Source organism: Rathayibacter sp. KR2-224 (genome assembly GCF_049446075.1).
Taxonomy (GTDB): Bacteria; Actinomycetota; Actinomycetes; order Actinomycetales; family Microbacteriaceae; genus Humibacter.
In genome coordinates this window covers 1-115,343 of record NZ_JBMSEB010000002.1, presented here as the reverse complement: position 1 = coordinate 115,343, position 115,343 = coordinate 1, and the positions used below count along the sequence as shown (strand labels likewise).

Here is a 115,343-nt window from a genome sequence, read left to right as displayed (position 1 = left end):
CGCTCTTCCCCCGCCAGGGAGAGGTCGCACGAGGGAGTTTTCCGAACGAACGGTCAAGCGCTTGACCTCGCTGTCTCCAGATGGCGGAAACCTTCTCAAGAGAAGCAAAGGAGCTCATTCGTGAAGAAGTCACGCGTCATCGCGGCGATCGCAGGTGCGGCCGCCGTGTCACTATCGCTGGCGGCCTGTTCATCAGGCTCGACCGGCTCGAGCACGGGCAGCGGGCAGACGTTGACCGTCGAGGACTACTACTCTGCCAACCCAAGCATGAGCGGGTACAACTCCATCTACAAGGAGTGCGGAACCTCGATCGGCGTCAAGGTGAACCCGGTGCACATCGCAGGGGCATCCCTGATTCAGAAGGTGCTGCAGCAGGCATCCTCGAAGACGCTGCCAGACGTGCTCATGCTCGACAACCCGGACGTGCAGCAGATTGCGGCCACCGGAGCGCTGACGCCGCTGAAGAACTACGGCGTGAGCGCGCCGAGCGGTGACGTTCCCTCGGTGGTGAAGGCCGGCACGTACAACGGTCAGGTCTACGGCCTGGCTCCCGTGATCAACTCGATCGCGCTGTACTACAACGTGGACATGCTCAAGGCCGCAGGCGTCACGCCTCCGAAGACCTGGGACGAGCTGAAGGCCGCCGCGCTCAAGCTCACCGATGCCAGCAAGGGTCAGTACGGCTTCGCCATGAGCAACATCAACACCTACGAGGGAACCTGGCAGTTCCTGCCGTTCTTCTGGACCAACGGAGGCGATGAGAAGAACATCAACACCGCTTCTGCCGCGCAGGCGCTGCAGTTCGACGTCGACCTCCAGAACGACGGATCCATGTCGAAGAGCTCCGTGAACTGGAGCCAGCAGGACGTCAACAACCAGTTCGTCGCAGGCAAGGCGGCCATGATGATCAACGGCCCGTGGCAGCTGCCGGTGCTCAACGCCACGAAGGGGCTGAACTTCGCGAGCGTGCCGATCCCCACCCGCACCACCTCCCAGAAGGTCGCGTCGCCGCTCGGTGGTGAGACGTACAACGTTCCGAACACCGGTGACAAGACCAAGATGGGTCTCGCCGGCAAGTTCGTGGCGTGCATCAACAAGCCCGCAACCCAGCTGAAGATCGCGAAGATCTCCGGCAACGTGCCGGCCGACGAGGCGTCCGCCGCGCAGTGGGCGAAGTCGCACCCGCAGGTCGAGGCGTTCGTTCAGACGGTGAAGACCGCCAGGGCGCGCACGGCGGAGCTCGGCCCGAAGTGGCCCAAGGCGGCGACGGCCATCTACACCGCCGTGCAGCTGGCGCTGACCGGCAAGGCGAGCCCGCAGGACGCGCTCCAGCAGGCGCAGGCGCAGAACAAGTAGGCCCGATCCGGGCGGGTGGCGTGTGCCGCCCGCCCGGCATCCGATCCCGCAAAGGAGCGTGATATGACCTCAGTGGATGCCCGCATCGATCGCAGGTCGGCAGCCGCGGCACAGCGAGCGAAGACTCCAGGGCGAAGGCCTCGCGTGATGCGCTACCTCACCAGGTGGCTGTTCGTGGCACCTGCGATCCTGTTCGTGCTGGTCTTCTTCGGCTATCCCATCGTGCAGAACGTGGTGATGTCGTTCCAGAACTACACGACGACCACCTTCTACACCGGCGTCGCGCCGTGGGTGGGGATCGCGAACTACGCGAACGTCTTCAGCAACCCGATCTTCGCGACGACCGTCATCAACACCGCGCTGTTCACGATCGGTTCGATCGTTCTGCAGTTCGGGATCGGCCTCGGTCTCGCGCTGTTCTTCAAGCGGCATTTCCCGCTCAGCGGATTCCTGCGGTCGCTTCTGCTGCTGCCGTGGCTGCTCCCGCTCATCGCGTCGGCCGCCGTGTGGAAGTGGATCCTCGATCAGGGCAGCGGTGCACTCAACCAGTTCCTCGGCATCTTCGGGGTGCACGCAGTGCCGTGGCTCGTGAGCCCGAACCTCGCGCTGGTCGCGGTGATCGGGGTCAATGTGTGGCTGGGCATCCCGTTCAACACGACCATCCTCTACACGGGTCTCCAGGGCGTGCCCGAGGAGCTGTACGAGGCCGCGGCGCTCGACGGCGCAGTCGGATGGCGCGCGTTCTGGCACATCACCTGGCCGAGCATCCGCTCCGTGGTGAGCGTGGTCATCGTGCTCGGCGTCGTCTACACGCTCAAGGTGGTCGACATCATCCTGGGGTTGACGGGAGGAGGTCCTGCGAACTCCACGCAGACCCTCGCCACCTGGGCCTACCAGAACTCGTTCGTGCAGTTCGCGTTCGGTCAGGGCGCGGCCATCAGCAATGTGCTGATCGTGATCTCGCTGCTGTTCGCGATCGTCTATCTGTACATGAACCGGAAGGGGGTCGACGAATGACCGCGACTCGCGCGCTCGTGCTTCCGACCAGCTCGCACGTCGAGCGGCGCAAGCACGTCACGAAATGGCCGATGACGGTGCTCGGCATCATCTTCCTCGCGATCATGGTGTTCCCCGTCTACTGGATGATCAACAGCAGCCTGCAGGGCAACTCCGGCGCCGCGAACACCGACTGGTTCCCGATCCACCCCACCTTCGCCGGATACCAGGCCGCGTTCCAGCAGCAGGGTGCGAACCTCGCGACGAGCCTGATCATCTCGATCAGCGCCGTGCTGCTGACGCTCGTCATCGCGACGCCAGCAGCGTACGGTCTCGCGCGCTTCAAGATGAAGGGCATGACGGCGTTCGTCTTCGTGCTGCTCATCACCCAGATGATCCCCACGATCGTCATCGCGAACGCGCTCTACACGCTGTTCAACAACTGGGGTCTGCTGAACTCGTACCTCGGGCTGATCCTCGCGGACAGCGCCGCGCAGATCCCGTTCGCGATCATCCTCATGCGTGCCTTCATGGCATCCATTCCGACGAGCCTCGTCGAGGCTGCTCTGGTCGATGGCGCGAACAACTTCAGAGCGTTCATCTCGATCGTCATTCCGATCAGCAAGAACGCGATCATCACCGCCGCGCTCTTCACGTTCCTCGGCGCGTGGGGCGACTTCCTGTTCGCGCTGACGCTGACGAGCACCCCTGCCGTTCGGCCCATCACGCTCGGCATCTACAACTACATCGGCGCCAACGTCTCGGAGTGGGGTCCGGTGATGGCCACGGCCGTCATCGCATCGGTGCCCGCGGGCGTTCTGCTCATCCTGGCCCAGAGGTACATCGCGGCCGGGGCTCTTGGCGGCGCCATCAAGTGACGCGGCCCGCCGCGTCGTCATGCACAACACGAAGGAGAAGTACGTGAACACCACCGCCGACCGGCCCTTGCGCGTCGTCGTCTGGGGAGAGAACCGGCACGAGAAGCTCGAGCCTCATGTGGCCGAGCTCTACCCAGACGGCATGCACAACGCCATCAAGGCCGGCATCGAGGAGAACCTCGGAGACCGGGTGTCGGTCACGACGGCGTTGCTCGACGACCCGGAGCACGGTCTGACGGAGGAGCGGCTCGCCCAGACCGACGTCCTGACCTGGTGGGGCCACGCGGCGCACGGCGAGGTGTCGGACGAGGTCGTAGAGCGCGTGCACCGCCACGTTCTGGAGGGCATGGGCATCGTGGTGCTGCACTCTGGGCACTGGTCGAAGATCTTCCAGAAGCTGATGGGAACGACGTGCACGCTGCGGTGGCGCAGCGAGAACGACCGCGAGCTGGTCTGGACGGTCGACCCGACGCATCCCATCGCACAGGGTGTGCCGCATCCCATCGAAATCCCTCAGCAGGAGATGTACGGCGAGCAGTTCGACGTGCCGCGCCCAGACGAGATCGTGTTCATCAGCTCGTTCACCGGGGGAGAGGTGTTCCGCAGCGGAATCACCTACCGTCGCGGCAACGGCAAGATCTTCTACTTCAGCCCAGGAGACCAGGACTTCCCGGTGTACCACCACAAGGATGTACGCCGCGTCATCGCGAACGGGGTCGCCTGGGCGGCATCCGACCGGCCGAGCCGGCAGTTGCCGACTCTGCTGAGGTACGAGACGGGAGACTTCTTCAACGGTCGGGGCTACGAGGGCGCGCTGCACAACCGGGACGACGAGGAATGAGCGGCTTCGCAACCGTCGAAGGGGATGCCCCCATCAAGGTCGTGCTCGTCGGCGCAGGTGCCATGGGACGGCACTGGCTGCAGGTCATCACCGAGACGCCTCAGGTGCAGCTCGTCGGGCTCGTCGACCTCGACGTCGAACTCGCCAGGCAGGCGCTCGCGGCACGCGGAGTGGATGCCGTCGCGACGGACTCGCTCAGCGCGGTCGTGAAGCAGACCGGCGCGCAGGCCGTGATCGATGTCACGGTGCCGCCAGCGCACCACGCCGTGAATACGGAGGCGCTGTTCCTCGGTCTGCCCGTGCTCTGCGAGAAGCCCATCGCTCCGACCGTCGCCGAGACGCTGTCGCTGATCGCCGCCGAGGAGCTGTCCGGGCAGCTGCTCATGACAAGCCAGTCCCGCAGGTACTACCCGGCGCTCACCGAGTTGAAGGCGTTGCTGCCCTCGCTGGGCGAGGTCGGCATCCTCACGACGGAGTTCTTCAAGGCGCCGCATTTCGGCGGTTTCCGCGACGAGATGGATCATCCGCTGCTCGTTGACATGGCCATCCACTCGTTCGACGTGGCCAGATACCTGCTCGACGCCGACCCGGTGTCGGTGGACTGCCGCACGTTCAACCCGAGCTGGAGCTGGTATCGAGGGGATGCCGCGGCGACGGCGACCTTCGTCTTCGAAGGCGGAACGCGGTTCTCGTACACCGGCAGCTGGTGCAGCCCTGGACTCGAGACGTCGTGGAACGGCAGGTGGCGCGTCAGCGGAGCCCTCGGTAGTGCCGCATGGGACGGTGAGGGCCGCCCCGAGCTCGAACTCGCCGATGGCGCGACTGCGGAGAGGCCCGCCGTGGAGGGTGGCAGGTCGGAGATCGCGGGCGCGCTCGACGAGTTCGTGCACGCGCTTCGCACAGGCACGGTTCCCTCTGGCGACGTGCACTCGAACGTCTACAGCCTGGCCATGGTGGAGGCCGCCGTGCAATCGGCGGCCGAAGAGCGAGCGGTGCAACTGGCCGACATCCTGGACCGTGCGTATGCCGATGCAGTCGCGAAGGAAAGGAGAGACGACGTACGTGAGGCGCTTCGGGCGTGGCGTGGCGCCGGAGCGCTTGCACCCGCTCGAGCACGATGAGAGCCGTCGACGCCGGAGCTGCGCAGCTATTGAGCCTGAGAGAGCGATGACCCGCACACACGGCGACCCTTCTCGGGTGTCCCTCGGCCGACCGGCAGCGCTGTTCCACGAGACCTTCCTGTTGGGCAACGGCTCGCTGGGAGCAGCGGTGTACGGACGGACCGACGAAGAGTGGTTCGACCTCAATCGGGATACGCTCTGGTCCGGCGGCCCCAGTCGAGATACCGGCGCGGAGGACGCTTCAGGACTCTCGTACGTAGTCGAGGAGCTGAGGGCCGCGATCGCACGAGGGGACCACGCCGCCGCGGACGCATCGGCGCGGCGGCTTCAGTCGTCGGGGTGGACGCAGTCCTACCAGCCGGTCGGGCGGCTGCACTGGCGCTGGCGCGGCGCAGACGACGCCAGCGGCTATAGGCGCACGCTCGATCTCGGCCGGGCTCGCGCCGAGACGTTCGCAGGCGGCGAGAGGATGACGGCTTTCGTCTCCCACCCCGACGACGTGCTCGTGGTCGAGACCTCGCACACCGACGTGCAGCCACCGGTGTTCGAGTCGCCCCACGAGGGTACGAGGGTTCAACGCGAGAGCGTCGGCGGAGTCGAGTGGCTCACTGCCATGGGCAGAGCGCCGGCGCATGTCGTGCCCGAGTACGAGCGAAGCGAGCATCCCGTGCTGTATTCGACGGAAGACCCGGATGCCGATGGCACCGTCTCCGCGGGCATGGGCTGGGCGCTCGCCGTCGCGATGGAGGCCACGGGATCGGGCAGTCGGCTCGTCGCGACCGTCGTAACCGGCTTCCGGAGCTGGGACCAGCGCCCGTCGGCGGACCTCGCGGAGCTCACCGAACGGGCACGACATCGCGTGGCGGCGGCGCTCGCCATCAGCACCGAGAAGCTCCTGAGTCGCCACGAAGCGGACTACCGATCGTTGTTCGATCGCGTGCAGCTCGACCTCACCCCGTCTGGGAACAAGGCAGCGGTTGATGCGCAGCGTTACTTCGATTTCGGCCGCTATCTGTTGATCTCCTGTTCACGACCGGGTACGCAGGCCGCCAACCTCCAGGGCATATGGAATGACGATGTGCGGCCCGGTTGGGGCAGCGAGTACACAACGAATATCAACGCACCGATGAACTACTGGGGCTCGGAAGTCGTCGATCTCGGCGAAACGCACGAGCCGCTTTTCGACATGCTGCGGGAGTTGGCGGTCGCCGGCCGCAGCACCGCATCCGCTCGTTACGGTGCACGCGGCGCTGTTTGCCACCACAACACCGACATCTGGCGCTTCACCGCGCCCGTGGACGGAAACCCGCAGTGGTCGAACTGGCAGTTCGGGCTCGCCTGGATGTGCGCCCATCTCGGCCTCAGACTCGACCACAGTCCGTCGGATGCGTTCGCCCACGACGTCGCGCTGCCGATCTGCCGCGAAGCGGTTGCCTTTCTGCTCGACCAGCTCGTGAGCGTAGACGGAGCGCTCGAGATCTCTCCTTCGAGTTCTCCGGAGCACAGCTTCAGGGATAGGACAGGCGTCGTCGCATCGGTCACTCACGGCAGCAGCATCGACCAGGAGATCGCGCACGAGCTCCTTTCCCAGTACGTGCGGCTGACGGCTCGCTGGCGCGAAGCAGATCCGCTGGCGCAACGAGCGGCGGAAGCCCTCGAGCTGCTCAGATTGCCCGGCATCGACTCGCACGGGCGGCTCCGCGAGTGGCAGGAGGAGGGACTCGAAGGCACGGAGCCTGGACACCGTCACTTCTCCCACCTCTACGGCGCCTTCCCGGGGAGCCGGATCACTGGCACATCGCACCCCGAAAGCTTCGAGGCGGTTCGACGATCACTTGCCTATCGTCTGGAGAACGGCAGCGGCTACACCGGGTGGAGCCAGACATGGACGCTGTGCCTCGCGGCCAGGCTCGGGGACAGGCCTCTGGCCGCTTCCTCGATCCATGCACTCGTGCACGAACTCAGCTCGCCATCCCTGCTCGACCTGCACCCGCACACGGGCCGGCCCGGCGGCGCCCTCTTTCAGATCGACGGGAATCTCGGTGCCGTTGCAGGCTTCGCGGAGCTTCTGATGCAGAGCCACGACGAGGCGATCGCGCTCCTCCCGACGCTCCCCGATGCCTGGAATAGCGGCTCGGTTCGCGGCCTGCGCGCGCGGGGAGGGCACCGAGTGGACCTGAACTGGCGGCACGGGCGTCTGACCTCTGCGGAGCTCCGCTCGCCGCAAGGCGACCTCGTCGTCGAACTCGACGCGAACGTCACGCCGACGGTGCTCGACAGTGCTGGGCGGATCGTCGCCGCGACTCCTGAGGTTACGGCAGGCACGGGAACGCGTTGGCGTTGGGACGTCCCGGCCGACGGCACATCTTTGCTGCGCGCCCAAAGCTGACACGGCAAAGGCCGGGCTGATCGATTGCCGGCAGCGTGTCCCCAGTTCGGAGTACACGCGATGCGTCTTGACGGATGCCCCCGGGACCTTCTATGGTCGTCGAAGCGGTTCGATTAAAGAACGGCTGTACGCGATTCGTTCGCCGCCTTCGTCAAGGCCGGCTGGTGAGTCGTGAGACGGCTGCGAGTCGACACAAGGGAGTGAGATGCGACGCGATCAGGCATCCGGTGACACGGGAGCGGGCAACGCGGAGGCAAAGGCCTTGATCCGATGACGTCGCAGGCTGTACTCCAGGAAGCTGCGTCATCGAACTTGCTGCATTCGGAGGGCGACGCTCCGCGCCCGTCGGCGCGCCGGCGGCCAGGCAGGAAGTCGATCACGATGTTCCTCTGCATCGTGCCGTTCCTCGTTCTCGTCTTCGTGTTCTCCTACCTGCCCCTGTACGGCTGGATCTTCTCGCTCTACGACTACCAACCGGCACTTGGCCTCAAGGGCAGCCCTTTCGTCGGTCTGCAGTGGTTCCAGATGCTGGTGAGTTCGCCGACACAGATGGCGCAAATCGGCCAGGTGCTCATGAACACGCTGGCCATGAGCTTCCTCGGCATCCTCACCTCGTTCCTTCCCATCGTTTTTGCGGTGTTCCTGAACGAGGTCAAGGCGCCGTGGTTCCGCAACATCGTTCAGACGCTGACGACCCTGCCGAACTTCATCTCCTGGGTGCTCGTCTACATGATCGCGTTCTCGCTGTTCTCCAGTTCCGGCCTGGTGAACAGCGTGCTCACAGATTCCGGCCTGATCACGACCCCGATCAAGTTCCTGGACTCCGGCGAACACGTCTGGCTCACGATGCTGCTCTGGAGCCTGTGGAAAGGGCTCGGCTGGGGAGCGATCATCTACCTGGCTGCCATCACCGGGATCGATCCCGCCCTCTATGAGTCGGCGAAGATCGACGGAGCCGGCCGATTCCAGCTCATGCGGTACATCACGATCCCGCAGCTCATGCCGACCTATGTCGTCTTGCTCATGCTGTCCGTTGCGAATCTGCTCAACAACGGCATGGACCAGTACTACGTCTTCCAGAACGCGTTCAACATGCAGCACATCCAGGTGCTGGACCTCTACGTCTACAACGTGGGCCTGACCGGAAACAATCTGTCCCTGGCGACCGCGATCGGAATGCTGAAGAGCCTCATCTCGGTGATCCTTCTCATCACCGTCAACCTCATCGCCAAGCGTGCCCGTGGCGCGTCGATCATCTAGGAGCTCCCGACCATGACTACGGCAACGGATGCCACGCCCGCTACCCGAAGCCCCGTGCGTGCCTCCCGCTCACGACGCCCCAACCGAGTGCCGAGAACCGCCGGGGAAAGAACGTTCGGCGTCATCAACTACGTGGTCTTCGCCCTCTTGGCTCTGATTTGCGCGTACCCCTTCTACTACCTCATCATCAACTCGGTCAGCGCGAACAACCTCTCAGCCCTTGGCGACGTGCGCTTCTTCCCGACCGGGTTCCATCTGTCGAACTATGCCCAGGTGTTCCAGCTGCAGGGGCTCTCTCTCGCGACGGCGGTGAGTGTCGCGCGCACTGTGCTGGGAACTGCGGGCACCGTGCTGGTGTCGGCATTCCTGGGGTTCATGTTCACCCAGGAGCGCATGTGGGGACGCACCTTCTGGTACCGGTTCACGGTCATCACGATGTACTTCAGCGCCGGACTGATCCCGGTTTTCCTGATCATCAAGGGACTGGGCCTGACCAACAACTTCTGGGTCTACGTGATCCCGTACCTCGTGCAGCCGTTCAACATCATCCTCGTGAAGACGTTCGTGGAGTCCATGCCCCGATCGATGCAGGAGGCGGCTGAGATGGACGGCGCGAACATCCTTCAGGTCTTCTTCCGCGTCTACCTGCCCAACATGACCCCCATCCTGGCGACCGTCGCGATCTTCTCGGCGGTCGCCCAGTGGAACATGTTCCAGGACACCCTCATCTACATCACGGACCAGAGTCTGTACACGCTGCAGTACCTGCTCTACATGTTCATCAATCAGGCGAACAGCCTGGCGACAGCCGCGCAGAACGCGGCAGGCGGAAGCCTGAGCGCCATCGCGAACTCCGCGACATCGCAGACACCGACGTCTATTCAGATGACGGTGGCGGTCGTGGTCGTGCTGCCCATCATCTTCATCTATCCCCTGTTCCAGCGCTTCTTCGTGAAGGGCATCATGCTCGGCGCCGTCAAGGGTTGACGGACTGCCAAGCGCACCGAGAAAGGAATACAGCAATGAAGCGTAGACAGTTCCTGGCACTGGCGGGAATCGGAGCGATCGCGACGATGACGTTGTCGTCGTGCTCTCTGATCGAAGGCAGCTCGACAGCCCAGGGCGGGTCTGGCGGGGCCTTCCCATCCAAGTGGAAGAAGCAGATCACGGTCGATGTCTTCGACGACCTTGCCAACTTTCAAGGTACGCAGACCGGCTGGTTCGCGAAGCTCGTCGAAGACAAGTTCAATATGAAGCTGAACGTCATCGCCCCCAACGTCGCGGGTGGCGGGGAGACGCTCTTCAACACCCGATCCGCGGCAGGCGATCTCGGCGACTTGGTGGTTCTCGGGTCTTACCAGCACCTCACCGAGGCGCTCAAGGGCGGGCTGCTCCTCGACGCTTCGACCTACTACAAGAACATGAAGAACATTGGCGGCTACGACGCTGCTGTCAAGAAGGCCAATGCGGGCAACAAGGGAACCTTCGCGTTCCCGACCTCGGTGTCGAAGCTCAAGCCCACCCAATCCTCCGAGAGCACTGAGCCGACGTTCGGCCCCTATCTGCGCTGGGACTTGTACGAGAAGGCCGGCTTCCCGGAGATCGGCACCCTCGAAGACATCATTCCCGTCCTCCAGGAGATGCAGAAGTCATCGCCGACGGCCCCGAACGGCAAGCCCGTCTACGGCTTGTCCTTGTTCAAGGACTGGGACGGCAACATGATGAACAACGCCAAGCAGCCGGCCTGCTATTACGGTTACGACGAGGTGGGCTTCGTTCTCGCGGCAGCCGACGGATCTTCCTACGAGAGCATCATCGACTCCGACTCGCACTATGTGCGGTCGTTGAAGTTCTTCAGCAAGGCGAGTCAGGCGGGCCTGGTCGACCCTGACTCGCCCACCCAGAACTATTCGACCATGTACGCCAAATACCAAGCCGGCCAGGTGCTGTTCGCATTCTGGCCGTGGGTGGCCCAGCCCGCGTACAACACGACGGAGAACATGCAGAAGGGCATCGGGTTCGAGATCGCTCCGCTGAAGGACATGAAGATCTTCTCCTATGGCTCCGAGGTCTACGGGAGCAGCAACTACTCGCTGGGCATTGGCACGAAGGCGAGCGATCCGGAACGCGTTGCAGCATTCATCGACTGGCTCTATTCGCCGGAAGGCGCGTACGCCAACGGCAGTCAGACGGGTTCGGCGGCCGGGCCAAAGGGACTCACCTGGGACATGGATTCGTCGAAAGAACCGGCCCTGACCGCATTCGGCCAGAACGCGTTCCTCGAAGGCTCGACCAAGCAGGTTCCCTCCAGCTGGGGGACCGGGACCTTCACGAAGGGCGTCTCGGCGCTCAACGTGACCACCGTCACGGCGGTCGACAAGGACCCTGCGACCGGTTATTCGTTCGCATACCAGATGTGGCCCAGCTACCAGAAGCTCGTCGCCAATCCCCTCACGAAGAGCTGGTCGTCGCACATGGGTGGAGCTAAGACGACCATGGACTATCTGAGGGACAACAAGAAGATCATCGTCGCACCTGGCTCGGGGTACAACGCACCGGCCGACGACTCTCAGACGCAGACGCTGCGCAACCAGATCAAGGCGATCATCGTGGCCGACTCGTGGAAGATGGCCATGTCAACGAGCACGTCTCAGTTCGAATCGTTGTTGAAGGACATGCAGGCCACGGTCAACGGTCTCGGGTACGCCAAGGTGCTGAAGACCGACATGGAGCACGCGAAGGCGCAGGACGCCGCCCGTAAGGCGGTCGCTAAGAAGTTCGGCTGAACTCAACAGCACGTCGACGAGAATGCCCGGAAGGCGACTTCCGGGCATTCTCTTGCGTCTGTCCATGATCGCGAGCCTCTTGGTCAGTGCCTGGAGAAAACGTTCCGCAGAAGAAACGCGGTGGAATATGCGCCGACCGAGAATCCGATGGTGGCGAGCACGATGACGAATGCCGGGAATGCGGCGGCCAGACTTGCGGCGGTCACGGGTATGACGATCAGAACGAAGGTCCGCCAGGGCTCGGCCACTGGCAAGAGCATCGCGTTCTTCAGGGTCTGGGGCAGCCGGTTGTCATAGCGCCCGACGAGCGCTGCGCCGTAGAGGAACGCCGCGAAGAAGTAGAGAGCGCCAATTAGTGCGACCACTGCGGCGGCTATGGCGAACGTTCCACCGCCGAAGGCCCAGAAAAGACCGCTGAAGGTCAACGCAAGCATCGGGAGCGCGAAGCAGACGAAGACCATCGTTCCGCGGAGCGCATTGCCGCCCAGGGCGCGGAAATAGTCCGAGACGAGGTGGCCGCCCTCCTCGTCCGAATATCGCATGGTCACCTCGAACAACGAGCTCGTCGCCATGCCGATCGTGACGATCGGAATGCAGGTCACGATGAACACCACGTTGAGCACGATGAACGACACGAAGGTTGAAGCGCCACTCATGACCTTGCTGGTGGGGTCGACGTTCATGCTCTGGCTTGGCGCTTTCCTTTAGCAGGTCCGACCGATGCTGTACGGATCGTGAGCTTCGGAGCGATGAGCCGCACCCCCGGCGGTGTCAGGCCATCGATCAACTCGCAGATGACGTCAGCGGCTGCCGAGCCCATCGCTTCTGCGGGGATGGCGATGCTGTCCACCGCACCGGGCACCGACCGCGCGACGTCTTCCGGGCACAGCGCAACGATCGAGGGTGCGATGGGCGAGTGACGCCCCGCCTCGACCAGTCGTGCGAAGACATGCGGCAGCGCTCCCTCGTTGTGAACGAGGAATCCGGTGATTCCGGGGTCGGCGCCGGTTATCTCGTCGATCAACTCGGCGGCGCCTGCGCTGCTGGGGCACGGGTGGATGCTCCCCGTCATTCCCGAGGCCGCGCACGCTGCGAGGAATCCCTTGGCCAGGCGGTCGGCGTACGAGGTGTGTCGTGCCATCACCTCTGGGGGCGACCCGATCAGAGCGATGCGGTTATGGCCCTGTGAGGCGAGCCTGTCTACGGCGACCCATCCCGCCTCTTCGAAGTCGAAGTCGACGCAGGGGATGGTGCGGCGTCCCTCTGGCAACCCGATCAGCACGCTCGGCTGTTCGAGGCGTGCGAGCACGCCGATGCGCGGGTCGTCGGACTCGATGTCCATGACCACGAGCGCGTCGACCATCGATCCCTTGGCGGCTCGTTCCATGCCGTGCACGTCGTCGCTCGTGAGAAGAAGGATGTCGTAACCGTGCTCCCTCGCCCTGACGGCCACACCCGTGACGACCTCCATCACGACGTGCACGTCGACACCGGAGCGCAATGGAACCTGCAGGCCGATGACGTTGGTGGACCGCGAGGCCAGCGAGCGAGCACCGGCGTGCGGACTGAACCCGAGCGTGGCGATCGCGCGCTCTACCCGTCGGCGCGTCTCAACTGAGATGGTGCGCTTGCCGCTCATGACATACGAGACCGTCGAGATGGAGACGCCCGCCTCTTCGGCGACGTCTGCGATCGTGACCATTGTGGAGTTCGCCTTCTTTCTCGGCGAGACGGGTTCGCGACACCGATCGAATCGCACAGGCGCTTCGACGCCACGTGGACAGGACTCGACTGCATCTTATAAGGTCGAAGTGGTGAAGCGCTTCGACGATGTGGCAGACCGGCTGCCCGGACAGACCTCCGAAACGAGTCGGCCGTCGAGCGGACGATTCGCCCACGGGGCAGCCGAGATGGGCATCTGCTTCGGCGCGGACTACAACCCCGAGCAGTGGACGCGCGAGACCTGGGCCGAAGACGTCGAGCTCATGGTGCGGGCCGGCGTCAACCTGGTCACGGTAGGCGTCTTCAGCTGGTCAAGAATCCAGCCTGCGCCCGACGTGTGGGACTTCGGATGGCTCGACGACGTGCTCGACCTGCTGCACGCGGCCGGCATAGCGGTGGATCTCGCGACGCCCACCGCGTCCCCGCCGCCATGGCTGGGCATCCGGTATCCGGAGACGCTGCCCGTGACCCGCGACGGTGTGCGGCTCGTAGCCGGCTCGCGCAATCAGTATGCCCCGGCATCCGCCGTCTATCGGAAGCATGCCCGCGGGGTCGCGACTCAGCTTGGCCAGCGCTACGCGAAGCATCCAGCCGTGCGCATGTGGCATGTCGGAAACGAATACGGCGAGGTCGACTTCGGTGAGGAGGCCGCACGCGAGTTCAGGCTGTGGCTCGAGCGTCGATACGGCACCGTAGATCTGCTCAACGAAGCATGGGGAACTTCGGTCTGGTCGCAGCGCTACGCGTCGTTCGGCGAGGTGCTGCCGCCGAGACGAGCGCCGTATCTGATGAACCCGGCGCAGACGCTCGATTTCAAGCGGTATGCATCCGACCAGTTGCTGGCGTGCTACATCGAGCAACGCGACGCACTCCGGGCCGCCGGCGCTACGCAACCGATCACCACGAACTTCATGGGGTTCTTCCCCCACGCGGACTACTGGTCATGGGCTGGCGAGGTCGACGTGATCGCAGACGACGAGTACCCGGACCCGGCGTCGGCCGAGGCACCCGGCGACATCGCCCTCGTGCAGGACCTCATGCGTTCGCTCGGCGGCGGCCGCCCTTGGCTGCTCATGGAGCAGGCGATCGGCGCGGTCTCGTGGCGCGAGCACAACCTGCCCAAGACTCCTCAGGCGGCCAGGCTCTCATCGCTCCAGGCGGTTGCCCGTGGCGCGGACGGGGTGTGCTTCTTCCAATGGAGACAGGCGCGCACCGGGCCAGAGCGGTTCCACTCCGCCATGCTTCCGCATGCCGGTGCCGATACCGATGTGTTCCGGGGCGCGGTGCGGCTGGGGGCGGATCTCAAGCTCCTGAGGTCCGTCGCGGGACTCGGCGTCGATGCGCGGGTGGCGATGCTCTTCGACTGGCAGTCCTGGTGGGCCGCAGAGGAGCCGGCGAGGCCGACCGAGCGGTTGCGCACCGTCGAGCAGCTCCAACGCTGGTATCGGGTGTTGTGGCGGGGCGGCGTGGCCGTGGACGTCGTGCGCCCTGGCGTGGATCTCGACGGATATGACGTCGTGCTCGTTCCGCACAGCTACCTGCTCGAATCCGTTGCCGCGAACATGCTCCGCGCAGCGGCCGCGCGTGGGGCAAAGGTAGTGATCGGCCCGTTCAGCTGCGTCGCCGATGTGAATGCCGGCATTCTGCAGGGCAGGTTCCCGGTTCTGCTGCACGACCTCGTGGGCGTCAGCGGTGAGGAATGGCAGGCACTGCCCGACGAGCCCACCCCCTTGGCGATGTCCTCGATATGGGATGCAGCGCCCCTCGGTGAGCACTCGGCGATCGTGCTCGGCGAACGCCTGCGATCCGACGGGGCGGAGGTGCTGGCGACGTTCGCCACCGGCTCGCTCGCCGGGCATCCGGCGGTGACGCGCAATCGCTATGGCGACGGGACCGCGTGGTATCTCGGGGCCGTCGTCTCCGACGAACTTCTGGCTGGAGTGCTCGAGACTGCGCTGCACGATGCGGGTGTCGACAACGCGCTCGGAGAGCGCGTCACACCAGGTCGGCCGCTTCCCGACGGGCTTGAGGCGGTACGCCGCGGCCCCGCACTCTTCCTGCTCAATCACGGTCGAGGGGCAGTCGAAATCGAGCTGCCCGCGCCCTTGTGCGACCTGTTGACGAACGAACGAATAGACCGTGCCGCGGCGCTCGCGCCAGGAACGGCCCTGGTGCTGATCGAAGGGCGCACTACGTGAAATTCACCGATGGATTCTGGCTCACGAGGCCGGGCCTGAAGCCGCTGTACGCCGTCGAGGTCGATGACATAAGGGTGGACGACGAGGCGGGAACGATGACCGTTTACGCGCCCACCAAGCCCATCAGGCAACGTGGCGACACCCTCAACCTCGCGATGCTCACCATCACCTTCTCCTCGCCCATGGCGGGGATCATCAGGGTGCGAGTCGAAAGACACGCGGGTGCCGTGCATCACGGACCGGACTTCGAGAAGTTCGTGGACTCATCCTTCAGCCCATCGATCTCGATCCACGATCACAGCGGCGAGCTCGTCTCTGGAGACCTCCGCGTTCGGGTGCCGCGCACCGGGCCGTGGCGCTTCGACTTCGAGCACGCGGGCGAGCGGATCACAAGCTCACTGCCGCGGTCTGTCGGTCACATCAGCGCTCTTGCCGGCGGCCAAGCCGCGGGCGAGGGCACGTGGGTGCATCAGCAGCTCTCGATCGAGCCGGGTGAACGCGTCTACGGCCTGGGCGAACGCTTCGGCGCCTTCATCAAGAACGGCCAGGTGGTCGAGAGCTGGAACGCGGATGGCGGCACCTCGAGCGAGCAGGCGTACAAGAACATCCCGTTCTACATGACGAGTCGTGGTTATGGCGTCTTCGTCGACGACCCGGGGAACGTCTCCTTCGAGGTGGGCAGCGAGGTCAACTCCCGAGTGCAGTTCTCGGTGCCGGGGGAGTCACTGGAGTACTACGTGATCGCCGGTCCCACGCCCAAGGATGTCTTGCGCAGGTACACGGCTCTCACGGGCCGGCCGGCCGAGGTTCCAGCCTGGTCTTTCGGCCTGTGGCTGACCACGTCGTTCACCGCCAGCTATGACGAGAAGTCCGTGAACGCCTTCGTCGACGGAATGGCAGACCGCGACATCCCGCTCAGCGTGTTCCATTACGACTGCTTCTGGATGCGTGAATTCCAGTGGACCGACTTCGCCTGGGATACTCGCTACTTCCCGGATCCGGAGGGGCAGCTGGCCAGGCTGCATGACAAAGGCCTGCACGTGTCAGCGTGGATCAATCCCTATATAGCGCAGCGGTCGGCCCTCTTCGCCGAAGCCGCGGAGGCCGGATACCTCCTCAAGCGCACGGACGGCAGCATCTGGCAATGGGATCTGTGGCAGGCGGGCATGGGACTCGTCGACTTCACCAACCCAGCCGCCAGCGAGTGGTACATCGGCAAACTCGAGCACCTGATGGACCAGGGCATCGACGCCTTCAAGACCGACTTCGGGGAGCGCATCCCCGCCGACGACGTTGCCTGGCACGACGGCTCTGATCCCCGGCGCATGCACAACTACTACGCGAAGCTTTACAACGGCGCCGTGTTCGATGCCCTCGAGCGACGCAGAGGAAAGGGCGACGCCATCGTCTTCGCCCGATCGGCGACGGCAGGATGCCAGCAGTTCCCGGTGCACTGGGGCGGCGACTCCGATTCTTCGTACGCGTCCATGGCCGAATCACTGCGCGGCGGCCTTTCGCTGGCGATGTCAGGCTTCGGCTACTGGAGCCACGACATCGGCGGTTTCGAAGGAACGCCCGACCCCGGCCTGTTCAAGAGGTGGCTGGCCTTCGGGCTCCTCAGCTCCCACTCCCGCCTGCACGGGTCGGACTCGGTGCGCGTGCCATGGGCCTTCGACGACGAATCCGTCGACATCGCCAGGGAGTTCACGAAGCTCAAGATGCGGCTGATGCCCTACCTTGCGTCCGCGGCTGCCCAGGCACACACAGAGGGCACGCCCATGATGCGCCCCATGGTGCTCGAATTCCCGGACGATCGCGGCGGATACGACGCCGATTGTCAGTACATGCTGGGCGACTCACTCCTGGTCGCCCCGGTCTTCACGGCCGGCGGATCCGTCGAGTACTACCTTCCCGAGGGAAGCTGGACGTCCTTGCTCGACGGTTCGACGCGCGCAGGGTTCAGGTGGCACACCGAGCGTCACGGCTTCGATTCGCTCCCGTTGCTCGTCAGGCCGGGCACTGTGCTTCCGTTCGGCGAAAGGGATGACCGGCCCGACTACGACTGGGCGCATGGGGTCACTCTTCGCTGCTTCGAACTACCAGACGGCTACGACTCTGTCACCCGTGTGCCCGGTCGCGCGGGTACCCCAGACGTCGAGTATCGGGTTCGCCGTGAAGGCGGTCTCATCATGGCGAGCAGCGAGAGCGCTCGCGCGCCGTGGTCGCTTCAAGTGGGTGACACGACCGTGCATGCCGAGGGCGCGGGAGAGCTGACCCTGGCACTCGCCGAACAGACTGCATCCATCGACCGCACAACGGAAGGCACGTGATGACCGCCGACGAACTCTTCAGGCGAACCGACCTGCCGCTCACGGAACGCGCGCGCGACCTCCTGTCGCGACTGACCCGTGAAGAGCGGATCGCCATGCTGCACCAGGCGGCACCGGCGATTCAGCGACTGGGCATAGGCGAGTTCCACACCGGATGCGAGGCGCTGCACGGCGTTGCGTGGCTCGGCGCGGCGACCACGTTCCCGCAGGCGGTGGGCCTGGCCGCAACGTGGGACACCAAGCTCCTGGAAAGGGCAGGAGAGGTCGCCTCGATCGAGGTGCGGGCGAAGCGTGCTGCCGACCCCACGGTCGGGCTGAACACCTGGGCGCCCGTCGTGAACACTCTTCGGCACCCCGGCTGGGGACGCAACGAAGAGGGCTATTCCGAGGATCCCCAGCTCACCGCGCACTTCGGTGCGGCGTACGCCAGGGGACTGCGCGGCCACCACGAGCGCGTGTGGCGCACTGTGCCTACGCTCAAGCATTTCCTCGCGTACAGCAACGAGACCGACCGGTCGACGACCTCGTCCGAGATGTCGCTGCGCACCCTGCACGAGGAGGAGTTGCCGGCCTTCCGCGCCCCGCTCGAGACCGGTGCGGCGGGCGCTGTCATGCTCTCCTACAACAGGGTCAACGGAATCCCTGCACACACCCAGCCCGAACTGGTCGCCGAGGCGCGTTCCTGGGCGACAGGGTCGATCGCCGTCGTGTCCGATGCCGGCGCTCCCAGCCTGCTCGTCACGGCTCAACGTGCTCAGCCGGACCACGTGGCAGCCACCGCTGCACTTCTGCGTTCCGGCATGGACTCGTTCACTGACGACGGGCCGGATGCCGCGCCGACCATCCGCTACATCAACGAGGCGCTCGCCGCGGGCAGGCTGACGCCCGACGACATCGATGAGGCCGTGCTGCGGCTCCTCGAACTACGCCTGCGCACAGGCGAGTTCGATGGCGAGAACGACCCGTACTCGGGCATCACGACGGCGGATCTGGATCTGCCGGCGTCGCGGGAGCTCGCGCGCGAGATCGTCGGCAGCTCGGTCGTCGTGCTGCGCAACGATTCGGGCATCCTCCCGCTCGCGCAGCCCGGCAGCATCGCCGTGGTCGGTCCGCTGGCCGATGCCGTGCTGATGGACTGGTACTCCGGAACGCCGCCATACGAGTTCGGTGTGGCGGCCGGGCTCGCCGAGCGCTACCCCGAGGCCCAGGTGAAGGTCGTCACGGGTGCCGATACGGTGGCCCTTCGGTCGGCCTCCACCGGCCGCTATGTTACGAGCACGCCGGATGGGCGCGACGTCGACGCGAGCGCCGAACGAGCGGACGACGCGACGGGATTCGATGTGACCGACTGGGGTGACGGCATCCTCACGCTGCGCTCGCGTGCAAGCGGCCGCTTGCTCAGCGGAGCTCAGTGGCCCATGCGCGCCGACGCGGGCCAGGTCGGCGAGTGGGTGGTGCACGAGAGCTTCCGGCGCCATGTGCATTCGGATGGCTCATGGTCGCTTCTCAACCTGGGCACTGGGCGATGGGTGAGAGTGCTGCGCGACTCGGGACTGCTCGTCGCCGAGGGCATCACGGTGGAGGAGGCGGAGCGCTTCACCATGCGCACCCTCGTGTCGGGGCAGGATGCCGTCGCTCGCGCGGCCGCGTCGGCCGACCTGGTGGTCGTGGCGCTGGGAAACGAGCCACACCTTTCGGGCCGCGAGACGCAGGACCGACCGCATCTCTTCCTGCCCGAGTCCCAGGCAGAACTGTGGCGCACCGCGCGCATGCACAACGCCAGGAGCCTGCTCGCCATCATCTCGAGCTATCCGTACGTGCTCCCCAGAGGCGTGAGCGATGCGGAAACGATCGTGTGGTCGAGCCACGGCGGACAGGAGCTGGGCCGAGGACTGGCAGACGTGCTGAGCGGCGACCGCGAGCCAAGGGGTCGCCTTGCACAGTCCTGGCCTGCCGCGCCCGAGCAGGCAGGCGACCTGTTCGACTACGACACGGCCAGGCAGCAGGCGACGTACCGGCATCAGCCTGAGCGTTACGCATTCGCCTTCGGGCATGGCTGCACGTATTCCGCCGTCGAGTACGAGGGCGTCTCTCTTGAAGTCGACACCGTCTCAGCACCCGACGCTACGCACCGCCATACTGCTTTCGAACCGGGTGACGGAGAAGAGACCGTCGCAGCCACCGTCCGGGTCGCCAACAACGGCGAACGGCCGGCCGAAGAACTCGTTCAGCTCTACGCCTTGTCTCCTGTCGACCTCGATATCCCGGCGCCGCGACGCGTGCTCGTGGCGTACCGGCGCGTTCGCCTCGAACCGGGTGAACGTCGCGACGTGGTACTCCAGTTCTCGCCCGCGAGACTGGCCGTGTGGGACGACGGCATCCGACTCGCGGGGGCGCCGGCGGACTGGCTGCACGAGGGGGCCCTGCGCGTTCAGCCGGGCGAGTACGGCATTGCCGCAGGTCCGGGGGCGGACGCCCTCGACGTGAGTGCGTTGCTCACCGTGCGGTAGGTCGCGGTGAGGAGGCGAACGCCGCAGGTCAGCCGACCGTCACCCGGCTGGTCAGCGTGCGCGTGTGGTCGACGGTGCGCGCGGGCCCGCTGAGTGTGACGGGGAGCGCGAAACGGATGTCTCCGCTCGATGCCCCCAGCCGCAGCTCGACCTCGCCTGGCTCCACGACGCGCGTGTAGTCCCGCCCGGTGAACGCCGAGAGATCGGCGCTCACCTCGAACGACACCCTGGCGCTCGCCCCGGGTTGCAGAGGCACGGTGGCGTAGCCGACCAAACGGTTCACGGGGCGCACGACGGATGCCACCGGATCGTGCAGGTACAGCTGCACGTTCTCGATGCCGGCGCGCTCGCTCGTGTTCGTCACCGTTACAGACGCCGTCACCGTGCCAGACGTGCGGATCTCCGCGGCGTCGGTACCGGCATCCGTCCATTCGAACGATGTGTACGACAGCCCGTGGCCGAACGGGAAAGCCGGCGTCGGGTCGATGTTCGACACGTCGCTGGCACCCGCGAGCGGCGGCGCGAGGTAGGTGGCGGGTTGTGCGTTCTCGTGCGCGGGGATGCTCACCGGCAGTCTCCCGCTCGGGTTCACCCTGCCGCTCAGCACCCCCGCGATCGCCGGGCCGCCCTCTTCGCCCGGGAAGAACGCGGTCACGATCGCGGATGCCTGCTCCGCGGCGGAGCCGAGCGCGTACGGCCGGCCCTCGACCAACGTCGCGACGACCGGGGTGCCGGATGCCACAAGCGCGTCGAGCAGGTCCTGCTGTCGTCCCGGGAGACGCATGCTCGCGGCGTCGCATCCCTCGCCGGAGGTGCCGCGGCCGAACAGGCCGGCGTGGTCACCCAGCACTGCGATGACCAGGTCGGCATTGCGTGCGGCGACCAGCGCACGGTCGATCCCCGCGGCATCCGACTGCGCGGTGCCATCGCCCTTGCCGTCGACGCTCACGGCCGGCTCGACATCGATGAGCGCGTCGGGGAACTCGGCGCGCAGGCTCTGCAGAACCGTGGGCAGTTCGATGCCGATCGGTACGTCGGGATGCAGGGTGCCGACATGGCTCGGGAACGAGTAGCAGCCGAGCATGGCGAACGGGTCGTCGGCGAGCGGCCCCACCACCGCGATGCGCATGCCGCTGTCCACTGCCAAGGGCAGCGTCCCGTCGTTGCGCACCAGCACCACTGCTCGCTCCGCGATCTCGCGGGCGAGTGCACGATCCTCCGCCGAGTCGAGTTGCACCCGCCCTCGCACGGCCTCGATGTCGGCAAGATCGGACTCGGCCCAGCCTTCGGGCAACGGCGACCAGCCGGGGTCGAGCATGCCGAATTCGGCCTTGTGCAGCAGCACCCGTCGAAGCGCACGTTCGACGTACGACTCGTCGAGATCACCGCTTTCGATGGCGGCGATGAGCGGCTCGGCGTAGGTCTTCACGGTGGGAAGCTCGACGTCAACTCCCGCCTTGAGTGCGGATGCCGCGGCGTCTTCCCACGACCCGGCCACGCCGTGCAGGGTCTTGAGGAACGCGATGCCGAAGTAGTCGGCGACGACGGTGCCGGTGAATCCCCACGTGTCGCGGAGCAGGCCGGTGAGCAGGGAGTCGTCCGACGCAGAGGGCACGCCGTCGACATCCGTGTACGCGTGCATCACGCTGCGCACGCCGCCGTCGCGCACGGCGAGCTCGAACGGCGGCACCATGACGTCGTTGAACTCGCGCCTGCCCATCGAGACGGGTGCCAGGTTGCGGGCGGCCTTCGAGGCGGAGTAGCCGATGAAGTGCTTGAGCGTGGCGACGATGCCTGCGGACTCCAGCCCGCGCACATAGCCGAGCGCGATCGTTCCGACCAGGTACGGGTCCTCGCCGATGGTCTCCTCCGTGCGGCCCCAGCGTGGATCCCTCGTCACATCGAGTACCGGAGCCAGGCCCTGGTGAACTCCGACCGACCGCATGCCCTCGCCGATGCGCCGGGCGGCGCGCTGGATGAGCGCCGGGTCGAAGGTGGCGCCCCAGGAGAGGGGCACGGGGTAGTTGGTGGCGCCCCACGCGGTGAAGCCGGCGAGGCACTCCTCGTGTGCGATGGCCGGAATGCCGAACCTGTTGGCCGCCATGATGCGCTTCTGGCTGCGAGCCAGCGACACGACGCCCACCGCGGCATCCACCGGAGCCGAGCCGAAGGACCGCGTCAGCTGACCCAGCCCGTGCGGGAGCAGGTCGTCGAGCTCGAGGGCATCCTCGCTCATGTCGTGCTGGAACGGTGCGACGTCGCCGCCCGTCGGCGACGAGGCGACCCAGATGCCGTACAGCTGCGCCACCTTCTCGCGCAGCGTCATCTCGCCGATGAGAGCGTCCACCCGCTCGGATGCCGGCAGGCTCGCGTTGCGCCACCTCGCGCCCGCGTCCGCCCCGCGCCGGGTTGCACGCTCGCCGGTCTCTTCCGTGTCGGTCATGCGTCTACCTTCCTGGTCTGCGCACTCGGCCGTGCGCCCAAGCCGTTGCCGTCAAATGCGAAGGGCGGCCGCGCTGTTCGCACGACCGCCCTTGGTGCCGGGTTTAGCGTCCGGCGAGTGATCCGCCGATGCCGCCGACGCTGAAGAACCGGTTCAGGACGGAGAAGATGATGATCGGTGGGAGCATCATGATCACGGCGACGGCCATGACCAGTCCCCAGTTGGTCTGGTTTTGTTGGAAGAAGGTTTGCAGGCCGATGGGGAGGGTGTAGTTCTGGTCGCTGCGGAGGAAGACCACGGCGACGAGGTAGTCGTTCCAGGCCAGCAGGAACGAGAAGATCGCGGTGGAGAGGATGCCGGGCAGTGAGTTGCGGAGCACGACTCGGGTGAAGGATCCGAATACGGATGCTCCGTCGATCCAGGCTGCTTCTTCCAGGGTGATCGGGATGGAGTCGAAGTAGGCGGCCATCATCCAGCAGGCCACGGACATGGTGGAGCCGGTGTAGATGATCATCACACCGACGAGGTTGTCGACCAGGCCGAGTTTGGCGAACAGGAAGAACAGCGGGATGACCGCGGTCACCACTGGCAGGGATTGCACGACGAACAGGATCAGGGAGTAGCTGGAGACCAGCCGGTTGCGTCCGCGGGAGAGGACGTAGCCTGCGGGGGCGGCGATCACGACCGCGGCGACCACGGTGACCAGGGCGACCAGGAGGCTGTTGCCCAGCCAGGTGCCGACCGAGGTTTGGGTGAACACGGCTCCGTAGTTCTCCACTGTCAGTCCGGTGGCGGTGGAGCCAAGGGACGGGGTCAGGGAGAGGATGATCACGGCCAGGATCGGCACCAGCACCACGGCGGTGATGACGAAGATGGCCAGCAGGCGCCACCACTTGCCGCGTTCCCCGAGCTGGCTGAGGGTGCGGCGTCTGCCGCCGGTGACGCCGAGGTCGAGGGTGCCGATGAGTTCGGCAGAGGTTTCGGTGGTCATTCGATGTTCACCTTCCTAATCTGGCGGTACAGCAGCACCGAGATGATCACGAGGACGATGGTCATGATGAACGCGATCGCGACACCGGGACCGACCTGGTAGTTCTGGAACACGGTCTGGTAGGCCAGCACCACCAGCGACTGGGTTGCGTTCACCGGCCCACCACCGGTGAGCAGGAAGATCGTTGGGAAGTCGTTGACGCAGAAGATCGTCATCAGAATCCACGACACATAGGTGGTGCGGGAGATCATCGGCAACGTGATCTGCGTGAACGTCTGCCAGGTGCCTGCCCCGTCGACCTTCGACGCCTCATACACGTTGGTATCCACCGAGGCCAACGCTGAGGACATCATCATCATCATGAACGGGAAACTGATCCACACCTTGAACACGCACACCGTGATCTGAGCCAAGAGCGGATCCGCCAGGAACAACACGTTCCCGAACCCGAGCGCCTGCGCCAACAGCGGCAACGGGGACTGCGGGGTGGCGACCAACCAGTTCCAGGAGGTGGCCGACACCACCGTGGGAACCACCCACGGCAGAAGCAGCAACACCTTGAACACGCCGCCGGCCGGGATCCGGGTGCGCAGCATCAACGCCAACCCCAGTCCGACCGCCCACGACCCGAACACGCCCACCAGGGTGAACACCACGGTGAACAGGGCGGCATGCCAGAACGTGGGCTGCTGCACCACCGATATGTAGTTGTTGAAGCCGACGAACGCACCCGAGTCCACCAGGTCGCCGTTACGCGTCGACTGCCACCCGGCGTAGATCACCGGATACAGGTTCAACAACACCAACAGCAACAGGGACGGCAGAGCGAACAACAAGAACGCCCAGGTATGCGAGATCGCCCGGCCACGCTTGCCTTGACTCGGCGGGCGTCCCGACCCGGCCACTCCCACACCGTTACGCGCCTTCTTCAGCGCGCCGGCCACGGAATCGGTCGACATGTCAGCTTCTCCTTCGACAGCTTCGGGTGGAACAGTGAAAACGGGTGGGCCCGACAAACACGCCGAAGCCCACCCGCATCCTGTCTTTACTTCATCAGGCCTTCGATGGCATTCTGCAGCGTCGTGAGAGCGCTCTTGGCATCCGTCTTACCACCAAGGATCGCCTGCGAGAAGGTAATCATCGGCTGGGTGCCATCCACCGTGTTGGCGATGTTGTAGAACAGGCCCTTTCCACCGGGTGCTGCCCACGTGCCGTAGATCGGGTTCCAGTCCTTCAGGATCTTCACCGTCACCGGGTCGCTCTTGAGCTCGGAGGTGTTCGCGATGGACTTCAGCGGAGGCAGGCCGATGCCCGTCTTCTTGGTCCACAGCTGGGCCATGTTCTTGTAGTAGTACGTGACGAACGCCTCGGTGCCCTTCTGGCTCGGGGTGTTCTTGTACATCATGATGTTGTTCGGGAAGTACAGGCCACCCTTCTTCCCAGAGGGGCTCGTCAGCGGATCGCCGACGACCATGTCGGGGGCGACATCGCCGACGCTGGCCACGAGGCCCGCGCCGTCCCAGCCGTAGCCGAACTTCTTCGCCTTCCACTGCGACTGAACGTTGGCGCTGGTGTACGTCGCCGCCGCCGGGTCGGAGTAGCCGTTCTGCACGAGCTCGAGCACGTAGTCCATGGCCTCGACGTTCGCGTCGGTCACGCAGTCCGGCTCCTTCTTCGAGTTGAAGAGGCCGCCGCCGTTGTTGATCATGAACGCGGTCAGGATGTGGCTGCCCGTGAAGTTGCCGGCGCCAGCACCGAGCCCGAAGCCGTAGACGCCGATCTTCTTGAGAGCGGCGCAGACCTGCTTGTACTCGTCCCAGGTGGTGGGCACGTCGACGCCGGCCTGAGACAGCAGCGACTTGTTGTACCAGGAACAACGAACATCCAGGTTGTACGGCACTGCCGCGTAGCCCTGATCGGTCTTCATGGTGTCGAGCAGGCCCTCGAGGAAGTCATCCTTGATGCCGTTGCTCGCCCAGCTGTTGATGAGATTGTCGGCGTAGGCGATCTTGCCCTGGTGTGCGAACTGGAAGGCCTGGGTGCCGCCGCCGGAGCTGACGGCAGGGCCGGTGTTCGACGCCACGGCAGACGAGAAGGTCTGCGTGAAGTTCGCCCACTGGATCTCCTGGTACGTCGCCGCAGGCATGCCGCTCTTCGGCTTGTAGGCGAGGGTGATCTTCTTGTCCAGAGGGTTGAACGCAGTTCCACCCCAGGGCATGTTCCAGAACTTCAGCGTTCCACCGCTTCCGCCCGTGCTGCCCCCGCCGCCGCCGCTTGAGCAGGCTGCGAGGAGCGTGGTAGCGGCGACGCCGCCCGCGAGACCAAGGAAGCCGCGTCGGGTGAAGGCTGCGCCTGTGGATTCCGATGCCATTATCAGATCCTTCCGTCCACATCGGTGCAGGGCCTCGATGTGGATATTCGTCGTTGAATGTCAGGTTGGTGCGCCGGTCGCGGCCACGTCTTCCACGGCCGTGGTGTCATCATTCAATGTTTTGTTGGACGTGTCAACATTTCGATGGAGCCTCCCACATGCCTCCCCGAAACATGAAATCGCATGTTTCGTTCGACCCGTGGGAGCGCTCTCACGAACACGCTATACGACGGATCGAGATGCGCCCAAAACGTTACCGAGCCGTTGCCGTCGAGCCGCGGACGACGAGTTCCGTCGACAGTTCCTCGCGGGCCGAGCCCGCGGCCGCGCCCTGCCTCAGCCGCAGGAGCATCCGCATCGCCGCCGCGGCCATCTCCTCGATCGGCTGTCGCACCGTCGTCAGCGCCGGCGTCAGCCATGCCGACTCCGGCAGATCGTCGAACCCCACGACGCTGAGCTGGTCGGGAATCCGGATGCCCACGGCCGCGGCAGCGCGATACACGCCTAGCGCCATCTCGTCCGAACAGGCGAATACGGCCGTAGGCGGCGCCGTACGAAGCATCCGCTCCGCGGCGACGGCGGCGCTGTCTCGGTTCCAGTCCGCCGTCGTGATCTGCCCGCCGTCGAGCTGGATGCCCGCCTGCTCGAGCCCCGCCCGGAAACCGTCGACGCGCGCTCTTCCGAATCGGTAGTCGCCCGACCCGCCGACGATCGCGATGTCGCGGTGGCCGAGCGCCGCCAGATGTGCGGCGGCCGCGTACCCGCCCGCCCAGTCGGTGGTTCCGATGCTCGGTGTGCCTGATCCCGAGTCGGACGACGGGTCGAGCAGCACGAGGGGTATGCCTGCAGCGCCGAGCACCTGCACCTGGGCACGCGTCGGGGTCAGCAGCGCGACCGTCGCCCCGCGAGATCTGCGCGCAAGCAGCCTGGCAACCCAGTCGGCGCCGGCGTCCTGCTCCTGGCGGGCGACCGTGACGACGATGTCGAGTCCTGCCGAGGCCGCCGCGCGCTCGGCTCCGCTCAGCACGAGGTTGGCCCACGAGCCGCTCACCCTGCTGATCACGAGATCGACAAGGCCGCCGGTCTCGGGGCTTTGGATGCCTGCGGCGCGGCGCCTGCGCCGGTAACCCGTCTCGTCGACCAGGCGCATGACTCGCTCCCTGGTGGCAACGGAGACGTCGGAGCGGCCGTTGAGCACCTTGGAGACCGTCGGTACCGTCGTGCCGGCCAGTCGAGCCAGTTCCGCCATCGTCACAGAGGGCGGGACGCCGGCGGCGATGTCGCGGGCCGTGCCATCGCCCGAGCCGGCCGCTGGGTGCCTGCCTGCGGCGGAAGCGGCGGGAGATTGCTCGGTCATCGCTCCATCGTAGATCCGAGTTGCGCAAGTTATGAAGATGGCTCTGCGCTTGATTCGCCGGGCATCCAGGTGGGAGGATCGTGTGGAGCATGCCGCGGTATCGACGCTCGATCGGGCATCCGCCGTGCCGAGTTGCGCAATACGCGCCCCAGAGACAAGGCAAGACGACACGAACACGACAACGGATCATCGACACGAAGGAGTCGCGATGGCAGTCAGCAAGCCGCCGCTGCGGGTCGGCATGGTGGGCTACGCCTTCATGGGTGCGGCGCACTCGCAGGCATGGCGCAACGCCCACAGGTTCTTCGACCTCCCGCTCACGCCTGAACTCAGGGCGGTCGCCGGTCGCAACCCAGAGGCCGTCGCCGAGGCTGCGGAGCGGCTCGGGTGGCAGAGCGCGGAGACCGACTGGCGGCGCCTCATCGAGCGCGACGACATCGACCTCATCGACATCTGCACCCCCGGTGACACCCACCTCGAGATCGCGATCGCCGCTCTCGCCGCAGGAAAGCACGTGCTGTGCGAGAAGCCGCTGGCCAACTCGGTGGCTGAGGCCGAGCAGATGACGGATGCCGCTCGCGCCGCCGCGGAGAAGGGCGTCTTCGCCATGTGCGGCTTCACCTATCGCCGCGTGCCGGCGCTCGCCCTGGCGAAGCGGTTCGTGGAGGAGGGCAGGCTCGGCGAAATCAGGCACGTGCGCGCCCAGTACCTGCAGGACTGGCTCAGCGACGAGAACACGCCCCTCACCTGGCGGCTCGACAAGTCCAAGGCGGGCAGCGGTGCACTGGGCGACATCGGCGCCCACGTCATCGACCTGGCGCAGTGGGTGACCGGCTCGGACATCGTCGGACTCTCCGCCATCGTCAACACGTTCGTCACCGAGCGGCCGATCGCAGGCGACAAGGTGGGTCTCGGCGGCACGGCGTCGAGCGACGCGGAGAAGGGGCCGGTCACCGTCGACGACGCGGCGGCGTTCACCGCCCGATTCGGCAACGGATCCATCGGGGTGTTCGAGGCGACCAGGTTCGCGCTCGGGCGCAAGAACGCTATCCGGCTCGAGGTGAACGGGTCGAAGGGATCCATCGCCTTCGATTTCGAAGACATGAACGTTCTGAACTACTACGACGGCACCGACGAGGCAGAGACACAGGGATTCCGGCGCATCATCGTGACCGACCCGTCGCATCCGTATGTGGGCAACTGGTGGCCGGCGGGTCACGGGCTGGGCTACGAGCACGGCTTCGTGCACCAGGTCGTCGACCTCGTGGGCGACCTCGCTGCGGGTCGTCAGCCCAGGCCGTCGTTCGATGACGCGCTGCAGGTACAGCGCGTGCTGGCAGCCGTTGAACAATCGGCGGACGACAGGTCCGCGTGGCAGACGACCGAGAAGGAGGGCGGACGATGACGCGTCCGATCACGCTGTTCACCGGCCAGTGGGCCGACCTCCCGTTCGAGGAGGTGGCCAGGCTCGCAGGCGAGTGGGGCTACGACGGTCTGGAGATCGCGAGCTGGGGCGACCATCTCGACGTGAACCGGGCGGCCACCGACCCTGAGTACGCGCAGAACCGGCTCGACATCCTCGAGCGCAACGGGCTCAAGGTCTTCACCATCTCGAACCACCTGGTGGGCCAGGCGGTTTGCGACGACCCGATCGACCAGCGGCATCAAGACATCGTGCCTCCGCACGTGTGGGGCGACGGCGATCCCGAGGGTGTTCGGCAGCGCGCGGCAGAGGAGCTCAAGCAGACCGCGCGTGCGGCGGCCGCGCTCGGCGTGAAGACCGTCACCGGGTTCACCGGCTCGAAGATCTGGAAGACCATCGCCGGGTTCCCGCCCGTGCCCGAGTCGATGATCGACGACGGCTACCAGGACTTCGCCGACCGGTGGAATCCCATCCTCGACGTCTTCGACGAGGTCGGCGTGCGCTTCGCGCTCGAACCGCATCCCAGCGAGGTGGCATTCGACTACTGGTCGAGCAAGCGCACCCTCGAGGCCATCGGCAACCGGGATGCGTTCGGGTTCAACTTCGACCCTTCGCACTTCGTCTGGCAGCAGATCGACCCGGTGACCTTCCTGCAGGACTTCGCCGACAAGATCTACCACGTGCACTGCAAGGAGTCGGTGACGCAGCTCAACGGCCGCAACGGTCGTCTGGCATCCCACCTGCCGTGGGGCGACCCCCGTCGCGGCTGGGACTTCGTCTCGACCGGTCACGGTGAAGTGCCGTGGGAGCCGATCTTCCGCACCCTGAACTGGATCGGGTACGAGGGCCCGACCAGTGTCGAGTGGGAAGACGCGGGCATGGACCGACTCGTCGGAGGCCCGGAGGCGCTTCAGTTCGTGCGCAAGCTCGCTGAGATCACGCCGCCTGCCGCCGCATTCGACGCCGCCTTCTCGCAGAGCCGCTGACGCCGACCTGGCGGCCAGAGACGCTGACGACAACGGACGATCACACAAACACAACGAAAGACCTTCATGACTGACGCAACACGCCGAGCTCTCATCGTGCGAGGCGGCTGGGACGGGCACGAGCCCGTCGAGACCACCGAATCGTTCATTCCGTTCCTGACAAGCAACGGCTTCGAGGTGCGAGTCGAGGAGTCGCCCGCCATCTACACCGACGAGGCGTACATGGACACGGTCGACCTGCTCGTGCAGATCAACACGATGAACACGATCGAGAAGGCGCAGATGGCCGGCCTCGACCGGGCGGTGCGCCGCGGCATGGGAATGGCCGGATGGCACGGCGGCATCGCTGATGCCTACCGCAACGAGGCCGACTACCTGCACATGATCGGCGGCCAGTTCGCGCACCACGCGTCGAGGGCTCCCAAGGAGGAGCTCGCGGGCGGCCAAGAGGACAACTACATCCCGTACACCGTGCACATCACGGAGCTCGGCAAGGTGCACCCCATCACGGCGGGCATCCAGGACTTCGAGCTCGTCACCGAGCAGTACTGGGTGCTGAGCGACGAACTGAACGACGTGCTCGCCACGACGACCCAGTCCGTGCGGCCATGGGATGCCTGGCACCGCCCTGTCACGGCGCCCGCCATCTGGACGCGCCTGTGGGGCGAGGGCCGCATCTTCGTCTCGGCGCCCGGTCACAAGCTCGAGGTGGTCAACGACCCGAACGTGCGGACCATCATCGAGCGCGGTCTGCTCTGGGCGGCACGGGGATCCGGGCAGCCTGCGCCGAGCGCTGCTGACGTCGCGGCCGCGACCTCGGGAATCGAGGCGGGCGAGTGAGCGACCAGCAACCGCGTGCTGAGCTAGGGCAGCAAGTCGAAGCGACAAGCGTGCTACGCGTCGGCGTCATCGGCGTAGGCAACATCAGCGCTCAGTACTTCGCGCACATCCCGAAGCTGTCGAACCTCGAGCTCGTCGCGGTCGCCGACGTGAACGAGGAGCGAGCACGCGAGGTGGCTGCGGAGCGGAGCACGCAGGGCCGCCAGGTGCGTGCCCTGACCGTCGACGAGTCGCTCGCGGATCCCGGCATCGACGCTGTGCTCAACCTCACGATCCCGCAGGCGCACGCCGCCATCGGCATCCGTGCGCTCGAGGCGGGCAAGCACGTGTACGGCGAGAAGCCGCTCGCGTTGAACCCCGCGGAGGCCGAGCCCCTGCTCGCGCTCGCCGAAGAAAAGGGACTGCGCGTCGGGAGTGCGCCGGACACCGTGCTCGGCACGGGCATCCAGACCGCGCGCAAGGCGCTGGACGATGGCGCGATCGGACAGCCCATCGCCGCAGCCATCCACTGGAGCGCTCCCGGCCACGAATTGTGGCATCCGGCTCCCGCGTTCTACTACCAGCCGGGCGGCGGACCGCTCTTCGACATGGGTCCCTATTACTTGACGAGCATCGTGACGCTGTTCGGGCCGATCGCACGGGTCTCGGGCGTGGCGACCACGTCGTCGCGCCAGCGCACCGTCGCTACCGGACCACAGGCCGGCACCCCCATTCCCGTGGATGTCGAGACGCACGTGAGCGCGCTGCTCGAGCATGAGAATGGTCTGACGACCACCATGACCGTGAGCTTCGACGTGTGGAAGTCCCGTGCTCCGCTGTTCGAGGTGTTCGGCACAGAGGGCAGCATGGCCGTGCCCGACCCGAACCGCTTCGAGGGCGACGTCGAGATCGCGACGGCGGCCGACCGCGAGTGGAAGGCAATCCCCGTCTCGGCGGGCTGGGCCGACTCCGGACGCGGTTACGGGCTGGCAGACCTGGCGAGGGCGATCGAGACGGGACGCCCGCACCGCGCGAGCGGCGAACTCGCGTTCCACGTGCTCGAGGTGATGGATGCCGTGCTGCGCGCCGCGAAGGACCACGCGGTGGTCGACATTGCGAGCACCGTGCAGCGCCCCGCGCCCGTGCCGCTGGACTCGACGCCCGCCACCTGGTAGCACTCCGGCGCTTACTAGTTCAAGAGGGGAGTGTCATGGGAATGAGTTCGCACGGCACTCCCCTCAATCGCCTATAGGGTGTCGGGAGGAAAGAGCGCTCTCAGAGCGCTCCCTCTCTACTCACCCCGCAGCGCGGCATCCGTGCGTCCGCGCCCACAGGCAGGAATGACATGACACAAGGCAGTGACGACTTCCGCGACAGCGGGCTGCAGTTCCCCGATTCGTTCGTGTTCGGCTCGGCCACCGCTTCGTATCAGGTGGAGGGCGCCGCGCACGAGGACGGCAGGTCGCCATCGATCTGGGACACCTTCAGCCACACTCCCGGCAAGGTCTGGAACGGCGACAACGGCGATGTCGCCGACGATCACTACCACCGCCTCGAGGCCGACCTCGACCTCATGAAGCGCCTCGGCCTGCACGCCTACCGGTTCTCGATCGCGTGGCCGCGCATCGTGCCGAACGGCCGGGGCCAGGTGAACCCGAAGGGCGTCGACTTCTACTCGCGCCTCGTCGACGGACTGCTCGAGCGCGACATCACTCCGGTGGCCACGCTGTACCACTGGGACCTGCCGCAGGTGCTCGAAGACGAGGGTGGCTGGCCCAACCGTGAGACCGCGTACGCCTTCGCGGACTACGCCGAGGCGATCGGTGAGCGTCTCGGCGACCGTGTCGCCGTATGGACGACATTGAACGAGCCGTGGTGCTCCGCGTACCTGGGCTACGCGTCGGGCGCTCACGCACCCGGCCGCACCAACGGGGCGGCTGCGTTGCGTGCCGTGCACCATCTCAACCTCGGCCACGGGCTCGCGTTGCAGGCGCTGCGGGCATCCGTCGCCAAGGACGACGCCCAGTACTCCGTGACGCTGAACCTGCACGTGATCCGGCCGGAGGGTGACAGCGGCCAGGAGGCTGCTCGCCAGATCGACGCGCTGGGCAACCGCGCGTTCACGCACCCGATGCTCAAGGGGGAGTACCCGGCCGACCTGTTCGAGGACACGAAGTCGCTCACGGACTGGTCGTTCGTGCAGTCCGGCGACCTGGAGTCGATCAATCAGCCCATCGACATCCTCGGCGTCAACTACTACTCCACGAACCGGGTGCGGTTGTGGGACGGCAGAGGCGAGCGTCAGCACGCGGACGGGCACAAGGATGCCGGTGCGTCGCCGTGGCCCGCCGCCGATCGCGTCGAGTTTCTCGAACAGCCAGGCCCATACACCGAGATGGGCTGGAACATCGAGCCCGCCGGACTGTACGACTTGCTGACCTCGCTGCGGGACGAGTTCCCCCAGCAGCCGTTGATGATCACCGAGAACGGCGCGGCCTTCCCTGATGTCGTGTCGCACGAAGAGAGCGGACCGGCCGTTCACGACCTCGACCGCATCGATTACCTGCGCCGCCACCTCAGCGCCGCTCATCGTGCCCTGCAGGACGGCGTCGATCTGCGCGGATACTTCGTGTGGTCGCTCATGGACAACTTCGAGTGGGGCTTCGGCTACTCCAAGCGGTTCGGCATCGTACGCGTCGACTACGACTCGCTCGAGCGCCTGCCCAAGGACAGCGCGGCCTGGTACTCGCAGCTTGCGGCGACGCGCAGCATCCCGGAGTAGCAGGCGGCAACCTCGAATAAGTTCGATAGCCGAACCTGAATACCACTAGGCTGCCTGCGTGACCGAAGCCCTCTCGGCGCCGCCCGATGCTGCGCCGCTGCGTCCCCCTCTGGGGAGCAACCTCGACGGTGTGCGTCAGCACAACCTTGGGGCGGTGCTTCGACTCGTGCACGGCATTCCTGGACGCTCCAGGTCCGAGCTCACGAAGGCGACCGGGCTGAGCCGGTCGACGATCGGAGCCCTCGTGGCGGAGCTTTCCGCGCTTGGGCTGGTGTCGGAGAAGGATCCGCGAGAGTCGACAGGTGTCGGGCGGCCGAGCCCGATCGTCGTCGCCAACCCGAGCGTCGTCGTCGTCACGGTGAACCCCGAGGTGGACGGCGTCACGGTGGGACTCGTCGGCCTGGACGGCACGGTTCACCGCCGTGAGCGGCACGTCACGCAAGAGCCGCCCGCGGCCGGTGACGCCGCCCGCATCGTTGCCGCGATGCTCGACGACTTCAACGGACCAGCGGTTTCGCGCTTGCGAGCCACAGGCATCGGCGCGGCCGTGCCTGGAAGCGTTCGCGAGGCGGACGGCGTTGTACGCCTTGCGCCGCACCTCGGCTGGGTCGACGAGCCCTTCGCCGCTCTCCTCGAGCAGGCTACGGGCCTTCCCGCGTCGGTGGCGAACGACGCGAGCCTCGGAGCGAACGCCGAGCATCTGTTCGGAGCAGGACGCGGCATCAACGATCTGATCTATCTCAACGGCGGCTCAGGCGGCATCGGCGGTGGAGTGATCACGGCCGGGCGCCCCCTCACGGGCAGCTTCGGTTACGCAGGGGAGCTCGGCCACACGCTGGTCAACTCGGCGGGTTCCCCCTGCCATTGTGGAGCTGTCGGATGCCTCGAGACCGAGGTCTCGCAGGCCGGACTCCTCGAGGTGCTCGGCCTGCACGACCCGGACGACCTCGAATCGGCCATGAGCGACCTCGATCCGCAGGGGCGCGAAGAGGTCGAGCGGCAGCTGCGCTATCTTGCGGTGGCCATCCGGAACGCCGTGAACATCCTCAATCCGCGCCGCGTCGTGCTGGGTGGATTCCTCGGCCTGCTGCTCGACGCCGCCCCCGAAGTGCTGGATGCTGAGGTGCGCGCGCAGTCGTTGGCGACATCAGTGGAACAGGTGGACATCGTGCGAGCTGAGCTCGGTTCGGAAGTGCTCACGGTCGGGGCAGCCGAGCTCGCCTTCGCCCGGTTGATCGCCGACCCGACGGCGGTGCAGCGCGCATGATCATAGCTCTCGCGCTCTCTGCGAGCCTCGACGTGACGTACGAGGTCGACGAACTCCATACCCGCGACATCACGCGGCCGACGGGCGTCACTCGGGTCGCGGGGGGCAAGGCGCTGAACGTGGCGCGTGCGGCGCGAGCACTGGGCGCTGACGTGCACGCGGTCGCGGCACTCGGCGGTCCGACCGGGGACTGGGTGGCTGCCATGCTGGCGGACGACGCCGTTGAGGCCGTCGTGGTGCCGCTGCGCAGGGTGACCAGAACCTGCATCGCCGTCGTCGAAAGTGCGGAGTCCGCAACCAGCACCGACATCTACGAGCCCGCCACCGAACTGGACCGGGGCGAGTGGGACGCCTTCGCCGCGGCCGTCAGCGAATCGGTCGCCGGTGCGCTTGCCGAAACTGGCCGCGGCGGCTCAGCGCCATGGCTGGCGCTCAGCGGATCGATCCCGCCCGGCGTACCTCTCGAGCAGCTCGGACAGCTCCTCGCGGAGCTCCGGCTCCAGGGCGCTCGCATCGTCGTGGACGGGTCGGGTGACGGGCTGCGCGCCACGGCCGCGGCGGCCGACCTCATCAAGGTGAACAGACGAGAGGCATCCGAGCTGCTCGGCGCGGAGCAGGCGACGGCGGCGGATGCCTGCCGCCAGTTGCGCGCTCGTTACGGATGCGACGCGGTCGTCACCGACGGCATTGCAGGGTCGGCAGCGCTGATGGCCGGCGTCGAGGCTGAGGTTCCCGGTGCTACCAGGCGGGGGAGATTCCCGGCAGGCAGCGGCGACTCCTTCCTCGGCGGCCTGCTCGCGGCATTCGAGCGCGGCGAATCGCCGGCCGACGCTCTTCGTTCGGCATCCGAGGCGGGGGAGCGCAACGCCCTCGTGCCCGGTCAGGGGCGCCTCGCAAGCGAGTAGCGGGCGGCGTGTAGCGGCCGCTGGTCCTGAATCTCGATTTCTTCGCGCTGAGGTCTGGCGTTCGCCCCGCAGGCGTCCGGTATGATTGTCTCGAATCGATTCGACGCGCTTCCTCGGGCGCGATCTTCGATCTCGATCCCTTCGCTCCACCACTCGGGCCGCACCCGCGTGCGCGCAGCCGCAATGCTCGCCGCGGGCATCCGCTGCCTGATCGCGCCCTGCCACCACACCACAGATCTGCGAAACGTATGTCTACAGCCACCAAGCCCATTCCCGTCGTCCCCGAATCCGAAGAGCGGTCTCGCGGGGCACACCGTCACGGGCAGGCGAAGCGTTCAGAGCTCGCCTGCAGCGGCGAATCGCACGGCTCGCGCACCGAGCAGGAGCGCGAGTCGGAGTACGTCGCCACGCAGACCTCCGGCATACCCGTCGTCGGCATTACCGCAGGCATGCCGACAGGCGGCATCCCCACCATCGACTTCGGTGCTGCAGCGAGGGGTCGCCGCTCGCCCGCCACGTCGCCGGCATCCGTCGTGCACCCGGGCGACGCCCTGCCCACGCGCAGACGGCTCTCTTACATCCTCATCCTCGGCGCGCTGACGGCGCTCGGTCCGTTCACCATGGACACCTACCTGCCGTCGATGCCGAAGCTCGAGACCGACTTCCACGTCACGACCGCCGTCATCCAGCTCACGCTGACGGCCACCACGCTCGGCTTCGGACTCGGTCAGCTCATCGTCGGACCGTGGAGCGACAAGGTCGGCAGGCGAGTTCCGCTCATCGTGGCGACGACCGTGCACATCCTCGCGTCGCTCGGCGTGGCGCTCGCGCCGAACGTGGAGCTGCTGAGCCTGTTCCGTCTGTTGCAGGGACTCGGCGCCGCAGCCAGCGGTGTGGTCGCGATGGCCATGGTGCGCGACCTGTTCAGTGGGCACCGTCTCGTCACCATGCTGTCGCGGCTCGCACTGGTGAACGGTCTCGCGCCGGTCATCGCACCCGTGCTCGGCTCGCAGCTGCTGCTCATCATGCCGTGGCGCGGAATCTTCTGGGTGATCGCCGCGTACAGCGCCTCGATGCTCGTCTGCCTCGTGCTGTGGATCGTCGAGACCCTGCCGAAGGATGCCCGCCACGCGGCTGGGCACACCGGCGTCGGTCAGCGGTTCAAGTCCGTTCTCAGCGACCGTATCTTCGTCGGCGTGGTCATCGTCAGCGCCATGAACTTCTCGGGACTGTTCTCGTATCTCTCGTCGAGCTCGTTCGTGTTCCAGATGGTCTACTCGTTCGACGCGCAGCAATACGGCGCGCTATTCGCCGCCAACTCGGTCGGAATCATCATCGGCGTGCAGACCGCTGCACGCTTGGCGAAGCGCGTGGGCCCGCAGTGGGTGCTCGCGGTCTCGACCGCGACGATGACGATCTCGGCCGCCCTCATCGTGATCCTCGGCAGCACGGGAACCGGCGGCATCTGGGGCGTCATCGTTCCGCTCTGGTGCTTCATCTGCTCGTGCGGCTTCGGCTTCCCATGCGTGCAGGTGCTGGCGCTCAACGGCCATGGCTCCGAGGCGGGCACGGCGGCGTCGCTGCAGGGGGCATCCAACTTCGCGATCGCCGGCCTGATCTCGCCGCTCGTCGGGCTGCTGGGCGTGGCCAGCGCCGCACCAATGGGTATCGTGATGCTCGCCTGCTCGATCGTCTCGGTGTGCTCGTTGTGGTTCGTCGTGCGGCCGCGCACCGTGCCCGCACTCGCCAGGTAGACGCGGCCTCGTCATTCCGGGACACGCCGGGCACCGAGCAGCACCCGCTCAGCACTCACTCAGCACACCCAGGTGAAGGGAAGACCGTGGCACACATCCGTCCTTACCGAACGAGCGATCGCGACGACATGTACGAGATCTGCCTCAAGACGGGGAGGTCGGGCACGGATGCCACGGGCTGGCTCGACGATGACGACCTGCTGCCCGACATCTACGCGCTGCCATACGTGGACCTCGCTCCGGAGACCGCGTTCGTGGTCGACGTCGAGGGCCGTGCTCGCGGTTACATCCTCGGAGTGGAAGACACCGCCGAATTCGTCGAGCGCCTGCGAGCCAAGTGGCTTCCGGCTTTCGAGCAGAAGTATCCGCTGACCGGTGAGGAGAGCACGACGCAGCGAATAGTCCGGGACGGCCGGCGGCCCGAGCGGATGCTCATTCCCGAGCTCGGCGACTACCCCGCGCACCTGCACATCGACCTTCTCCCCGATCTGCAGGGGCAGGGGTTGGGCAGGATGCTCGTGCGAACCCTGCTTGCGGAGCTGACGTCGCGCGGAGTTCCTGCCGTGTGGCTGGAGTATGCGCCAGACAACGTGAGCGCCGGTGCCTTCTACCAGCGTCTCGGATTCGCTCCCCTGCCCTCGAGCGCGACCGGCACGCGCGTGGGCATCCGCACCGACGCCGTCGTCTGACCGGCCGTACGGCGCAGAGGCCGCCGCGCCCAGGTGGGGCCGCCCCTTCTGGCGGCGCGGTCACATCCAGGTGAGCAGTGGGATGCGCTCGAACCAGTACAGCCATTCGGGGTGCGCCGAGCGCATCTCCGAGAGCGTGATCGAGTCGGACGGGCTGGCGAGCGGGCGGTCGAGCACCTCGGCCAGTTCCTCCATGTCTGCGCGAGACCAGTACTGTCCCCGCAGCCGCACCCGTGGCATCCCGTGCACGTCGAGGATGAACAGGTTGGGCTGCGTGTCGAGCGCGTTGTCGCGATAGAGCTCCAGCAGACACAGCGATGCGATGTCTCGGTTTGCGATCTCGGTGACCCGCCCGAGAAACCCCCGTTCCCGCACGCCCTCCGGCGAGACCATCACCGCCGTGCGCCTGAACTGCAGAACGGCGATCAGCGCGATGAGGGCGACGAGCGCGTGCACGAGGAGCGTCACCGGCCAGCCCCCGTTGCCGATCGTGAGCCAGTACGCGACAGCGAACACGGGAGTGGTCAGCGCCAGGGCTGCGATGACACCGCTGGAGAGCAGATGGCGATGCGGACGCAACACGTGGGTCTCCGTCGTCATCACCTGCTCGGAAAGCACAGAAGCTCCTCCACCGGCTGGGGGCTTTGCGTGTATCGGAACGCCGCGCTCGGCGACGTCGTGCGGCTCTCGGCCACTCGAGTACGGGGCCGCTCATGCCGCCCGCGTGTCTGGCAAGATTAGCGAGAATCTCTCACGGATAGAACCCCCATTCTTCCCCTCGCGCTCGGGCCCGCATTCGGTCATGCTTCTTGGCCCGTTCGCCAGGCCGCACGGGCGCCCGAACCGGTAGGTTGGTTCGCGAGGCACCGGCGCCCCCGGTGCGCAGCAGACTGGGAGTTCTCGGGATGAATGTGATCGCACTGATCGTGTCGTTCGTGCTGTTCCTCGGCGGGATGGCTCTGATGGGCTATGCGCCCGAGTTCACGGGGTGGCAGGGACCCACCTTCATCGGCGGCGTCGTCGCCATGGCGCTCGCGTTCGCCATTCCGATGCAGGTGCTCAGCAAGCTGGACTGATTCCTGCCGGGGTGGGTCGCTGTCGAAAACGGCCCAGTCCGTTCGACGTCTTGTTGACGGCGACCGACGCCGTCGGCACCACTCGAGAGACGGGAACACACCCATGGCCAAGTACTTCATCGCCATCAACGGCAACGAGCAGCGGTGGGCCGCGATGACCTCGGATGACTGGGCCGCCATCGACGAGGGTCACCGCCGCTTCCGTGAGCAAGCGGGCGAAAGCATCCTCTCGGCGGGCCAGCTGCAGGATCGGGAGAACTGGACAACGGTGCGCCTCGGCGGCTCGGGCGAACCGACCGCAGTCGATGGACCCTTCGCCGAGACGAAGGAGATGCTCGGCGGTTTCTACGTGATCGACGTGCCCGAGAAGGCGGATGCCGTCGCTCTCGCCGGCCTCCTGGCCGAAGCGCGCACGGACCACAGCGGTGTGGAGGTCATCCCGCTCATGCGGTGAGGCGGCGCGGCCGCCGGCTCGTCAGGCGGTTCAGGTCGGGATCGTGTACGCCGTGACGCCTGTCATCGTGAGCCGCACCTCTCCGTCGGCCTCGATGATCGTGAGCAGAACGCCATCGCAGCGGCGGCACCTGGCGACGAACCTGTTGCCGTCCGCGTAGACCACGGCCTGCGCGACGACCGCCACGTCACCGCAGTGCGCGCAGCGCGCACGTGCAGCCGTTGCATCACCTGCCATCACCTCGGACAGGGGGCCGGCGAGCACGTTTCCGTCGAACTTCTGCATCACGCACCTCCGAACCGCTCGGCACGCACGTCGTCGACGTCGTGCCCGAGCTCCTTCAGCCAGCCGAGCACCCGCTCGACGAAGGGCGTCGACCCGCACACATACACGCGCGGGTTCTCGTCGACCCGCAGCACGAGCTCGCCGAGCAGCTCGCGTGTGAGGCGGCCGGCCGGGCGGGGATATCCGTCTGGGGCTCGTCTGGAGAACACGTAATCGACCCGTACCGCTGCGGGATCGGAGGCGGTGGCCTCACGGTCCAACTCCTCGCGGAAGAAGACGTCGTCTGGCGTTCGTGCCGCGTAGAGCAAACGGAACGGCGTGGCATCCGCAGCAGCTCGGTGTGCGCGCACGATGGCGGCCAGCGGTACGACTCCTGAGCCGCCCCCGATGAGCTGCACAGGGCGGGAGGATGCGCCAGGCGTCCACTCGAACCATCCACCGAGCGGACCGCGCACCTCGAGCTGGTCTCCAACCATCAGGTCGTCCACGAGGAACGGCGAGACCTCGCCTGAGGCGACGCGGTCGACGGCGAGCTCGATCGACGTCGCGCTTCCCGAGGACGCGATCGAGTAGGAGCGGCTGGCCTGGTAGCCGTCTTCGGCCGTGAGCCGGATGTCGACATGCTGGCCCGCTGCGTTGCCCGGCCAGTCGGGGATGTCGAGGGTGATGCGGCGTGCGTTCGACGTCTCCGGGCGGGCGGCCGACACGGTTGCCATATGCCACGCGGCATGCGCGATCACGAATAGCGCTCTTCGGTCCAGGGATCGCCGTGCAGGTGGTACCCGCGCTCCTCCCAGAACCCCGGCTCATCCTGCGGGATCAGCTCGAGACCGTGCACCCACTTGGCGCTCTTCCAGAAATACAGGTGGGGGACCACGAGACGGGCCGGACCGCCGTGCTCGGGCTCGAGCGGCTCGCCATCCGCCTCGAAAGCGATCCACGCCTTGCCGTCGAGCAGCTCATCCAAGGGAATGTTGGTCGTGTAGCCGCCGTAGCTGTGCGCCATCACATAGTCGTACGAGGTCTCGACGTGGTCGAAGATCCGGTCGAGCGGCACGCCGCGCCACGACATCCCGAGTCTCGACCAGTGCGTGACGCAGTGGATGTCGACCGTGAAGTCCTCGAGCCCGAGCGCGCGGAACGAGTCCCAGTCCCAGCGCGTGGTGGTGCCGTCCTCGGTCGTCACCGTGAATTCCCAGATCTCGGGATCGATGTCGGGCGTTGCTCCTGCCGTGAGCACGGGCCAGTCCTCGACCTGAGTCTGTCCGGGCGGCAGCCGCGTGTCGCGGTCGTGGCTTCTGCTGCCGAACCCGCGAGTGATGAGCGCCATCTGCTAACCGCCTTTGCCGTCGACCGGGGCCGGTGTGGCCGTCTTCAGTATCGCGGTAGGCACGCGGCAAGGGAACCCGTGAGCGAGCCGCCCGAGCCTCGGCTCAGCCGCCGATGAACGACATCTCGACGCGTCCCCTGCCGTTGTCGGCAGCCGTCTCCGCACCGCGCAGCTCCGAGTAGCGGTCGTCGCGGCTGCGCCAGGTGCCGAACAGCGCTCGAGCAACCGCTTCGTCGCCTTCTTCGATCGCGGGCTTCAGGTCGACGCCCGCCGACGCGAAGAGGCAGGTGAAGAGGTGCCCGTCCGCCGATATGCGAGCGCGGGTGCACGACCCGCAGAACGGCTCGGTGACGCTCGAGATGACGCCGATCTCGCCTAAGCCGTCGACGTAGCGCCAGCGCGACGCCGTCGCGGCTCCGCGCTCGGCGACGGCTTCGAGCGGATGCCTTCGGCCGATGCGCTCGATCACCTCGGCAGAGGGAACGACGTCGTCGAGCCGCCAGCCGTTTGTGGCTCCCACGTCCATGTACTCGATGAACCGTACGGTCACCCCTGTGCCGCGGAAATGCTCGGCGATGAACTCGATGTCGTCGTCGTTGAAGCCTCTTCGAACGACCGTGTTGACCTTCACGGGCAGGCCGGCCGTCCGCGCTGCAGCGATGCCGTCGAGGACACGGGTGAGAGGGATCTTCGTGTCGCTGATCCGGGCGAATGCCTGAGGGTCGAGGCTGTCCAGCGATACCGTGACGCGGTCGAGTCCAGCCTCGCGCAACGGCCCGGCGAGCCGTGCGAGGCCGGTCCCGTTGGTGGTCAACGCGATCTCGACGTGCCCGCCATCCGGGGTCCGTAGGTGGCTCAGACGTGCGACGAGATCGGTTATGGCCGGCCGCAGCAACGGCTCGCCGCCCGTCAGCCTGAGTTTCACGACGCCGCCGGCGACCGCGACCCGCGCAACGCGCTCGATCTGATCGAACGACAGGAGCCGGTCGGCAGGAAGGAACACGTGGTCGGCGCCGAAGACCTCCCTCGGCATGCAGTAGACGCAGCGCAGGTTGCAGCGATCGGTGAGCGAGATGCGCAGGTCGCGCAGCGCGCGGCCGTATCGATCTCCGATCAGTTGTGCTCCCATGTGATCACCGTAACCGGCCGGACCGGGACGTTCGGTGTGACGACGGCGCCCCGACCGTCAGGGCTCCACTTCACCCCGGGTGTCGGCCGGATACAGGATGACGGCAGATGACGGCACGCGAAGCAGCAACTGATCCCCGCGTGCCAGGTGAAGCGAGGCAAACTCGGCAGGGGGCACGTCGGCGGCCCATCCACTCGTCAGACGTACACGAACCCCGCCGGTGCCGAGTTCCCACCGTTCGACGGTGCCGCGTACCGACGACTCCTCGGATGTGTCCTCCTGCACGCCGGCATGCTCGAGACGCGCGATGTGCACGGATGCCGGTGCGAACGCCGCGAAGGCGCGCGCTCCGCGACGCAAGGGCTGCGACTCGCGGCCGCGGAGCATCCGTCCGTCGTCGGTGGTCAGCAGACCGGAGCCCGCGCTGGTTCCCGCGAGCAGGTTCATGCCTGCCATGGCGGCGACGAAGGGCGATCGCGGCATTCCGAGTACCCGCTCGAGCGGCCCGGCGTCGACGACCCGGCCGGCGTCGAGCACGACGCAGTCTTCTGCGAGCGACAGCGCGTCGATCACGTCGTGGGTCACGATCACCGCCGTCGTTGCCGTGCTGCGCAGTGTTTCGGCAGTGAGCATCCGGATGTCTGCCGCAGTCGCCACGTCGAGCGCCGAGAACGGCTCATCGAGCAAGAGCACGTCTGGCCGGGCGGCAAGAGCTCTGGCGAGGGCGACCCGTTGCTGCTGACCGCCGGACAACCGGGCTGGCCGCCGCTCTTCGTGGCCGCGCAGGCCGACGGCCGTCAGGAGCCGCGCGGCCTCGTCCCGCGCCTCGTTGCGCGAGACGCCGGCCGCCCGCGGACCGAACGCGACGTTTTCGAGCGCGGACAGATGCGGGAAGAGCGACGGCGCCTGGTTGAGCAGCCCCACCCTGCGGTGCTCAGGCGCCACGTGGATGCCGCGGCCCGGCTCGGACACGACCCGCTCGCCGACGCGAACGCGACCGTGCTCGGGTCGCAGTCGCCCCACGATCGTCTCGAGCAACGTTGACTTGCCGGCTCCGTTCGGACCTAGCACGGCCAGCGTGCGTCCCGGGAGGACGTCGAGTTCGACGTCGAGCGCGAACGAGCCGCGTCGCGCGTGCACCTTCGCCATGAGGCTGACGCCTTCGACAGGTGCGGGTCCCGACGCCTGCGTCACAGCGCCGCCTCCTCGCGCCTGCCGCGCACGGCCAGCAGCACCAGGATGGCGACGACGACCAACAGCAGAGACAACGCGATCGCGGTCTCCTGCCCGACACCGCCCCCGTTGAACGCTGTGTAGATGGCGAGCGGCATCGTTCGGGTGACGCCCTCCTGGTTGCCTGCGAACAGCGCCGTCGCTCCGAACTCGCCGAGTGCCCTGGCGAAGCAGAGCACGATCCCCGCCACGAGGCTCGGGCCGACGAGGGGGAGCGTCACGCGGCGGAAGGCTGTCCAGCGCGAGGCGCCGAGCGTCGCTGCCACCTGCTCGTACCTGGTGCCCGCGCTGCGGAACGCCCCTTCGACGGCGATCACGAGGAACGGCATGGCGACGAACGACTGCGCGATGATGACGGCGCCTGTGGTGAAGGGGATGCGGATGCCCACCCCGTCGAGCAGGGAACCGATGAGCCCCGTGCGGCCGAGCAGGTAGAGCAGCGCGATGCCGCCGACGAGCGGCGGTAGTACGAGCGGAAGGGTCACGATCGCGCGGAGCGCGCCGGCGACCCTGGCGGGGGAGCGGGCGATCAGCAGCGCCAGAGGAACGCCGAGTGCCACGCAGATGACCGTGGCGCCCGCGGCCGTCGCGAGCGAGAGCGAGAGCGCGGAGAGCGCCTCCCGTGACACGATCGCGGCCGGAACCGAGGCCCAGTTCAACCTCAGCAGGAGCGCGACGAGGGGAAGCACGATCAGCGCCAGCGCGACCGCCGCTGGCGCGATCAGCCAGCGCGGCCCGGTCATGGAGCTCCGAAGCCGTACGAACGCAGCACTTTCTGCCCGGCGGACGAGAGAACGTACGCAACGAACGCCTTCGCTATCGCCGAGTGCGGCGCATTCGTCACGGCCGCGATCGGATACCGGTTGACCGCCTTGTCGGCGTCCGGGATGGTCACCACCGTGACGCTTCCCTTGGCGGCCTTCACGTCGGTGACGTAGACGAGTCCGGCATCCGCTGCTCCCGACGACACCTTCGTGAGAACCGCCGTCACGTTCTGCTCTTCGCTCACCGGCGTGAGCTTCACTCCGTCGGCCGTCAAAAGCTTCTGCGCCGCCGCCCCGCACGGCACTGCCGGCGCGCAGACAACGGTCTGGATGCCTGCGCTCGCCAGCTGCGCAAGACTCGCGATCTTCTTCGGATTGCCCGAGCGCACGGCGATCTGCAGCGTGTTCGTGGCGAAGACCTTCGGGTCGGATGCCGTGAGCCCGGCCTTCTGTACGGTCGCCATCGTCTGCTGGTCGGCAGAGGCGAAGACATCAGCAGGGGCGCCCTGCACGATCTGGGTTGCGAGGATCTGGGATCCGTCGTAGTCGATCGGGGCCACCGTCACACCGGGATTGGCTTCATGGAACCCTGCCGCCAGCTCGTTGAACGATGCGGTCAGGGATGCTGCCGCATACACCGTGAGCTCGCCCTTGAGCGCTGGGGCCGCACTGCCGGACTGCGGTTTCGCTGTCGATGCCGGTTCCGCTTGCGCCGAGCATCCGCTGAGGGCAAGCAGTGCGGCGACGACCATGCCCGAACCGACGCCCATCCTGCGGAGCTTTCCGGGCGAGCGGTGGCGTATGGCGGATGCGGTGCTCATGCCTTCTCCCCTTTCGAGGCTTCGACGACGACCATCGTGGCCTTCACGACGGCGACCGCGCGCGAGCCGACCTCGAGCCCGAGGTCGCGCACAGCCTCAGTCGACATCAGCGAGACGACGCGCGCCGTTCCGCACTGCAGCTCCACTTGGGACATGACGGTGTCGCTGACCACGTTGGTCACGATGCCGGCGAAGTGGTTGCGTGCGCTGCGCAGCACTCCAGTGGTGTCGGCGGGCGCCTTGGCGCTCTCCACGGCGAATCTCGCCAGTTCTGCTCCCTCGATCACCTGCCTGCCGGAGTCGTCTGTGCCGCCCTCGACGAGGCCGTCGCGCATCCAGCGCCGAACCGTGTCGTCACTCACGGCCAGCAGCTCCGCGGCCTCACTGATCCGGTAATGCGTCATAGAACACGACATTACTGCCGCATGGGCGGGTGAATGCGCACAGCGACCACGCATCTGCGTGGTCGCTGGAGCGATTCAGGATGCCGTCGGACCGTTATCTCTCGCACAGCTCGCTCCGGAGGGCCCGCACCTAGGCTGTGCCTCATGTCGTCCGTCGCCCGCGCGCCCCGTGGGGCGGCCTTGTATCTGACGGCCGCAGCCTGCGGCGTCGTCGCGGGTGTTGCGGGCTGGGCGCTCGCCGAGGTCTGCGCCGTCTTCGTGGGCGCGGCATCCTCTCCGCTGTTCGCGGTGGGATCGTGGGTCATCGATCTCACTCCGCCGGGCTTCAAGGAATTGGTCATCGGGCTGTTCGGCACTGGCGACAAGCTTGTGCTGTTCGTGTGCCTAGGCGTTCTGGTGGTGGCGCTCGCCGGAGCTGCCGGCATCCTCGAGCTCGTTCGCCGCCCGTTCGGCGCGATCCTGCTCGGCGTGATCGGGTTCGTCGCCCTCGTCGCGGTCTTGACCAGGGCGAACGCCACCTACTGGTGGCTCCTTCCCACGGTCGCCGGCACACTCGCGGGCGTGTACGTGCTCGTTCGGGCGATCGACCGGCTGCGGGAATGGAAGCGCTCGGCCGAGCCCTCCCGTGTGCCCAGCTTCGGCGGTCGACCGGCGAGACGCTCGTTCCTGGCGTTCGGGATCGGGGTGGGCGCGGTCGGACTGGTCGCCGGGGTCATCGCACGCACCATCAACGCCGGAAGCGTGGCCGTCGCCTCGGCGCGAGCGCTCGTGAAACTCCCCGTTGCAGTGAAGCCGGGGCCGGTCATCCCCGCCGCAACGGACCTGCATCTGAAGGGGCTCACGCCCTACCTCACGCCGAACAGCGACTTCTACCGCATCGACACCGCGCTGCAGATTCCGGCGATCGACCCGGACACGTGGAAGCTCACCATCGGCGGCATGGTCGCGGCGCCCGTCACGTTGACCTTCGCCGAGCTGCTTGCGCTGCCTCTGGAGGAGCACACGATCACGCTTGCGTGCGTCTCCAACGACGTGGGCGGTGACCTCGTCGGCAATGCGACCTGGCTTGGTTATCCGGTGCGCAAGCTGCTGGCGAGGGCGAAACCGCAGGCATCCGCCGACATGGTGCTGTCGCGCAGCGTCGACGGCTTCACAGCCGGCACGCCGCTCGAGGTGCTCACGGACATCGACACGGATGCCCTCATCGCCGTCGGCATGAACGGCTCGCCTCTGCCGCTCGAGCACGGCTTTCCGGTGCGGATGGTCGTGCCTGGGCTCTACGGGTACGTCTCGGCGACCAAGTGGCTCTCCGAGCTGTCGGTTACGCGGTTCGACAGAGCGCAGGGCTACTGGACCGACAAGGGCTGGTCGGTCAAAGGGCCGATCAAGACCGCGTCCCGCATCGATCGCCCGCGGGAGGGCTCATCCATCGCGGCCGGGCGGTACGCGGTCGCCGGAGTGGCGTGGGACCAGCACACGGGCATCCGTTCCGTCGAGGTACGCGTCGACAATGGGCCATGGCAGCAGGCGCGTCTGGCGCAGACGGTCTCGGCCGACACCTGGCGGCAGTGGGTGTGGGAATGGGATGCCGTAACTGGCAAACACACACTCCAGGTGCGTGCCACGAACGCGGATGGCCAGACGCAGACCTCGGCCGTCGCGCCACCTGCGCCGAACGGTGCCACCGGCTGGCACACCGTCGACGTCGTCGTGCGCTGATCCGGACGACGTCCCCGCGCGTCAAGCCCTAGGGCAATACCCGGCGCTTCCGTATGGTGGGGTGCCGATCGGAGGTGCCGCATGCCGGAAGGCGATCCAGCCGCGCCCGCCATCCTGATGGCGGGGCGATATCGGCTGGGTCTGGCGCTCGGGCGAGGCGGGATGGCCACGGTCTACCGCGCCTGGGACGAGAAGCTCGAGCGTGCTGTCGCCGTCAAGGTCTTCGCCTCCGACGGGCCGTTCGCCGCGGACGGGGAGCGCAGGCTGCGCGAGGCGCGTGTGCTGGCTTCGGCGGGGCATCCGCATCTCGTCACGCTGTACGACGCGGAATGGCCGACGGATGCCCAGGCGGGGCAGAACGCGTTCCTCGTCATGGAGCTCGTTGAGGGCGAGTCGTTGCGCGTCACGATCGATCGACGCGGGCCGGACCCGGAGCTTGCGATGCGCCTGTGTGGCGAGCTCGGTGACGCGCTCGCTTACCTGCACGGTCGCGGCATCGTTCATCGCGACCTCAAGCCGGAGAACATCCTGATCGAGGATGCCAGTGGCTCGATCAAGCTGGTCGACTTCGGCATCGCCCGGCTGAGCGGATCGGAACGGATCACGACGGCCGGTCTGGTGCTGGGAACCGCGGCGTACCTGAGCCCGGAACAGGTGTCGGGAGGGGACGTGGGCACCGCGAGCGATGTGTACTCGCTCGGCCTGGTGGTGCTCGAATGCCTGACGGGTCGCCGCGAGTACCCAGGGCCGGCGGTGGAAGCGGGCGTTGCGCGGCTTGTGCGGGATCCCGTGATCCCGGCTGGGGTCCCGACCGGTTGGAACGCGCTCCTCGGGGCGATGACGGAGCGGGATCCGGCCGTCCGTCCATCGGCGGCACAGGTCGTGGCCGCCTTCGAGTCGCTGCTGCAGCGCGGCGAGCCCCTGAGGCTCGACGTCGATGCCGGGAGCGCGTCCGACGGCGCATCCACGGTCGCGATGAACTCCTCCTTCGTGGCAGGCGAGGCATCCACGTTGCCGCTGAACTCGTCGTTCGCTTCGCGCACAGGATCAACGGTCCCGATGGGGTCCGCGGTCATGGAGCCGACCGTGGCTGCACCGGCAGAAGGCGCTGCGCTCACAGGCGCTCGGTCGCGGCGGCTGCGGGTCGTCATGGCACTTGCCGTCGTGCTCCTCGCCCTGGGCATCACCGGAGGAGTCTTCGCCTGGACCGCTCTGAGCGCCGATCCGCACACCGCAACCCACGCACCGGTGCCGACGGTCGTGATCACCAAGACCCCAACCGCAACACCGGCACCGGCGCCGGTCGCGACGCAAAGCTCGGGAACGCCGCAGAACGAAGAGGGCACCGGAAATCCGGGGAAGGGAACGGGGAACGGAAGCCACGGGAATCCGCCAGGCAAGGAGAAGTCGGGAGACAAGAATCCAGGCAACGGTGCAGGCAAGGGGAAATGAGGCTGGGCGCAGAGGACGACCACACTGGACGTATGAGCGAACCGGTGCACCCCTGGGTGCTGCACGTCGATCTCGACCAGTTCATCGCGGCTGTCGAGGTGCTTCGGCGGCCCGAGCTGGCCGGCAAACCGGTGATCGTCGGCGGCAGGGGAGACCCGACCGAACGAGCCGTGGTCTCCACCGCCTCGTACGAGGCGCGCGCGTTCGGAGTCGGTTCCGGGATGCCTCTACGCATCGCGGCGCGCAAGGCACCTGAAGCGGTCATCCTGCCCGTCGATATGCCGTTCTACAAAGAAGTTTCCGAGGAGGTCATGGCGACGCTGCGTGAGCAACCGGGCGCCGTCATTCAGGTGCTCGGGTGGGACGAGGCGTTCCTCGGCGTGACCACCGAGGATCCGGAGGTGTACGCACGACGCGTGCAAGCCGCGGTGCTCGAGCGAACGAAGCTGCACTGCACCGTCGGCATCGGCGACACTCTCGTGCGGGCGAAGAATGCGACGACCTTCGGAAAACCGCGTGGAACCTTCCGACTCACAGCCGAGAACTGGATGGATGTCATGGGGGAGCGGCCGGCCATCGCCCTGTGGGGAGTGGGATCGAAGGTCTCGAAGCGGCTCGCGGCGCACGACATCCATACCGTCGCGCAACTGGCTCATGCAGACGAACGCGTGTTGGTCGAGGAGTTCGGCCCGAAGATGGGGCCTTGGTTTCGCAGTCTGGGCCGTGGCGAAGGCTCGTCCGTCGTGGACGACACCCCATGGGTGGCGCGAGGACACGGTCGCGAGACGACCTTCCAGCAGGACCTCACCGATCGTGTCGAAATCGAGCAGGCGGCCCGTGAGCTCATCGCGCAGATGCTCGAAGATGTGATCGCAGAAGGGCGACCCGTCGTCGGGGTGGGGCTCAAGGTGCGCTATGCGCCGTTCACGACCACGACGCTCGTCCACAAGATCTCAGAGACGTTCGATCGCGACACGGTTCTCGCCGAGATCCTGGACCTCGTCGCGAAGATCGAGCCAGACCGGCCGCTTCGGCTCCTCGGCGTACGGGCCGAGATGGCGATGCCGGACGACGCGCGCCAGGGACACACTCCCACGCGCAGCGGGTGGTGAGGTGCGGCATCCGACGCGGCTCGCCTGGATTGCGGGCGGATGCTCTACACGCGTGGTGGCGTACTGCCCCGCACCACGACGTGCGCATCGAACTCCCGCACGCGCCGCCGTTCCGAGGGGGCGGACGTCGCCAGCTCGACAGCGGTGGCACCGACAGGCTCCAGCGAGAGATCGACGCTCGTCAGGCCCGGGGTGACGTCATCGGCGTCGACGACGTCATCGAAGCCGGCAACGCCGATGTCTGCTCCCGGCGAGAGGCCGGCGGAACGCACAGCCGCCATCGCGCCCAACGCCATGCTGTCCGTGGCCGCAACCAGTGCCTCGACTTCCCTGCGGATGTCACGCAGGAGGTCGCTCGCGGCTGCGTATCCGCCGTCGCGCGACATCGGCACATCGCGCAGGTGGGTGACGTGGTCGACGAGCACCCCCGCCTGTCGAGCGCCTTCCGCGATGCCCGTCTCCCAAGAGCGGATCCCTGACGAGTCGCCATCGGGTCGAATCAGCGAGACAGATCGATAGCCGAGTTCCGCGAGCCGCACTATCAGCAGCCTGGCACCCTCACGTCTGGGGACGAGGGCTGTGTCGAACGGGAGCTCGTCTTCGCCCGCCACGACCACTCGACCGCCATCGTGCTCGTATCGCTCGAGTTCGCGGAGCAGGGCTGCGTGCGAGGAGTTCGAGCCGCCGCGTGCACCGGCCACCACGAGCGCGCGCGGACGCTGGCTGCGCAGGGTGCGGAGCACGCGGACCTCGTCCTCGTCCGCGTGATCGGTTCCCGTGATGGTGACCATCAGGCCGCGCTCGCGTGCCGCACTGATGACACCATGAACCAGTTCCGTGTTGTACGGGTCGCGGATATCGGAGACGACGACCGCGACCATCGGGGTCGCTCCCGTGGTGGTCGCACGCGCCGACGAGTTCGGCCGATATCCGAGCGACGCGGCAGCGGCGAGCACCCGGGTGCGGGCCGAGGACGTCACATGCTCAGACGTCGGATCGAGGGCGCGAGATGCGGTGGCCACGCCCACCCCGGCCTCCTTGGCGACATCGCGCAGGGTGACCACGGAACTCCTTCCGCAACAATGAGATGCTGCTTGCGCTGGGCGCAATGATTGTCCCATCGCGCTCAGGCGAGATGCTAAGGCACAGAGCATCACTCCTGGGTGCACGCCCGATCAACGAACGGAGACACGTCGGTGGTGTTGGAACGACGTGCCGGTGCCGCGACGCTGCGCGACGTTGCAGAAGTCGCCGGCGTCTCCGCATCGACGGCGTCTCGGGTGCTCAACCGCGGTGCACGCGCGGTGAGCGACGAACTGTCCACCAGGGTCCTGGCGGTCGCCGACGCGCTCGGCTATGTCGGCAACCAGGCGGCGCGCGCACTGCGCGGGCTGCGTTCCGGTGTCGTGCTCCTGGCGGAGGATCCGCGCACCGCGTCGATCGCCGCGATGGCCGCTGGCATGGAACAGGCCGGGCGCGAACACGACGTCACGGTGAGCATCACCGCCGTGGGCCAGGATCCCAGCGACCACATCTCGGCGCTTCGAGTCCTCAGAGGTATGCGACCTCTCGCATTGGTCGTGACGAGCGCAAGCTTCGCCGCGTCCGACCGTGAGCTGATCCTCACGGAATTGCGGTCCGTGCGCCGCGATGGCGCCAATGTGGTGTTCATCGGCGAGCACGACTACGACTTTCCGGCCGTTCGTTTCGACGATCAGGAGGTCGGACGCATGGTGGGACGCCACATGGCTTCGCTCGGACGCAGCAGGCCGGCGATCCTGACTTCGCACGGGCATCCTGCCATGGAGAGCCGAGCACGAGGATTCCTCGACGCGTTCGCGGAGGCCGGGTACGACGTGGAACGCATCGCGATCGAGAACAGTGACGTCTCGCGGGCGGGCGGGCGCGACGCCACCCGTCGACTGCTCGAGCGGTCGCGCCGGCCGGACGTGATCCTCGCAGGAAATGACGTGCTCGCCATCGGGGCTCTGCACGCCTTGAACGAGGCCGGCCTGGCGACGCCGCGCGATGTCGCTCTGTCCGGAGTGGACGACATCCCCATAGCGTGCGATCTCACGCCGCCGCTGACAACCGTCGCACTGCCGTTCCTGGAAGCAGGCCGCGCAGCTCTCGCTCTTGCGCTCAGCAGCGCGGACGAACCGGACGTTCATCTGCGTGGTCGGTTGATCGTCCGCGCCAGCACACTCGCAGCCTGACGACCTTTCCGGGCGTGGGATGCCTCGGGTCCAGAGCCCGCGTCAGCTCGGCCGGTATTGTCTCCACGCACGTTGCGCTGCATGGAACCGTTGTCCGAACCAGGGCTGCCGATGGACGTATTGACCCTCAAGTGTGAGAAAAGCAACGATGGCAACATCCTTGACGATGCGTGGAACCGTTGGCAGACTCACAGCGACGCCACCGCTCGATCGGCGACGAGCCCTAGGAAAAGCCGGCGTGAGTGCAAAGGAGCACCGATGACTTCAGCGACTCCCTCCCGCCTCGGACCGTTCCCGCGGTCGGACGCAGACACTCGTTCGCGCAACGAATGGACCGGTCCGCGGTGCACCGCGAGACTGCCAGTGACAAATGAGGAGCACGCGAAATGAAGAGATCAAGGCGTTGGCTGATGAGCCTCATGGCGCCGGCGGTCGGGATGTCGATGATCGTGGCCGGAGCATCCGCCGCGGCCGCGGCTACTCCGCCAGGATCCGAGAGGGCGACATCCTTTTCGGGGTTCACCAGTAAGGACGCCTTGAAGGCGGATGGACGCTCCGTCGTCGCGGAAGGTGCGCTTCCGGTCGTGGACGGATCGGCTCCAAAGGGTCACAGCGGGCACACGTATTACGTGGACTCGGTCGGCGGTGACGATGGCGCGAACGGCCTGTCTCCGGCCACGGCGTGGCGATCGCTCGGCAGGGTCAGTGCCACCAGGTTCGGCCCCGGCGATCGCATCCTCCTCAAGGCAGGGAGCACCTGGTCGGCACAGGGGAACGAGGTCGCCGGCGAGGCGTATGACTACACGCAGTGGACCGGTGGGGTGCCCAGCGCCGTCGTCGGCCCGAAGCCGACCGCCTTGCTGGCTCCGCAGGGTTCGGGAACCGCGGCACGGCCGATCGTTCTGTCGAGCTATGGCAACGGCTCCGCTCCTGTGCTGGACGGCCGGGGCGTCGTCAACGACGTGGTACAGCTCACCAACCAGCAGCACTGGGATATCTCTAACCTCGATATCAGCAACGTGACCGACGGGTTCGACGCGACGACCTTCCAGCCGGCTGCCAACGTCGGGCAGGTTCCCGGTGAGCAGAACCCGAAGACCGGCGACCTGCGTGGAATCCACGTGCAGGGCGAGAACTCCGGGACGCTCTCCGGCTACACGATCCACAACGTCTTCATCCACGATGTCAGCGGTGTCACCTGGTCGGTCAGCGGAGCCGGTCTCGATCGCTCCAAGCGCACGGGGGGCATCCTCTTCGAAGGGCTGAAGGGCGACGCACACACGGTTACCCAGTTCACCGACATCGATGTGACCGGCAACGTCATCGCCAACACGTCGTTCGCAAACGTCGTCTTCAAGCAGTTCTCCGGAATGGGGACAAACCGATACAAAGATGTGGCGCCGGGCTGGGGTGATCGCGCTGCCGGCAAGGCGACCAGCAACGGCACCGTCACCGCCGACCCCGACTGGCGTCCGCTGACCAAGATCGAGATCTCGGACAACTATCTGACCAACCGGGACACCCAGTACGGCTGGGACTCGCTCTACCTGACCTCTGTTCAGGGTGCGACGGTCGAGAACAACCTCATCGACGGCGCAGGTGTCTCCGGCATCGAGATGTACTACTCGGACAACATCGTCGTGCAGAACAACGAGCTGGCCGAGCTCGAGGGACGCACCGGTGCCGCGGACTCGAACGCCATCGATCCCGATCGAGGAACGACGAACGCACTCATTCAGGGGAACTACATCCACAATTCGGGTGAGGGCATCCTGCTCTGCGGCTTCGGATTCGGAAGCGCCGTCGTTCGCTACAACATCATCGAGGACATCGACCGCAATTACGTCAATCCGCACGGCGACAGCGGTGTGAACGTGGTCTACAACAACCTCTTCTACAACACCGTCAAGCCGCTCAAGAACAACACGGTCGGATTCTTCGAGTCATCGGGTACGGCGAGCAGCATCCTGCGGGCTCAGAACGCGCATTACATCCTGAACAACGTCTACGTGAACACTCGCGCCGACGTTGCAGGGGCTCAGTTCCGTGCCGCGTACCCGGGGGTGACCTTCAGCAACAACGCGTACTTCGGTCCCCAGGTGCTGGCCGCGAGCACCGATCCAGCAGCCATCACATCCGACCCGTTGCTGGGCGGTAACCCGGCCGATGACGTTGGGGGCGCCGCTCCCACCTCCAGCACATCCCCATTGTTGTGGGCTGGGACCCCCGTGGATCTGTCCGCGATAGCAGGAGGGTTCAATGCCACGGGTGACTCCGACAGCAGTCAGCTGCCTCTGGACTCCGACTTCTTCGGCACGTCGCTCACGACGCCGCCCACCGTCGGGCCTGTCGTGTACCGACCGGCGGCAGGTTCCGGTCTGCTGACGGGACTGGTCTCCTCCGCAACCGGTGATGTCGTTGCCGGGGCCACGGTCACCTACAGGACCGTCGGACAAGGCAATGGCGGTGGCCAAGCGGTGAGTGGATCGGTGCACGCGAACGCGGATGGCCGATACGTCATCGAGGCACCCGTCGGTACGTACGAGCTCGCTGCGGCAGGTGCGGATGGGCTCGGCGCAGGCGCCCCGACCGCACGCCACATCAGCGATGGACGTACGCTGCAGGTCGATCTCGTCACCGGGGGAGATGCTCCGGCAGGTGGCACAACCTCGACGGGGACATCGGCGACGAACTAGGCGTACCGCGCCGTCACATCTTCGGCCCGCCGAGCAGACCCTGTGTCGCAGGTCTCGCTCGGCGGGCCGCAATGTCGGCGGAGGATGGGGGATTCGTCCGCCGTACCGATAATGCGAAGAGCGGACCCGCCTGACGGCGAGCCCGCTCTTCGCATGGCGGAGGATGGGGGATTCGAACCCCCGAGGGCTTTCACCCAACACGCTTTCCAAGCGTGCGCCATAGGCCACTAGGCGAATCCTCCGGGCGGCCGTTCGAAAACGACCTCAGAGAATCCTACCCGACCCGAGGGGTCCGGCTGGCCGCCAGAGCTGTGCGTGCGCGACCGGATGCGCCAGACAACATCGGCTTCGTGACGAGGCGCAGACACCTGGTGCGTCGCGACTCCCGTCATGCAACAGGTGCGGTCGCCACCATCAGGTCCATGCGGCCGCTCTGCACGACCTCGTCGCGCTGGTTGCGCAGCGTGAGGCGGCGCTCGACGACGCCGTACTGTCCTGAACTCGTCGGACGCGTCGACAGGATCTCGACGGTGCACGTCACGGTGTCGCCGATGAAGATGGGGGCTTCGAACTTCCACTCGTCGATTCCGAGCAACGCGACCGCGCTGCCCTCGAAGACGCCCGTGCGCGCGATGAGTCCGAGGCAGAGGGATGCCCCGAGCATCCCGTGCACGATTCGCCGGCCGAAGCGGGTGCTCTTGGCGAACTCGGCGTCGGTGTGCACCTGGTTGTTGTCGTTCGTCCATGCCGCGAATGACATGACGTCCGCTTCGGTGATCGTGCGACCCGGCGTGACGAACACCTGACCGGCGTGCAAGTCGTCGAGGTAGAGCGGCATGGTGTCCCTTCGTGTCATGGATGCCCGGCGACCGCGGGCGGGCATCCTTCGTCGCGCCGTCCGCGTCGTTCGAACCGCCCGGCAGTCCTCACGGAGAACGGGGTGGTTCGACGATATCCGCGGTGGCTCGATGACGTCTCGTCCATCGGTACAATGGTTGAGGCTCCTCGCGTGGCGCCATCCAGGCCAACTCCCCCAGGACGGAAACGTAGCAAGGGTAACCAGGCTCTGGCGGGTGCGCGGGGGGTCCTTTTCGTTTAATCGGCGCATCTGCGTGAGCGACGCGCCAGGCCGAGTCGGCACCGACGACTACAAGCGACGGTCGCGCGCCCGAATGCCGTCGCTCTCGGCCGCTTCCGATCGGCATATAGGCCAAAAGTGACGGCACGGTACGCGGCGGCCCGGCCAAAAGTGACGCCGCGCACGCGGTGAGAGTTGGCTGGCGACGGCTGGTAACCCCTGGCGCGTCGGACAGCCGCCTGACAAGGATGGAATGTGGCCGCGAACGCGACCGGACTGGAGGAGATCCACGTGGCATCCGTGTCGGCTCCGACGAAGGCCGAGAAGAAGAAGCGCGATCGATCCGCGAAGAAGGTGGCGGAGCAAGCCCAGGCGGTGGCATCCGAGACCGCGAAACGACCCGTTCACAACGGTCGACGGCAGGACGCCGGGTTCGACCCGGCCTTTCCGCTCCGGGCGGCGGACGAGCTCACCCCCGATATGATCGCCGCTCTGGATGCCTGGTGGCGCGCCGCCAACTACCTCAGCGTCGGCCAGATCTACCTGCTCGACAACCCGTTGCTGCGTCGCCCGCTTACCCGTGACGACATCAAGCCGCGTCTCCTAGGGCACTGGGGAACCACGCCAGGGCTCAACTTCGTGTACGCGCACCTCAACCGTGCGATCCGGGAGCGCAACCTCAACACGATCTACATCACTGGACCAGGCCACGGCGGCCCGGGAATGGTCGCGAACGCCTACCTCGACGGCACCTACTCCGAGATCTACGCACACATCACCCAGGACGAAGAGGGGATGCGCAAGCTGTTCCGGCAGTTCTCGTTCCCCGGCGGCATCCCGAGTCACGCCGCACCCGAGACGCCCGGATCGATCCACGAGGGCGGTGAGCTCGGCTACTCGCTGAGTCACGCGTACGGCGCCGCGTTCGACAACCCAGACCTGCTCGTCGCCTGCGTCGTGGGCGATGGCGAGGCCGAGACCGGACCGCTGGCCACCAGCTGGCACTCCAACAAGTTCATCGATCCGAAGCAAGACGGCGTTGTACTGCCGATCCTGCACCTCAACGGCTACAAGATCGCCAACCCCGCTGTGCTCGCACGCATCCCGGAGGACGAGCTTCTCGAGCTGTTCCGCGGGTACGGTCACAAGCCGTACCTGGTCTCGGGCGGCTTCGACGGCGAGGATCCGATCGAGGTGCACAAGCGCTTCGCGAAGGTGCTCGACGAGGTTCTCAACGACATCGCCACGATCAAAGCGGATGCCCGCGCCGGGGTTTACGACGCATCCCCAGGTGACGAGCAGGGCGGCGACACGCCAGCCTGGCCGATGATCATCCTGCGCACGCCCAAAGGCTGGACGTGCCCGCGCTTCATCGACGGCGTCCAGGTCGAAGGCACCTACCGCGCGCACCAGGTGCCGCTCGCGAACGCGCGCGACACCGAAGAGCACACGCGCATCCTCGAGGGCTGGCTGCGCGAATACCGCCCGGATGAGCTGTTCGACGACGACGGCTCGCCCGTCGCGTTGGCCACAGCGCTGGCCCCGCAAGGCGACCGGCGCATGAGCGCCAACCCGGTCACGAACGGCGGGCTGCTGCGCAAGGAGCTGTCGTTGCGCGACTTTCGCGACTTCGCGGTGGATGTCCCGTCGCCCGGCGCGACGGTCGACGAGGCGACCAAGGTGCTCGGCACGTGGCTCGCGACAGTGATCGAGGACAACCCGTCGACGTTCCGCATCTTCGGGCCGGACGAGACGGCATCCAATCGACTGGCACCCGCCGTGTACGAGCACACGCAGAAACAGTGGAACGCAGAGGTGTGGGCCACCGACGACCACCTCGCGCGAGCCGGGCGCGTGATGGAGATGCTCAGCGAGCACCAGTGCGAGGGCTGGCTGGAGGGATACCTGCTCACGGGCAGGCACGGCCTGTTCAACTGCTACGAAGCGTTCATCCACATCGTCGACTCGATGTTCAACCAGCACGCCAAGTGGCTGAAGGTGACGCGAGAGATCCCGTGGCGCAGGCCCATCTCTAGCCTCAACTACCTCCTCTCCAGCCACGTCTGGCGGCAGGATCACAACGGATTCAGCCACCAGGACCCCGGCTTCATCGACCACGTCGTCAACAAGAGCGCCGACGTCGTGCGCGTCTACCTGCCGTTCGACGCCAACACGCTGCTGTCCACCTACGACCACTGCCTCAAGTCCGTCGACTACGTGAACGTCGTCGTCGCAGGCAAGCAGCCGGCCGCGAACTGGCTCACGATGGACCAGGCCATCGCGCACTGCACGCGCGGCCTCGGCATCTTCGACTGGGCCGGCACGGAGGTGGAGGGGCAGGAGCCGGATGTGGTACTCGCTGCGGCAGGAGACATCCCGACTCTCGAGGTGCTCGCCGCGGCCAAGATCCTGCGCGAGCAGATCCCAGACCTCAAAGTGCGGGTGGTGAACGTCGTCGATCTCATGCGCCTGCAGTCGGAGACCGATCATCCACACGGTCTCTCGGATCGGGAGTTCGACGCCATCTTCACGGATGACAAGCCGATCATCTTCGCCTACCACGGGTATCCGTGGCTCATCCACCGCCTCACGTACCGCAGGCACGGACACGAGAACATCCACGCCCGCGGCTACAAAGAGAACGGAACCACCACGACGCCGTTCGACATGGTCATGCTGAACGACCTCGACAGGTACCACCTCGTTATCGATGTGATCGACCGAGTTCCGGGGCTGGCGGAGCGTTATGCGCAGCTGCGCCAGAACATGCAGGATGCCCGCCTCGCCGCCAGGCAATACACTCGCCAACACGGGGAGGACATCCCCGAGGTCGCGAACTGGGCATGGGGTCACGACACCGTCGGTCACGACCAGAGCGGAGCGGATGAGACCGTGAACCTCGCCACCGACACCGGTGGGGACAACGCGTGAGCTCGACCTTCCCCCTGATTGCGCCCGAACGTGGCCATTGCGCCAGGAAGAGTGGCGCAATCGCCACGAAGTGGCGCAATTGCGACCTACGCCGCAGCTGCGACGAACGGCAGGAGTGCGCGTGAGATCCGTCTACATCACCTCGGCCGAGGGGCACAGCGGCAAATCCACGGTGGCGCTCGGCGTCGTCGACCTCCTGCTCAAGCAGGGCCGCAAGGTCGGGGTGTTCCGGCCGATCGCGCGATCGACGACCGAGCGCGACTACGTGCTCGACCTGTTGCTCATGCTCGATGGCGTGCAGACCGGCTACGACCAAGCGCTCGGCGTCACGTACGGAGACGTGCACGCTGACGCGGACGCCGCCCTGTCGCGCATCATCGACAGATACAAGGCGGTGGAGGCCACGAGCGAGGTGGTCGTCATCGTCGGCAGCGACTACACCGATGTCGGCACGCCGACCGAGCTCGGCTACAACGCGCGCATCGCAGCCAACCTCGGCGCGCCCGTGCTCCTGGTGCTCGGCGGACGGGTGGCCCAGGGCGCAGACGAACGCCTCGGGCAAGCGGATGCCCGCACCGCCTCCGACCTACGGCAGTTGGTCGAGGTGGCGGTCTCGTCCCTGCGCGCGGAGCACGCCGACCTCGCCGGCATCGTGGTCAACCGTGCGGATCCGCTCGCGACGGCCGAGATCCAGGCCGCGGTCGGCTCTCCGATCGGGGTCATCCCCGAGGATCCACTGCTCGTCGCCCCGTCGGTGTCGTCCATCATGGCGGCGGTGGACGGCACGCTCGTCTCCGGCGACCCCGAGCTGCTCGACCGCGAAGCACTCGGTGTGGTCGTCGCCGCAATGTCGATGGAGAACGTGCTCACGCGGCTGATCGAAGGCTCGGTCGTCGTGGTTCCGGGCGATCGCACCGAGGTGCTGCTCGCCGTGCTGATGGCGAATGCCTCAGGCACATTCCCGTCGGTTGCCGCCATCGTGCTGAACGGCGGGTTCGAGCTCAGCGAGCCGATCCGCCGACTGCTTGACGGCATCCGTACGAACCTTCCCGTGATCGGCACGCGCTACGGCAGCTACGAGACGACCGTGCGCATCACGCAGACGAGGGGCAGGCTTGCTGCCGACTCCGAGCGCAAACGCGAACGCGCGCTCGCGCTGTTCGAGCAGAATGTGGACGCCGACGTGCTGCTGCGGCTGCTCGACGTCGAGCGCGCACCTGTGATCACCCCGCTCGCCTTCGCGTACCAGCTGGTGGAGCGCGCTCGCTCGCAGCGCAAACGCATCGTGCTGCCAGAGGGCGATGACGACCGCATCCTCAAGGCGGCGAGCATCGCGCTCTCGCGCGGAATAGCCGACCTGACGATCCTCGGCGATGAGGATGCCCTGCGCGGCAGGGCGCGCGAGCTCGGCCTCGAGCTGGCGGGCGCGAGCATCCTGTCGCCGTTCGATCCCGAGCTGCACGAGCGGTTCACCGACGAGTACACCAGGCTGCGCGCGCACAAGGGCATCAGCCGGGTTCAGGCCGCGGATGTCGTGACCGACGTCTCGTACTTCGGCACGCTCATGGTGCACCTCGGCCTCGCCGACGGCATGGTCTCCGGCGCCAAGCACACGACGGCGCACACCATCAGGCCCGCGTTCGAGATCATCAAGACGAAGCCCGGTGTCTCCGTCGTCTCGAGCGTGTTCCTGATGGCGCTCGCCGACCGGGTGCTGGTGTACGGCGACTGCGCCGTGATACCCGATCCGACCTCGGATCAGCTGGCCGACATCGCGATCTCGTCGTCGGTCACGGCTCGCCAGTTCGGCATCGAACCGCGCGTCGCGATGCTGTCGTACTCGACGGGGGAGTCGGGTAGCGGCGCCGACGTCGACAAGGTGCGGGAGGCGACATCCCTCGTGCGCTCGCGCGCGCCCGAGCTGTTGGTGGAGGGTCCGATCCAGTACGACGCGGCAGCGGATGCCGCGGTCGCGGCCGCGAAACTGCCAGGTTCCAGCGTGGCCGGGCGTGCGACCGTGTTCATCTTCCCCGACCTCAACACCGGCAACAACACCTACAAGGCCGTGCAGCGGTCGGCCGGCGCGGTCGCGATCGGCCCGGTTCTGCAGGGTCTGCGCAAGCCGATCAACGACCTGTCGCGTGGCGCCCTCGTCGACGACATCGTGAACACGATCGCGATCACGGCCATCCAGGCTCAGGACGGCGCCCGCTGACGTGCCCGGCCGGCGACGCGTGGCAACCAGGCTGCGTGGCAACAAGGCTGCGACGAGAGGCGGCACCATTTCAGGAGATACGAGCATTCATCCACATAGTGTGGACGGGCGCCCGTATGTCCTGCGAACGCGTTGTGCGAGGAGATGAACATGTCATCCGTCTTGGTGATCAACAGCGGGTCGTCGTCGTTCAAGTACCAGCTGATCGACGCGCAGAGCGAGGAACGGCTGGCGTCGGGACTCGTCGAGCGCATCGGTGACTCCAGTGGGCACGCGATGCACGAAACGCCGGAAGGGCACTGGGAGCGCTCACTGGAGATCGCGGACCACACGGCCGGGTTCGGCGTCATGACGGATGCCTTCGCGGAGCACGGGCCGAGCCTCGACGAGCATCCGCCCGTCGCCGTCGGCCACCGGGTGGTGCACGGCGGCGCGAGGTTCTTCGAGCCGACGCTGGTGACGCCGCTCGTGCTCATCAACATCGAGGACCTCTCCGAGCTCGCCCCGCTGCACAACCCCGCAAATGTGCAGGGCATCAGGGCAGCGCTGAAGGTCTTCCCCGACCTGCCGCAGGTGGCGGTGTTTGACACCGCCTTCCACCAGACCATGCCGCCGGATGCCTACACCTACGCTCTCGAGGCATCCATCGCCGAGCGGTACCGCATCCGCCGCTACGGCTTCCACGGCACCAGCCACAAGTACGTGTCGGAGGCGGCTGCGCGGTTCCTCGACCGGCCGCTCACCGAGCTCAAGCAGATCGTGTTGCACCTGGGGAACGGGGCATCCGTGTGTGCGATCGAACGCGGACGGTCGGTGGACACGAGCATGGGCTTCACGCCGCTCGAGGGCCTGGTGATGGGGACGCGAACGGGCGACATCGACCCTGCCGTGCTGCTCTATCTGCAGCGCAAGACGCGCATCGACGTCGATGATCTCGACGACCTGCTCAACAAGAAGTCCGGGGTTCTCGGCATCTCCGGGCACCAGGACATGCGCGACCTGACGAAAGCTGCGGATGCCGGCGACGAGCGAGCGCGCCTGGCCCTCGGCGTCTACGTGCGCCGAATCAAGCGGTACGTCGGCGCGTACATCGCCGAGCTGGGTGGCGTCGACGTCATCACGTTCACGGCGGGCGTCGGTGAGAACTCTGCTGTGGTGCGGGCCAAGGCGCTGGCCGGCTTGGAGTGGCTGGGCATCGAGGTCGACGCCGACCGCAACGAGGCCCGGAGCGCCGGGCCACGGCTCATCTCGACCGAGGAGTCGCGCACCGCCGTGCTCGTGGTGCCGACCGACGAAGAGCTCGAGATCGCGAGGCAGACCCTCCGGGTCGTCGGGTAGGCGGCGGCGCCCTCGCGACCCCTGCCCCCACCGCTCCTGCCCCCAGGACTCCTGCCGAAAATCGGAGAAACGCCGCTTCGCCCGGCGCGCCGGCTGTCTTTCACCGCGTGTCCGGTCAGAAGTCCGATTTTCGGCGGCAAGCGCACAATGTTCAGCGCAGGTTGCGGATGCCTGCCCCGACTCACGAGCATCCTCAAGCTGAAGAATGCTCACGTACACACGCCGGTGTGAGTGATTCTCGCCCCTCTTAGGGGGTGATCTCACCCGGATGCTTGGCCCCGGCTGGCTCCTTCCAGATAGCTTGGCGGCAGGTCGATCGCTCGTGGGTGCACGAGCGGGCCTGCGCGGGGGGACCGCCCATCGGGGCGGAGACGCGCAGTGGGGGGAGTCCTGAATGAACGTGCCTGCGGCATACCCGGAATCCGACTCTGCCGGACAGGCACGACGCGACAGAGGACGGCCGCGCCACCGCCGCCCTCAGTGGCGCAAACGGGTCGTGAAGTGGACGGCAGCACTCGGCACCGGGCTGCTCATGTCGACGGGCGCCCTCGCCGCGATCGCGTCGCCAGGTGACAGTTCGACGTCGAGCGGCACGTTCCTCTCGGGCTCGCTGCTGTCGGGCATCCCGCTCGGCGATGTCGCCGGTCTCGGCGGGGCCAGCGCGACCAACCCGGGCAACCCAACGCCCGTCACAGACACGAGCACGCTCGACCTCACCGCGCTGAACGCGGTAACGGTGTCATTGCCGGGCGGGCTCGATGTTCCCTTCGGCCAGTTGATCCAGCTCGGAGCCGTCAACCAGTACGCGCAGGCGTCCGACGGCGGCGTATCGCGTGCGGCATCGGGAGCGGTGGGCAACGACGGCGCAGTGGACCTCAGCGGCAGCGGCACATTCCCGGCAGACGCGACGGTCGACCTCACCCAACTCCTCGGGTCGCAGACCGCTCTGTCCGCTGCGAACCTGAATGCTGGGGCGGTGACCGGGGTGGCCGCACTCGGCGGAAACGGAGCTTCGCCCGCGACGTCGTGCACCGACATCTCGAATCCGCTGAACTGTCGCGACTACAACATCGCGAACGCGGGGCTCAACCTCACCTCCCCGCTCGTTGGTCAGCTCGTCACCTCGGTGAACGGCACGCTCGACACCGCGAGTACTACGGTCGACGGTCTGGCGAGCACGCTCAACAGTCAGATCGTCACGACGGTGACCGGCCTGATCGGGGCCCTGAGTGGTGGTGCCGACAACGTGACCGTGAGCATCAACGCCGACCTCCGTACGGCGCTTGCATCGGTGCTCTCCGGAACGCTCACCCAGGGCGGGGTATCGCTCAACCTGTCGAACGGAAACATCACGGTCGACCTCGCGCAGGTCATCGGCGGAATCAGCAACCGCAGCCCCAACACCCCGCTGCTCAGTGCGGACGTGATCAACACGATCGTCGGTGACGTGAACGGCATCCTCGGGCAGCTGCAGACCAACATCAACACGACGCTCGCCTCGGCGCTCGACGCCGTGGCCGTCACCATCGGCGGGGGTTTGTGCGTCCCGGCGGGATGCGCGACTCCCGTCACGGGCGGTGAGTTGGACCTCGCTTACAACGGCACCATCGGGGACCTCGCCTCCGGTAACGCTCACATCGCGGTCACAGGCACTGGCCTGATCACAAGTCTGCTCGCACCGATCCTGAACACACTGACCAGTGCACTCGGAACCGCGTTGGCGGGAGTCGTCACGCCAGTGCGTACCAGCGTGATCAACACCGTAGGCACCGCGGTCAGCACCGACGTGACCACGCTGACCACGGCACTCGACCCCGTGCTGACCTCCATCGGCACGGTGATCGGCGCAACCCTCAACGTGCAGGAGGCCGGAACCGCAGCCAACTCCTACCGGGAGGTCGCCCTCCGGGTTTCGCTGCTCTCCGGGGCAGGCGCCACGGTCGACCTCGGACGCGCTGAGGTCGGGCCCAACGCGGCTGTGCCGGCATCCATCACCTCGATCGTCCCCAACCACGGCCCCCAGACCGGCGGCACGTCGGTGACGATCACGGGCAGCGGGTTCACCGCGGCGACGGGTGTGACCTTCGATGGCGTCGCAGGCACGAACTTCACCATCGTCGACGACGGCCACATCACCGTGACGACACCCGTGCACGCCCCCGGCGCCGTCGATGTGGTGGTCCAGAGCCCGAACGGCGACTCGGCACCAGGTGCGTTCACCTTCGACCCGGTGCCCTCGATCAGCGGGCTCGCCCCGACGAGCGGGCCCGAGACGGGCGGCACCGTTGTGACCATCACGGGCACCGGGTTCGCGGATGCCACGGGCGTCACTTTCGACGGCGTGGCGGGCACGGTCTTCACGCCAGGGGGTGACACCTCGATCACCGTCACCACCCCACCGCATGCCCCGGGAGCGGTCGACGTGATCGTCCAGAGCCCGAACGGCGACTCGGCGCCTGGCACCTTCACCTACACGCCGGTCACAAAGGTCGACGGTGTGGACCCGGGAAGCGGGCCTGAGGCCGGCGGAAACACCGTCACGATCACCGGGCAGTGCTTCACCGGAGCCACGGCAGTGCTGTTCGGCGGCACTCCTGCCACAAGCTTCAGCGTGGACAGCGATGTCCAGATCACTGCTGTCGTGCCCGCGGGCACTGGCGCCGTCGACGTGAGCGTCGTCGGCGCAGGCACCTGCGGCACCGGCACAGACCCGGGTGCCTACGACTACGTGGCGACGCCGGCCATCGCCTCGCTGGCACCGGACCACGGTCCGCAGACCGGTGGCACGGTAGTCACCATCACGGGGACCGGGTTCACTAACGCGACCGGCGTCACCTTCGACGGAACGGCCGGCATCGCGTTCGACGTGGTCGATGCCACGACGATCCACGTCACCTCACCAGCGCACGTTCCTGGCGCCGTCGACGTCGTGGTGACCGATCCTCTGAAGAACTCCGCTCCGGCCACCTACACATTCGACCCTGTCGTTCAGATCACGGCCGTGAGCCCGAACTCGGGCCCGGAGACCGGCGGAACGCCGGTGACGATCAGCGGACAGTGCTTCACGACCGCACAGGATGTGCTGTTCGGCGGGACCCCTGCCACGGACGTCACGGTGGTTGATGACTCGACGATCACCGCAGTCACCCCCGTCGGTACTGGCGCCGTGAGCGTACAGGTGAGCACCCAGGGCTGCGGGACGGCAACACTGCCCGACGCATTCACCTACGTGGCTCCCGGCGCCCCGGTCATCCAGTCGCTCGCACCCGACCACGGGCCGGAGACCGGCGGCACGGTCGTGACGATCAACGGCACGGGCTTCGCCGGCGCGACGGGCGTGACCTTCGACGGCGTAGCGGGAACGGCGCTTCACATTGTCAACGACACACAGCTCACCGTCACCACGCCGGCCCATGTGCCGGCAGGGGCGCAGGTGGTCGTGACGTCGCCAGTGGGTCCCTCGGCACCAGGAACGTTCACATTCCAACCGGTGACCCGCATCGACAGCCTCAATCCGAGCAGTGGTCCCGAGACCGGCGGCCTAACCGTCACGATCACGGGGCAGTGCTTCACAGGCGCGAGTGAGGTGCTCTTCGGCGGCACGGCCGGCACCGGGCTGGTCGTGAACTCGGATTCGCAGCTCACGGTCGTCTCGCCCCCTGGCACTGGAACGGTTGACGTGACAGTGGTCGGAGCAGGAACCTGCGGCAGCGCCACGGACAACGCCGCGTTCACCTACGTGCCTGCGCCGACCATCCAATCGCTCGTTCCAACCGAGGGACCGACGGCCGGCGGTACGTCCGTCACAATCACGGGTACGAACTTCAACGCCGCAACGGCTGTGGAATTCGGCGGCGTCGCGGCGGCATCCTATTTCGTGGACAGCGCCACGCAGATCACCGCCGTCACACCGGCCCATAGTGCGGGATCTGTGAACGTGACGGTGACGACGCTGGGTGGCACGTCAGAGCCCGGTACCTTCACCTTCGTTCCGCCGGCGGCGATCATCTCGATCGTCCCGGACAGTGGACCGGAGACCGGCGGTACCACGGTGACGATCACTGGCACCGGGTTCGCGGGCGCGACGGGAGTCACGTTCGATGGCGTGCCGGCCGGCAGCTTCACGCCGAGCGGCGACACGTCGATCACGGTGACGACACCGCCGCACGCGCCGGGACCAGTCGACGTGATCGTACAGAGCACGTTCGGTGACAGCCCCGCGGGAACGTTCACCTACGAGCCGGCGACGACCATCACCGGGGTGAGTCCCAACTCGGGCCCTGAGCACGGCGGCACCCAGGTGACTATCACCGGGCACTGCTTCACCGGCGCAAGCGCGGTGCTCTTCGGGGAGACCGCGGTGACGAGCTTCACGGTGGTGGACGACACGACGATCACGGCAACGACCCCGGCGGGTGTCGGCGTCGTAGACGTGACCGTGGTGGGCTCCGAGTCGTGCGGCACGGGAGAGGCGCCCGGCGCGTTCACCTACACGACCGCTCCGATCATCTACGGGCTCACGCCGATCCGCGGACCGGAGGTGGGCGGAACAGTGGTGACCATCACGGGAGCGAACTTCGACGGCGCAACCGGTGCAACGTTCGACGGTCTGGCCGGCACCTCGTTCACGGTGAACAGCGACACGCAGATCACGGTGACGAGCCCCGCGCACGTGCCGTCGACGGTCGACGTCATCGTGATCGGCCCGGACGTTCAGGCGGGACCGAGCATTGAGTCGTTCCTGCGACCCCTGCTGTTCGCCCCCGCGGCGACGAATAGCCAGTCCAACGCCGGACGATTCACCTACTACGCAGTGACGGATGTTCATGGCGTGGACCCGGGATCTGGACCGACCTCGGGCGGCACCACGGTGACGATCAGCGGCCACTGCTTCACGGGAGCGACGCAGGTGCTCTTCGGGGACACGGCATCCACAAGCTTCACGGTGGTGAACGACACGACGATCACCGCCGTGACGCCCGCAGGAACCGGCAAGGTCGACGTGACGGTGGTCGGGGCGGGTGACTGCGGAACATCCTCACTGAGGGGCGCCTTCACCTACGTGACCGCGACGCAGGCCTTGGCGGCAACCGGTGCGGCAACGCTCGGCATTGGGGGAGCCCTGGCCGCTCTCGGGATGCTCGCGGCCGGGATCGTGCTGATGTTCCTGCGCCGACGCCGGGAGGTCTGATCGCCGGGCGAAGGCCTGAGCGGTCCTGAGCGCTGAAGGGGCACGGTCCGGGGAACCGGGCCGTGCCCCTTTGGCGTTTGCGATGTACCGTGCACCACCCAATTCACTCCGCCACCGGCCGGCCCCTGCCCACCCAGCCCGCCACTAACCCGGCCCACCCACCCGACTGGCCCCCAGCCCGCCCACCCGACTGGCCACCAGCCCGCCCACCCGCCAAAAATCGGACATCCGCGTTCCACGCAGCGTGCCGCGAGTCCATGGGCCGCGTGTCGTGCCGAATCTCCGATTTTTGAGCGCGAGTGGTCGGCCTTTCGCATCCGGATGCCCCACTACCCGAGGTCATACCTGAGGTCCCTTTGCGCCCGGCCCTCCCGAACCATCCGGGCAATGGTCTCGGCGACCTGGTCCCAATCGGTGTCGACCATCGTGGCCGGGATGCGCAGTACGCGCAGGCCCATCCATTGCACGGCGAGATCACGCTTTCTGTCTTCGTAGAAGGTCTCCCTGTGAAACTCGCCACCGTCGGTTTCGAGGTCGACCAGGTCCTCGATGACGTTGTCCAGGTATCCAGCGCCGGGCACGTACACCTGCGCCCTTACCGTGTAACCGGCCCGCCGCAGCCGCAATCGAGCATGAGTTTCGTAGCCCGATTGGGCACCGATCTCTGCCTCGGCGAGCACGCGCCGTAGGCGCGACGGGGCTTCATCACGCAGGGCTTGGAATTCCCCTCGGGAAATCGCCTTCTTGTAGACGGCGGACTCCAGCGAGGCCACGACGTCGTCGGGCGGGAGGCAGCACATCGCCTGGCGCAATGCCGCTGATACCGACACCCTGAGTGGGTCATCTCCGGACGATGCTCCCGACCAATGGATGCACGTATCTGGGGGAAGCAGAGCCGCATCGAGAAGCCGACCGGATGGCGGCATCCGCAGATGAATGCGCTTGTCCTGGCCCGTCCAGATTCCCCGTTCCCTGAGCACGCTCACGCAATCGAGCCGACCGCCGACGGCGAGGGCGAGACGCGCCTCACCGCTGAGATGTCCGCAGGCGTAGAGGCCGCGGCGAGGTCGCCACACGCCGGCGTCCGTGCCTAGGCGCGACAAGCCGTCTCTCGTCATCCCGGCGGCGAGGAGTTGGCGGGCCCAAGCAATGTGACCGAACGCACACAGAACCACCTTCCGAGCCTTGCTCGCGGGCAGCGCTGGATAAGAGAGGACTTCTGCCTCAGTGGACAACGTCGGTCCCGGCAGGCCTGGGGAGGACAAGGTCCGAGCGGCTGCTGGGACCTAATCCGGCGTCGCGTGACCCCGGAAAATCGGAACTTCTCTGCGGCACGCCGGCCGATGAAGGCGACACGCCGTCGGATCGCGCGGATCTCCGATTTTCCGCAGGCGAAGGCCGGCGAGAAGCCTCAATCGGCTGTGCTCACGGCACTGCTACTCAATGCACTCAATCGGTCCTGTGGAGAGTGCCAGCACTCTTCACATGACCTCAATCGCCTGTCAGACCCTCCCACTACCATTGAGCCGTGGTCACCGCCCTGTATCGCCGCTATCGGCCAGAGACGTTCGCCGAGATGATCGGCCAGTCTCAGGTGACCGAGCCGCTCATGACGGCGCTGCGCACGAATCGCGTGAACCACGCCTACCTGTTCAGCGGACCCCGCGGATGCGGCAAGACCACGAGCGCACGCATCCTCGCCCGCTGCCTGAACTGTGCAGAAGGCCCGACGGACACGCCATGTGGCAAGTGCCAGAGCTGCATCGAGTTGGGCAGGGGCGGGCAAGGATCGCTGGACGTCGTGGAGATCGACGCGGCGAGCCACAACGGTGTCGACGACGCGCGTGACATCAGGGAGCGGGCCATCTTCGCCCCGGCACGCGATCGCTACAAGATCTTCATTCTCGACGAGGCTCACATGGTGACGCCGCAGGGATTCAACGCCCTGCTGAAGATCGTGGAGGAGCCGCCCGAGCACGTGAAGTTCATCTTCGCGACGACCGAGCCCGACAAGGTGATCGGAACCATCCGGTCGCGAACGCACCACTATCCGTTCCGTCTCGTGCCGCCCGCGCAGATGCTCGACTACGTGCAGCAGCTGTGCGAGAGCGAGGGAATGGCGGTTGCTCCCGGCGTGCTGCCGCTCGTCGTGCGAGCCGGCGGAGGCTCGCCCCGCGACACCTTGTCTCTGCTCGACCAGCTCATCGCAGGCTCAGAGGGCTCGACCATCCAGTACGAACGGGCCGTCGCGCTGCTCGGCTACACGCACGCGGCGCTGCTCGACGAGGTCGTGGATGCCATCGGTGCCATGGATGCCGCATCCGCGTTCGCCGCCGTCGACCGCGTCATCCAGACGGGGCAAGACCCGAGGCGCTTCGTGGAAGACCTCCTCGAGCGACTGCGCGACCTCATCATCGTCGCTGCAACGTCTCCGGATGCCGCTGCAGCAGTGCTGCGCGGGACCCCGCAGGAGGAGCTGGACCGCATGTCGGTGCAGGCATCCGTGTTCGGTGCCGCGGAGCTTTCGCGCTGCGCCGACATCGTGAACGCCGCGCTCACCGAGATGACGGGGGCGACCTCGCCGAGGCTGCACCTCGAGCTCATGATCGCGCGGATGCTCGTGCCCGCTTCCGACGCGACGGAGCGCGGCGCGCTCGCCCGCGTCGAGCGCCTCGAACGCAGAGTGGGTGTGCAGGGCACGACGGAGGCCGTCGCCCGGGATGCCCGCGAGCAGCAGCCGCCCGCTCGCCCGACGCAGCCGGCGGCATCATCCGCCGCCGCAGCGACGTCTGCGTGGGCCGCGGACTCCGCTTCGACATCCACGACGAAATCGGCCCCGGCGGGCGTCACCGAGCCGGCCGCCACGAGCATCAAGGGACCGGCGCCCACGAGCACCAAGGGACCGGCTCCCGCAAGCTCAACCAGCTCTGCTCCCGTCGGCACCGCAGCATCCGCTCCCGCGAGCTCTGCTTCCGCCACCACAGCCGGCTCGGCGGGCACGAGCGCTGCGCCGCCGCAGGCATCCTCCGACCCGGCAGTCGCGCAGGCTGCGGCGTTCGCCGCGGCAGCCGCGGCGAAGAAGGGCGTCACGCCGGGCGCCTCAGGCGCCGACGCACCCGCAACACCGGGTCAAGACGCATCGGCCTGGGCGACGCCGGGAGTGACGGCGGACGGTCCTGCCGTTTCCGTCGGTCCCGTCACCACGCAGCAGGTGAGGGATGCCTGGCCCGAGATACTCGAGTCCGTCGCGGAGGCGAGCCGTAACGCCTGGGCCGTCGTCTACACGGCGACCGTACGCGCCCTCGACGGTGACGTGCTGTCCCTGACCTTCCCCAGTGCGAACGACGTCGAGAGTTTCCGTGGTACCCCGGGTGCGAAGGATGCCGCGAGCGAGGTGCTGCGGCAGTCGATCGTCGACCTGCTGGGCATCAGGGTCAAGTTCGTGGCCAAGCCTGCCGGTTCCGAGGGGGGACCCGGTGGTGGCAACGCAGGAACTGGTCCCGAAGGACCGGAGTCGAGTGCGCCTGACGTCGCCCCGGTTGCCGATGCTCCCGGTGCGAAGCCCGCGAGTGCGCCGGCGCCGGCCGCTCAGGATGTCGCGCCGCCGCAGCGACGGGAGCGCGTCTCCACCGTCGGCTCGGGTGGGGCTCGTGGGTCTGCTCAATCACGCGTGACCAGCGGCACGCCGGCCGCGCTTTCCGGTGCATCGCAGTCGTCGTCCGCCGTCAGCTGGTCGACCGTGCCGATCCCGGGCTCGTCGGCCACGGCCGTGCTCGAACGCCCGTCTGACGAGTCGGACCAAACGGAGCCGGACGGTCCCGTGACTGAGCCCCAGGTCGCCGATCGCCCGCGCGACAACCAGCCGACCGCCGGCCCGGCACCCACGCAATTCACCGACGCCGAAGCGCCCGACGACGACGAACCGCCGTTCCCCGACGAGTATCCCGGCGAACCGAGCCTGGCCTCGCTCGCCGGCAGTGCCGCGCCATCCTTCGCAGCGTCGCCCTCCGCGACGCAGCGCACATCGACCCAGTCGCGGCCGACGGCGTCGCCGGCGCCGCAGCCTGCGCCGCCAACCGTGCAGGGAAGCGCAGGTGGCGACCTGTCGCGAGCGAGCTCTCCCAGTGCTGGCTCCTCCGGTGCGAGCTCCTCCGGTACTGGCTCCTCCGGCGCGAACCCGTCGGGCGCGAATCCTGCCGGCGCAAACCCCATCGGCGCAAATCCCACCGGGGCGAACCCTAACCGCAGAGACGCTGCGTCCGACCGGAGCGCGCGGGCGACGGCATCCGTCGGATTCCGTGAACCGGCCAGGTACGGCGAGGCGGTCGTGCGCGAACTGCTCGGTGCCAAGTTCATCGAGGAGCAGGAGATCACGTCCACGCGGAGCCCCGGAGCATCCGCCGGCGCCGGCGGCTCAGGATGGTCGAGGTAGGCACGTGTACGAAGGCGTCGTCCAAGACCTGATCGACGAGCTGGGCCGATTGCCTGGGGTGGGTCCCAAGTCGGCTCAACGCATCGCGTTCTACATTCTGCAGACCGAGACCTACGACCCGTCGCGGCTTGCGGATGTGCTCACCACTGTTCGCGACAAGGTGCGGTTCTGCGAGATCTGCGGGAACGTCACCGAGCAGGTGACGTGCTCGATCTGCCGTGACCCGCGACGAGACCATGGGCTGATCTGCGTGGTCGAGGAGGCCAAGGATGTCGTGGCCATCGAGCGCACCCGTGAGTTCCGCGGGCTGTACCATGTGCTCGGAGGCGCGATCAGCCCCATCCAGGGCATCGGGCCCGACCAGCTGCGCATCCGACCGTTGATGACGCGGCTCGGGGATGCCTCTGTGCGCGAGATCATTATCGCCACGAATCCCAACGTGGAGGGCGAGGCGACGGCCGCATACCTCAGCCGCATGCTGCAGGTCATGGAGATACGCGTCACCAGGCTTGCGTCTGGGCTGCCGGTCGGCGGCGACCTCGAGTATGCCGACGAGGTCACGCTCGGCCGCGCGTTCGAGGGCCGTCGGCTCGTCGGCTGACGCTCGAATCCGGCGCGACCGGACCGGCCCGGTTGCGTCGACCGGGCCGAACCGACTCGGTCGACGCCCCGGGTGAACCGGCCCGTGAGCCGGCTCGGTGAGCCGTCTCGGTCATCCTCGATCATCTGATTGCAGGGATTGTCTGGGCCGCACGAGGTGATCGGCGGTACAGTCCGAAAGTCGAGGATGCCGTCGAACGGCGGCGCGTCACTTGGGGTGGGCAATGACGAATCCGAATGAGAAAGCACCGTACGACGACCGCGAAAGCGACGACCGCGAAAGGAACCTCCGCTCAGGTACGGCCGACAGTGCGCAGCCGACGAGACGCTCGTCGTTATCGCCGTGGACCGTGTGGCTCGTGGCAGCCATGGTCGCGATCGCCTTCGGCCTGGGCGCGGGGTGGCTCGGGGCCTCGTGGGAGGGGGCGATGTTCCCCTCGAGGGCGACCAGCGGCACGGCGCCGGGCAGCGCGGCGGGCACGTGCGACGCGGTGACGGTGGCGAACGACGTGCTGCCGACGATCGTGACGATCAATGTGACGGCTGCGGCCGGCAGCGGTGTCGGAAGCGGCGAGGTCATCCGCAGGAGCGGCTACATCGTGACGAACAACCACGTCATCTCGGCCGCACGCAACGGCGGCGGCATCACCGTGACGTTCTCCAACGGGCACACGGTGCCGGCTGACCTCGTGGGCCGCGACCCGCTCTCCGACCTCGCGGTGCTCAAAGTGACCGGCGAATCGGGGCTGCCCGTCATCGGCATCGGCGACAGCACGAATGTGGCTGTCGGACAGCCCGTGGTCGCTCTCGGTGCACCCCTCGGACTCTCGAGCACGGTCACGGCGGGAATCGTGAGCGCGCTCGGCCGCAACGTTCCCGTGCCGAGCGACGACGGCAAGACGGCCACTCTTGCGGGAGCGATACAGACGGATGCCTCGATCAACCCCGGCAATTCGGGCGGGGCTCTCGTGGACTGCCGCGGTCACCTCATCGGCATCAACACCGCCATCGCAACGGTGCCGAACGCCGAAGGCACCTCGGGAGGTGGTTCGGTCGGAATCGGGTTCGCGGTTCCGGTGAACCTCGCCATGCGGATCGCTGACCAGCTCATCGAGACGGGTCAGGTGGCCTACCCGTACCTCGGGGTGCAGGTGACGCCCATCCCGCCGGCTGTGGCGGAACGCTGGGGCATCCAAGACGGTCTCTACATTCAGGCAGTCGACCCCGCGGGTTCGGCTGCGGCCGCGGGGCTGAAGGCCGGAGACGTGGTCACGAAGATCGACGGTCACGCGGCGAACCGTGCCGACGTTCTGACGCAGCTGCAGCTGACGAAGAAGGCCGGCGACAAGGTGCAGATCACCTACGTGCGCGATGGAAGCGAGCGCACCGTGACGGCCACCTTGGTGGCTCAGCCGTCATGAAGCGGCCGGGCGACGCGCTCTGAACGAGCAGCGCCGCCCGGCCCTATGCCTCAGCGTGCGGTTGACGGTGACGTCACCACGGCGCTTTCGACGAACGCTGCACGACCGGAGTCCCCGCGACGGACTTCGCGAGTGTGACCGTGTTGATGTTCGGCGCCCAATCGTTCGGGTTGCCGAGTGTGATGGCACCGTTCGCCGTCGTCAGGGTGAGCGGACTCGTCAGGTTCCAGAAGCTCTGCCATGCGTAGTTGTTGCGCATGGTCGTCTGTACCGTTGATCCGCCCGCCTCTGAGATGTCGACGAAGCGGCTTATCACCTGCGGGTTGTAGTTGATCGACGACGACTGGGCGGCGTTGGCCGCGGCGAGCACGAGCTGGTAGTCGCCGGCGCCGAAGCCACTCGGCCGGTTCAGCGTCGCCGTGTTCGCCGCACCGTTGCCCAGATACTCGACGTCGTGGCCGCCCACGCCGTTCGAGTTCGCGGGCAGGGTCTGCACGACGGCCGATCCAGCGAGAGCGAGATCGCTGGGCGCGTAGGTCTTCGCGTAGCTCGAGTCGTGATCGGTGGCGATCTGATCGGCGCCCCGCAGCGTCGTCACGGCGGAGACATCCGCTCCACGTGGCGACGAGAGCGTCAGCTCGTTCACGCCCTCAGGCAGGAACACGCGGGCCGTCGCCGTCCAGTAGCCGGTGCCGTGCGAGCCGGGCAATGCAACATCGCGGCCGTTCACCGCCAGCGCCACCGTGGTGCTGCCCACCGCGTGGTACGCGACCGACACGTCGTAATACCCGGTGTCGGCGACGGCGGCGAAGACCGTGGCCGTGGCCTTGCCGCTCAGGCTCACGTCTCCGGCGGTCACCGCCCTTGAGTAGTCGACGGATGCTCCGCCCGCCAGCCGCGCATCGATCGCCGGGTAGCTGTCGCGTTCGCCATCGGTCACGTCATACAGATCGAAGCGATCGGCAGTGATGTCGGAACCCGGGAGCATGGTGCTGCCATCCGAGCTGGAGCGCAGCGAGAACGTGTGCGAACCCTTGCTCAGCTTCACGATGGCGGTCGCCGTTCCGCGGTAGGTCCAGCCCAGGTCGGCGGACCTCGAGACGACCTGATTGAGAGCGCCGTCCAGGAAGAGCGCCTGCTTACCAGGCGCCTGGTTCGCACCGCCCAGGATCTCGAGCCGGTAGGTGCCGTCGCGCGGGGCATCCACCTGCCAGGTGAGCGAGGAGTCCGGCTTGTTCATGCAGCCGACATCCTTGCTTCCCGAAGCGAGGTGCGACCATTCGGTGCTCGGGTCCTGATACGTGGGGCAGGCATCCACGACGGTTGCGTTCTCCGCTTCGGTCGAGTTCACGAGGTCGCCCGAGACGTCCTGCTGCAGAGCCAGATGCGGTGTGATCTCCACCTGGTATCCGGAGTAGCGATCGTTGTTCGGGATGCTCACGGTCGCCTTGCCGCTCGTGACGGTCGCCTGGGTGGAGAGGACCACCGGCGGCTGCAGGGAGTCGCCCTCGACGCCGTTGATGCGGTCTTGCCGCACGACCACATCGACGCTGCTGCCGAATGTCCTGTCGTCAAGGCCACTCAGGTTGAGCGTGATGTCGCTGCTTCCGCCGCCGAGCAGCACCGTCGCCTTGCGCTTCGCAGCGTCGATGGCTCCGATGCCCTGAAGGCTGTCGACGGTGTTGAGCTGCGGGGGAGCGACTGCCACCGTCTTGGAGCCGGCCAGGTCGCCGTACCACTTGAGCATCCACCAGCCGCCGTTGGCCCCGTTGACACGTGATGAGTTGTCGGAGAGGTTGCCTGCGTAGTTCCAGAAGGCGGCCTGCGCGTCGACCTTCTCGTCTTCGAACATGGCCAGCCACTGCACCATCTGCCCGGGCACGCCCATGTCGCGCGGCATGGCGTACTCCGTGATGTTCACGGGGATCGACGGCAGTCCGAGCTGACCAAGGAGCGAGCGGTACTCGCTCATGTGCGAGCGGAAGGTGGCGAGGTTCTGAGTTCCGAGCTCATGCCAGATCATGACGTCGGGCAGTTCGTCGTGCGCCTTGGCGTAGCTGAGGAAGTCGCTCACGCGGCCGGCACGCCAGACCGATTCGCCGTCGCCACCGATGCGAGCGTGCCCGAGCCCGTGCTCGGCGTAGACGCCTTCGATCACGTCGTAGGCGGCCGACCAGTCGGCGAGGAATTGATCCTTCTGCGTCGTCCAGTCCGGGTACCAGTTGCCGCCGTCAGGTTCGTTGAACGGGATGAAGACGTAGTCCTCCGGATGCTCCGACTTCGTCGCGACGTCCTCGACGGCCTTCTTCAGAATGGGCAGGTAGTCCCACACGCCATCGCCGTTCGCGTCGCCTGGGCGCTTGCCGCCGTTGTACGGCCAGTCCGGGTACATGTCCTGCACGTACACGTAGAGGTCCTTGCCGCCGCCGGCGAAGAATCCCTTCTCGACCTGCAGTGCGTCTCCGCTGGGATGCTGTGCCCCGGCAGGCGGCTTCTGCGACACGTTGGTCACGTGGGCGCCGTCGATGACCGCCTGGCTGGGTACACCGGGGTCACCGAGCCCATAGAGGCTGCCGGAGGCACCGCCGCGGAAGTCGCCGGTCGTGTTGCCGAAGTCGACGGAAAGGGTCTGGCCCGATGCGGCGGTCGCGGGGGCTGCGCCGGCAAGCGCAGCGCCGACCGTCAACGTTGCCGCCACGGCGCATCCGATCGCGGCTCGCCATCGTGTCGCAGGCATGCGTACTCCTTCGTACTCGTGAGGATGGGGCGCTCTCGAGCAATTTGAAAGCGCTATCAGAAACTGTAGACCCGTTCTGATAGCGGTTTCAAGGGTGCCCGGCAGATGTGCCGCGGTGTGCACGCCGAGGTCGGTTCGGCCAACTCAGATGCGCTGCCGCCTGCGCCAAGACCCGTAGCAGCCGCAGCTCAGGAGCGCACGCGGCGTGAATGCCGAGACCGGTAGCGGCGAAAGCTCAGGAGCGCGCGTGCCGAGTGCGGCCGGGCGCGGCAGCGCTGTCTCGCCGCACCACGCGTGGACGCTCAGACGAGAAGCGGATGTCGCTCGACCCCGTGATCGCGTTCTGCAACAGCTCGAAGCCTCTGCGGCCGAGGCCCGCGAAGTCCTGGTCGACCGTGGTGAGAGCCGGGACCCACAGCTCGGCGAGCGGATGGTCGTCGAATCCGACGACGCTGACATCGTCTGGCACCCGGAGGCCGTGATCCGACAGGCCTCTGATGACACCCATGGCGATCTCGTCGTTGCCGCAGAACACCGCTGTCACGTCCGGGTCTTGGGCGAGCACTTGGCCGACCTCACGCCCGCTCCTGGGTTCCCAGGTGGCGTCGAGCGGGGGAGGCACGGGTGCCCCGGCAGTGCGCAACGCTCGTTTCCAGCCGGTTGTGCGTCCGTCCTCACGACGCGAAGGCGGCACGCGCACGTGGTGCACGGTCGCGTGCCCCAGCTCGAGCAGGTATTCGGTCAGCTCCTGAGCGCCACGCGTCTCGTCGATCACCGCTTGCGCGACACCGCGCTCTCGCACGCCCGACAGCGCGACGACCGGCAGGCCCTCTGGCATCCTGTGCAGCGCAGCCACGCCCGGCTTGTCGAACTTGAGTACGACGACGCCCGCTATCGCCTGGTTGAGCGCCATCGTCACGGCGTGTTCGACGTCGGCATCGTCCGCGCTCTCGACCACGGTGATCATGACGGTGTAGCCCTCTGCGCGTGCTGCTTCCTCGACGCCCCTGATCGCCTCCGCGTATCCATAATTGGACGTGTTTCCCGCGATGACGGCTATGACATCCGACTTGCCGGATGCCAGTGCGCGCGCGGCCGCGCTCGGCCTGAATCCCAGCCGCGCGATCGCCGCTTCGACGCGCTCGCGCTTGTCCGGTCGCACGTTCGCGGCGCCCGTGAGCACACGGGAGACCGTGGGAACGGAGACATCGGCGAGCTTTGCGACGTCCGCCATCGTGGGGGTGCGTGCCACGCCCGGTGCGCTCATGAACCTGCCTTCACGGATGTCACTTGACCGCGCCGCTGGTGATCCCCGAGATGATCTTGCGCTGCAGTGCAACGAAGGTGATCAGCAGCGGAAGGCTCATCAGAATGATGTACGCGAATATCAAGTGCCAATTCTGAAGATAGAGCCCTGAGCTCGCGACTTGGTACAGGTTCAACGGGAGCGTGTCGAGTCGGCCGCCGATCACGAACAAGGCGTAGAAGACGTCGTTCCAGATATAGAGGCAGATCAGGATCGTCGCCGTGGCCAGCGTTGGCGTCAGCAACGGCAGGATGATGCGCACGAACACCGCGAACGGCGACGCCCCGTCCATGCGCGCGGCTTCCTCCAACTCGGGCGGAATGGTGCGGATGAACCCTGTGACGAAGAACACCACGGTCGAGAGGTACATGCCGGTGTACACGCTGATCATGCCGATCGCGGTGCCCGCCAAGCCGAGCTGACGAAGCAGGAGCACGATCGTCACGACAGCAGGTGGCAGCACTATGCCACTGATGGCGAGCGCGTACAGGAAGGCGACCATCCGCGACTTGCGTCTGGCGAGGATCCACGAGGCCATCGCGCCGAGCGCGAGTACGAGTACGACGGACGGGACCATGATGAGCAGGCTGCCGAAGAACGCGGGCAGCATGCGGCCCTGGTCGAGAACGGTGGCGAAGTTCTGCAGCAGCTGCCAGTGCGACGGAAGCGACAGGTTCGGATTCAGCGCCTGCGCCTGATCCTTGCCGGCCGTGAAGACCACGACGGCGAACGGGATGCCCAGCAGCAGCACGGCGACGAGCACGGCCGAGATCGGCTGAAGCGGGTGACGGCGGCGGCGCCGCACACTTGCTGTGGTCACAGCACTTCCTCTCTCTTGCGGAGGAACCAGATGACGGGGAAGGCGAGGATGGCCACCATCAGGAACAGCATCAGGCTCATGGTCGTCGCCTGGGCGAACAGGCCCTGCCCGAAGGTGCGGAACACGAAGATGTTCAGGAGCTCCGTCGTGCCGCCAGGGCCGCCCGCCGTCGTGGCCTGCACGATGTCGAATCCGTTCATGGATCCGAGCAGGGCAGTCGCCACGTTGAACGTGATCGCGGGGGCGAGGAGTGGCCACCTGATGGAGCGGAACGTGCGCCAGCGGCCGGCCCCGTCGATGCGGGATGCCTCCACCAGGTCTTCGTTGATCGTCTTCAGCCCCGCGAGGTAGATGAGCATCGACAGGCCCATCCACTTCCAGGCGTGGATGACGGCGACCACGACGATGGTCCAGGTCGTCGACCCCAGCCATGGAATGGTCACGTGCTGACCGGTGACGAAACCGAGGATTCCGTTGATCACGCCGTTCGGCTTCAGCATCGCCTGGAAGATATAGCCGACCGCCAGTGCCGACATGACGACGGGAACGAAGAATGCCGCTCGCACGAATCGGTTGATCCTGGTGTCCTTCTCGAGGAGGAGGGCGAGCAGCAGCCCGAACAGGTTCTGGAACAGCGCAACGAGTACGGCGTACACGAGGGTGATGCGCAGGTCGGCCAGGAGGCTGCCGTTGCTGAGCAGTTGTCCGAAGTTCGCAACGCCGACGAAGTTGATCTGGGACTTGAAACTCGACCAGTCGGTGAAGGCGTAGACGAAGTTGTAGAGCGTCGGCAGGAAGAAGAACACGACGAGCACGGCGAGCGCCGGCACCAGGAACCAGTAGGGATGGTCGCTGCGCCGGCCACTTCTGCCGGCCGCGCGGTATCCGGTGGGCTCCGCCGTCTTCGCCGCCGGCTTCGTGATGTCGAGGATGGACATTCTCGGGCCTTTCGTTCAGGTGCCGGCGGAGGGAACCGCCGGCACCTGAGGGTGGATCGGGATCAGAACCCCTTGACGCCTTGCGCCTTCGCCAACTGCGCGAACTGGATCTGTGTGGTCTCCGCGACCTGCTCGGGCGTCTTCGTGCCCTGGATCATGTCGCCGAGGTTGAGGTAGAGGTCGGGGTTGGCCACCGCGAGCGCCTGCATGGAGCCGACGGAGTCGTCGAGCGAGGCGGCGACATCCTTCAATGCGGTGGGAACGCTCGACGGCGTTGCTGTCCCCTTCAGGAGCGAGACGGTGTTCTGCGTCTTCACGAACGACCCGTAGCCCTGACCGAGCCAGTACGACAGGAACTGCCGGGCTGCGGCCTCACGCTTGCTGTCTCCGGTCTTGAAGGCGACGAGCGCGTTGCTCTGATCGGGGATGTAAGTGCCGATGTTGCCGGACGGCGAGATGGGGAAGAACCCGATCTTCGCGTTCAGCTCCTTGGTGGAGGCGGTCGCCTGCAGCTCACCGAAGAACGAGTTCACCTGAAGGGCCATCGCCGTCTTGCCGCCGAGGAGTGCGCTTCCCTGGTCCTCGAAGGTCGCCGTCTTGAGGTCGGAGTTGAAGTACCCGTCATCGATCAGCGACTTGTACTGCTTGATGGCATTGAGGATCGTGGGGTCGGTGAACTTCTCCTTGTTCTGGTTCACGCGATCCCAGAGGCCGTTCTTGGCGGCATCCGCGAGCTGAGCCTGAACCCACCACTGGGTGGCCCACGGGCTTCCGCCGCCGCCGAAGTCGTAGAACGGGTCGATGCCCTTGTTCTTCAGCGTCTGCGCGTCGGCGATGAGGTCCTTCCAGTTCGTGGGGGTGCTGGAGAGGCCGGCCTTCGCGAAGACGTCCTTGTTGTAGTACACGCCGATCACGGCAGGCGTCGTGACGAGTGCGGCGTACCGGGTTCCGTCGAGGAGGCCGGTCATCTTGCCGAGATTGCCCGTGTAGTTCTTCGCCCAAGGCGCGCCCTCGAGCGATTGCAGATTGGTCTTGGCGTTGATCGTGGTGAGCATGGACGCCGTCGGCTGCCAGAACGCGAGGTCGGGCTTGTCACCCGTTGCGACCTTGGTCTCCACGCCCTGCTCGTATGGGTCGGGAATGGTCACCACCTTCACCTGGGCGCCTGTCAGCTTCTCGAATCCCGTGATGACCGAGTCCGCGGTCTTGTTCGAGTTCTGTGCGGCCCAGATGGTGAGGGTGGTGCCCTTCAGATCGGTGTTCTGCGCAGGCCATTGGGCGCTGCCGCCGGAGGTTCCGCCTGAGCCGGGGTCGCTGCATCCGCTCAGGGCGAGGGCTGCTGCCGCCGCCACGGCGGCGAGCCCGACGAGTGTCTTCTTCATTGAATTGCTCCTTGATGAGGTAACGATCATCTCGTTACGTGTGCTGTGTCAGTTGCTGGGTCCGCCGTCGGCGGTGAGACGGAACAATCGGGCGCCGGGGGAGCCGGTGTGGTTGTGCACCCGTATGGTTCCGCTTTCCCCCAGGTGCTCGGCGGACCATTCGGTCAGAGCTCGGGGGAAGACTGTGCGAAGCAAGGAGCCACGTGCTGTTGCGAACCGGCCCTCGATCGGAACGGACACGGTGGAGATCGAGGGGTCACGGTTCCACAAGAGCAGCGTGGTCTCCGATTGCGAGGTGAGGCCGAGCCCGACCCAGGAGTCGTCCCAACCAGGCAGCCCGAGCGGCCAGAACGGCCTCGCGGTGCGCAGATGCTGCCTCAGCGAGCGGGCGATGGCCACGGCGTCCGCGACGAGCGCACGTTGCTCCGCTGACATGTGGTCGAGATGGCCCGAGAGGAAGAAGCGTCCGGCGAGGCCCGTGGCGAGCGTGAACGCGATCTCTTCGTCGGTCATCGACGGTTGCGGGTATGCCCAGTTGGCTGCTTGCTCCGGCAGCACCAGCATGGGCGCGGCGGCGGCGATGGGCGGGTACTTGAGGGCATCCTGCTGATCGGAGGTCGACTGCAGTTGCAGCCTCGACATGATGCCCCAATCGGAGCGCATGGCCCCCGATCCGCAGTTCTCGAGCACGAGCTGCGGATGCCTGTCAAGAACGGAATCGAGCCACGCCAGGTGCGCCCGATTGTGCTCGAGGAGGGCATCGCCCGTGCTGTCGGCGGCTCTGTCGCTGCCCGTCCCGGGGTCGATGTTGTAGTCGAGCTTGAAATAGCCGATGCCGTGATCCGCCACGAGACGGTCGATGACGCCGTCGACATGCGCCCTCGCAGCCGGGTGGCGGAGATCGAGGTGATACCTGCCGTGCTCGACGATGCGTTCGCCGCCCAGGCTGAAGAAGGCCTCATCGGGAAGCTCGGCAGCGAGGGGGCTGTTGACTCCGACGACCTCCGGCTCGAGCCACAGGCCAGGAGTCATCCCGCGCAGACGGATGTGCTCGATGACGTGGCCGAGTCCGCTCGGGAATCTCGTGTGCGACGGCTGCCACGCTCCGACGCTGTCCCACCAGTCGCCGGAGTCGTCGTACCAGCCGGCGTCGATGCAGAACACCTCGGCCCCGACGCTCGCGGCCGCCTCGACGAGCGGAAGGAGCTTCTCCTCGGTCGGGTCGCCGGCCAGGGTGTTCATGTAGTCGTTGAAGAGGATGGGCAGGCGCTCGGCATCGGGATGCCTGCGACGGCTCGTCCTGCGATGTTCGGTCATCGCCGCGACAGCGCCCTCGAAGTCCTGACCGATTGCGAGCGCCACGGGAACCGTAACGAACTCCTCGCCCGGCGCGAGTTGCTTGAGCCAGTTGTGGTCGGGGTGCGTCGGCCCGGAGAGCGAGAGGTACGACCCGACCGAATCCCGCCCGATCTCCCAGCGCCACGAACCGTTGTGCTCGATCTGCCACATCCAGGCGATCCCGGCGCGCTCGACGACGCCCACGGGCAAGTGCTTGCCGGTGGACCAGGTCCCCGTGGACACGAGCGAGAGCTCGCCGCGCTGAAGGTGCCCCGCGAAGTCCTCGCCGACATCCGGGAGCTCTTCGTTCAGATCGGTCGCGGACCACCGGCCCTCTGCTAGCCAGTCGCTGCGCCCCTGGCGCAGAAGCCACGGGCTAGCGCCGTCCGGATTGCTGCCGAGCGGAACGGTGAGCGACGGCACGGATCGCAGGATGACGGGTCGAGAGCCGACGTTCTTGACGGCGACGGATGCCTGCACCGCCGACACACCGTGGGCCCGAACCAGCGAAAGCTCGGCCTCGATTCCCGAGGCGGCATGTCGCACGGTGATCGTGAGACGGGATCCGGTCGCTGTCTGCGTCACGGTATGGGAGACGTATCGTGCCTCTGCCCCGATCAGTGTGCGGGCGAGGCGGTCGTTCGCGGGAAGGTGCCCTTGCGCAGCAGTGACGATCTCGACCAGCGGCACGGAGTGTGGCAGCTCCACATCGACGCCGGCGGTGCGCACGCTCGCGAGGGCTGGAGAGCTCGCATCCGACCAGCGGATCTCGAACAAGAGATCCTCGTCTCCCCAGTGGAGAGTGCGGACCCCCTCTGCCGAATCGTGGCGAACCGGTAGGGCCGGATCGTCAAGGCGGAGGGTGGTCTCGGTCATCGTCGTCCTCAGGTTCGGGATGGGCCTCGGGCAGCTGCACCCGGATGCTTGGCCGGGTCATGATCCGCTCGAGATGCCTGCATCGGGAGCAAGCTTGATAGCGCTTTCAGGAATATACACCGAGATTTCTGAAACCGCTATCAAGAGTTCACGGGGCCGGCAGCCCCACGTCGCCGGGCCCGGAGATCTGGCGCAGCTGCGCGCCTGATCGACGGTCGGTGCGCAGCGGCGTCAGATCCGACTCGACGAGGCCGCACCCCGGGCAGGGCGAGGCCGGGCCGCCGCTGCGAGCAGCCCCGCAGCCGGCCCGTCATCGGCCCCGCAGATCGAGGGCTGTTGCGCGCCGGAGCGACGATCGGTGTGCAATCGCGTCAGGTCTGGCTCGACCAGAATCTGCGGAGGGCGGGGCTGGGCTCACCTCTCGGGCGGCTACGGGCCGGGCTCGGGCTTAGGTCAACTACACGCGCATGTGGGCCCGCAGATCTGGCGCTGTTGCGCGTCTTATCGACGGTCGGTGTGCAACGGCGTCGGATCTGGGCGGATCGGACCCCGCCCGCGCCGCGACCCGGCCTGCCTCAGGCTTCGGGCAACCACACCCGCATGTCGTCGGCGCCCCGATTCGCCCACGCGAAGTACGGGATACCGGTCAGTGCTTGGCCATCGCGGGTGCGTACCGAGATCCCCACGAGCCCCGGGACGAGGTCGGGACCTTCGGCCTCCGAGAGCGAATCCGGCTCCACGGAGACGTCATCGAGCACGACGCCCTCAGGCTGGTCGGCACGCTCGAATGCGTAGACGAGGGGACCGCGTTCCACGGCGACCGAGCCGCGCACGGCATCCACACGCGGATGCGGCCGGGTGACACGTGCCGTCAGCGGAAGTACGAACTCGAGCGTGTCCCCGGCGGCGAAGGCGCGGGTGACCGTGGCGTAACGCCCGGGGGTGACATCCGCGCCGTCGAGCGTTGCGCCTTCGGCCCATGCCGGCACCCGGAGGCTCAGCGTGACAGCGGCGGTCGGGGCGGAGTTCACCGTCACGCGCACTCGGCCGTCCCATGGGTACTCGGTGTGCACGGTCAGCTCGACCTCGCCGGCATCCGTTCTCGCTCGCACGGCACCCGACACGTACTGGTGCAGCTGAACCCCGTCCGAGTCGGATGTCGCCAGGTATCCGCCGAGGCTTGACAGGGTGCGCATGATGTTCGGAGGGCAGCAGGCGCAGCCGAACCAGCGCAGGCGCCCGTTCTTGGGGGTCCGCTCGTCGTCCGCATGGGCGTTGTGCCGCACCTGCAGCGGATTGACGTAGAAGTAGTCGCCGCCTCGCAGCGACACTCCTGCGAGGAAGCCGTTGTAGAGGAGCCGCTCGATCTGGTCGCCGTAGGATGCCTCGCCGGTGGCGAGCAGCATCCGCCACGCCCACTGCACGGCACCGATGGCGGCGCATGTCTCGGCGTATGCGCGGTCGGACGGCAGCTCGTACTCGTCTCCGAAAGCCTCGCCGTCCCATCTGGCGCCGAGACCGCCGGTGACGTACTGCTTCGTCGCCGCCATGTGGTCGTATTGCTTGCCGAGCGTCGCCAGCAACTCGCTGTCCGAGGTCTCGATCGCGACGTCGGTCGCGCCCGTCGTGAGGTAGACGGCTCGCACCGCGTGACCCTCGACGGTGGACGCCTCCCGCACAGGCACGCGGTCGGAGAGGTAGGTGGAATTGCCGCCGAAGCGCTCGAGCGTGTCGTGTCCCCGGGCATCGACGAACCAGCGCGCCAGGTCGAGGTACTCTTCCGTGCCGGTCTCGCGGTAGAGCTCGACGAGCGCCGTCTCGACCACCGGATGCCCGTCCACGTCGCCCTCGCTGCCGGTCGCCGAGCGCGGTCCGAACTCGCGGACCAGGTGATCGGCCACGCGAACCGCCACGTTCAGCAGGTCGTCACGGCCCGTCGCCCGCTTCTGCGCGACGGCGGCCTGGATCAGGTGTCCGGCGCAGTAGTGCTCGTGGTTGCGCTCCGGATGCCGGTAACGCTCGCCTTCGCGGAGTCTCACGACCGTATTGAGGTAGCCGTCGTCCTCCTGGGCAGCGGACACGAGCTCGGTGATCTCGAGCTGGTCGGCCAGCAACTGCTCGTCGGGCTCGCGTGCGTACTCCCAGGCCGCGGCCTCCAGCCACTTGTAGACATCCGAGTCGGCGAAGATCGGGCCGACGGCCTCACCTTCTGCGCGACCGGCGGCGATCTCGAAGTTGCGGAGGTTGCCGGCATCCCGCAGCTGGCGCAGGCCGTCAGGAATGGAGACGTCGCGGTTGGCGCGCTGGCGATCGAGCCAGAATCCCTCGCCGATCGACACGTCCGAAAGGGCGAGCGGGCGAAGCGCCGTCGGGGCGAGCGGATGCGCCGGCCCGTCGACGCGCACGTCGGGGTCGGAGTGAGTGGGAGCTGTTGACGAGGCGATGGTGGACACGACGATGATCCTCGGTGATGTGGTGGTTGCGTGAGTTCGTGAGAACATTCCGGAACGTTCCGGACCAAACATTCACGGTAACTCGGCCGCGCTCCGCGGTCAACCCGCCGACGCTTGATATTCTGGGCGCTTGACGGCGCGGAACGGCTTTCCGCGGCGTGTACGGGTGAACGCAAAGGAAGGCGGGAGACGTGGTCGTGGAGCCGGTGTCGGGGCATCCCACCGTGCGCGTGGCGGATGTCGCGCTCGCCGCAGGCGTCTCTCCTGCGACCGCCTCGAAGGCGCTGAACAACACGGGCCAGCTTCGGGAGAGCACCCGCCGTCGTGTTCGTGAAGCCGCCGATCGCCTCGGCTTCACCGAGCGGGCGAGGGAAGCGACCAGAAGCGTGACGGTGGCGCTGCTCACCGGCGACTCCAATGGCCGCTTCAGCCTGCCGATTCTGCTCGGGGCGGAGAACGCACTGAGCCTCGGTCAGATCATGGTGCTGCTCTGCGACACACGCGACGACCCTTTGCGCGAGCAGTACTACCTGGAGCGGCTGCGGGAGCAGCGCGTCGACGGCGTCATCGTGACCGGAGGATTCACCGATCCGCGCCGATCGCTCAAGGCCGACGTGCCCGTTGTGTACGCGCATGCCCCGTCGCAGGACGAGAACGACATGTCGGTTGTGACCGATGACGCAGCAGGGGCAGCCCTTATCGTCGACCACCTTGCGAGCCTCGGCAGGCAGAGGCTGGCGCACATCACCGGACCGGTCGATCAGTTCAGCGCGAAGGTGCGAGCGGATGCCACGCGAGACGCAGCCGAGCGAGCCGGCCGTTCTCTCGTGCACGAGCCCCTGCACGGTGCGTGGAGCGAGGCGTGGGGCCGCGCGGCGATCGACATCCTGCTCGACCACGGGGACGAGACGCCGGATGCCGTCAGCTGCGGAAACGATCAGATCGCGCGTGGCGTGGTCGACCGGCTTCGTGAACGCGGCGTCGTGGTGCCTGACGAGATCGCCGTCACCGGATTCGATGACTGGGACGTGATCGTCGAGGGCAGCCGCCCTCCGCTCACGACCGTGAATCGTCGACTCGGTGACGTGGGGCGCCGAGCCGGGGAGCTCCTGCTGGATGCCATCGCCGGCTCCCCGTTGCCCGGCATCCAACGCGTGCAGCCCGAACTCGTGGCAAGGGGGTCGACACTCGGCGTCGTGTGACTCTGCCCGCCTGAACGGTGCGGGCCCGAGTAGGGGCGATCGCTCACCCGGCTATCGTGATGCCTCATGGACAGCCCTGACCTCGCACCCGAGACACGCCGCGCGGGTGTGCGCGAGGTGGCGGCGCTCGCCGGCGTGTCGACGCAGACGGTGTCCAGGGTTATCAACGAGCACCCGAGCGTGCGGAACGAGACGCGGCAGCGGGTGCAAGACGCCATGCTCTCCCTCGGCTACCGCGTCAACAACGCGGCCCGCACACTGGGCACTCGTCGCACGCGCACGCTCGGGGTCATCGCGTCGAACGCGGCGCTGTTCGGGCCGTCGATGGGCGTGGTTGCGCTGGAGGGCGCCGCCCGCGCGGCGGGCAGGTGGGTGACCACTGTCTATGCCGATGCCTCGGATGAATCGTCGGCCGTGGCATCCCTCGAGCATCTGCTTTCGCAGGGTGTCGACGGTGTCGTGGTCGTCGCCCCTCGCGTGTCGACCGTTTCGACCCTGCTCGAGCACGGCACCGGCGTTCGGATCGCGTCCCTGCCGTCCGATGAAGGCGCGCGAAGGCAGGCCGAGGGATCCGCTCTCGTGGTGCGGCATCTGGTCGATCGGGGGCATCGGCGCATTGCGCGGCTGGGTGGTCCGGCCGATTGGGTGGAAGAGGCCACGAGGGCTCGCGGGTTCGAAGAGGCCATGTCCGCCGCCGGTATCGATCCGGTTGAACGGTGGACCGGGGACTGGTCGGCGGCATCCGGCGCCGCGCGCGCCGAAGACATCGCGGAGTGCGTGCGCTCCGCAGCCATCACGGCCGTGATCGTGGCGAACGACCAGATGGCGCTCGGGCTCATGTCGGGCCTCGAGCTGCTGGGCGTCTCCGTTCCCGGCGACGTCTCTGTCGTGGGATTCGACGACAACACCGACGCCGCCTTCTACCGGCCACCGCTCACGACCGTGCGCATGGACGTCGACGGCGAGGCCAGGGCGTGCGTCGCGGAGGTGCTCGGTGTCGAGGCCGTTGAACAGGCATCCATCGCGCCGCCGCGTCTCGTCGTTCGGGAATCCGCGGCGGACATCCTATGAGGGGATCTGTCGTCGTTCGGGGATCGGCGGCCGACGTCCGATGACAGGATGCCTCGCCCCAGCGCCCACGGGACCGGACTGGCCCCAGAGGCCACCGGACCGGACTGGCCCCGCCTCCATGTGACCGGTAACATGCCAGAGGAGCGCGGCCGGCCGTGTGGTAGACCGACCGAAGGGCGCTGAAGCGCGAACGACGTGATGTCGAGACGGAGGAGTCAGTGACGATTCTGGATGCCGATACCGAGGCAGCCGTGGCAAGAGTGCGCGAGGAGGTCGCGAGACTGCATGGTGAGCTCGTGCGTTACGGCCTCGTCGTGTGGACCGGGGGCAACGTCTCGGGGCGTGTCCCGGGGGCAGACCTGTTCGTGATCAAGCCGTCCGGGGTTTCGTACGACGATCTCGCGCCAGAGAACATGATCCTGTGCGACCTCGACGGCAACGTCATCCCTGGTACGCCCGGCAGCGAGCGTTCGCCGTCCAGTGACACCGCTGCACACGCATACGTCTACCGGAATATGCCCGATGTCGGTGGCGTGGTGCACACGCACTCGACGTACGCGGTCGCCTGGGCGGCCCGCGGCGAGGAGATCCCGTGCGTCATCACGGCCATGGCCGACGAGTTCGGCGGTCCGATCCCGGTCGGCCCCTTCGCGATCATCGGTGATGACTCCATCGGCAGGGGCATTGTCGAGACGCTTCGCGGACACCGCAGCCGCGCGGTGCTCATGCAGAACCACGGTCCGTTCACGATCGGCGTGAGTGCGAAGGATGCCGTCAAGGCGGCCGTCATGGTCGAGGACGTCGCTCGCACGGTGCACATCGCCAGCCAGGGCGGCGACCTGATCCCCATTCCACCGGAGTCGATCGACCGGCTCTACGACAGGTATCAGAACGTCTACGGCCAGGCGACGGATGCCCGCAGGAGCGACTCGTGAGCGCGGCCGACGCCGCCGCGTCGGGCGTCGCGGCCGACGTCATCCGATCCGGTCGGGCCGTGCTCGGCATCGAGCTCGGATCCACGCGCATCAAGGCCTGCCTGATCGGCGACGATCCGGCGGTGACGATCGCCACCGGCAGCCACGCGTGGGAGAACGCGTTCGTCGACCGCAGGTGGACCTACTCGCTCGAGGATGTCTGGAGCGGAATCCAGGCGGCATACGCCGACCTGGTGGCAGACGTGCGGCGACGCTACGACGGCGAGCTCACCTCGCTCGGCGCTATCGGCATCTCGGCGATGATGCACGGTTACCTGCCGTTCGATGGCAACGGCGAGTTGCTCGTTCCGTTCCGCACCTGGCGCAACACCACGACGGGGCCCGCCGCAGCCGAACTCAGCGAGCTGTTCGGTGTGAACATCCCGCTGCGCTGGTCGGTGGCTCACCTCTATCAGGCGGTGCTCGACGACGAGCCGCACGTGCCGCAGGTCGCCTTCACGACGACGCTCGCTGGTTACGTGCACTGGAAACTGACGGGCCGCAAGGTGCTCGGCGTCGGCGACGCCTCCGGCATGTTCCCGATCGATTCCGCGACCGGTAATTACGACGCCGACCTGCTCGCCCGCCTCGACACCCTCGTATCCTCCCGCAGCGAGGCGAAGGCCGCCATCCCAGCCCCCCTCGCCAGCCTCCTCCCCGAGGTGCTCTCGGCAGGTGAGCCGGCGGGCGAACTGACGGGGGAGGGTGCGGCGCTGCTCGACCCGTCCGGGGTGCTGCAGCCGGGCATCCCGCTGTGTCCGCCAGAGGGGGATGCCGGCACCGGCATGGTCGCGACAAACGCGGTCGCACCGCGAACCGGCAACGTGAGTGCCGGCACGAGCATCTTCGCGATGGTCGTGCTCGAGCATCCGTTGGCCGAGTCGCACGAGGAGCTCGACCTCGTCACGACGCCGTCCGGCGACCCCGTCGCGATGGTGCACTGCAACAACGGGGCGAGCGAGCTGGCCGAATGGGCCGGACTCTTCTCACGGTTCGCCGAGCTCGCGGGCTCGGACCTGAACGCAGACGGTGTGTTCGAGCTGCTGTTCCGTGAAGCGTTGAACGGCGAAGCGGATGCCGGCGGCCTGCTCGCGTACAACTACCTCGCTGGAGAGCCGGTGACAGGTACGGACGAGGGGCGTCCGCTCTTCGTGCGCACGCCAGACAGCCGGTTCACGCTGGCGAACGTCATCCGTGCTCAGCTCTACGGCGTGTTCGGCACGCTCAGCCTCGGGATGCGCGTGCTCTCCGACGAAGGTGTTGCGATCGACCGGATGCTCGCCCACGGCGGCATCTTCCGCACCGCCGGTGTCGCGCAGCGCTTTCTCGCGGCGGCGCTGAACGCGCCGGTGGCTGTGGGCGAGACCGCGGCGGAGGGTGGCGCCTGGGGGATCGCGGTGCTCGCCGCGTACGCACGCGAGGCATCCGTCTCCAGCGAAGCCCGGCCGGCCCTGGCCGACTACCTGAACGAGCGCGTCTTCGCGAACGCCGCGGTGCACACCGCGGAGCCAGACGCCGGGGACGTCGCCGGATTCGAGGCCTACCTCGAGAAGTACCGCGCCGGCCTCGCCGTCGAGCGCGCGGCGATCACTGCGCTGTAGCTCGCGTCGCCCCGAGAGACACACATCAACACAGACACATAAGGAACATCCATGACTCGCACTCCTCTCACCACCTCGCTCGACGGCTACGAGGTCTGGTTCCTCACCGGGAGCCAGCACCTGTACGGCCCGGAGACGCTGGCGCAGGTCGCCGATCAGTCGCGCGCCATCTCCGACCAGCTCGGGGCATCGTCGGATGTGCCGGTGCGCATCGTATGGAAGCCGGTGCTGACCGGCTCGGACCAGATCCGGCGGATCGCGCTCGAGGCGAACGCCGACGACTCGGTAATCGGCGTGATCGCATGGATGCACACGTTCAGCCCGGCGAAGATGTGGATCGCGGGGCTCGACGCGCTGCAGAAGCCGCTTCTGCACCTGCACACGCAGGCCAATGTGGAGCTGCCGTGGAGTGAGATCGACTTCGACTTCATGAACCTGAACCAGGCCGCCCACGGTGACCGGGAGTTCGGCTACATCCAGTCCAGGCTCGGTGTCTCGCGCACGACGGTCGTCGGCCACGTCAGCGATCCGGCCGTGAGCGGCCGCATCGGTACGTGGGCGCGCGCTGCTGCAGGATACGCGGCATCCCGTTCTCTCAAGCTGGCCCGGTTCGGTGACAACATGCGGTTCGTGGCCGTGACCGAGGGTGACAAGACCGAGGCCGAACACGTCTTCGGAGTGCAGGTGAACACCTGGGGCGTGAACGAGCTTGCGGATGCTGTCGCGCAGGCATCCGAGTCGGACATCGATGCGCTCGTGGCCGAATACGAAGAGCTGTACGACGTGGTTCCCGAGCTGCGTCGCGACGGAGAGCGCCATCAGTCGCTGCGCGACGGCGCGGCCATCGAGCTCGGCCTGCGCTCGTTCCTCGAGGAGGGCGGGTTCGGTGCGTTCACGACCAACTTCGAAGACCTCGGCGCTCTCAAGCAGCTGCCCGGTCTTGCCGTGCAGCGGCTCATGGCCGAGGGCTACGGATTCGGTGCGGAGGGCGACTGGAAGACAGCCGTGCTCGTGCGCGTCGCGAACGTGATGGGTGCGGGTCTTCCGGGTGGGGCATCCCTGATGGAGGACTACACGTACGACCTGACCCCGGGGCAGGAGCGCATTCTCGGTGCCCACATGCTCGAGGTGAGCCCGTCGCTGAGCTCGGCGAAGCCGACGCTGGAGATCCACCCGCTGGGCATCGGCGGCAAGGACGACCCCGTGCGCCTGGTCTTCAACGCGGATGCCGGCCCGGCCGTGGTCGTTGCGCTCTCGGATATGCGCGACCGCTTCCGCCTCACCGCCAACGTCGTCGAGGTGGTGCCGCCCACCGAGCCCCTGCCGAAGCTGCCGGTCGGACGTGCCGTGTGGATTCCGGAGCCCGACTTCCGCACGTCGGCGTGGGCCTGGCTGCAGGCCGGTGCCGCGCACCACACGGTGATGACGAACGCCGTGGGCATCGAGGCGTGGGAGGACTTCGCTCGCATGGCCGACACCGAGCTCGTGGTGATCGACAACGACACGAGGCCTCGCGAGTTCGAGCAGCAGCTCAAGTGGAGTGCCGCGTACTGGCGTCTCCAGCGCGGCATCTGACGCGAGCGCGACGGCACCAGCAACTGATTGCGCCAGTTCGGCGTGCTTGCGCCAGTAAATGGGGCGCAATCACGACGAACTGGCGCAAAAAGCGCCGACGATCGGCCTGCTCAGCGTGTGCGGGTGGCCTGCGTGCGGGATTGCTCGGTCACGTCGGCGTCCGCAGGCGTGTCGCCTGCGGGGCCGCGACGCCGTTGGCTCGAGGCGCGCACGACGAGGGCGACGGGTATGGGCGGCGGCGACGGCGACGTCTCGTCTCCGTCGAGTCTGTCGAGCACCCGCCGCAGCGCGAGCTGTCCGAGGGCGGCGAAGTCCTGCGTGACGGTGGACAGCGGCGGCGTGAAGAACACGGACTCCGGAATATTGTCGAAGCCCACGACGCCCACGTCGTCGGGAACGCGGAGTCCGCGCTGCGTGAGCGCCGACATGACGCCGAGCGCGATCTGGTCGTTGGCGGCGAAAACCGCCGTCTTGCCGGCGATCACGGTGAGTTCGAGTCCGATGCGGTGGCCCTCCGCCGCCGACCAGTCGGCGTGGTATAGGGCGCCCCGCGGAACACCCGCGTCGGCCAGCTCGTCGGCCCAGCCGCGCTGCCGCTCACGTGAGTCCGGGTGGTCCGCCGGCCCGGCAACGTGGATCACGTCGAGGTAGCCCGAGTCGATGAGGTGCTGTACGGCTGCTCTCGCGCCGCCGTACTGGTCGATCGAGACGACGTCGCCGTCGCGACCAGGCGCTGAGATCGAGATGAGCGGAACGCCGACGTCGAGCCCGCGCAGAGACTCGATCGTGGTGACGTCGAGCTGCACGAGCACCACGGCCTCGACGTTCTGCCGCAGCAGGGACTCGACGGCGCTACGCGCCTCGCTCGCGCTGCCGCCTGGAACGCTGACCGTGAACACGCTGTACCTGGCTGCGTGCGCGGCCTCGTTGAAGTAGCGCTGGATGCTCGCCGGCCCGTAATCCGCGGACCCGGGCGCGATGAGCCCTATCGTTCGGGTGCGCCTGGTCACGAGCGCGCGCGCCGCTGCAGACGGCTCGTACCTGAGCTGTTTGATCGCCTTGCGTACGCGCTCCCTGGTCTGGTCCCGTACGTCAGGCGAATCGTTGATCACTCGGGAGACCGTCTGATGCGACACCCCGGCAAGGCGCGCGACATCGAAGATCGTCGCCGCACGGTTCCCCTCAGTCCGTGCCATTCGCCTCGCCTCCATCCGCGATGAGCGCCAGCAATAGTTCCCTGTCCAACTCATCGTCGTTCGCCACGATGCCCACGATCGACCGATCGCGCATGATCACGATCCGGTCAGACAAGCGCAGGATTTCGTCGGGCTCTGCGGAGATGTACACGACGCCGACGCCATTGGCCGCCATCGACGCCACGAGACGCTGGACTTCCACCTTAGCGCCGACATCGATACCCCTGGTCGGCTCGTCGAGCACCAGCACTCGCGGGGCGATCGCCAGCCAGCGGGCCAGCAGGACCTTCTGCTGGTTGCCGCTGGAGAGCGACGCGGCAGGCTGGTCCGGATCGCATGGCCACACGTTGAGCGCTTCGAGGTAGCTCATGGCTAGCTCGTTCTGCCGTGCCCGCGGCATCCGCAGAAACCATCCGCGCTGTGCCTGGATCGCGAGCGTGATGTTCTCACGCACGCTGAGCTGGCCGATCAGGCCCTCCGAGATGCGGTTCTCCGAGGCATACACGACCCGGGCGCCGAGCGCGGCGCGAGGGGAGTGGTACTGGGTTCGAAGCGTGCCGCCTGCGAGCCGGCCGTCTGCGATGGGATCGATGCCGGTAATGGCCCTTGCCAGCTCCGTGCGGCCCGATCCCAGCAGGCCGGCGACACCCACGATCTCGCCCTCGCTCAGCTCGAGGTCGACGGGTGCGCGCAAGCCGGCCGAGCGCAGGCCCTCGGCCTGCAAGATCGGGGCCGGGCTCACGAGCTGCTCCGCAGAGCGCTGCTCGATGATCTCGTCGAGTTCGCGGGGATCGCGGCCGAGCATTCGCTGCACGAGGTCGCGCCGCAGCACGTCGGCCGTCGGGAACTCGCCGACACGGATGCCGCCCCGCAGCACGGTCAGTCGGTCCGCGATCTCGTAGACCTGTTCCAGAATGTGCGACACGAACAGCACGGCGACGCCCTCGTCGCGCAGCGACCGGATGACGTCGAGCACGTGTCCGGTCTCAGCCTCGTCGAGGCTCGCGGTCGGCTCGTCGAGCACGAGTACCCGAGGGTTGGAGCGGACGGCGCGCGCCATCGCGACGAGTTGACGGATGGCCGGCGGATGCCCGCCAAGGGGAGAGCGGGGATCCACGTCGGCGCCGAGGCGCTCGAGCAGCTCGGCGGCACGATGCAGCATGGTTCGACGGTCGATGCCGAACCTGCCGTGCGGCTCGTCACCGAGCATCACGTTCTCGGCTATCGAGAGGTTCGGGAGCAGCCCGGCCTCCTGGTAAACGACCCCGATCCCGGCGGCGAGTGCGTCGCCCGGCGAGGAGATCTGCACGGGCGCACCGTTGCACAGAATCTCACCTCGCACCGGATGGATGGCGCCCGTCAGCACCTTGATGAGCGTCGACTTGCCCGCGCCGTTCTCACCCAGCAGCGAATGCACCTCACCCCGGTGCAGGTCGAGGTCGACAGCATCCAGCGCCAGGTGTCCCGGGTAGCGGACGGTGATGCCGAGCATCCGGATGAACGGGTCGCCGGAGTTCATCGCAGCACCGCCGTCCTGCTGCTCGCGAACCGTTGCGCCACCACGAAGACGAGCAGCAGCAGCCCCAGCACAATGGGCGTCCACCACGAGTCGACGCCCAGGTAATCGATGGTCAACTGGATGACGCCGTACACGAGAACCCCGACGACGGTTCCGACGACGCCGCCATGACCTCCGCCCAACGTCGTGCCGCCGATGACAACGGCGGCGATCGCGGCGAGCTCCATGCCGACCCCGGCTTGCGGGTCGCCGGACGACGTGTACGACGAGAACAGGACGGCGGCGATGCCCGCGCAGACACCGCTCACGACGTACACGAGCACGGTGGTGCGCACGACGGCCAGTCCCATGAGCCGAGCGCCGTCGGCGTTGCCGCCGATCGCGAAGACCGTGCGGCCGAAGCGGGTGCGCTGCAGCACCAGGAACGCCGCGACCGCGAGCGCGAGCGCGAGTATGACGCCGACCGAGAACTGGAGCTCGCCAACGCCCAGCGAGACCAGAGCCAGTGAGTTGAGGCCGCTGTCGTGAATCGCGACGGGGGTGAGGCTCACCGTGTAAGCGAGCCCCCTGGCAAGGAACATTCCGGCGAGCGTAGCCACGATCGGCTGCACGTCGAACAGCGCGACGAGCACGCCATTGACAAGACCGATGCCGGCGCCGGATGCAACGACCAACGGTATGGCGATACCGGCCGGCACCCCCGCCGAGAGCAGCTTCGCTCCGACGACGCCACCCAGCCCGATGACCGACCCCACCGACAGGTCGAGGCCGCCCGACAGTACGACGAACGTCATGCCGATGGCTAGCACCATGAGGTAGCCCGTGTCGAGGAAAAGGTTCGAGAACAGGCGAGCCGAGACGAACCCGCCGAACGCGAGCTGATCACCGAGCACGAGCATCCCGAGCATGACGACGGCGACGAGTACAGGAGGCAGGTGCAGCCGTCGCCTGACAGACCATCCGAGCGGCGGCATGTGGGTCGATTGCGTGCTCATCGGATGCCCCGCCACTTCGCCCCGAGGCGCTCGACGAGCGCACCCGTGCGCGGTGCCTGCAGCAGACAGACCGCGATGATGATGACGCCCTCGAAGAGCGGGGACGTCGCGGGCGAGCTGCCGAGATACGTCACCGTAGAGGTGAGCACCTGCACGGTGAGCACGCCGAGCACCGTGCCCCCGATCGAGAACCGGCCGCCCCGCAGCGAGGTGCCGCCGATGACCACCGCGAGAATCGCATCCACCTCGATGCCGAGTCCCGCGTTGCTCGCATCGGCAGACATGATGTCGGAGCTCACGATGAGCCCGCTGGCGGCGGCGAAGAGGCCGCTGATCGCGTAGACGGTCCAGGTGAGTACACGCACGCGAAGACCCGCCATGCGGCTGGCCACCGGGTTCGCCCCGATGGATTCGATCATGGTGCCGAGTGCGGTGCGCCGAAGCAGCAGTGTGGTGGCGACGACGACCACCGCGGCGAGGACGGCGGGTGCCGGAATGCCGAACAGGGTGTCAGACGCGATCCACGCGTATGGCGGGCTCACGACTGTCTCCACCTGACCGTGCGTGACGAGCATGGCGAGCCCTCGTCCGGCAAGCATGAGCACGAGTGTCGCGATGATCGGCTGCACGCCGACTGCGGCGACCAGCATTCCGTTCCAGGCCCCGAGCAGAATGCCGACTCCGAGGCCGGCCGCGACGCCGAGCGCGACGGCACTCATCGAACCAGGCTGCGGGGAGGCCGCGATCACCGCGAGCGCGACGGCGCCGCCGACCGACAGCACGGCACCCACGGAGAGGTCGAGGCCGCGCACCGCGATCACGAGCAGCATCCCGAGCGAGACGAGCATGAGGGGTGCGGCGTCTCGCACGATGTCGGGAATGCTGCCGTACAGGGCGCCCCTGCGCATCGAGATCGCCAAGAAGTCGGGTCGCACGGCGGCGTTGATGGCGACCAGAACGAGCAGGATGACGACGGACCACAGCTGCGGTCGGCGCAGCAGTGCGTTCATCCGATGCCGGGCGAGGGAGTCGCTGCGTGTCTGGGTCAGTACGGCCACGTGGCGAGCACCTCCTTCGCGGCCTTCGCGTCGAAGACGCGGTCAGTCGCGATGTATTCGCGCTTCACTTCGGCCCTGGCGTGCACGGCGCGCACCACGGAAGCCACGCGTGGTCCGAGCATCGGGTTGCACTGCACGACCTGGTTGAGGCGCCCGGCGACGAGCTCGGTCAGCGCGTCGCGTGTGCCGTCGATGGTGACGATCCGGATATCGCGCCCCGGTTCGAGTCCCGCGGCCGCGATCGCCTCGATGGCGCCGAGCCCCATGTCGTCGTTCTGGGCGAACAGCAACTGGATGTCGTCGCCGTGCTTCTCCAGGAATGTCGCCATCACCTCCTTGCCGCCCGCGCGCGTGAATCCAGCGTCTTGCGCGTCGAGCACGGTGAACCCATGGCCGGCGATCATCTCGTCGAATCCGGCCGAGCGGTCGAGTGCTGCGCTCGACCCCGTCGTGCCGAGGAGCTCGACGATGCGGGTCGTCGGTTTGGAGGTGGCCGCGATCCACTCCGCGGCGAGGAATCCTTCGCGGCGAAAGTCGTCGCCGACGCGGCTCACGTACAGCGACGAATCCCTCGGGTCGATGCCGCGGTCCTCGAGCACGACGGGAATGCCCGCCTGCCGCGCCTCCTCGAGCACATCGTGCCATCCGCTCTCGACCATCGGCGCCAGCACGATCACGTCCACGCCACGTGTGACGAAGCTGCGCACTGCGGCGATCTCGTTCTCCTGGCGTCCCTGCGAGTCGATGAACATCAGCTCGAAGCCGTTACGCCGAGAGAGCGCGTTGCGAAGTGACGTCGTGTTCGCGGCGCGCCAGGTGCTCTCCGCGCCGGTTTGCGCGAATCCCACGGAGATGAGCGGTGCCGATGCGTCGACGGCGGCACAGCCGGCCAGCCCGGCGGCGACTGACCCGAGGGTGCCGCCGAGCATGGCGCGTCGGGTGATCGTCACTGATCTCCTCCCTGCGTCGTCGAAGAGCCGGCACGCCTGGCGTGCAACGCTACGTTAGCGTTCACAGCGCCATTCCCGCGACGACGCGGCGTCGAGGGCCCAGCAGGCTGGTCCGTCATCGGGGTTGGCTCGTTCAAGCCAGACAAAGTCCTTCTTGACATCCGGTTCCGTTAGCGCTCACAATGCTCGGTGAGCCCACCGGTACGCAAGGAAGCACCGCAACGGTGTTGAAAATGTGAGCCCTCACAAAGGCGTCGGCGGTATCACCTCCCGCGTGCGGGAGTCCCCTTCACACACCAACGGAAAGTGAACGATGAAGATCACAACAAGAGTGGCGGCAATCGCCACTGCGCTGCTCCTCGTCAGCAGTATGGCGGCATGTTCCAAGTCGGCAGCGACGGAGACGTCGACCACCTCCGCCAAGAGCTCGACCTCGCTCAAGGGAGCGCTCGCGTTCAACCAGGCCAAGCTCGGCGAACTCGACCAGAAGCTCAAGTCCGCACTTCAGGGCAAGGACCTATCGGCCGTGAACATCGCCATGGTCGTCAACGTCGCGGCGGACTACTGGAAGGCCGGCCAGGTCGGCTTCCAAGCCGGCTGCAAAGACCTCGGCATCGACGCTTCCAAGTGCACCTACTTCGCACCGCCGAGCGGCAAGCTCACGGAGCAGACGTCCGAGCTCGAGACGTTGAAGTCCCAGGGCGTGACCGGCTACTCGATCTCGGCCATCGACCCGACGTCGACGGCGAACACGATCAAGGCAGACATGGATGCCGGCATCTTCGTGCTGCCGATCGACTCGCCGCTGCCGAACACCGCGGCCGCCGGGCTCTATCTGGGCACACCGAACTACACGGCCGGCTTCCAGGCGGGCACGGCCATGAAGCAGCTGTTGGGAGGCAAGGGCAAGGTGGCGATCCTCGTCGGCTCGCTCACGGCATCCAACGCGGTGCAGCGCATCCAGGGATTCGAGGCCGCCATCAAGGGCACGAGCATCACCGTCGCGCAGAAGGTCAACGACAACCTGCAGGCCAGCACAGCAACGAGCGATGCCGAGACGATCCTCGCCAACAATCCCGACGTGAACGGGCTGTACGGCGTGTACTCGTATGACGGACCCGCCCTGGCCCAGGCCGTGACCTCGGCAGGCAAGCAGTCCAGCGTGAGCATCGTCTCCGACGACTCCGACGCGCAGACGCTCGGCTTCATCAAGTCCGGTGCCATCGGCGGCACCGTCGTGCAGATGCCGTACCAGCAGGGCTACACGGGTGCATACATCCTGGCGGCCGAGAAGGTGCTCGGCACGTCCGCAACCGCGGCGATCCTCAAGCCGTACCTCGAGTCGGACGGCAGCACTCTGAGCTCCGGCGTCGGCCTGGTGACCAAGTCGAATCTCTCCGACTACCAGTCCCTCGAGAGCCAGTTGGGCATCGGCTAGGCATGACGGACTCCACCGTCCCCTCTGGCCGCGCGGTCGTCGCGCGGCTGGAGGGGGTCTACAAGGAATACGGGCCGGTGCGCGTGCTCGACCTCCCGGCACTCGAGCTCTATGCAGGACAGGTCGTGGGCGTGGTCGGCGAGAACGGCGCAGGCAAGTCCACCCTCATGGGCACCCTGTCAGGTGCAGTGCACCGTGACGGCGGCGAGATCACGATCGACGGAGGATCGCTCGTCGCCGGCTCGACCGAGGCCGCTCAGCGGCTCGGCGTAGCGATGGTGTCCCAGGAGTTCCCGCTGGTGGGGCAGCTCTCGGTGGCCGAGAACCTGCTGCTGGGCAGACGCCCCGAGCAGGCGCGCAGCCGTTGGCTGGTCGACCGGCGCGCGCAGCAGGCGGAGGCCGCTGCGATGCTGGCCGACATCGGGCTCTCGGCCGGACGCGTCGGCCTCGATCGCGATGTGCGCTCGCTGCCCGTTCCCACGAGGCAGATGATCGAGATAGCCAAGGCGTGGGGTCGCAAACCGCGCCTGCTCATCCTCGACGAGCCCACGTCATCCCTCGGACCCGTCGAGGCGGAGATCGTGCTCGGGCTCGCCAGACAGCTCGCCGACCACGGCGGCGCTGTGCTGTTCATCGGGCACCGGCTCGACGAAGTGCGAGAGGTGAGCGACCGCATCCTCGTTCTGCGCAACGGACGGCTTGTCGCCGATCTGTCCCCGGCCGAGGCCACAGAGGCGCGCCTGATCAAGGAGATGGTCGGCGGAGAGCTGGAACAGGGCACGCCGAAGGCACCGCCGGCCGATGCTCCGGTGTTCCTGAAGCTCGAGGGAGTCGCGGCAGACGGACTCGGCCCGGTCGATCTCGAGGTCAAGGAGGGCGAGATCCTCGGCATCGCCGGCCTCATGGGCTCCGGGCGCAGTCGGCTCATCCACACCATCGCGGGTGCCCAGCCGTCGACCGGGGGCAACATGACCCTGGCCGGAACCCGACACGCTCCGCGCTCGGCCCAGGACGGCGTCGAGGCAGGGATCGCGCTCATCCCCGAGGACCGCAAGGAGCAGTCGCTCGTACTGTTCGCCTCGATCGCCTCGAACGTCACCGTGTCGATCCTTCGCAGGCTCAGCCGGTTCGGGATGCTCGGATCGCGCACCCAGCGCGCCGCCGCCGTCAAGGTCGCCCGTGATGTCAACGTGCGCATGCAGAGCGTCGATCAGCCGATCGGCTCGCTGTCCGGCGGCAACCAGCAACGAGCGATCTTCGGTCGGGCGTTCGCCACGAGCCCAAGGCTGCTCCTGCTCGACGAGCCAACGCGTGGCGTGGACGTCGGGGCGAAAGCGGAGATCTACGGGCTCATCGATCGCGCGGCGGCCGAAGGGATGACCGTCGTCGCGGCATCCTCCGAGCTTGAGGAACTGCAGCTCATCAGCCACCGCATCGCCGTGATGAACCGCGGCCGCATCGTCGCGGTACTCGACCGCGACGATGCCACCAAAGAGGCGATCATGACCGCTGCCGCCTCTACCCCAATTCCGGCGCTCACGGCGCCGGTGTCAGCATCCACTTTGCAAGGAGATCCGGCATGACCGCCGCACCCGACCCCACGATCGTCGCAGCCGGCCCAGCCAGCCCACTGCCGAGTCCAGCAGGCCCGCCTCCAGGGGCAACGCCTGCACGCGCATCCGAGAAGCGTCGCGACAGGCCGTCGCTGCTGCACCGGTTCGCAGCCTCGCCTGAAGCCGGCGTCGGCGTCGCCTGCATCGTCGTGTTCGCGATCATCGCGTTCTCGGCGCCGACCTACGCGACGGCCGGGAACCTGCAGGTGATGGGGCGCGACCTGTCGCAGCTCGGAATTCTGGCGGTCGCCGAGGCGCTCGTCATTCTCACCGGCGGCATAGACCTCTCGGTCGGTGCCCTTGCCGGCCTCGCCGGAATCATCGCGGCGAGCCTGAACGTGAACATGCACCTGCCCGCCGCCGTCGCCATCGTGGCGACCATCGTGATCTGCGGGCTCGTCGGAGCCTGGCACGGCTTCACGGTGACGCGGCTCAAGGTGCCGCCGTTCGTGATCACGCTCGTCACGTTCACCATTGCGCAGGGACTCTCGCTGGCCATCACGAGCGGAACCCCGATCAACGGCATCGACCCGATGTTCAGCGACATCAGCGGCTACTACGTATTCGGCGTGCCCGTACCTGCACTGTTCTTCATCGCGGTCGTGCTCATCGCCTGGTTCGTGCTCGAACGCACCTATGTCGGCCGGCAGATCTATGCGGTGGGCGGCAATCGCGAAGCCGCACGATTGGCGGGCATCCCGACTCGCAGGCGCATCTTCTCGATGTATGTGGCGGCTTCGGCGATCTCGGGCCTCGTGGGCGTGCTCGTGATCGGACGCATGAACGTGGCGGATCCGTCGGTCGGTCCCGGATGGGAACTCACCGCGATCGCGGCGGCCGTCGTCGGCGGTGTGTCCCTGACCGGCGGTGAGGGCCGTATCCTCGGCGTCGCTGCCGGCGCCATCCTGCTGGAGCTGATCGCCAACGGGCTGCTTGCTCTGCACGTGAGCCCGTACTTCCAGCAGGTGGTCCAGGGCGCCGTGCTGGGCATCGCGATTCTGCTCGACCGGGTACGTGCCAGGTACTTCGGGCGAGGGCGAAGCTAGCGCGCCAGAAACACGACATGTTCAACGACGAACAAGAGAGGTGACCCATGTCTTCACCCAAGGCAACACGACAACGAGCGGGCGGCACGAGACGGATGCTCGGCCGCGGTGCCGGCGTGGCCGCCGTGGCGGGAGCGGCTGTGCTCGCGCTCACGGTGACCGCGTTCGCAAGCCCGCCTGGCGCGGCTCTGAGCAATGACAGCGCGGATGCGCGGGCAGCGGTCAGTTCCGCGACAACGGCATCCGTTCCCGCAGCAGCCGCCGCATGGACGTTCGACGAGGGGACGGGGACCACCGCGAAGGACTCTGCGGGCAGCGACGACGCGACGCTCGGCTCAGCGGCCTCATGGTCGGCCGGCCACATCGGCGCACACGCGGTGGCGTTCGATGGAAGCTCGAATGGAGCAGCTGTGGCATCGGCGCCTGCCGTCGACACGTCGCAGAGCTTCACGGTGTCCACGTGGGTGAAGTTCAGCGCGGTGACGGGGTACCAGACCATCACGGGAATCGACGGCGCGAACATCGGCGGATTCTTCCTCCAGCTCTCCGGGGCGACCGGCAAATTCGCGATGACGCGACGCGCATCCGACAGCGACTCCGCGACGGAAGTACGCGCCGACTCATCCGTCGCACCCGTAGCGGGTGCCTGGTATCACGTCGTGGGCGTCGACAACGCGCAGACCTCCACGCTGCAGATCTACGTGGACGGGCAGGAGGGAGCGGATGCCTCCTTCTCCACGCCGTGGAAGGCGACGGGTGCGACCTCGATCGGGCGCGGCGACTACAACGGACCTACCGACTTCGTGCACGGCGCTGTCGACGACGTTCAGTACTTCGCCTCCGCGCTGACCGCCGAGCAGGTCGCGAATCTCGATCAGGCGGCTCACTGGACGTACGACGAAGGAACGGGAACGACCGCTGCCGACTCGACCGGCAACGGCAACACCCAGACGCTCGGATCGGGAGCGGGCTGGGCCGCTGGACGCGTCGGCGCGCACGCCCTGAGCACGAACGGCACGGCGAACGGGGCTGCGTCGGCGAGCTCTCCCGTCGTGGACACGAGGTACTCGTTCTCCGTGGCGGCGTGGGTCAAACTCAACGGGACGACCGGATACCAGGACGTCGCCTCCGTCGACGGCGCGAACGTGAGCGGGTTCTACCTTCAGCTCCGCGGCGACACGGGCAAGTTCGCGTTCACTCGATTGGCCGGCGACTCGACGAGTGCCGCGGCCGCGGTCGCCTCCGCCTCCTCTGCTCCGCAGACCGGTGTCTGGTATCACCTGGTGGGAGTCGACGATGCCGAGACGGGAACACTGTCCCTCTACGTCAATGGGACGCTGCAATCCACCGTCGCCTACGCGACGCCCTGGCAGGCGAAGGGCGCGTTCGTCACCGGTCGTGGTTACTACGCGAGTGCCGCGGACTTCCTGAACGGCGACGTCGACGACGTGCAGGCCCTGAACTACGCAGCAACCGGGAACGAGATCTCCGCGATGCTCGGCGACGCCGGCGGCGAACTCACCGTCGACGACGGAACCGCCGCGCACGCGCTTCCGAGCAGCTTCTTCGGGCTGATGACGGAGGACATCAACCACTCGATGACGGGAGGCCTGTACGCCGAGCTGATCAACAACCGCTCGATGCTGGCCAGCAGCACGGCTCCGGTGGACTGGAACAGTGTCAACGGGGCATCCCTCGCACTCGACAAGTCGAATGGGCTGAACTCTGCGCTCACGCAGTCTCTGAAAGTGACAGTCGGGGCGGCGAGCTCGAGCGCGCCGTCGGGCGTCGCGAACTCCGGTTACTGGGGCATCCCGGTCAAGCCGAGCACGACGTATAGGGCACAGTTCTTCGCGATGGCCTCCTCGGGATTCCACGGCCCGCTGACATTGGCAGTGCAGAGCTCTGATGGCTCGGTCACATACGCGAAGGCGCAGATCGACGGTGTCACGAAGTCCTGGAAGCAGTTCACCGCCACATTGAAGACGACCTCGACGGCGCCTGCGACATCGGATGCCCGGTACGTGATCACGACGACCGGCAACGCCGGCAAGACGCTGTGGCTCGACAACGTCTCGCTGTTCCCTCCGACGTACGACAACGTGTCGAACGGCCTGCGCACCGACCTGATGACCGAGCTCGCCGGCCTCAAGCCGTCGTTCATCCGTGAACCGGGTGGCAACTACCTCGAAGGGAACACGCTCGACACGCGCTTCAACTGGAAGAACACCATCGGACCAACCTGGACTCGGCCTGGCCACGAAGACGACGCGTGGGGCTACTACTCCACCGACGGAATGGGCCTGCTCGAGTACCTCGAGTGGTGCGAGCAGCTGGGGGCTCAACCGATGCTCGCGGTGTTCGCGGGCTACACGTTGAACGGGACGACGGTGCCGCAGGCTCAGCTTCAGCCTTACGTGCAGGACGCCCTCGACGAGATCCAGTACGCGACCGGTCCGGTCACGAGCACGTGGGGTGCGCAGCGCGCCAAGGACGGGCATCCTGCTCCGTTCAAGATCTCCTACGTCGAGGTGGGTAACGAGGACTTCTTCGACAAGACCGGCAGCTACGACTCCTATCGTTTCCCGATGTTCTACGACGCGATCAAGAAGGCGTATCCGTCGATCAAGCTGGTTGCGACGGCCTCGGTGGCCTCGCGCACGCCCGATGTGATCGACGACCACTACTACCAGTCGCCGGCCTGGATGAACACGCACGCGAACCAGTACGACACCACGTCGCGAACCGGCCCGAAGGTCCTGGTGGGTGAATGGGCGTCGCAAGAGGGTGCTCCCACTCCCGATCTCGCCGCCGCGATCGGCGACGCATCGTGGTTGACCGGCCTGATCCGTGACTCCGACGTGGTCATGGGCGAGTCGTACGCCCCGCTGCTCGTCAACGTGAACGACGACAGGTGGAAGACCAACCTGATCGGGTTCGACAGCCTCACCAGCTACGTGTCACCGAGCTACTGGGTGCAGCAGATGCTGGCGAACAATCACGGAGATCAGGTGCTGAATGCGTCGTACAGCGGCATCGGCGGCCTCAACGTGACGGCGACGCGTGACAGTGCCACAGGCAAGATCTATGTGGTCATCGTGAACCCGGGCGGATCGGCGCAGACGGCGCAGCTCAACATCTCGGGCGTCAAGTCGATCCCGTCGACGGGCAAGGCGATCGTGCTGACGTCTGGGAGCCCGACGGATACCAACACGATCAGCTCGCCGAATGCCGTCGCGCCGACAACGAGCGTGATCAGCGGCGTCACGACCAGCTACTCGAGGGTGGTGCCGCCGAACTCGGTGACGGTGCTCGACCTCGGCTGAGGCCAGACACAACGATGGGCCCCGGGCACGGAACCGGGGCCCATCGGCTTGTGACACCTACCGCGTGGTTGCAGGCGACGTACGCGCCGTGCTCTCCCTCGCAAAGAGCAGGTAGGCCGACGCCGTCCAGGTGTAGGCGCGGTCGCGTAGACCGTCCCCCGTGACGGCGTCGAAGTTCTCGGCGAAGCCCGACTTCTCGCACAGGCGCAGGAACCGTTCCAGCACGGCATCCGCCAACTCTGTGTGGCCCGCCCGACGCAGCCCGTCTTCGATGAGCACGGTCGACGGCGCCCAGATCGGGCCGCGCCAGTAGCCGTCGGCCTCGTAGTCGTCGGAATCGACGGGTTCGGTCGCCAAGCCCCACTCCGTGAGGTGCCCGCGGATGTCCTCGCCGAGCGCCGCTGCGGCATCCGACTGCAGCGCCTCGCCCAGCACCACGGGCAACAGCGTCAACAGGCTGCGTCGTTTCGCCTCCGTGCCACTGGATGCCCCGACGGCGACATACCCGTCGCCGCGCCAGAGGTCTTCGAGCCCGGCTTCGACTTCCGCCGCAGCGGCAGACCACACCGCAGCCTCGCCGGCCGACTCACCCCCGAGCTCCGTCGCCAGGTCGGCGAGCACACGCAGCTGCACGAGCAGGAACGCCGCAAGGTCCGGCGACTCGATCACGCGATCCTTATCGAAGGTGGTGGCGTTGTCCCAGCCGCTGTCGTTTCCGTGCTGGTAGTGCGGCAGCGCGTGCCCTGGCACGCGTCGGTAATCGAGCCAGAATCGGCTCCACGCCGCGAGCCTGCGGTAGACCTCAGGCAGGTTCTGCTCGACGAGTTCGGCGGGAAGGCTATGCCGCAGCCTGGCGAACGCCCACCCGTGGATCGGCGGCTTGACGTAGTTGTAGAGGCCCTCGGAGTGCGTGATCGAGTCGGGGAGAGCACCTGCGTCCGTCTGGTGGTCGAACGGGAGAAGGAACTGGTCGAGTGCCAGGCGCGGGTGCCCTTCGGCCAGAGCGAGCGCGTTGAAGCAGTGGTCCCAGCTCCACACCTTGTCCATCCAGTGCTTCGACATCAGCACACCCTCGCGCCCGAGGAAGCCCTCCGGCCGCACCGTGGCAGACCAGAGCACGTACGCGGCGGCGGCGGTCGCGGGCACGTCATCGGTGCGCCACGGAGCCACAGCGTCGAGGAAGTCCCGGAACTCGGCTCCGACGGCGTCGTGGATCTCGTCGAACGACGCATCCCTTCGATACGGCAACCTGGCGCTCTCGAGCTCCTCGATGACCAGCTCCCAAGCGTCTCCGCGTGCCTCGACCCAGCGTTGCGCTGCCCCGAGCGCCTCAGCGCCCTCGACAACCAGCTCGCCCTCGATGGCGGTCACGCGGTACCGGCGGCCGGTCTCGTACGACGTGTACACGGCAGCGCCGTCGATGGGATCCACATAGAGATAGGTACCGGTGAACGGCGTCAGCTCGGTGGCCGCCTCGGCGAAGCGCATGCCGAGCCCTCTGCCACGGAAGCGGATCACGTCCGTCGTCTCGAACACCGCCTCGACGGTGCCGCCGGCCGCCTCCCAACGCAAGGATGCCGCGGTGCCCGTGAGCGAGGCATCCACCGCTTCATGGCCCGCTCGCGGGGAAAGTCGCAGCACAGCATGCATGCCGGTGATGTGCGACACGAGATGGATGTCCCGCTCGCTCCTGTGCAGACCGACGACGGGCGAGAGGTCGAGCCACGAACCGCGGCGGCTGAACGGAATGGCGCGCACATCGAACGTGAACTCGCCCGCAAGGGCGGTGGTCGATGCGTCGGTGCTGGTTCCCAAGGAGGTCATGGATGTCTTCAGTCCTTCACTGCGCCGGCCGTGACCCCGGCGGCGACATATCGTTGCGCCACGACGAGCAGGATCGCGGCGGGAACGGATGCCACCACTGCGGTGGCCATGATCGCGTTCCACTCCTGGTTGTTGTTGCCGATGTAGCGGTAGATGCCCATGGTGATCGGCTGCAGGGAGCCGCCGCTGTCGAGCGACGAGGCGAAGATGAAGTCGGACCACGCCCACAGGAACGCGAACAACGACACTGTGACGATCGAGTTGCGGCTCACCGGCATGACGATCGACCTGAAGGTTCGCCACTGCCCGGCGCCGTCGATCTTCGCCGCCGAGATGAGCTCTTCGGGGATTCCGCTCATGAAGGCCGTGAAGATGAGCACGCCGAACGGAACGGCGATCGTCGAATCGGCGAGGATGAGCCCGGGCACGCTCTCGAGCAGCCCGAGGTTCAGGTAGATGGCATAGAAGCCCATGGCCATGATGACCGCCGGGATCATCTGCGCGATCAGCAGAATGAAGCTCAGCGCCCCGCCGCCTTTCGGGCGAAGCTTGGCCAGCGCGTACGCGGCCGGGGCCGACAGCGCGACCGTGAGCACCACTGTGCCGAGGCCGATGAGCAGGCTCGTCATGAGGAACGGGAGCTGCTCGGCCAGCACGTGCTGGTAGCCCTCGAACGTCGGGTCGATGGGAAAAAGGTTCGGCGGTGACTTGCGCATGTCCGACGTCTTCGTGAGCGAGACGTTGATCATCCAGTACACCGGGAACAGCATGATCGCGGTGAGGATGACGCCAAGCGCGATGCGCCACCAAGATCTGCGTGCACTCATGACAGGTCCATTCGTCGCTGCATGCGGATGTAGATGAGTCCGAAGACGAACGCGATGATGATGAGCAGGTTGCCGACCGCGGCAGCGGGGGAGAACTGCGGCAACGTCGACCCGAAGCCCTGCTGGTAGGCCCAGATGGCGAACGTCGTCGACGCGTTGCCCGGACCGCCTCTGGTCATGATCCAGATGATGTCGAAGACCTTCAGTGTGTAGACCAGCCCGAGCAGGATCGTGATCGCCGACACCGGCCGCAGCAGCGGGAAGGTGATGCGCCAGAACCGCTGCCAGCCGTTCGCACCGTCGATGGATGCCGCCTCGTAGACATCCCCTGGGATGTTCTGCAGACCGCTGTACATGATGACCAGGTTGAACGGGATGCCGATCCAGATGTTTGCGATCAGCACCGCGGTGAGCGACCAGCTGGGGGAGGTGAGCCAGTTGATCGAGGGAAGACGCACGGCATTCAGGAACGAGTTCACGACGCCGGAGTCGCTGTTGAGCATCCATGACCAGGTGGATGCCGATACCAGAAGCGGTAGAAGCCACGGCACCAGGAACAGCGCCCGCAGCGTGCCGGAGAGCGGGAAGTTGCGGTAGAAGAACACGGCGAGGGCCAGCCCGATGGAGAACTGGAAGACGATCGAGACGATCGTGAACACCGCGGTGTTCCACAGGGCCGGGCCGAACGTCGGGCTCTGGATGACCGCGAGGTAGTTGGCGAATCCGACCCACTGCGCGTTGCCGCTCACGAACGCGGCCACCGTGTAGTCGCGGAAGCTGAGGTCGAGGTTGCGCAGCAGCGGGTATGCGTAGAAGACCAGCAGGTAGATCACGACGGGGGCGAGGAACGCCCATGCGATCCACTGAGCTCGCCGTTTGCTCTTGCGGGTGCTCGGGCGCGGCCGGGATGCGGTCGCCTTCGGTGCCCTTCCCCGGGCATCGGCAGCTGTAGCGGGAGAGGCCAGCTGCGTTGTCGACATGGCGTGTTCCTTAGTGGTGGGTTCGGATTCGGGATGTCCGTGGTGGGCTCTGCCGTGGGGCGGCGGGCCTGAATGGGGATGCGCCGCGTACTTTGCACGGCACGGCGGCGCATCCCCGCGCGGTTACTTGACCTTCGAGGCGGCCGCCGTCTGCGCGGCCTTCAGGGCATCCGCGGGCGACTGCGAACCGGACAAGGCGTTCTGCACCGCACCCCACATCTGCTGGGAGATGATCGGGTAGTTGGTGCCGAGGTTGTCTCCGGTGCGAGCCTTCGCGGACTGCACCGCGTCGACCCACGGCTTCAGCGTCGGATCGGCCTTGACCTGCTCCTGCTGCACCGTCTTGTTCGCGCCGATGTAGTTCAGCGTGTTGACGGTGTTCAGGATGTTCTTCGAGTCGGTGAGGCAGGAGACGATCTTGGCCGACGTCTTGTACGTCGCCGTGTCCTTCTGCGTCGGGATGGTGAAGAACTCGCCGCCGGTGGGCGCCGGAGCCGACGAGCCGGCGGTCTTGCCCGGCAGCGGCACTACCTTGTAGCCGGCCTGCGCGGCGCTCGCCTTCTGCCACGTGCCGTTCTCGGAGAAGCCGAACTCACCGGTCTGGAACTCCTGCCAGCTGGTCGTCTGCGTGTTGTTGATGACCGAGTTCGGCGCGAGCCCCTGCTTGACCCAGTTCGTCCACAGCGCGAGGGCCGATTCGGCGTCTGAGGAGTCGAGCTTCTTCAGGTTCGCGCCCGAGCCCCAGAGCCAGGGCAGGAACTGGAACGATCCCTCTTCGGTGCCGATGGCCGAGAACGTGATGCCCTTGTGCCCGGAGCTTACGACCTTCTGCAGTGCGGCGGTCAGCGAGTCCCAGTCGGTCACCGACGAGATGTCCACGCCCGCCGCCGAAAGCACCTTGGGGTTGTAGTACAGCGCGAGGGTGTTTGCGCCGATCGGAACGCCGTACGTCTTGCCGTCGATGACGCCCGCGCCCAGGATGTTCTGCGCGATGCCCTTCGTCGACAGACCGTTGTCGGCGGTCGTGGTCAGGATGCCCGCCGAGGCTAGCGTGGAGACCACCGGGTTGTCGACGAGCAGGATGTTCGGCGAGTTCTGCTGCTGGCCCGCCAGCAGAGCCTTGTTGGTGAGGTCGCTCGTGTCGTACGCGGTGCGATTGATCGTGACGCCGGCTTCGGTGCCGCACTTCTGAATCACCTTCGCCCACGCCGACGTGTTCGTGTACTGGGGATACGGATCCCAGAACGTATAGGTGCCGCCGGCGCTCGAGCTCGAGCCCGACCCGCTGTTCCCACTGCTGCAGCCCGCGAGCGCGGCGGCGGTCAGGCCGGCCGCCAGAATGGCCGCGCCGACGGCGCGAACCTTGCGGATCTTGTCCACGGTATTTCCTCTCTGAAATGTGATGTGCTGTGACCGGTCGTGATCCGTGCGCACGCCGTGGTGACCTTCAGACAGCTCGGGTGCTGCCCCGGTCGGTGATCTTCGGTGCGACGAGCTCGTAGGCACGGGCATCCGTCGCTCCCGGCTCGGAGAGCCGTTTCACCAGGGTCTGGACCGCCTTGCGGCCCAGTTCGTCGGGCGACGATTCCACTGCCGTGTATGGCAGTGAGAAGAGCCGGCCGAAGTCTTCTGAGTAGATGCCGACGACGGAGAGGTCGTCTGGCACCTTCGTGCCGCGGGTGTGCAGCACCGATGGCAGCGCGGCCACCACGGCATCGTTGTGCACGATGAGGGCCGTGGCCTCGCTGCGTTCGTCGAGTATGCGGTTGATCTGGTCATTGACCGCTGGCTGCTGGGTCTCCCCCGTATAGGAGAACACCCGGATGCCGTGTCTCGACGCCCGCTCGAGCGCCGCGTCGCGGAATCGCCACGCGTAGGCACCGCCGCGCTCGTACACGTGCTCGTTCGGGGTGACCAGAACGACGTCGCGGTGGCCAAGCTCGGCGAGATGATCGACGAGCACTCGGCCGGCCTCAGCGAAGTCGAGGTCGAACACGTCGAAGCCGTCGCGCGTTCTCGGTAGACCGACCATGGCGCCTGGCTGCCGGATCTGCCGCAGCACGGGAAGCCTGGGATCGTCGTGGGCGACGTTGAGGAGAAGGACGCCGTCGATCATCTCCGAGGATGCGATGCGCTGGAGAGCGTGCGCGCCGTCCGCCTCGGTGACCATCAGGATGTCGTATCCCTCGGCACGCGCGGCGTCGGAGATGGGCAGCACGTACTGCAACATGGCGGGCGAGAACTCGTCGGGAAGGAACTGCACGAACAGTCCGAGCACGTGAGTGCGGGACGACGCGAGTGCCCGTGCGCCGGCGTTCGGTGAGAACCCCAGCTCGGTGATCGCCTGCTCGATGCGCACGCGTGTCTCCTCGGCGATGGGGCGCTTTCCCGACAGCGCATACGACACGGTGCTGGCCGAGACGCCCGCGTGGCGGGCTACGTCTGCCATTGTGGCCACGGGTTCTCCTCATCGTCGAAGCGCGTCGATGGCGAGTGTAGGAGTGTCTTCTGTCGGATGCAAGCGAGAGCAGAAACTCCGCGGAAACACGCGGCTTTTGAAGCCATACCCTGGCGGTGGAATGAGATTGCGCGTTCGTCGAAGCGCTTGCGATGGCCCTTGACCGGGGGCCGTGCCTGGTCTAGCGTGCATCTCGGAAGCAAGCCGACGGCGCCCATGCGACACGATTGCAGCGGCCCTCAGCTGTTCCACGCCTCAATGAGCTCTCAGCTCATGCGCTGACCGCACGGAATGGGCCGGCATCGAGCTCATCGCGAACGACGATTGTTCGCGGTGAGTGTCACTGCCGTCGCATGGTCAGGATCACGTTGCCCGACGAGCCGACGGCTGCTGGCGCGTGTCACTAAGCACGGCGCCGCGTGCCGCGGCCCGGTGCTCGTTCCGACGAATCCTCCCCAACGACGGAGAACGAAGATCATGTCTCGAATAAGTCGGGCCGCCTTCTGGCGTGCACCGAAAACCACACCCTCCACCAGAGCCGGTCTCGGAAGAGCCCTCACGCGCTCGATCGCCGTGATCGGCGGCTTCGCCATCCTGGCGGGCGGGTCTCTCGTGGCGACAGCATCCGCCTCGGCCGATCCCACTCCCGCGAGCAGGCTTGTCGTCAACGCCGACCAAACGCTGCGACCCGTCACGCATGTGGCATCCGGATCGCTGTACGGGCTCGCCACGGCCAACACCCCGTCGAACGACCTCGTCGCGCCGACGCACCCCAACACATTCGTGCAGATGGCGCCAGGTGGATCTCAGCTGCCCAACGGCGAGCCCAGTCCAGCCGGCGACGCGCTCGTCGTGGCACCTGAGGCCGCAAAGGCCGGGGCCAAGGTGGTGGTGCGGATGTCGGACTGGTATCCGAACTTCCCCTACAAGTGGGTGAGCTGGCCGGACTGGCTCAACGCCGTCGACACACAGGTCAAAGCGGTGCAGGCATCCGGGGCGTCCAACATCTCGGCGTTGGCGCCATGGAACGAACCGGACTGGACCTGGAACGCATCGGCAGCCGGGTCGTTCAACGACTTCTGGACCCGCACGGTTCGCGAGATCAAGTCGCTGGACCCCACCATCCCGATTCAGGGGCCGAGCTACTCCGACAACATCTCCGGCATGAAGAGCTTCCTCGAAAATGCTGTCGCGACCGACACCGTGCCAGACATCATCGCCTGGCACGAGCTGGAGAGCTCGAGCAAGATCAAGGGTGACATCGACACGGTCACCTCGATCGAGAAGAGCCTCGGCATCACGCCACGCCCGATCGCGATCGAGGAGTACGCCACACCGACCGAGGTCGGCGTTCCGGGAGCCCTCGTCGGCTACATCGCGAAGTTCGAGCGATACGGCGTCGACAACGCGGAGCTCGCCTTCTGGAACCACTACGGCACGCTCGGCGACACCCTTACCGACACCGGCGGATCACCGAACGGCGCCTACTGGCTGTACACCTGGTACGGCGCGATGTCGGGCGACATGGTGAAGACCACTCCGCCGTCGGCAAGCGGTCTGGATGGCGCGGCATCCGTCACAGCCGACAAGAAGCAGCTCAGCGTGATCTTCGGCGGCGGATCGGGATCGACGGCTGTGCAGGTGAACGGCGTGAACTCGCTGCACCTGGGACGCAACGTGGACGTGAAGCTCGAGTACACGCCGTCGAAGGGCCGCACCACGCCTGTGGCAGGTCCTGTCACCCTCTCGGATACGACCTACCGGGTCTCCGACGACGGCTCGATCACCGTTCCCGTGGTGATGAACGCCACGTCGGGCTACCACCTCGTCATCTCGAAGTCCACGAAGGCCGTCGGCATCTCGGGCAGCTACTCGTTCACGAACGCGAACAGCTCTCTCGCACTTGCTCCTTCCGGCGGCTCGGATGCCGTAGTGCAAGCGGATGCCAGCGAGTCGCCTTCGCAGCGCTGGACGATCGCGCCGGCCGATAACGGTCTCTACACGATCACGAACCAGGCGAGCGGGCTGCGTCTTGCCGCCGACGGCTCGGACGAGGGCTCAGCGGCCGTGCTGCAGAAGCCTTCGTCGGCGTCCGCTCAGCTCTGGCAGCTCATCCCCGATGGCGCAGGCCACTACAAGATCGCGAACTACGACAGCGGACTGGTTCTCGGAGTGACCGGACGCAGCACGAGCACCGGCGCCGCCGTCATCCAGTGGACGGATGGCCGGCTCACCTCGGCCTGCTCGGCCACGGGGCTGCGCGCCTCTGGCAAGATCGGCGGCGCAGTCGCTCTGTGCGGTAATGGGGAGTACGTCACCATGCCGAACGGCATCCTGAGCGGGCTGACCGGCGACTACACGATCTCCACCTGGGTGAACCCCTCGGCAGACACGCAGTGGTCGCGCGTGTTCGACATCGGAACGGGCACGAATGCCTACGCATTCCTTTCCGTGAACGCCGGCTCCGCGCCACGGTTCGCGATCACCACTTCGGGCGCAGGTGGCGAGAAGGTGATCAACGGAACGAGTCAGCTGCCGCTGAACACGTGGTCGCTGCTCACCGTGACGGTGTCCGGCTCGACCGGAACGCTCTATCTGAACGGCGCGGCAGTCGGCACCAACACCGCGATGACCGTGCACCCCAGCCAGCTCGGCGCCACGACGCAGAACTGGATCGGCCGGTCGGAGTACAACGATCCCTATCTCAACGCTGCAGTGGATGACTTCAACGTCTACGACCGGGCGCTGAGCACCGCCGAGGTGAGCGCACTCGCGGGGGGCCAGGCGGGTGCGGGAGATGTCGTCCACTACGCATTCGACGAGACCGGAGGTTCGACGGCGAAGGACTCCTCGGGCAAGGGACAGGACGCCACCATCGTGTCGAATCCCACGGGGACGGGGTCGAACGTGGAATCCCCTGACCAGCTCTGGGCGCTGACGAAGGGGTAGGCGTACGGCTCCGCGAGCAGCTGCCGGGCGTGCCAGAAATGGTGCGCCCGGCGGTGCAATTCCGCTCCCATCAGGCACCCCGTTGAAGGGCGTGAACGGCCCATCCGAGGCGTCCGAAGCGCGCCACGCCCGGGCTGCAGACCCGAATTGCACGCACGCGTCAGGGCACGTAAAGTAATCACTTGTCACCCCAAAGGTGCGGAAAGCTCGTAGAGCTTCCGGCCTCAAGCGGGACCGATCCACAGCCGAAGAGCTACTCCTCTTGTAGGAGAGAACCACTGGCTACGGAACGAACAAATCTCCGTCTCACCATCTCCGGGCATCGAACTCGGACTTGGAGCGACGGATGGTCGAACAGGTAGCCCTGACAAGTAGGTCGCGAGACCGATGGTCGGGAGTGTCCGATCCTTGAGAACTCAACAGCGTGCACAATGTCAAATGCCAAATAACCTCGGCATCAACTTTTTTGGTTGGTGTTGGGATTCCTTTGGATTAGAACAGATTGTCAGTAGACATTCGAAACTAGTCAAGACAAACTCGCGGGGTGGGCCTTTTTGGTTTGCCTTTTGCGTAGTGTTTCCGGGGCCTTTATTGGTTCTGGTTTTGAACATTTACGGAGAGTTTGATCCTGGCTCAGGACGAACGCTGGCGGCGTGCTTAACACATGCAAGTCGAACGATGATCCTGGGTGCTTTGCACCTGGGGGATTAGTGGCGAACGGGTGAGTAACACGTGAGCAATCTGCCCCGGACTCTGGGATAAGCGCTGGAAACGGCGTCTAATACTGGATATGACGCGCGAAGGCATCTTCTGCGTGTGG

The 115,343-nt window shown here is 66.9% G+C and carries 82 protein-coding genes, 1 tRNA gene, 1 rRNA gene and 1 other RNA gene; 48 read left to right on the top strand and 37 right to left on the bottom strand.

Annotation, left to right across the window (positions count from 1 at the left end):
* The first annotated feature begins 120 nt into the window (after positions 1-120).
* From ACO2Q7_RS12885 to ACO2Q7_RS12845, 9 genes are all read left to right on the top strand, one after another.
* On the top strand, positions 121-1,356 hold the full coding sequence (locus ACO2Q7_RS12885; protein WP_423356105.1) for a sugar ABC transporter substrate-binding protein: 1,236 nt from the start codon (positions 121-123) through the stop codon (positions 1,354-1,356).
* A 63-nt stretch (positions 1,357-1,419) separates the two neighbouring features.
* The gene (locus ACO2Q7_RS12880; RefSeq protein ID WP_423356104.1) at positions 1,420-2,373 is read left to right on the top strand and encodes a carbohydrate ABC transporter permease; all 954 of its coding nucleotides are present in this window, start codon (positions 1,420-1,422) and stop codon (positions 2,371-2,373) included.
* Positions 2,370-3,230: a carbohydrate ABC transporter permease gene (locus ACO2Q7_RS12875; protein ID WP_423356103.1), complete on the top strand. Its 861-nt coding sequence runs from the start codon at positions 2,370-2,372 to the stop codon at positions 3,228-3,230. Before ACO2Q7_RS12880 ends, ACO2Q7_RS12875 begins: the two co-directional genes overlap by 4 nt.
* A 43-nt stretch (positions 3,231-3,273) precedes the next feature.
* Positions 3,274-4,071 carry a ThuA domain-containing protein gene (locus ACO2Q7_RS12870; protein ID WP_423356102.1) on the top strand — a complete coding sequence of 266 codons (798 nt, stop codon included), beginning with the start codon at positions 3,274-3,276 and terminating at the stop codon, positions 4,069-4,071.
* A complete protein-coding gene (locus tag ACO2Q7_RS12865; RefSeq protein WP_423356101.1) occupies positions 4,068-5,192 on the top strand; it encodes a Gfo/Idh/MocA family protein in 1,125 nt (374 codons plus the stop codon). The genes ACO2Q7_RS12870 and ACO2Q7_RS12865 overlap by 4 nt, the downstream gene beginning before the upstream one ends.
* 46 nt (positions 5,193-5,238) lie before the next feature.
* A complete protein-coding gene (locus tag ACO2Q7_RS12860; protein ID WP_423356100.1) occupies positions 5,239-7,581 on the top strand; it encodes a glycosyl hydrolase family 95 catalytic domain-containing protein in 2,343 nt (780 codons plus the stop codon).
* A gap of 381 nt (positions 7,582-7,962) precedes the next feature.
* Positions 7,963-8,841, top strand: a complete 879-nt coding sequence (locus ACO2Q7_RS12855) for an ABC transporter permease (RefSeq protein WP_423356099.1) — start codon at positions 7,963-7,965, stop codon at positions 8,839-8,841.
* A gap of 12 nt (positions 8,842-8,853) precedes the next feature.
* Positions 8,854-9,828, top strand: coding sequence for a carbohydrate ABC transporter permease (locus ACO2Q7_RS12850; protein ID WP_423356098.1), 975 nt, complete (start codon positions 8,854-8,856; stop codon positions 9,826-9,828).
* Between the two features lie 35 nt (positions 9,829-9,863).
* Entirely contained in the window at positions 9,864-11,627 is a 1,764-nt protein-coding gene (locus ACO2Q7_RS12845; protein ID WP_423356097.1) for an ABC transporter substrate-binding protein, read from the top strand.
* A gap of 83 nt (positions 11,628-11,710) precedes the next feature.
* On the opposite strand, the gene ACO2Q7_RS12840 is transcribed toward ACO2Q7_RS12845, so the two are convergent.
* Both ACO2Q7_RS12840 and ACO2Q7_RS12835 read right to left on the bottom strand, forming a co-directional pair.
* Entirely contained in the window at positions 11,711-12,310 is a 600-nt protein-coding gene (locus tag ACO2Q7_RS12840) for a DUF624 domain-containing protein (RefSeq protein WP_423356096.1), read from the bottom strand.
* Positions 12,307-13,329 (bottom strand): LacI family DNA-binding transcriptional regulator, encoded by a 1,023-nt coding sequence (locus ACO2Q7_RS12835; RefSeq protein ID WP_423356095.1) that lies wholly within the window; start codon positions 13,327-13,329, stop codon positions 12,307-12,309. Before ACO2Q7_RS12835 ends, ACO2Q7_RS12840 begins: the two co-directional genes overlap by 4 nt.
* A gap of 112 nt (positions 13,330-13,441) precedes the next feature.
* Between ACO2Q7_RS12835 and ACO2Q7_RS12830 the strand changes: the two genes are divergently transcribed.
* Genes ACO2Q7_RS12830 through ACO2Q7_RS12820 form a run of 3 tightly spaced genes read left to right on the top strand, consistent with a single transcriptional unit; the run spans position 13,442 to position 20,387 of the window.
* Positions 13,442-15,547: a beta-galactosidase gene (locus tag ACO2Q7_RS12830; RefSeq protein ID WP_423356094.1), complete on the top strand. Its 2,106-nt coding sequence runs from the start codon at positions 13,442-13,444 to the stop codon at positions 15,545-15,547.
* Positions 15,544-17,877: an alpha-xylosidase gene (gene yicI / locus ACO2Q7_RS12825; protein WP_423356093.1), complete on the top strand. Its 2,334-nt coding sequence runs from the start codon at positions 15,544-15,546 to the stop codon at positions 17,875-17,877. The genes ACO2Q7_RS12830 and yicI overlap by 4 nt, the downstream gene beginning before the upstream one ends.
* On the top strand, positions 17,877-20,387 hold the full coding sequence (locus ACO2Q7_RS12820; RefSeq protein ID WP_423356092.1) for a glycoside hydrolase family 3 C-terminal domain-containing protein: 2,511 nt from the start codon (positions 17,877-17,879) through the stop codon (positions 20,385-20,387). The genes yicI and ACO2Q7_RS12820 overlap by 1 nt, the downstream gene beginning before the upstream one ends.
* A gap of 28 nt (positions 20,388-20,415) precedes the next feature.
* Here ACO2Q7_RS12820 and ACO2Q7_RS12815 read toward each other — a convergent pair whose 3' ends face one another.
* The 5 genes from ACO2Q7_RS12815 to ACO2Q7_RS12795 form a co-directional block, all read right to left on the bottom strand.
* Entirely contained in the window at positions 20,416-22,830 is a 2,415-nt protein-coding gene (locus tag ACO2Q7_RS12815) for a glycoside hydrolase family 3 N-terminal domain-containing protein (RefSeq protein ID WP_423356091.1), read from the bottom strand.
* 103 nt (positions 22,831-22,933) lie between these two features.
* Positions 22,934-23,821: a carbohydrate ABC transporter permease gene (locus ACO2Q7_RS12810; protein ID WP_423356090.1), complete on the bottom strand. Its 888-nt coding sequence runs from the start codon at positions 23,819-23,821 to the stop codon at positions 22,934-22,936.
* On the bottom strand, positions 23,818-24,780 hold the full coding sequence (locus ACO2Q7_RS12805) for a carbohydrate ABC transporter permease (protein WP_423356089.1): 963 nt from the start codon (positions 24,778-24,780) through the stop codon (positions 23,818-23,820). The genes ACO2Q7_RS12810 and ACO2Q7_RS12805 overlap by 4 nt, the downstream gene beginning before the upstream one ends.
* A gap of 86 nt (positions 24,781-24,866) precedes the next feature.
* Positions 24,867-26,192 (bottom strand): ABC transporter substrate-binding protein, encoded by a 1,326-nt coding sequence (locus ACO2Q7_RS12800; protein WP_423356088.1) that lies wholly within the window; start codon positions 26,190-26,192, stop codon positions 24,867-24,869.
* Positions 26,193-26,445: 253 nt separating this feature from the next.
* A complete protein-coding gene (locus ACO2Q7_RS12795) occupies positions 26,446-27,549 on the bottom strand; it encodes a LacI family DNA-binding transcriptional regulator (protein WP_423356087.1) in 1,104 nt (367 codons plus the stop codon).
* A gap of 208 nt (positions 27,550-27,757) precedes the next feature.
* Between ACO2Q7_RS12795 and ACO2Q7_RS12790 the strand changes: the two genes are divergently transcribed.
* The 9 genes from ACO2Q7_RS12790 to ACO2Q7_RS12750 all read left to right on the top strand — a co-directional run bounded on the left by ACO2Q7_RS12790 (position 27,758) and on the right by ACO2Q7_RS12750 (position 38,174).
* Positions 27,758-28,954, top strand: coding sequence for a Gfo/Idh/MocA family protein (locus tag ACO2Q7_RS12790; protein ID WP_423356086.1), 1,197 nt, complete (start codon positions 27,758-27,760; stop codon positions 28,952-28,954).
* Entirely contained in the window at positions 28,951-29,958 is a 1,008-nt protein-coding gene (locus ACO2Q7_RS12785) for a sugar phosphate isomerase/epimerase family protein (RefSeq protein ID WP_423356085.1), read from the top strand. The genes ACO2Q7_RS12790 and ACO2Q7_RS12785 overlap by 4 nt, the downstream gene beginning before the upstream one ends.
* Before the next feature lie 66 nt (positions 29,959-30,024).
* Positions 30,025-30,798 carry a ThuA domain-containing protein gene (locus tag ACO2Q7_RS12780; RefSeq protein ID WP_423356084.1) on the top strand — a complete coding sequence of 258 codons (774 nt, stop codon included), beginning with the start codon at positions 30,025-30,027 and terminating at the stop codon, positions 30,796-30,798.
* Entirely contained in the window at positions 30,795-31,952 is a 1,158-nt protein-coding gene (locus ACO2Q7_RS12775) for a Gfo/Idh/MocA family protein (RefSeq protein ID WP_423356083.1), read from the top strand. Before ACO2Q7_RS12780 ends, ACO2Q7_RS12775 begins: the two co-directional genes overlap by 4 nt.
* A 170-nt stretch (positions 31,953-32,122) precedes the next feature.
* Complete coding sequence (locus ACO2Q7_RS12770) at positions 32,123-33,559, top strand: GH1 family beta-glucosidase (RefSeq protein WP_423356082.1); 1,437 nt, start codon at positions 32,123-32,125, stop codon at positions 33,557-33,559.
* 58 nt (positions 33,560-33,617) lie between these two features.
* On the top strand, positions 33,618-34,826 hold the full coding sequence (locus ACO2Q7_RS12765; protein WP_423356081.1) for an ROK family transcriptional regulator: 1,209 nt from the start codon (positions 33,618-33,620) through the stop codon (positions 34,824-34,826).
* Positions 34,823-35,731, top strand: a complete 909-nt coding sequence (locus ACO2Q7_RS12760) for a 1-phosphofructokinase family hexose kinase (RefSeq protein ID WP_423356080.1) — start codon at positions 34,823-34,825, stop codon at positions 35,729-35,731. The genes ACO2Q7_RS12765 and ACO2Q7_RS12760 overlap by 4 nt, the downstream gene beginning before the upstream one ends.
* A gap of 248 nt (positions 35,732-35,979) precedes the next feature.
* Positions 35,980-37,485, top strand: coding sequence for a multidrug effflux MFS transporter (locus ACO2Q7_RS12755; RefSeq protein ID WP_423356079.1), 1,506 nt, complete (start codon positions 35,980-35,982; stop codon positions 37,483-37,485).
* An 86-nt stretch (positions 37,486-37,571) separates the two neighbouring features.
* Entirely contained in the window at positions 37,572-38,174 is a 603-nt protein-coding gene (locus ACO2Q7_RS12750; RefSeq protein WP_423356078.1) for a GNAT family N-acetyltransferase, read from the top strand.
* Positions 38,175-38,234: 60 nt separating this feature from the next.
* On the opposite strand, the gene ACO2Q7_RS12745 is transcribed toward ACO2Q7_RS12750, so the two are convergent.
* Complete coding sequence (locus ACO2Q7_RS12745) at positions 38,235-38,792, bottom strand: hypothetical protein (RefSeq protein ID WP_423356077.1); 558 nt, start codon at positions 38,790-38,792, stop codon at positions 38,235-38,237.
* 287 nt (positions 38,793-39,079) lie between these two features.
* On the opposite strand from ACO2Q7_RS12745, the gene ACO2Q7_RS12740 reads away from it, so the two are divergent.
* Together ACO2Q7_RS12740 and ACO2Q7_RS12735 are read left to right on the top strand one after the other, a co-directional pair.
* Positions 39,080-39,250 (top strand): hypothetical protein, encoded by a 171-nt coding sequence (locus ACO2Q7_RS12740; RefSeq protein WP_423356076.1) that lies wholly within the window; start codon positions 39,080-39,082, stop codon positions 39,248-39,250.
* Between the two features lie 103 nt (positions 39,251-39,353).
* Positions 39,354-39,704 (top strand): YciI family protein, encoded by a 351-nt coding sequence (locus ACO2Q7_RS12735; RefSeq protein ID WP_423356075.1) that lies wholly within the window; start codon positions 39,354-39,356, stop codon positions 39,702-39,704.
* 30 nt (positions 39,705-39,734) lie between these two features.
* Here the strand turns inward: ACO2Q7_RS12735 and ACO2Q7_RS12730 are convergent, their stop codons facing one another.
* The 8 genes from ACO2Q7_RS12730 to ACO2Q7_RS12695 form a co-directional block, all read right to left on the bottom strand.
* Complete coding sequence (locus ACO2Q7_RS12730; RefSeq protein WP_423356074.1) at positions 39,735-39,989, bottom strand: DUF6510 family protein; 255 nt, start codon at positions 39,987-39,989, stop codon at positions 39,735-39,737.
* Entirely contained in the window at positions 39,989-40,729 is a 741-nt protein-coding gene (locus ACO2Q7_RS12725) for a ferredoxin reductase (RefSeq protein WP_423356073.1), read from the bottom strand. The genes ACO2Q7_RS12730 and ACO2Q7_RS12725 overlap by 1 nt, the downstream gene beginning before the upstream one ends.
* Positions 40,726-41,319: a molybdopterin-dependent oxidoreductase gene (locus tag ACO2Q7_RS12720; RefSeq protein WP_423356072.1), complete on the bottom strand. Its 594-nt coding sequence runs from the start codon at positions 41,317-41,319 to the stop codon at positions 40,726-40,728. Before ACO2Q7_RS12720 ends, ACO2Q7_RS12725 begins: the two co-directional genes overlap by 4 nt.
* Positions 41,320-41,422: 103 nt before the next feature.
* Positions 41,423-42,448: a GTP 3',8-cyclase MoaA gene (moaA, locus tag ACO2Q7_RS12715; protein WP_423356071.1), complete on the bottom strand. Its 1,026-nt coding sequence runs from the start codon at positions 42,446-42,448 to the stop codon at positions 41,423-41,425.
* Positions 42,449-42,505: 57 nt separating this feature from the next.
* Entirely contained in the window at positions 42,506-43,642 is a 1,137-nt protein-coding gene (locus ACO2Q7_RS12710) for a sulfate/molybdate ABC transporter ATP-binding protein (RefSeq protein WP_423356070.1), read from the bottom strand.
* Positions 43,639-44,424 (bottom strand): ABC transporter permease, encoded by a 786-nt coding sequence (locus ACO2Q7_RS12705; RefSeq protein WP_423356069.1) that lies wholly within the window; start codon positions 44,422-44,424, stop codon positions 43,639-43,641. The genes ACO2Q7_RS12710 and ACO2Q7_RS12705 overlap by 4 nt, the downstream gene beginning before the upstream one ends.
* Complete coding sequence (gene modA / locus ACO2Q7_RS12700; protein ID WP_423356068.1) at positions 44,421-45,266, bottom strand: molybdate ABC transporter substrate-binding protein; 846 nt, start codon at positions 45,264-45,266, stop codon at positions 44,421-44,423. The genes ACO2Q7_RS12705 and modA overlap by 4 nt, the downstream gene beginning before the upstream one ends.
* Entirely contained in the window at positions 45,263-45,670 is a 408-nt protein-coding gene (locus ACO2Q7_RS12695) for a TOBE domain-containing protein (RefSeq protein ID WP_423356067.1), read from the bottom strand. Before ACO2Q7_RS12695 ends, modA begins: the two co-directional genes overlap by 4 nt.
* 144 nt (positions 45,671-45,814) lie before the next feature.
* Here ACO2Q7_RS12695 and ACO2Q7_RS12690 point away from each other — a divergent pair, with 144 nt between their 5' ends.
* The 3 genes from ACO2Q7_RS12690 to ACO2Q7_RS12680 all read left to right on the top strand — a co-directional run bounded on the left by ACO2Q7_RS12690 (position 45,815) and on the right by ACO2Q7_RS12680 (position 49,953).
* Complete coding sequence (locus ACO2Q7_RS12690) at positions 45,815-47,389, top strand: molybdopterin-dependent oxidoreductase (RefSeq protein ID WP_423356066.1); 1,575 nt, start codon at positions 45,815-45,817, stop codon at positions 47,387-47,389.
* An 81-nt stretch (positions 47,390-47,470) separates the two neighbouring features.
* Positions 47,471-48,841, top strand: coding sequence for a serine/threonine-protein kinase (locus ACO2Q7_RS12685; protein ID WP_423356065.1), 1,371 nt, complete (start codon positions 47,471-47,473; stop codon positions 48,839-48,841).
* A 32-nt stretch (positions 48,842-48,873) separates the two neighbouring features.
* The gene (locus tag ACO2Q7_RS12680; RefSeq protein WP_423356064.1) at positions 48,874-49,953 is read left to right on the top strand and encodes a DNA polymerase IV; all 1,080 of its coding nucleotides are present in this window, start codon (positions 48,874-48,876) and stop codon (positions 49,951-49,953) included.
* Positions 49,954-49,997: 44 nt separating this feature from the next.
* Here the strand turns inward: ACO2Q7_RS12680 and ACO2Q7_RS12675 are convergent, their stop codons facing one another.
* Complete coding sequence (locus ACO2Q7_RS12675) at positions 49,998-51,017, bottom strand: LacI family DNA-binding transcriptional regulator (protein WP_423356063.1); 1,020 nt, start codon at positions 51,015-51,017, stop codon at positions 49,998-50,000.
* Positions 51,018-51,116: 99 nt separating this feature from the next.
* On the opposite strand from ACO2Q7_RS12675, the gene ACO2Q7_RS12670 reads away from it, so the two are divergent.
* Positions 51,117-52,169, top strand: a complete 1,053-nt coding sequence (locus tag ACO2Q7_RS12670; RefSeq protein WP_423356062.1) for a LacI family DNA-binding transcriptional regulator — start codon at positions 51,117-51,119, stop codon at positions 52,167-52,169.
* Positions 52,170-52,555: 386 nt separating this feature from the next.
* On the top strand, positions 52,556-54,865 hold the full coding sequence (locus ACO2Q7_RS12665; protein ID WP_423356061.1) for a right-handed parallel beta-helix repeat-containing protein: 2,310 nt from the start codon (positions 52,556-52,558) through the stop codon (positions 54,863-54,865).
* A 154-nt stretch (positions 54,866-55,019) separates the two neighbouring features.
* Here ACO2Q7_RS12665 and ACO2Q7_RS12660 read toward each other — a convergent pair.
* Together ACO2Q7_RS12660 and ACO2Q7_RS12655 are read right to left on the bottom strand one after the other, a co-directional pair.
* Positions 55,020-55,107, bottom strand: a tRNA-Ser gene (locus ACO2Q7_RS12660).
* A gap of 146 nt (positions 55,108-55,253) precedes the next feature.
* Entirely contained in the window at positions 55,254-55,721 is a 468-nt protein-coding gene (locus ACO2Q7_RS12655) for a MaoC/PaaZ C-terminal domain-containing protein (RefSeq protein WP_423356060.1), read from the bottom strand.
* A 140-nt stretch (positions 55,722-55,861) separates the two neighbouring features.
* Here ACO2Q7_RS12655 and ffs point away from each other — a divergent pair.
* The 5 genes from ffs to ACO2Q7_RS12630 all read left to right on the top strand — a co-directional run bounded on the left by ffs (position 55,862) and on the right by ACO2Q7_RS12630 (position 67,618).
* An RNA gene (gene ffs / locus ACO2Q7_RS12650) (signal recognition particle sRNA small type) lies at positions 55,862-55,958 on the top strand.
* Positions 55,959-56,423: 465 nt separating this feature from the next.
* On the top strand, positions 56,424-58,874 hold the full coding sequence (locus ACO2Q7_RS12645) for a phosphoketolase family protein (protein ID WP_423356501.1): 2,451 nt from the start codon (positions 56,424-56,426) through the stop codon (positions 58,872-58,874).
* Positions 58,875-58,989: 115 nt separating this feature from the next.
* The gene (pta, locus tag ACO2Q7_RS12640) at positions 58,990-61,089 is read left to right on the top strand and encodes a phosphate acetyltransferase (RefSeq protein ID WP_423356059.1); all 2,100 of its coding nucleotides are present in this window, start codon (positions 58,990-58,992) and stop codon (positions 61,087-61,089) included.
* Between the two features lie 150 nt (positions 61,090-61,239).
* Positions 61,240-62,427 carry an acetate/propionate family kinase gene (locus ACO2Q7_RS12635; RefSeq protein WP_423356058.1) on the top strand — a complete coding sequence of 396 codons (1,188 nt, stop codon included), beginning with the start codon at positions 61,240-61,242 and terminating at the stop codon, positions 62,425-62,427.
* Positions 62,428-62,821: 394 nt separating this feature from the next.
* A complete protein-coding gene (locus tag ACO2Q7_RS12630) occupies positions 62,822-67,618 on the top strand; it encodes an IPT/TIG domain-containing protein (protein WP_423356057.1) in 4,797 nt (1,598 codons plus the stop codon).
* A 329-nt stretch (positions 67,619-67,947) separates the two neighbouring features.
* Here the strand turns inward: ACO2Q7_RS12630 and ACO2Q7_RS12625 are convergent, their stop codons facing one another.
* Entirely contained in the window at positions 67,948-68,448 is a 501-nt protein-coding gene (locus tag ACO2Q7_RS12625) for a hypothetical protein (protein ID WP_423356056.1), read from the bottom strand.
* Positions 68,449-68,484: 36 nt separating this feature from the next.
* On the opposite strand from ACO2Q7_RS12625, the gene ACO2Q7_RS12620 reads away from it, so the two are divergent.
* From ACO2Q7_RS12620 to ACO2Q7_RS12605, 4 genes are all read left to right on the top strand, one after another.
* Complete coding sequence (locus tag ACO2Q7_RS12620; protein ID WP_423356055.1) at positions 68,485-68,712, top strand: hypothetical protein; 228 nt, start codon at positions 68,485-68,487, stop codon at positions 68,710-68,712.
* A gap of 434 nt (positions 68,713-69,146) precedes the next feature.
* The gene (locus ACO2Q7_RS12615; protein WP_423356054.1) at positions 69,147-72,050 is read left to right on the top strand and encodes a DNA polymerase III subunit gamma and tau; all 2,904 of its coding nucleotides are present in this window, start codon (positions 69,147-69,149) and stop codon (positions 72,048-72,050) included.
* A 4-nt stretch (positions 72,051-72,054) separates the two neighbouring features.
* The gene (recR, locus tag ACO2Q7_RS12610) at positions 72,055-72,651 is read left to right on the top strand and encodes a recombination mediator RecR (RefSeq protein ID WP_423356053.1); all 597 of its coding nucleotides are present in this window, start codon (positions 72,055-72,057) and stop codon (positions 72,649-72,651) included.
* 223 nt (positions 72,652-72,874) lie between these two features.
* Positions 72,875-74,071: a S1C family serine protease gene (locus tag ACO2Q7_RS12605; RefSeq protein ID WP_423356052.1), complete on the top strand. Its 1,197-nt coding sequence runs from the start codon at positions 72,875-72,877 to the stop codon at positions 74,069-74,071.
* A gap of 73 nt (positions 74,072-74,144) precedes the next feature.
* Here ACO2Q7_RS12605 and ACO2Q7_RS12600 read toward each other — a convergent pair whose 3' ends face one another.
* From ACO2Q7_RS12600 to ACO2Q7_RS12570, 7 genes are all read right to left on the bottom strand, one after another.
* Positions 74,145-76,808 carry a hypothetical protein gene (locus tag ACO2Q7_RS12600; protein WP_423356051.1) on the bottom strand — a complete coding sequence of 888 codons (2,664 nt, stop codon included), beginning with the start codon at positions 76,806-76,808 and terminating at the stop codon, positions 74,145-74,147.
* Positions 76,809-77,043: 235 nt separating this feature from the next.
* Complete coding sequence (locus tag ACO2Q7_RS12595) at positions 77,044-78,075, bottom strand: LacI family DNA-binding transcriptional regulator (protein ID WP_423356050.1); 1,032 nt, start codon at positions 78,073-78,075, stop codon at positions 77,044-77,046.
* A 19-nt stretch (positions 78,076-78,094) separates the two neighbouring features.
* Positions 78,095-78,934, bottom strand: a complete 840-nt coding sequence (locus tag ACO2Q7_RS12590) for a carbohydrate ABC transporter permease (protein ID WP_423356049.1) — start codon at positions 78,932-78,934, stop codon at positions 78,095-78,097.
* The gene (locus ACO2Q7_RS12585) at positions 78,931-79,872 is read right to left on the bottom strand and encodes a carbohydrate ABC transporter permease (RefSeq protein ID WP_423356048.1); all 942 of its coding nucleotides are present in this window, start codon (positions 79,870-79,872) and stop codon (positions 78,931-78,933) included. Before ACO2Q7_RS12585 ends, ACO2Q7_RS12590 begins: the two co-directional genes overlap by 4 nt.
* 62 nt (positions 79,873-79,934) lie before the next feature.
* A complete protein-coding gene (locus ACO2Q7_RS12580) occupies positions 79,935-81,254 on the bottom strand; it encodes an ABC transporter substrate-binding protein (RefSeq protein ID WP_423356047.1) in 1,320 nt (439 codons plus the stop codon).
* Between the two features lie 48 nt (positions 81,255-81,302).
* Positions 81,303-83,468, bottom strand: coding sequence for a glycoside hydrolase family 36 protein (locus ACO2Q7_RS12575; RefSeq protein WP_423356046.1), 2,166 nt, complete (start codon positions 83,466-83,468; stop codon positions 81,303-81,305).
* 575 nt (positions 83,469-84,043) lie between these two features.
* Positions 84,044-85,921, bottom strand: coding sequence for a glycoside hydrolase family 127 protein (locus tag ACO2Q7_RS12570; protein ID WP_423356045.1), 1,878 nt, complete (start codon positions 85,919-85,921; stop codon positions 84,044-84,046).
* A 191-nt stretch (positions 85,922-86,112) separates the two neighbouring features.
* Here ACO2Q7_RS12570 and ACO2Q7_RS12565 point away from each other — a divergent pair, with 191 nt between their 5' ends.
* The 5 genes from ACO2Q7_RS12565 (at position 86,113) to araA (ending at position 92,344) form a co-directional block, all read left to right on the top strand.
* Positions 86,113-87,123 (top strand): LacI family DNA-binding transcriptional regulator, encoded by a 1,011-nt coding sequence (locus ACO2Q7_RS12565; protein ID WP_423356044.1) that lies wholly within the window; start codon positions 86,113-86,115, stop codon positions 87,121-87,123.
* 66 nt (positions 87,124-87,189) lie between these two features.
* The gene (locus tag ACO2Q7_RS12560) at positions 87,190-88,194 is read left to right on the top strand and encodes a LacI family DNA-binding transcriptional regulator (RefSeq protein ID WP_423356043.1); all 1,005 of its coding nucleotides are present in this window, start codon (positions 87,190-87,192) and stop codon (positions 88,192-88,194) included.
* Positions 88,195-88,418: 224 nt separating this feature from the next.
* On the top strand, positions 88,419-89,129 hold the full coding sequence (locus ACO2Q7_RS12555; protein ID WP_423356500.1) for an L-ribulose-5-phosphate 4-epimerase: 711 nt from the start codon (positions 88,419-88,421) through the stop codon (positions 89,127-89,129).
* The gene (locus tag ACO2Q7_RS12550) at positions 89,126-90,769 is read left to right on the top strand and encodes a xylulokinase (protein ID WP_423356042.1); all 1,644 of its coding nucleotides are present in this window, start codon (positions 89,126-89,128) and stop codon (positions 90,767-90,769) included. The genes ACO2Q7_RS12555 and ACO2Q7_RS12550 overlap by 4 nt, the downstream gene beginning before the upstream one ends.
* A gap of 51 nt (positions 90,770-90,820) precedes the next feature.
* Positions 90,821-92,344, top strand: a complete 1,524-nt coding sequence (araA, locus tag ACO2Q7_RS12545) for an L-arabinose isomerase (protein WP_423356041.1) — start codon at positions 90,821-90,823, stop codon at positions 92,342-92,344.
* Positions 92,345-92,454: 110 nt separating this feature from the next.
* Here araA and ACO2Q7_RS12540 read toward each other — a convergent pair whose 3' ends face one another.
* The 5 genes from ACO2Q7_RS12540 to ACO2Q7_RS12520 are packed head-to-tail and all read right to left on the bottom strand — an operon-like array spanning position 92,455 to position 98,062.
* Complete coding sequence (locus ACO2Q7_RS12540; RefSeq protein WP_423356040.1) at positions 92,455-93,540, bottom strand: LacI family DNA-binding transcriptional regulator; 1,086 nt, start codon at positions 93,538-93,540, stop codon at positions 92,455-92,457.
* Positions 93,527-95,059, bottom strand: a complete 1,533-nt coding sequence (locus ACO2Q7_RS12535) for a sugar ABC transporter ATP-binding protein (RefSeq protein ID WP_423356039.1) — start codon at positions 95,057-95,059, stop codon at positions 93,527-93,529. Before ACO2Q7_RS12535 ends, ACO2Q7_RS12540 begins: the two co-directional genes overlap by 14 nt.
* Positions 95,056-96,054 (bottom strand): ABC transporter permease subunit, encoded by a 999-nt coding sequence (locus tag ACO2Q7_RS12530; RefSeq protein WP_423356038.1) that lies wholly within the window; start codon positions 96,052-96,054, stop codon positions 95,056-95,058. Before ACO2Q7_RS12530 ends, ACO2Q7_RS12535 begins: the two co-directional genes overlap by 4 nt.
* Positions 96,051-97,112: an ABC transporter permease gene (locus ACO2Q7_RS12525; RefSeq protein ID WP_423356037.1), complete on the bottom strand. Its 1,062-nt coding sequence runs from the start codon at positions 97,110-97,112 to the stop codon at positions 96,051-96,053. Before ACO2Q7_RS12525 ends, ACO2Q7_RS12530 begins: the two co-directional genes overlap by 4 nt.
* Complete coding sequence (locus ACO2Q7_RS12520) at positions 97,100-98,062, bottom strand: ABC transporter substrate-binding protein (RefSeq protein WP_423356036.1); 963 nt, start codon at positions 98,060-98,062, stop codon at positions 97,100-97,102. Before ACO2Q7_RS12520 ends, ACO2Q7_RS12525 begins: the two co-directional genes overlap by 13 nt.
* A gap of 313 nt (positions 98,063-98,375) precedes the next feature.
* Here ACO2Q7_RS12520 and ACO2Q7_RS12515 point away from each other — a divergent pair, with 313 nt between their 5' ends.
* The 4 genes from ACO2Q7_RS12515 to ACO2Q7_RS12500 are packed head-to-tail and all read left to right on the top strand — an operon-like array spanning position 98,376 to position 105,485.
* Positions 98,376-99,500 carry a substrate-binding domain-containing protein gene (locus tag ACO2Q7_RS12515; RefSeq protein ID WP_423356035.1) on the top strand — a complete coding sequence of 375 codons (1,125 nt, stop codon included), beginning with the start codon at positions 98,376-98,378 and terminating at the stop codon, positions 99,498-99,500.
* 2 nt (positions 99,501-99,502) lie between these two features.
* The gene (locus ACO2Q7_RS12510; protein ID WP_423356034.1) at positions 99,503-101,083 is read left to right on the top strand and encodes a sugar ABC transporter ATP-binding protein; all 1,581 of its coding nucleotides are present in this window, start codon (positions 99,503-99,505) and stop codon (positions 101,081-101,083) included.
* Positions 101,080-102,159, top strand: coding sequence for an ABC transporter permease (locus ACO2Q7_RS12505; RefSeq protein WP_423356033.1), 1,080 nt, complete (start codon positions 101,080-101,082; stop codon positions 102,157-102,159). Before ACO2Q7_RS12510 ends, ACO2Q7_RS12505 begins: the two co-directional genes overlap by 4 nt.
* 47 nt (positions 102,160-102,206) lie before the next feature.
* Positions 102,207-105,485: a LamG-like jellyroll fold domain-containing protein gene (locus ACO2Q7_RS12500; RefSeq protein ID WP_423356032.1), complete on the top strand. Its 3,279-nt coding sequence runs from the start codon at positions 102,207-102,209 to the stop codon at positions 105,483-105,485.
* A gap of 57 nt (positions 105,486-105,542) precedes the next feature.
* Here the strand turns inward: ACO2Q7_RS12500 and ACO2Q7_RS12495 are convergent, their stop codons facing one another.
* The 5 genes from ACO2Q7_RS12495 to ACO2Q7_RS12475 form a co-directional block, all read right to left on the bottom strand.
* Complete coding sequence (locus ACO2Q7_RS12495) at positions 105,543-107,309, bottom strand: amylo-alpha-1,6-glucosidase (RefSeq protein WP_423356031.1); 1,767 nt, start codon at positions 107,307-107,309, stop codon at positions 105,543-105,545.
* Positions 107,310-107,317: 8 nt separating this feature from the next.
* The gene (locus ACO2Q7_RS12490) at positions 107,318-108,136 is read right to left on the bottom strand and encodes a carbohydrate ABC transporter permease (RefSeq protein ID WP_423356030.1); all 819 of its coding nucleotides are present in this window, start codon (positions 108,134-108,136) and stop codon (positions 107,318-107,320) included.
* On the bottom strand, positions 108,133-109,116 hold the full coding sequence (locus ACO2Q7_RS12485) for a carbohydrate ABC transporter permease (RefSeq protein ID WP_423356029.1): 984 nt from the start codon (positions 109,114-109,116) through the stop codon (positions 108,133-108,135). Before ACO2Q7_RS12485 ends, ACO2Q7_RS12490 begins: the two co-directional genes overlap by 4 nt.
* 123 nt (positions 109,117-109,239) lie before the next feature.
* Positions 109,240-110,496, bottom strand: a complete 1,257-nt coding sequence (locus tag ACO2Q7_RS12480; RefSeq protein ID WP_423356028.1) for a sugar ABC transporter substrate-binding protein — start codon at positions 110,494-110,496, stop codon at positions 109,240-109,242.
* Positions 110,497-110,563: 67 nt separating this feature from the next.
* On the bottom strand, positions 110,564-111,565 hold the full coding sequence (locus ACO2Q7_RS12475; protein WP_423356499.1) for a LacI family DNA-binding transcriptional regulator: 1,002 nt from the start codon (positions 111,563-111,565) through the stop codon (positions 110,564-110,566).
* Between the two features lie 486 nt (positions 111,566-112,051).
* Between ACO2Q7_RS12475 and ACO2Q7_RS12470 the strand changes: the two genes are divergently transcribed.
* Both ACO2Q7_RS12470 and ACO2Q7_RS12465 read left to right on the top strand, forming a co-directional pair.
* On the top strand, positions 112,052-114,523 hold the full coding sequence (locus tag ACO2Q7_RS12470) for a LamG-like jellyroll fold domain-containing protein (RefSeq protein WP_423356027.1): 2,472 nt from the start codon (positions 112,052-112,054) through the stop codon (positions 114,521-114,523).
* A 610-nt stretch (positions 114,524-115,133) separates the two neighbouring features.
* Positions 115,134-115,343, top strand: a 16S ribosomal RNA gene (locus ACO2Q7_RS12465); the annotation flags it as partial.

Bases quoted from the DNA above. Each gene is read 5' to 3' on its own strand.
- ACO2Q7_RS12490 (WP_423356030.1), bottom strand. From the start codon at position 108,136: ATGAGTGCACGCAGATCTTGGTGGCGCATCGCGCTTGGCGTCATCCTC.
- ACO2Q7_RS12560 (WP_423356043.1), top strand. From the start codon at position 87,190: ATGGACAGCCCTGACCTCGCACCCGAGACACGCCGCGCGGGTGTGCGC.
- ACO2Q7_RS12695 (WP_423356067.1), bottom strand. From the start codon at position 45,670: ATGACGCATTACCGGATCAGTGAGGCCGCGGAGCTGCTGGCCGTGAGT.
- ACO2Q7_RS12655 (WP_423356060.1), bottom strand. From the start codon at position 55,721: ATGACACGAAGGGACACCATGCCGCTCTACCTCGACGACTTGCACGCC.
- ACO2Q7_RS12470 (WP_423356027.1), top strand. From the start codon at position 112,052: ATGTCTCGAATAAGTCGGGCCGCCTTCTGGCGTGCACCGAAAACCACA.
- ACO2Q7_RS12760 (WP_423356080.1), top strand. From the start codon at position 34,823: ATGATCATAGCTCTCGCGCTCTCTGCGAGCCTCGACGTGACGTACGAG.
- moaA (WP_423356071.1), bottom strand. From the start codon at position 42,448: ATGGGAGCACAACTGATCGGAGATCGATACGGCCGCGCGCTGCGCGAC.
- ACO2Q7_RS12740 (WP_423356076.1), top strand. From the start codon at position 39,080: ATGAATGTGATCGCACTGATCGTGTCGTTCGTGCTGTTCCTCGGCGGG.
- ACO2Q7_RS12780 (WP_423356084.1), top strand. From the start codon at position 30,025: ATGACTGACGCAACACGCCGAGCTCTCATCGTGCGAGGCGGCTGGGAC.
- ACO2Q7_RS12690 (WP_423356066.1), top strand. From the start codon at position 45,815: ATGTCGTCCGTCGCCCGCGCGCCCCGTGGGGCGGCCTTGTATCTGACG.
- ACO2Q7_RS12575 (WP_423356046.1), bottom strand. From the start codon at position 83,468: ATGACCGAGACCACCCTCCGCCTTGACGATCCGGCCCTACCGGTTCGC.
- ACO2Q7_RS12485 (WP_423356029.1), bottom strand. From the start codon at position 109,116: ATGTCGACAACGCAGCTGGCCTCTCCCGCTACAGCTGCCGATGCCCGG.
- ACO2Q7_RS12795 (WP_423356087.1), bottom strand. From the start codon at position 27,549: ATGACCGAGCAATCTCCCGCCGCTTCCGCCGCAGGCAGGCACCCAGCG.
- ACO2Q7_RS12880 (WP_423356104.1), top strand. From the start codon at position 1,420: ATGACCTCAGTGGATGCCCGCATCGATCGCAGGTCGGCAGCCGCGGCA.
- ACO2Q7_RS12785 (WP_423356085.1), top strand. From the start codon at position 28,951: ATGACGCGTCCGATCACGCTGTTCACCGGCCAGTGGGCCGACCTCCCG.
- ACO2Q7_RS12535 (WP_423356039.1), bottom strand. From the start codon at position 95,059: ATGAACTCCGGCGACCCGTTCATCCGGATGCTCGGCATCACCGTCCGC.
- ACO2Q7_RS12730 (WP_423356074.1), bottom strand. From the start codon at position 39,989: ATGCAGAAGTTCGACGGAAACGTGCTCGCCGGCCCCCTGTCCGAGGTG.
- ACO2Q7_RS12845 (WP_423356097.1), top strand. From the start codon at position 9,864: ATGAAGCGTAGACAGTTCCTGGCACTGGCGGGAATCGGAGCGATCGCG.
- ACO2Q7_RS12865 (WP_423356101.1), top strand. From the start codon at position 4,068: ATGAGCGGCTTCGCAACCGTCGAAGGGGATGCCCCCATCAAGGTCGTG.
- ACO2Q7_RS12540 (WP_423356040.1), bottom strand. From the start codon at position 93,540: ATGGCACGGACTGAGGGGAACCGTGCGGCGACGATCTTCGATGTCGCG.
- ACO2Q7_RS12515 (WP_423356035.1), top strand. From the start codon at position 98,376: ATGAAGATCACAACAAGAGTGGCGGCAATCGCCACTGCGCTGCTCCTC.
- ACO2Q7_RS12770 (WP_423356082.1), top strand. From the start codon at position 32,123: ATGACACAAGGCAGTGACGACTTCCGCGACAGCGGGCTGCAGTTCCCC.
- ACO2Q7_RS12665 (WP_423356061.1), top strand. From the start codon at position 52,556: ATGAAGAGATCAAGGCGTTGGCTGATGAGCCTCATGGCGCCGGCGGTC.
- ACO2Q7_RS12635 (WP_423356058.1), top strand. From the start codon at position 61,240: ATGTCATCCGTCTTGGTGATCAACAGCGGGTCGTCGTCGTTCAAGTAC.
- ACO2Q7_RS12735 (WP_423356075.1), top strand. From the start codon at position 39,354: ATGGCCAAGTACTTCATCGCCATCAACGGCAACGAGCAGCGGTGGGCC.
- ACO2Q7_RS12850 (WP_423356098.1), top strand. From the start codon at position 8,854: ATGACTACGGCAACGGATGCCACGCCCGCTACCCGAAGCCCCGTGCGT.
- ACO2Q7_RS12580 (WP_423356047.1), bottom strand. From the start codon at position 81,254: ATGAAGAAGACACTCGTCGGGCTCGCCGCCGTGGCGGCGGCAGCAGCC.
- ACO2Q7_RS12595 (WP_423356050.1), bottom strand. From the start codon at position 78,075: ATGAGCGCACCGGGCGTGGCACGCACCCCCACGATGGCGGACGTCGCA.
- ACO2Q7_RS12800 (WP_423356088.1), bottom strand. From the start codon at position 26,192: ATGGCATCGGAATCCACAGGCGCAGCCTTCACCCGACGCGGCTTCCTT.
- ACO2Q7_RS12820 (WP_423356092.1), top strand. From the start codon at position 17,877: ATGACCGCCGACGAACTCTTCAGGCGAACCGACCTGCCGCTCACGGAA.
- ACO2Q7_RS12810 (WP_423356090.1), bottom strand. From the start codon at position 23,821: ATGACCACCGAAACCTCTGCCGAACTCATCGGCACCCTCGACCTCGGC.
- ACO2Q7_RS12875 (WP_423356103.1), top strand. From the start codon at position 2,370: ATGACCGCGACTCGCGCGCTCGTGCTTCCGACCAGCTCGCACGTCGAG.
- ACO2Q7_RS12720 (WP_423356072.1), bottom strand. From the start codon at position 41,319: ATGGCGCTCATCACTCGCGGGTTCGGCAGCAGAAGCCACGACCGCGAC.
- ACO2Q7_RS12815 (WP_423356091.1), bottom strand. From the start codon at position 22,830: ATGACCGACACGGAAGAGACCGGCGAGCGTGCAACCCGGCGCGGGGCG.
- ACO2Q7_RS12495 (WP_423356031.1), bottom strand. From the start codon at position 107,309: ATGACCTCCTTGGGAACCAGCACCGACGCATCGACCACCGCCCTTGCG.
- ACO2Q7_RS12510 (WP_423356034.1), top strand. From the start codon at position 99,503: ATGACGGACTCCACCGTCCCCTCTGGCCGCGCGGTCGTCGCGCGGCTG.
- modA (WP_423356068.1), bottom strand. From the start codon at position 45,266: ATGAGCACCGCATCCGCCATACGCCACCGCTCGCCCGGAAAGCTCCGC.
- araA (WP_423356041.1), top strand. From the start codon at position 90,821: ATGACTCGCACTCCTCTCACCACCTCGCTCGACGGCTACGAGGTCTGG.
- ACO2Q7_RS12585 (WP_423356048.1), bottom strand. From the start codon at position 79,872: ATGTCCATCCTCGACATCACGAAGCCGGCGGCGAAGACGGCGGAGCCC.
- ACO2Q7_RS12755 (WP_423356079.1), top strand. From the start codon at position 35,980: ATGTCTACAGCCACCAAGCCCATTCCCGTCGTCCCCGAATCCGAAGAG.
- ACO2Q7_RS12620 (WP_423356055.1), top strand. From the start codon at position 68,485: ATGGATGCACGTATCTGGGGGAAGCAGAGCCGCATCGAGAAGCCGACC.
- ACO2Q7_RS12630 (WP_423356057.1), top strand. From the start codon at position 62,822: ATGAACGTGCCTGCGGCATACCCGGAATCCGACTCTGCCGGACAGGCA.
- ACO2Q7_RS12645 (WP_423356501.1), top strand. From the start codon at position 56,424: ATGATCGCCGCTCTGGATGCCTGGTGGCGCGCCGCCAACTACCTCAGC.
- ACO2Q7_RS12705 (WP_423356069.1), bottom strand. From the start codon at position 44,424: ATGACCGGGCCGCGCTGGCTGATCGCGCCAGCGGCGGTCGCGCTGGCG.
- ACO2Q7_RS12805 (WP_423356089.1), bottom strand. From the start codon at position 24,780: ATGTCGACCGATTCCGTGGCCGGCGCGCTGAAGAAGGCGCGTAACGGT.
- ACO2Q7_RS12680 (WP_423356064.1), top strand. From the start codon at position 48,874: ATGAGCGAACCGGTGCACCCCTGGGTGCTGCACGTCGATCTCGACCAG.
- ACO2Q7_RS12500 (WP_423356032.1), top strand. From the start codon at position 102,207: ATGTCTTCACCCAAGGCAACACGACAACGAGCGGGCGGCACGAGACGG.
- ACO2Q7_RS12855 (WP_423356099.1), top strand. From the start codon at position 7,963: ATGTTCCTCTGCATCGTGCCGTTCCTCGTTCTCGTCTTCGTGTTCTCC.
- ACO2Q7_RS12530 (WP_423356038.1), bottom strand. From the start codon at position 96,054: ATGAGCACGCAATCGACCCACATGCCGCCGCTCGGATGGTCTGTCAGG.
- ACO2Q7_RS12860 (WP_423356100.1), top strand. From the start codon at position 5,239: ATGACCCGCACACACGGCGACCCTTCTCGGGTGTCCCTCGGCCGACCG.
- ACO2Q7_RS12605 (WP_423356052.1), top strand. From the start codon at position 72,875: ATGACGAATCCGAATGAGAAAGCACCGTACGACGACCGCGAAAGCGAC.
- ACO2Q7_RS12685 (WP_423356065.1), top strand. From the start codon at position 47,471: ATGCCGGAAGGCGATCCAGCCGCGCCCGCCATCCTGATGGCGGGGCGA.
- ACO2Q7_RS12505 (WP_423356033.1), top strand. From the start codon at position 101,080: ATGACCGCCGCACCCGACCCCACGATCGTCGCAGCCGGCCCAGCCAGC.
- ACO2Q7_RS12790 (WP_423356086.1), top strand. From the start codon at position 27,758: ATGGCAGTCAGCAAGCCGCCGCTGCGGGTCGGCATGGTGGGCTACGCC.
- ACO2Q7_RS12475 (WP_423356499.1), bottom strand. From the start codon at position 111,565: ATGGCAGACGTAGCCCGCCACGCGGGCGTCTCGGCCAGCACCGTGTCG.
- ACO2Q7_RS12840 (WP_423356096.1), bottom strand. From the start codon at position 12,310: ATGAACGTCGACCCCACCAGCAAGGTCATGAGTGGCGCTTCAACCTTC.
- ACO2Q7_RS12600 (WP_423356051.1), bottom strand. From the start codon at position 76,808: ATGCCTGCGACACGATGGCGAGCCGCGATCGGATGCGCCGTGGCGGCA.
- ACO2Q7_RS12835 (WP_423356095.1), bottom strand. From the start codon at position 13,329: ATGGTCACGATCGCAGACGTCGCCGAAGAGGCGGGCGTCTCCATCTCG.